119 protein-coding genes, 9 tRNA genes, 3 pseudogenes and 1 CRISPR repeat array (1 of these 132 only partly in view) are annotated in these 115,343 nt (G+C 41.5%); of the genes and pseudogenes, 21 read left to right on the forward strand and 110 right to left on the reverse strand.

The genetic code is table 11. The features are described 5' to 3' along the window. Positions 1–2,004: direct repeats of the CRISPR family, unit length 30 nt; unit sequence GTTTTTATCTTAACTATGAGGAATTGAAAC (it extends 498 nt beyond the left edge of the window). Between the two features lie 187 nt (positions 2,005–2,191). Continuing rightward, positions 2,192–2,410: pseudogene (locus tag B0I26_RS02725) on the forward strand (IS982 family transposase); the annotation flags it as partial. 144 nt (positions 2,411–2,554) lie between these two features. On the opposite strand, the gene B0I26_RS02730 reads toward B0I26_RS02725, so the two are convergent. From B0I26_RS02730 to B0I26_RS02785, 12 genes and pseudogenes are all read right to left on the reverse strand, one after another. Next, entirely contained in the window at positions 2,555–2,845 is a 291-nt protein-coding gene (locus tag B0I26_RS02730; RefSeq protein WP_111643947.1) for a helix-turn-helix domain-containing protein, read from the reverse strand. Positions 2,846–3,026: 181 nt separating this feature from the next. Then, positions 3,027–3,386 (reverse strand): type II toxin-antitoxin system RelE/ParE family toxin, encoded by a 360-nt coding sequence (locus B0I26_RS02735; RefSeq protein ID WP_111643948.1) that lies wholly within the window; start codon positions 3,384–3,386, stop codon positions 3,027–3,029. A gap of 143 nt (positions 3,387–3,529) precedes the next feature. Then, a pseudogene (locus B0I26_RS02740) lies at positions 3,530–3,698 on the reverse strand (site-specific integrase); the annotation flags it as partial. Positions 3,699–3,791: 93 nt separating this feature from the next. Beyond that, positions 3,792–3,865 (reverse strand) — tRNA-Arg (locus B0I26_RS02745). Positions 3,866–4,261: 396 nt separating this feature from the next. After that, positions 4,262–4,338, reverse strand: a tRNA-Ile gene (locus B0I26_RS02750). 11 nt (positions 4,339–4,349) lie between these two features. Continuing rightward, positions 4,350–4,423: transfer RNA gene (locus B0I26_RS02755), tRNA-Gly, on the reverse strand. Positions 4,424–4,750: 327 nt separating this feature from the next. Further along, a tRNA-Cys gene (locus B0I26_RS02760) sits at positions 4,751–4,824 on the reverse strand. 8 nt (positions 4,825–4,832) lie between these two features. Beyond that, a tRNA-Gly gene (locus tag B0I26_RS02765) sits at positions 4,833–4,904 on the reverse strand. A 6-nt stretch (positions 4,905–4,910) separates the two neighbouring features. After that, positions 4,911–4,985: transfer RNA gene (locus tag B0I26_RS02770), tRNA-Gln, on the reverse strand. An 89-nt stretch (positions 4,986–5,074) separates the two neighbouring features. Further along, positions 5,075–5,150, reverse strand: a tRNA-His gene (locus B0I26_RS02775). A gap of 9 nt (positions 5,151–5,159) precedes the next feature. Further along, a tRNA-Trp gene (locus B0I26_RS02780) sits at positions 5,160–5,233 on the reverse strand. A gap of 39 nt (positions 5,234–5,272) precedes the next feature. After that, positions 5,273–5,357: transfer RNA gene (locus B0I26_RS02785), tRNA-Tyr, on the reverse strand. Between the two features lie 267 nt (positions 5,358–5,624). Here B0I26_RS02785 and B0I26_RS02790 point away from each other — a divergent pair. Beyond that, positions 5,625–5,912: a hypothetical protein gene (locus B0I26_RS02790; RefSeq protein WP_111643949.1), complete on the forward strand. Its 288-nt coding sequence runs from the start codon at positions 5,625–5,627 to the stop codon at positions 5,910–5,912. 111 nt (positions 5,913–6,023) lie between these two features. Beyond that, on the forward strand, positions 6,024–6,467 hold the full coding sequence (locus tag B0I26_RS02795) for an Hsp20/alpha crystallin family protein (protein WP_111643950.1): 444 nt from the start codon (positions 6,024–6,026) through the stop codon (positions 6,465–6,467). Between the two features lie 117 nt (positions 6,468–6,584). Here the strand turns inward: B0I26_RS02795 and B0I26_RS02800 are convergent, their stop codons facing one another. The 9 genes from B0I26_RS02800 to B0I26_RS02840 all read right to left on the reverse strand — a co-directional run bounded on the left by B0I26_RS02800 (position 6,585) and on the right by B0I26_RS02840 (position 17,569). Continuing rightward, positions 6,585–7,586, reverse strand: a complete 1,002-nt coding sequence (locus tag B0I26_RS02800; RefSeq protein WP_111643951.1) for a LacI family DNA-binding transcriptional regulator — start codon at positions 7,584–7,586, stop codon at positions 6,585–6,587. Between the two features lie 69 nt (positions 7,587–7,655). Continuing rightward, entirely contained in the window at positions 7,656–9,605 is a 1,950-nt protein-coding gene (locus B0I26_RS02805; protein WP_111643952.1) for a beta-galactosidase, read from the reverse strand. Next, the gene (locus B0I26_RS02810) at positions 9,605–10,543 is read right to left on the reverse strand and encodes an aldose epimerase family protein (RefSeq protein WP_111643953.1); all 939 of its coding nucleotides are present in this window, start codon (positions 10,541–10,543) and stop codon (positions 9,605–9,607) included. The genes B0I26_RS02805 and B0I26_RS02810 overlap by 1 nt, the downstream gene beginning before the upstream one ends. Continuing rightward, the gene (gene galT / locus B0I26_RS02815) at positions 10,536–12,059 is read right to left on the reverse strand and encodes a UDP-glucose--hexose-1-phosphate uridylyltransferase (protein ID WP_111643954.1); all 1,524 of its coding nucleotides are present in this window, start codon (positions 12,057–12,059) and stop codon (positions 10,536–10,538) included. Before galT ends, B0I26_RS02810 begins: the two co-directional genes overlap by 8 nt. Position 12,060: 1 nt before the next feature. Next, positions 12,061–13,047, reverse strand: a complete 987-nt coding sequence (gene galE, locus B0I26_RS02820; protein ID WP_111643955.1) for a UDP-glucose 4-epimerase GalE — start codon at positions 13,045–13,047, stop codon at positions 12,061–12,063. Next, complete coding sequence (locus B0I26_RS02825; protein ID WP_409991403.1) at positions 13,044–14,225, reverse strand: galactokinase; 1,182 nt, start codon at positions 14,223–14,225, stop codon at positions 13,044–13,046. The genes galE and B0I26_RS02825 overlap by 4 nt, the downstream gene beginning before the upstream one ends. 160 nt (positions 14,226–14,385) lie before the next feature. Further along, positions 14,386–15,210, reverse strand: a complete 825-nt coding sequence (locus B0I26_RS02830; protein WP_245934702.1) for a carbohydrate ABC transporter permease — start codon at positions 15,208–15,210, stop codon at positions 14,386–14,388. Beyond that, complete coding sequence (locus tag B0I26_RS02835) at positions 15,207–16,118, reverse strand: carbohydrate ABC transporter permease (protein ID WP_409991404.1); 912 nt, start codon at positions 16,116–16,118, stop codon at positions 15,207–15,209. Before B0I26_RS02835 ends, B0I26_RS02830 begins: the two co-directional genes overlap by 4 nt. A gap of 155 nt (positions 16,119–16,273) precedes the next feature. After that, on the reverse strand, positions 16,274–17,569 hold the full coding sequence (locus B0I26_RS02840; protein ID WP_111643958.1) for an ABC transporter substrate-binding protein: 1,296 nt from the start codon (positions 17,567–17,569) through the stop codon (positions 16,274–16,276). A gap of 220 nt (positions 17,570–17,789) precedes the next feature. On the opposite strand from B0I26_RS02840, the gene B0I26_RS02845 reads away from it, so the two are divergent. Beyond that, positions 17,790–18,584 (forward strand): EcsC family protein, encoded by a 795-nt coding sequence (locus tag B0I26_RS02845; RefSeq protein WP_111643959.1) that lies wholly within the window; start codon positions 17,790–17,792, stop codon positions 18,582–18,584. Between the two features lie 130 nt (positions 18,585–18,714). On the opposite strand, the gene B0I26_RS02850 is transcribed toward B0I26_RS02845, so the two are convergent. The 3 genes from B0I26_RS02850 to B0I26_RS02860 all read right to left on the reverse strand — a co-directional run bounded on the left by B0I26_RS02850 (position 18,715) and on the right by B0I26_RS02860 (position 23,308). Continuing rightward, positions 18,715–20,901, reverse strand: a complete 2,187-nt coding sequence (locus tag B0I26_RS02850) for an alpha-galactosidase (protein ID WP_111643960.1) — start codon at positions 20,899–20,901, stop codon at positions 18,715–18,717. Between the two features lie 371 nt (positions 20,902–21,272). Beyond that, entirely contained in the window at positions 21,273–22,928 is a 1,656-nt protein-coding gene (locus B0I26_RS02855) for a glycerol-3-phosphate dehydrogenase/oxidase (RefSeq protein ID WP_111643961.1), read from the reverse strand. 188 nt (positions 22,929–23,116) lie between these two features. Further along, positions 23,117–23,308 (reverse strand): hypothetical protein, encoded by a 192-nt coding sequence (locus B0I26_RS02860; protein WP_111643962.1) that lies wholly within the window; start codon positions 23,306–23,308, stop codon positions 23,117–23,119. Between the two features lie 263 nt (positions 23,309–23,571). On the opposite strand from B0I26_RS02860, the gene B0I26_RS02865 reads away from it, so the two are divergent. Next, positions 23,572–24,045 carry an Hsp20/alpha crystallin family protein gene (locus B0I26_RS02865; RefSeq protein WP_111643963.1) on the forward strand — a complete coding sequence of 158 codons (474 nt, stop codon included), beginning with the start codon at positions 23,572–23,574 and terminating at the stop codon, positions 24,043–24,045. Between the two features lie 93 nt (positions 24,046–24,138). Here B0I26_RS02865 and B0I26_RS18165 read toward each other — a convergent pair whose 3' ends face one another. Then, positions 24,139–24,285 carry a hypothetical protein gene (locus tag B0I26_RS18165; protein ID WP_181502672.1) on the reverse strand — a complete coding sequence of 49 codons (147 nt, stop codon included), beginning with the start codon at positions 24,283–24,285 and terminating at the stop codon, positions 24,139–24,141. A 125-nt stretch (positions 24,286–24,410) separates the two neighbouring features. On the opposite strand from B0I26_RS18165, the gene B0I26_RS02870 reads away from it, so the two are divergent. After that, positions 24,411–24,590 (forward strand): hypothetical protein, encoded by a 180-nt coding sequence (locus tag B0I26_RS02870; RefSeq protein ID WP_111643964.1) that lies wholly within the window; start codon positions 24,411–24,413, stop codon positions 24,588–24,590. Continuing rightward, on the forward strand, positions 24,590–24,844 hold the full coding sequence (locus tag B0I26_RS02875) for a sigma-G-dependent sporulation-specific acid-soluble spore protein CsgA (protein ID WP_111643965.1): 255 nt from the start codon (positions 24,590–24,592) through the stop codon (positions 24,842–24,844). The genes B0I26_RS02870 and B0I26_RS02875 overlap by 1 nt, the downstream gene beginning before the upstream one ends. 141 nt (positions 24,845–24,985) lie before the next feature. Here B0I26_RS02875 and B0I26_RS02880 read toward each other — a convergent pair whose 3' ends face one another. Next, positions 24,986–25,333 (reverse strand): YppG family protein, encoded by a 348-nt coding sequence (locus tag B0I26_RS02880; protein ID WP_111643966.1) that lies wholly within the window; start codon positions 25,331–25,333, stop codon positions 24,986–24,988. Positions 25,334–25,503: 170 nt separating this feature from the next. Here B0I26_RS02880 and B0I26_RS02885 point away from each other — a divergent pair, with 170 nt between their 5' ends. Together B0I26_RS02885 and B0I26_RS18170 are read left to right on the forward strand one after the other, a co-directional pair. Then, entirely contained in the window at positions 25,504–25,704 is a 201-nt protein-coding gene (locus B0I26_RS02885) for a YppF family protein (protein WP_111643967.1), read from the forward strand. Between the two features lie 207 nt (positions 25,705–25,911). Then, on the forward strand, positions 25,912–26,067 hold the full coding sequence (locus tag B0I26_RS18170) for a hypothetical protein (RefSeq protein ID WP_181502673.1): 156 nt from the start codon (positions 25,912–25,914) through the stop codon (positions 26,065–26,067). A 49-nt stretch (positions 26,068–26,116) separates the two neighbouring features. Here B0I26_RS18170 and B0I26_RS02890 read toward each other — a convergent pair whose 3' ends face one another. From B0I26_RS02890 to B0I26_RS02930, 9 genes are all read right to left on the reverse strand, one after another. Next, entirely contained in the window at positions 26,117–27,298 is a 1,182-nt protein-coding gene (locus B0I26_RS02890; RefSeq protein ID WP_111643968.1) for a phenylacetate--CoA ligase family protein, read from the reverse strand. Beyond that, positions 27,299–28,087 carry an ABC transporter ATP-binding protein gene (locus tag B0I26_RS02895; RefSeq protein WP_111643969.1) on the reverse strand — a complete coding sequence of 263 codons (789 nt, stop codon included), beginning with the start codon at positions 28,085–28,087 and terminating at the stop codon, positions 27,299–27,301. It lies immediately after the preceding gene. Between the two features lie 146 nt (positions 28,088–28,233). Beyond that, a complete protein-coding gene (locus tag B0I26_RS02900) occupies positions 28,234–29,445 on the reverse strand; it encodes an ABC transporter substrate-binding protein (RefSeq protein ID WP_111643970.1) in 1,212 nt (403 codons plus the stop codon). A 113-nt stretch (positions 29,446–29,558) separates the two neighbouring features. After that, positions 29,559–30,620, reverse strand: coding sequence for a branched-chain amino acid ABC transporter permease (locus tag B0I26_RS02905; RefSeq protein ID WP_111643971.1), 1,062 nt, complete (start codon positions 30,618–30,620; stop codon positions 29,559–29,561). Positions 30,621–30,624: 4 nt separating this feature from the next. Next, a complete protein-coding gene (locus B0I26_RS02910; protein ID WP_111643972.1) occupies positions 30,625–31,509 on the reverse strand; it encodes a branched-chain amino acid ABC transporter permease in 885 nt (294 codons plus the stop codon). After that, complete coding sequence (locus B0I26_RS02915; RefSeq protein WP_111643973.1) at positions 31,509–33,419, reverse strand: AMP-binding protein; 1,911 nt, start codon at positions 33,417–33,419, stop codon at positions 31,509–31,511. Before B0I26_RS02915 ends, B0I26_RS02910 begins: the two co-directional genes overlap by 1 nt. A 17-nt stretch (positions 33,420–33,436) precedes the next feature. Beyond that, the gene (locus B0I26_RS02920) at positions 33,437–34,207 is read right to left on the reverse strand and encodes an ABC transporter ATP-binding protein (RefSeq protein WP_111643974.1); all 771 of its coding nucleotides are present in this window, start codon (positions 34,205–34,207) and stop codon (positions 33,437–33,439) included. A gap of 350 nt (positions 34,208–34,557) precedes the next feature. Beyond that, entirely contained in the window at positions 34,558–34,794 is a 237-nt protein-coding gene (locus B0I26_RS02925) for a hypothetical protein (protein ID WP_111643975.1), read from the reverse strand. A 59-nt stretch (positions 34,795–34,853) separates the two neighbouring features. Then, a complete protein-coding gene (locus B0I26_RS02930; RefSeq protein ID WP_220084965.1) occupies positions 34,854–35,108 on the reverse strand; it encodes a hypothetical protein in 255 nt (84 codons plus the stop codon). Between the two features lie 283 nt (positions 35,109–35,391). Between B0I26_RS02930 and recU the strand changes: the two genes are divergently transcribed. Next, positions 35,392–36,006, forward strand: coding sequence for a Holliday junction resolvase RecU (recU, locus tag B0I26_RS02935; protein WP_111643977.1), 615 nt, complete (start codon positions 35,392–35,394; stop codon positions 36,004–36,006). 52 nt (positions 36,007–36,058) lie between these two features. Further along, positions 36,059–38,752 carry a PBP1A family penicillin-binding protein gene (locus B0I26_RS02940; protein WP_111643978.1) on the forward strand — a complete coding sequence of 898 codons (2,694 nt, stop codon included), beginning with the start codon at positions 36,059–36,061 and terminating at the stop codon, positions 38,750–38,752. A gap of 136 nt (positions 38,753–38,888) precedes the next feature. Here the strand turns inward: B0I26_RS02940 and B0I26_RS02945 are convergent, their stop codons facing one another. The 4 genes from B0I26_RS02945 to asnS form a co-directional block, all read right to left on the reverse strand. Beyond that, positions 38,889–39,422 (reverse strand): YpoC family protein, encoded by a 534-nt coding sequence (locus B0I26_RS02945; RefSeq protein WP_245934703.1) that lies wholly within the window; start codon positions 39,420–39,422, stop codon positions 38,889–38,891. Continuing rightward, positions 39,397–40,068: an endonuclease III gene (gene nth / locus B0I26_RS02950; protein WP_111643980.1), complete on the reverse strand. Its 672-nt coding sequence runs from the start codon at positions 40,066–40,068 to the stop codon at positions 39,397–39,399. The genes B0I26_RS02945 and nth overlap by 26 nt, the downstream gene beginning before the upstream one ends. 50 nt (positions 40,069–40,118) lie before the next feature. Then, entirely contained in the window at positions 40,119–40,826 is a 708-nt protein-coding gene (locus B0I26_RS02955) for a DnaD domain-containing protein (RefSeq protein WP_111643981.1), read from the reverse strand. A gap of 230 nt (positions 40,827–41,056) precedes the next feature. Continuing rightward, positions 41,057–42,349, reverse strand: coding sequence for an asparagine--tRNA ligase (asnS, locus tag B0I26_RS02960; RefSeq protein ID WP_111643982.1), 1,293 nt, complete (start codon positions 42,347–42,349; stop codon positions 41,057–41,059). Between the two features lie 381 nt (positions 42,350–42,730). Here asnS and B0I26_RS02965 point away from each other — a divergent pair, with 381 nt between their 5' ends. Beyond that, entirely contained in the window at positions 42,731–43,210 is a 480-nt protein-coding gene (locus B0I26_RS02965; protein ID WP_111643983.1) for a hypothetical protein, read from the forward strand. A gap of 209 nt (positions 43,211–43,419) precedes the next feature. Here B0I26_RS02965 and B0I26_RS02970 read toward each other — a convergent pair whose 3' ends face one another. Both B0I26_RS02970 and B0I26_RS02975 read right to left on the reverse strand, forming a co-directional pair. After that, positions 43,420–44,001 carry a hypothetical protein gene (locus B0I26_RS02970; RefSeq protein WP_111643984.1) on the reverse strand — a complete coding sequence of 194 codons (582 nt, stop codon included), beginning with the start codon at positions 43,999–44,001 and terminating at the stop codon, positions 43,420–43,422. Between the two features lie 117 nt (positions 44,002–44,118). After that, the gene (locus B0I26_RS02975) at positions 44,119–44,763 is read right to left on the reverse strand and encodes a BMQ_0737 family morphogenetic spore coat protein (RefSeq protein WP_111643985.1); all 645 of its coding nucleotides are present in this window, start codon (positions 44,761–44,763) and stop codon (positions 44,119–44,121) included. Between the two features lie 196 nt (positions 44,764–44,959). Here B0I26_RS02975 and B0I26_RS02980 point away from each other — a divergent pair, with 196 nt between their 5' ends. Then, positions 44,960–46,816, forward strand: a complete 1,857-nt coding sequence (locus B0I26_RS02980; RefSeq protein ID WP_111643986.1) for a coiled-coil domain-containing protein — start codon at positions 44,960–44,962, stop codon at positions 46,814–46,816. 95 nt (positions 46,817–46,911) lie between these two features. Here the strand turns inward: B0I26_RS02980 and B0I26_RS02985 are convergent, their stop codons facing one another. The 14 genes from B0I26_RS02985 to B0I26_RS03050 form a co-directional block, all read right to left on the reverse strand. Further along, complete coding sequence (locus B0I26_RS02985) at positions 46,912–48,099, reverse strand: pyridoxal phosphate-dependent aminotransferase (RefSeq protein ID WP_111643987.1); 1,188 nt, start codon at positions 48,097–48,099, stop codon at positions 46,912–46,914. Between the two features lie 21 nt (positions 48,100–48,120). After that, the gene (locus B0I26_RS02990) at positions 48,121–48,597 is read right to left on the reverse strand and encodes a cell wall elongation regulator TseB-like domain-containing protein (protein WP_111643988.1); all 477 of its coding nucleotides are present in this window, start codon (positions 48,595–48,597) and stop codon (positions 48,121–48,123) included. A gap of 11 nt (positions 48,598–48,608) precedes the next feature. Beyond that, positions 48,609–48,779: a YpmA family protein gene (locus B0I26_RS02995; protein ID WP_111643989.1), complete on the reverse strand. Its 171-nt coding sequence runs from the start codon at positions 48,777–48,779 to the stop codon at positions 48,609–48,611. Positions 48,780–49,081: 302 nt separating this feature from the next. Continuing rightward, positions 49,082–51,865, reverse strand: a complete 2,784-nt coding sequence (gene dinG, locus B0I26_RS03000; protein WP_111643990.1) for an ATP-dependent DNA helicase DinG — start codon at positions 51,863–51,865, stop codon at positions 49,082–49,084. A gap of 231 nt (positions 51,866–52,096) precedes the next feature. Continuing rightward, positions 52,097–52,480 carry an aspartate 1-decarboxylase gene (gene panD / locus B0I26_RS03005; protein ID WP_111643991.1) on the reverse strand — a complete coding sequence of 128 codons (384 nt, stop codon included), beginning with the start codon at positions 52,478–52,480 and terminating at the stop codon, positions 52,097–52,099. 12 nt (positions 52,481–52,492) lie between these two features. Next, positions 52,493–53,341, reverse strand: a complete 849-nt coding sequence (gene panC / locus B0I26_RS03010) for a pantoate--beta-alanine ligase (RefSeq protein WP_111643992.1) — start codon at positions 53,339–53,341, stop codon at positions 52,493–52,495. After that, positions 53,338–54,177, reverse strand: a complete 840-nt coding sequence (panB, locus tag B0I26_RS03015) for a 3-methyl-2-oxobutanoate hydroxymethyltransferase (RefSeq protein WP_111643993.1) — start codon at positions 54,175–54,177, stop codon at positions 53,338–53,340. Before panB ends, panC begins: the two co-directional genes overlap by 4 nt. A 257-nt stretch (positions 54,178–54,434) precedes the next feature. Next, on the reverse strand, positions 54,435–55,424 hold the full coding sequence (locus B0I26_RS03020; protein ID WP_111643994.1) for a biotin--[acetyl-CoA-carboxylase] ligase: 990 nt from the start codon (positions 55,422–55,424) through the stop codon (positions 54,435–54,437). After that, positions 55,382–56,599, reverse strand: coding sequence for a CCA tRNA nucleotidyltransferase (locus B0I26_RS03025; RefSeq protein WP_111643995.1), 1,218 nt, complete (start codon positions 56,597–56,599; stop codon positions 55,382–55,384). Before B0I26_RS03025 ends, B0I26_RS03020 begins: the two co-directional genes overlap by 43 nt. Further along, positions 56,596–57,732: an N-acetyl-alpha-D-glucosaminyl L-malate synthase BshA gene (gene bshA, locus B0I26_RS03030; protein WP_111643996.1), complete on the reverse strand. Its 1,137-nt coding sequence runs from the start codon at positions 57,730–57,732 to the stop codon at positions 56,596–56,598. The genes B0I26_RS03025 and bshA overlap by 4 nt, the downstream gene beginning before the upstream one ends. Continuing rightward, positions 57,729–58,445 carry a bacillithiol biosynthesis deacetylase BshB1 gene (gene bshB1 / locus B0I26_RS03035; protein WP_111643997.1) on the reverse strand — a complete coding sequence of 239 codons (717 nt, stop codon included), beginning with the start codon at positions 58,443–58,445 and terminating at the stop codon, positions 57,729–57,731. Before bshB1 ends, bshA begins: the two co-directional genes overlap by 4 nt. Before the next feature lies 1 nt (position 58,446). Then, positions 58,447–58,857, reverse strand: coding sequence for a methylglyoxal synthase (mgsA, locus tag B0I26_RS03040; protein ID WP_111643998.1), 411 nt, complete (start codon positions 58,855–58,857; stop codon positions 58,447–58,449). Positions 58,858–58,871: 14 nt separating this feature from the next. Next, complete coding sequence (gene dapB, locus B0I26_RS03045; protein WP_111643999.1) at positions 58,872–59,672, reverse strand: 4-hydroxy-tetrahydrodipicolinate reductase; 801 nt, start codon at positions 59,670–59,672, stop codon at positions 58,872–58,874. Positions 59,673–59,679: 7 nt separating this feature from the next. Then, positions 59,680–60,018, reverse strand: coding sequence for a nucleotide pyrophosphohydrolase (locus B0I26_RS03050; RefSeq protein WP_111644000.1), 339 nt, complete (start codon positions 60,016–60,018; stop codon positions 59,680–59,682). A gap of 135 nt (positions 60,019–60,153) precedes the next feature. Between B0I26_RS03050 and B0I26_RS03055 the strand changes: the two genes are divergently transcribed. Then, the gene (locus tag B0I26_RS03055) at positions 60,154–61,026 is read left to right on the forward strand and encodes a YitT family protein (protein WP_111644001.1); all 873 of its coding nucleotides are present in this window, start codon (positions 60,154–60,156) and stop codon (positions 61,024–61,026) included. A 140-nt stretch (positions 61,027–61,166) separates the two neighbouring features. On the opposite strand, the gene ypjB is transcribed toward B0I26_RS03055, so the two are convergent. From ypjB to B0I26_RS03235, 36 genes are all read right to left on the reverse strand, one after another. Then, a complete protein-coding gene (ypjB, locus tag B0I26_RS03060; RefSeq protein ID WP_111644002.1) occupies positions 61,167–61,952 on the reverse strand; it encodes a sporulation protein YpjB in 786 nt (261 codons plus the stop codon). Positions 61,953–62,011: 59 nt separating this feature from the next. Then, positions 62,012–62,593: a lipoprotein heptaprenylglyceryl N-acetyltransferase LhaT gene (gene lhaT, locus B0I26_RS03065; protein ID WP_111644003.1), complete on the reverse strand. Its 582-nt coding sequence runs from the start codon at positions 62,591–62,593 to the stop codon at positions 62,012–62,014. Between the two features lie 76 nt (positions 62,594–62,669). Beyond that, a complete protein-coding gene (locus tag B0I26_RS03070) occupies positions 62,670–63,437 on the reverse strand; it encodes a menaquinol-cytochrome c reductase cytochrome b/c subunit (protein WP_111644004.1) in 768 nt (255 codons plus the stop codon). Between the two features lie 54 nt (positions 63,438–63,491). Next, complete coding sequence (qcrB, locus tag B0I26_RS03075; protein WP_111644005.1) at positions 63,492–64,166, reverse strand: menaquinol-cytochrome c reductase cytochrome b subunit; 675 nt, start codon at positions 64,164–64,166, stop codon at positions 63,492–63,494. Positions 64,167–64,169: 3 nt separating this feature from the next. Further along, on the reverse strand, positions 64,170–64,679 hold the full coding sequence (locus B0I26_RS03080; protein ID WP_111644006.1) for a QcrA and Rieske domain-containing protein: 510 nt from the start codon (positions 64,677–64,679) through the stop codon (positions 64,170–64,172). A gap of 147 nt (positions 64,680–64,826) precedes the next feature. Next, positions 64,827–65,282, reverse strand: a complete 456-nt coding sequence (locus B0I26_RS03085; RefSeq protein ID WP_111644007.1) for a YpiF family protein — start codon at positions 65,280–65,282, stop codon at positions 64,827–64,829. A gap of 164 nt (positions 65,283–65,446) precedes the next feature. After that, complete coding sequence (locus tag B0I26_RS03090) at positions 65,447–65,989, reverse strand: ReoY family proteolytic degradation factor (RefSeq protein ID WP_111644008.1); 543 nt, start codon at positions 65,987–65,989, stop codon at positions 65,447–65,449. Positions 65,990–66,080: 91 nt separating this feature from the next. Next, positions 66,081–67,340 (reverse strand): tetratricopeptide repeat protein, encoded by a 1,260-nt coding sequence (locus B0I26_RS03095; protein ID WP_111644009.1) that lies wholly within the window; start codon positions 67,338–67,340, stop codon positions 66,081–66,083. Positions 67,341–67,345: 5 nt separating this feature from the next. Continuing rightward, entirely contained in the window at positions 67,346–68,260 is a 915-nt protein-coding gene (locus B0I26_RS03100; RefSeq protein WP_111644010.1) for a hypothetical protein, read from the reverse strand. A 263-nt stretch (positions 68,261–68,523) separates the two neighbouring features. Next, on the reverse strand, positions 68,524–69,813 hold the full coding sequence (aroA, locus tag B0I26_RS03105; RefSeq protein ID WP_111644011.1) for a 3-phosphoshikimate 1-carboxyvinyltransferase: 1,290 nt from the start codon (positions 69,811–69,813) through the stop codon (positions 68,524–68,526). 24 nt (positions 69,814–69,837) lie between these two features. Continuing rightward, on the reverse strand, positions 69,838–70,941 hold the full coding sequence (locus B0I26_RS03110; RefSeq protein WP_111644012.1) for a prephenate dehydrogenase: 1,104 nt from the start codon (positions 70,939–70,941) through the stop codon (positions 69,838–69,840). A gap of 157 nt (positions 70,942–71,098) precedes the next feature. After that, positions 71,099–72,196 (reverse strand): histidinol-phosphate transaminase, encoded by a 1,098-nt coding sequence (hisC, locus tag B0I26_RS03115; protein WP_111644013.1) that lies wholly within the window; start codon positions 72,194–72,196, stop codon positions 71,099–71,101. 15 nt (positions 72,197–72,211) lie between these two features. Beyond that, positions 72,212–72,982: a tryptophan synthase subunit alpha gene (gene trpA, locus B0I26_RS03120; RefSeq protein ID WP_220084967.1), complete on the reverse strand. Its 771-nt coding sequence runs from the start codon at positions 72,980–72,982 to the stop codon at positions 72,212–72,214. Positions 72,983–72,989: 7 nt separating this feature from the next. Next, entirely contained in the window at positions 72,990–74,201 is a 1,212-nt protein-coding gene (gene trpB / locus B0I26_RS03125) for a tryptophan synthase subunit beta (RefSeq protein ID WP_111644015.1), read from the reverse strand. Next, positions 74,185–74,835, reverse strand: coding sequence for a phosphoribosylanthranilate isomerase (locus B0I26_RS03130; protein WP_111644016.1), 651 nt, complete (start codon positions 74,833–74,835; stop codon positions 74,185–74,187). The genes trpB and B0I26_RS03130 overlap by 17 nt, the downstream gene beginning before the upstream one ends. Next, positions 74,819–75,595, reverse strand: a complete 777-nt coding sequence (gene trpC, locus B0I26_RS03135; RefSeq protein WP_111644017.1) for an indole-3-glycerol phosphate synthase TrpC — start codon at positions 75,593–75,595, stop codon at positions 74,819–74,821. Before trpC ends, B0I26_RS03130 begins: the two co-directional genes overlap by 17 nt. Then, the gene (gene trpD, locus B0I26_RS03140) at positions 75,577–76,608 is read right to left on the reverse strand and encodes an anthranilate phosphoribosyltransferase (RefSeq protein WP_111644018.1); all 1,032 of its coding nucleotides are present in this window, start codon (positions 76,606–76,608) and stop codon (positions 75,577–75,579) included. Before trpD ends, trpC begins: the two co-directional genes overlap by 19 nt. Continuing rightward, on the reverse strand, positions 76,601–78,121 hold the full coding sequence (gene trpE, locus B0I26_RS03145; protein ID WP_409991405.1) for an anthranilate synthase component I: 1,521 nt from the start codon (positions 78,119–78,121) through the stop codon (positions 76,601–76,603). The genes trpD and trpE overlap by 8 nt, the downstream gene beginning before the upstream one ends. A 297-nt stretch (positions 78,122–78,418) precedes the next feature. Beyond that, complete coding sequence (aroH, locus tag B0I26_RS03150) at positions 78,419–78,799, reverse strand: chorismate mutase (protein ID WP_111644020.1); 381 nt, start codon at positions 78,797–78,799, stop codon at positions 78,419–78,421. 15 nt (positions 78,800–78,814) lie between these two features. Continuing rightward, the gene (gene aroB / locus B0I26_RS03155) at positions 78,815–79,906 is read right to left on the reverse strand and encodes a 3-dehydroquinate synthase (protein ID WP_111644021.1); all 1,092 of its coding nucleotides are present in this window, start codon (positions 79,904–79,906) and stop codon (positions 78,815–78,817) included. Between the two features lie 2 nt (positions 79,907–79,908). Continuing rightward, positions 79,909–81,084 (reverse strand): chorismate synthase, encoded by a 1,176-nt coding sequence (aroC, locus tag B0I26_RS03160; protein WP_111644317.1) that lies wholly within the window; start codon positions 81,082–81,084, stop codon positions 79,909–79,911. 116 nt (positions 81,085–81,200) lie between these two features. Beyond that, a complete protein-coding gene (locus B0I26_RS03165) occupies positions 81,201–81,974 on the reverse strand; it encodes a CheR family methyltransferase (protein ID WP_111644022.1) in 774 nt (257 codons plus the stop codon). Positions 81,975–82,113: 139 nt separating this feature from the next. Further along, entirely contained in the window at positions 82,114–82,560 is a 447-nt protein-coding gene (ndk, locus tag B0I26_RS03170) for a nucleoside-diphosphate kinase (protein ID WP_111644023.1), read from the reverse strand. A 105-nt stretch (positions 82,561–82,665) separates the two neighbouring features. Beyond that, on the reverse strand, positions 82,666–83,628 hold the full coding sequence (gene hepT, locus B0I26_RS03175) for a heptaprenyl diphosphate synthase component II (RefSeq protein WP_111644024.1): 963 nt from the start codon (positions 83,626–83,628) through the stop codon (positions 82,666–82,668). Positions 83,629–83,638: 10 nt separating this feature from the next. After that, positions 83,639–84,349 carry a demethylmenaquinone methyltransferase gene (locus B0I26_RS03180; RefSeq protein WP_111644025.1) on the reverse strand — a complete coding sequence of 237 codons (711 nt, stop codon included), beginning with the start codon at positions 84,347–84,349 and terminating at the stop codon, positions 83,639–83,641. Positions 84,350–84,353: 4 nt separating this feature from the next. After that, the gene (locus tag B0I26_RS03185) at positions 84,354–85,163 is read right to left on the reverse strand and encodes a heptaprenyl diphosphate synthase component 1 (protein ID WP_181502674.1); all 810 of its coding nucleotides are present in this window, start codon (positions 85,161–85,163) and stop codon (positions 84,354–84,356) included. 102 nt (positions 85,164–85,265) lie between these two features. After that, on the reverse strand, positions 85,266–85,490 hold the full coding sequence (gene mtrB, locus B0I26_RS03190; protein WP_111644027.1) for a trp RNA-binding attenuation protein MtrB: 225 nt from the start codon (positions 85,488–85,490) through the stop codon (positions 85,266–85,268). Positions 85,491–85,747: 257 nt separating this feature from the next. Next, the gene (locus B0I26_RS03195; RefSeq protein ID WP_152642883.1) at positions 85,748–86,020 is read right to left on the reverse strand and encodes an HU family DNA-binding protein; all 273 of its coding nucleotides are present in this window, start codon (positions 86,018–86,020) and stop codon (positions 85,748–85,750) included. Between the two features lie 501 nt (positions 86,021–86,521). Beyond that, positions 86,522–88,000, reverse strand: coding sequence for a stage IV sporulation protein A (spoIVA, locus tag B0I26_RS03200; protein WP_111644028.1), 1,479 nt, complete (start codon positions 87,998–88,000; stop codon positions 86,522–86,524). 154 nt (positions 88,001–88,154) lie between these two features. Further along, positions 88,155–88,877: a hypothetical protein gene (locus tag B0I26_RS03205; protein ID WP_111644029.1), complete on the reverse strand. Its 723-nt coding sequence runs from the start codon at positions 88,875–88,877 to the stop codon at positions 88,155–88,157. Between the two features lie 25 nt (positions 88,878–88,902). After that, complete coding sequence (locus B0I26_RS03210) at positions 88,903–89,106, reverse strand: DUF2768 domain-containing protein (protein ID WP_111644030.1); 204 nt, start codon at positions 89,104–89,106, stop codon at positions 88,903–88,905. 222 nt (positions 89,107–89,328) lie between these two features. Continuing rightward, a complete protein-coding gene (locus B0I26_RS03215; protein ID WP_111644031.1) occupies positions 89,329–90,369 on the reverse strand; it encodes an NAD(P)H-dependent glycerol-3-phosphate dehydrogenase in 1,041 nt (346 codons plus the stop codon). Positions 90,370–90,396: 27 nt separating this feature from the next. Then, a complete protein-coding gene (gene der, locus B0I26_RS03220) occupies positions 90,397–91,707 on the reverse strand; it encodes a ribosome biogenesis GTPase Der (protein ID WP_111644032.1) in 1,311 nt (436 codons plus the stop codon). A gap of 210 nt (positions 91,708–91,917) precedes the next feature. Next, entirely contained in the window at positions 91,918–92,103 is a 186-nt protein-coding gene (locus B0I26_RS03225) for a capping complex subunit for YIEGIA (RefSeq protein ID WP_111644033.1), read from the reverse strand. Continuing rightward, a complete protein-coding gene (locus tag B0I26_RS03230; protein ID WP_111644034.1) occupies positions 92,100–92,996 on the reverse strand; it encodes a YIEGIA family protein in 897 nt (298 codons plus the stop codon). Before B0I26_RS03230 ends, B0I26_RS03225 begins: the two co-directional genes overlap by 4 nt. After that, positions 92,993–93,595 (reverse strand): YphA family membrane protein, encoded by a 603-nt coding sequence (locus tag B0I26_RS03235; protein WP_111644035.1) that lies wholly within the window; start codon positions 93,593–93,595, stop codon positions 92,993–92,995. Before B0I26_RS03235 ends, B0I26_RS03230 begins: the two co-directional genes overlap by 4 nt. A 113-nt stretch (positions 93,596–93,708) precedes the next feature. Between B0I26_RS03235 and B0I26_RS03240 the strand changes: the two genes are divergently transcribed. Next, positions 93,709–93,843 carry a YpzI family protein gene (locus tag B0I26_RS03240; RefSeq protein WP_111644036.1) on the forward strand — a complete coding sequence of 45 codons (135 nt, stop codon included), beginning with the start codon at positions 93,709–93,711 and terminating at the stop codon, positions 93,841–93,843. 371 nt (positions 93,844–94,214) lie between these two features. Here the strand turns inward: B0I26_RS03240 and fni are convergent, their stop codons facing one another. The 9 genes from fni to prsW form a co-directional block, all read right to left on the reverse strand. After that, positions 94,215–95,261: a type 2 isopentenyl-diphosphate Delta-isomerase gene (gene fni, locus B0I26_RS03245; RefSeq protein WP_111644037.1), complete on the reverse strand. Its 1,047-nt coding sequence runs from the start codon at positions 95,259–95,261 to the stop codon at positions 94,215–94,217. A 12-nt stretch (positions 95,262–95,273) separates the two neighbouring features. Continuing rightward, complete coding sequence (gene rpsA, locus B0I26_RS03250; RefSeq protein ID WP_111644038.1) at positions 95,274–96,440, reverse strand: 30S ribosomal protein S1; 1,167 nt, start codon at positions 96,438–96,440, stop codon at positions 95,274–95,276. Between the two features lie 175 nt (positions 96,441–96,615). Beyond that, positions 96,616–97,200: a lysophospholipid acyltransferase family protein gene (locus B0I26_RS03255; RefSeq protein WP_111644039.1), complete on the reverse strand. Its 585-nt coding sequence runs from the start codon at positions 97,198–97,200 to the stop codon at positions 96,616–96,618. Beyond that, positions 97,200–97,871, reverse strand: a complete 672-nt coding sequence (gene cmk / locus B0I26_RS03260; protein WP_111644040.1) for a (d)CMP kinase — start codon at positions 97,869–97,871, stop codon at positions 97,200–97,202. The genes B0I26_RS03255 and cmk overlap by 1 nt, the downstream gene beginning before the upstream one ends. An 89-nt stretch (positions 97,872–97,960) precedes the next feature. Next, positions 97,961–98,137: a YpfB family protein gene (locus B0I26_RS18175; protein ID WP_181502675.1), complete on the reverse strand. Its 177-nt coding sequence runs from the start codon at positions 98,135–98,137 to the stop codon at positions 97,961–97,963. Positions 98,138–98,228: 91 nt separating this feature from the next. Continuing rightward, positions 98,229–98,897, reverse strand: a complete 669-nt coding sequence (locus tag B0I26_RS03265) for a flagellar brake protein (protein WP_111644041.1) — start codon at positions 98,895–98,897, stop codon at positions 98,229–98,231. 116 nt (positions 98,898–99,013) lie between these two features. Then, on the reverse strand, positions 99,014–100,360 hold the full coding sequence (ypeB, locus tag B0I26_RS03270) for a germination protein YpeB (protein WP_111644042.1): 1,347 nt from the start codon (positions 100,358–100,360) through the stop codon (positions 99,014–99,016). A gap of 16 nt (positions 100,361–100,376) precedes the next feature. Further along, positions 100,377–101,162, reverse strand: coding sequence for a spore cortex-lytic enzyme (sleB, locus tag B0I26_RS03275; protein WP_111644043.1), 786 nt, complete (start codon positions 101,160–101,162; stop codon positions 100,377–100,379). Positions 101,163–101,250: 88 nt separating this feature from the next. Beyond that, positions 101,251–101,925 (reverse strand): glutamic-type intramembrane protease PrsW, encoded by a 675-nt coding sequence (prsW, locus tag B0I26_RS03280; protein WP_111644044.1) that lies wholly within the window; start codon positions 101,923–101,925, stop codon positions 101,251–101,253. Positions 101,926–102,043: 118 nt separating this feature from the next. On the opposite strand from prsW, the gene B0I26_RS03285 reads away from it, so the two are divergent. Next, positions 102,044–103,015, forward strand: coding sequence for an asparaginase (locus B0I26_RS03285; protein ID WP_111644045.1), 972 nt, complete (start codon positions 102,044–102,046; stop codon positions 103,013–103,015). A gap of 162 nt (positions 103,016–103,177) precedes the next feature. Here B0I26_RS03285 and B0I26_RS03290 read toward each other — a convergent pair whose 3' ends face one another. From B0I26_RS03290 to B0I26_RS03310, 5 genes are all read right to left on the reverse strand, one after another. Continuing rightward, positions 103,178–104,155 carry a YpdA family putative bacillithiol disulfide reductase gene (locus B0I26_RS03290; RefSeq protein WP_111644046.1) on the reverse strand — a complete coding sequence of 326 codons (978 nt, stop codon included), beginning with the start codon at positions 104,153–104,155 and terminating at the stop codon, positions 103,178–103,180. Positions 104,156–104,388: 233 nt separating this feature from the next. Beyond that, positions 104,389–105,654 (reverse strand): Glu/Leu/Phe/Val family dehydrogenase, encoded by a 1,266-nt coding sequence (locus B0I26_RS03295; protein WP_111644047.1) that lies wholly within the window; start codon positions 105,652–105,654, stop codon positions 104,389–104,391. A gap of 352 nt (positions 105,655–106,006) precedes the next feature. Continuing rightward, positions 106,007–106,612, reverse strand: a complete 606-nt coding sequence (locus tag B0I26_RS03300) for a genetic competence negative regulator (RefSeq protein WP_111644048.1) — start codon at positions 106,610–106,612, stop codon at positions 106,007–106,009. Between the two features lie 590 nt (positions 106,613–107,202). Further along, complete coding sequence (locus tag B0I26_RS03305) at positions 107,203–107,961, reverse strand: metallophosphoesterase (protein ID WP_111644049.1); 759 nt, start codon at positions 107,959–107,961, stop codon at positions 107,203–107,205. A gap of 8 nt (positions 107,962–107,969) precedes the next feature. Next, positions 107,970–108,365 carry a hypothetical protein gene (locus B0I26_RS03310; protein WP_111644050.1) on the reverse strand — a complete coding sequence of 132 codons (396 nt, stop codon included), beginning with the start codon at positions 108,363–108,365 and terminating at the stop codon, positions 107,970–107,972. A gap of 153 nt (positions 108,366–108,518) precedes the next feature. On the opposite strand from B0I26_RS03310, the gene B0I26_RS03315 reads away from it, so the two are divergent. From B0I26_RS03315 to B0I26_RS03325, 3 genes are read left to right on the forward strand one after another with little or no spacing between them, the layout of a single operon-like run. Further along, positions 108,519–108,749 carry a spore coat associated protein CotJA gene (locus tag B0I26_RS03315; protein ID WP_111644051.1) on the forward strand — a complete coding sequence of 77 codons (231 nt, stop codon included), beginning with the start codon at positions 108,519–108,521 and terminating at the stop codon, positions 108,747–108,749. Next, the gene (locus B0I26_RS03320) at positions 108,746–109,006 is read left to right on the forward strand and encodes a spore coat protein CotJB (RefSeq protein WP_111644052.1); all 261 of its coding nucleotides are present in this window, start codon (positions 108,746–108,748) and stop codon (positions 109,004–109,006) included. The genes B0I26_RS03315 and B0I26_RS03320 overlap by 4 nt, the downstream gene beginning before the upstream one ends. A gap of 23 nt (positions 109,007–109,029) precedes the next feature. Further along, on the forward strand, positions 109,030–109,599 hold the full coding sequence (locus B0I26_RS03325; RefSeq protein ID WP_111644053.1) for a manganese catalase family protein: 570 nt from the start codon (positions 109,030–109,032) through the stop codon (positions 109,597–109,599). A gap of 46 nt (positions 109,600–109,645) precedes the next feature. On the opposite strand, the gene B0I26_RS03330 is transcribed toward B0I26_RS03325, so the two are convergent. The 5 genes and pseudogenes from B0I26_RS03330 to B0I26_RS03350 all read right to left on the reverse strand — a co-directional run bounded on the left by B0I26_RS03330 (position 109,646) and on the right by B0I26_RS03350 (position 114,007). Next, on the reverse strand, positions 109,646–110,092 hold the full coding sequence (locus tag B0I26_RS03330) for a YpbF family protein (RefSeq protein WP_111644054.1): 447 nt from the start codon (positions 110,090–110,092) through the stop codon (positions 109,646–109,648). A gap of 184 nt (positions 110,093–110,276) precedes the next feature. Beyond that, on the reverse strand, positions 110,277–110,876 hold the full coding sequence (locus tag B0I26_RS03335; protein WP_111644055.1) for a LysM peptidoglycan-binding domain-containing protein: 600 nt from the start codon (positions 110,874–110,876) through the stop codon (positions 110,277–110,279). A gap of 15 nt (positions 110,877–110,891) precedes the next feature. Next, positions 110,892–111,466, reverse strand: a pseudogene (locus B0I26_RS03340) (CPBP family intramembrane glutamic endopeptidase). 17 nt (positions 111,467–111,483) lie between these two features. Continuing rightward, a complete protein-coding gene (locus B0I26_RS03345; protein WP_111644056.1) occupies positions 111,484–112,962 on the reverse strand; it encodes a RecQ family ATP-dependent DNA helicase in 1,479 nt (492 codons plus the stop codon). Further along, positions 112,952–114,007, reverse strand: coding sequence for a YpbB family protein (locus B0I26_RS03350; protein ID WP_111644057.1), 1,056 nt, complete (start codon positions 114,005–114,007; stop codon positions 112,952–112,954). The genes B0I26_RS03345 and B0I26_RS03350 overlap by 11 nt, the downstream gene beginning before the upstream one ends. A gap of 257 nt (positions 114,008–114,264) precedes the next feature. On the opposite strand from B0I26_RS03350, the gene B0I26_RS03355 reads away from it, so the two are divergent. Both B0I26_RS03355 and B0I26_RS03360 read left to right on the forward strand, forming a co-directional pair. Then, complete coding sequence (locus B0I26_RS03355) at positions 114,265–114,513, forward strand: ferredoxin (RefSeq protein WP_111644058.1); 249 nt, start codon at positions 114,265–114,267, stop codon at positions 114,511–114,513. A 272-nt stretch (positions 114,514–114,785) separates the two neighbouring features. Next, positions 114,786–115,286 carry an inorganic diphosphatase gene (locus tag B0I26_RS03360; RefSeq protein ID WP_111644059.1) on the forward strand — a complete coding sequence of 167 codons (501 nt, stop codon included), beginning with the start codon at positions 114,786–114,788 and terminating at the stop codon, positions 115,284–115,286. The last annotated feature ends 57 nt before the right edge of the window (positions 115,287–115,343 follow it).

Genomic DNA, 115,343 nt, shown 5'->3' on the forward strand with positions numbered 1-115,343 from the left:
TGGACAAGCATTCTCAAGTCAAAAATTGCGTTTTTATCTTAACTATGAGGAATTGAAACAAAAGTTGCGATGGAGCTAATAGGTTCGCCTATTGGGTTTTTATCTTAACTATGAGGAATTGAAACTTATTTCGATTCCGAACGCTTCAGCGGTTCCGTTTGGGTTTTTATCTTAACTATGAGGAATTGAAACAGAATCTTCTTCCTTGGTAATCCTGCCTTGGTGAGGTTTTTATCTTAACTATGAGGAATTGAAACTCGGGCGCCGCGTCAGACGAATCTTGCCGAATGTCAAAGTTTTTATCTTAACTATGAGGAATTGAAACATATTTGATGTGTCGCCAATCAATCCTGTTGTGAGTACGTTTTTATCTTAACTATGAGGAATTGAAACATAATTTTCCTGCGACGGATGTTGTGACAGGGGATTCGTTTTTATCTTAACTATGAGGAATTGAAACTCTCAAATACCAGAAGAAATTAGCAAAAGAACAACGTTTTTATCTTAACTATGAGGAATTGAAACAAAAAATATGATTGTAAAGAGCCTTCAGACATTTTTAGGTTTTTATCTTAACTATGAGGAATTGAAACAACTCGCCTAGACGAGTTTTTATTTTCTTGTCTCTTCTGGTTTTTATCTTAACTATGAGGAATTGAAACTTTGAGCGGTATATCTACCGCTGAAGAATAAGCAGGAGCGTTTTTATCTTAACTATGAGGAATTGAAACATGTGTCGCCCTTTTGGATCGTGTAATAGACCGGTCCGTTTTTATCTTAACTATGAGGAATTGAAACAGCGAAAAAACTATCGGCAAATATCCAACAAAACGTTTTTATCTTAACTATGAGGAATTGAAACCGCTTGACTCAAGAAACAGTTCTTCGAAGCAAAACCGTTTTTATCTTAACTATGAGGAATTGAAACTGGAGTTTTGGCAGAACGAAAAAAATGTCAATACATTGTTTTTATCTTAACTATGAGGAATTGAAACTCTCGATTGCGGTCAATGCGGATCCGAAAGAGATACGGGTTTTTATCTTAACTATGAGGAATTGAAACCCGGATTCATGGACGGAGAGCCGATTCAAGTAGAGAAGGTTTTTATCTTAACTATGAGGAATTGAAACATGCTAAAAGATGACCGCTTTGTTAAAACAGGAAGGTTTTTATCTTAACTATGAGGAATTGAAACAATTGTGAGAACGCCACGAATTTCCACTTTTTCAACTGCGTTTTTATCTTAACTATGAGGAATTGAAACCGAAAACTCAATCCGGGTGTTGATGAACGGAAACTGTTTTTATCTTAACTATGAGGAATTGAAACTCGTGCAACCAAGTGGTTTGACTATGGATTCATTTGAAAGTTTTTATCTTAACTATGAGGAATTGAAACGCGAGAAATCCCCCCCAGTTCCGTTAAGATTCTGAGGTTTTTATCTTAACTATGAGGAATTGAAACCTCGCGACAAATCCAAAAATCCCATACACCGATGCTGGGTTTTTATCTTAACTATGAGGAATTGAAACTTTGAGGATTCGGCTTCACATACGGAGTTGTCGCCAGTTTTTATCTTAACTATGAGGAATTGAAACACACAAGAGGGATTAGCAAAAGCTCTAAATATAAAGGTTTTTATCTTAACTATGAGGAATTGAAACATTGAGCCAGCGTAATGACCGGGCAACTAAATTCTTGTTTTTATCTTAACTATGAGGAATTGAAACATGCAACGCTTTATTCTGATAATCTCAACTTAAAGTTTTTATCTTAACTATGAGGAATTGAAACCTTCCAACAGCAACCTTGGAATATTCAATCCTTTCAGTTTTTATCTTAACTATGAGGAATTGAAACCACTAGCAATGGCAGCCATATCGTCAACCGTAGCGTCGTTTTTATCTTAACTATGAGGAATTGAAATATTTCTTTTTGCAATTTTTCTATCTCTTCATTAATTATATTATAATGTTTTTATCTCAATCATAAGGAACTGAAACAACCAGCTTAAAGTTGCTGCATGAAGGGATACATAATAAGGATTCTGTTTGAAGACATCATTAGCGGAGAATTGCCGCCCCAATAACAAAAAGCCCCTCTCGTATGAGAAGGGCTTTATTTGTTTAATCGGTGGTGCTAGATAAAATCTGGAGCATATAAAAATAGCCCTTGCATGGGAGAAGACCCATGCAAGAGCACTTTCATTTTACAACAGATCAAACGAAAATTCAAAAACAATATGCGGCCATTCTATTTTTGTATCAACCCAATTGTCTTGTATCCAAACCCGCTTACAACGCAGAAATCGGCACTTGTTAAAACAAGAAGATGCGGTGATCATCGCCATCCATGTTCTTGGCAAAACTGCTTGGTTATATCTCTGAACGAACATGGCATCGTTTCGTGATCCGGGAACCTATTCGCACTAGATGGAATTTTATTGGCATATACCTTGGTAGTTCTTGGGCTAGTTGAGCGGTAAAGATCAACTAGCACCACGGGTACTTTTATCATTTACTTAATTTAATTACCGTACTAAAACACGAATCTTCATACCGTTATTGTAGATGAATGTTCGTTTTTTACATTCTTATCAACAATTGTTATTTCTAAATCTAAAGCTCGCGCAAGCTTAAGAAGAGTTGATAATTCTGGTACATCTTTTCCGTTTTCAATCCTAGATATTGTTTTTTGAGCCACTCCTGTCATTCTTGAAAGATCGCGTTGAGACAACTTTTTCCGATCACGTGCAGCCATTAATTTACCTACGATCTCCAACAGAAAGTACTCTTCTGGATCTTGTTGCATTAACTCTTTACGGAGATCGTCAAAAGATTTCATTTAAAAATTCCTCCTTTTCGGTAAATTTATAATCGATATAACACTTATCAGAGAGCATCAAAATATTCCATTTAAACCTTCCCCCTTTTTGGCAAATTTGCACTCAACATAGGAATCGTATTTAATTAGAATCTCTAGAGGTACCGCATTATTCTTACGACCGATAAATCGGTCGTGGACATCACTGTTTACGATTGAGATATTCTTCTTTTCGTTGTTCTGCACGCTTAATTTCAACACGTGGAGTTTTGTTTTGTTTTTTTGGAAATACGTTAGTAAAAACAATTGTGTCGCCTTCAAAATAGAAGAATAACACCCTATGGTCACTAATTCTAAGTTGCCAAATCCCATCCGTCCCAGTTAATTTCTTAATATCTTTATGTGAGACGACACCAGCATGAATAAGTTGCCCGTTTTCTTCTAAATAACTCATCATAATAATTGTTTTCCTGTAAGTTTCTTTATCATGCTTCTGTACTTCAAGAATCCAATCGTAAACAGGTTGACGCCCGCGACCATCGGCGTAGAATTCTAGTTTCATTTGTCGCGGCTCCTCTTCTACATATTATTTATTTCCTATTCAAAATGATAACATTCATGTTATCGGTTAAAACCATGATAACATGAATGTTATCACTGATCAAACAATAATGAAGATGTTGATGCTTTAATACTCCATTGTTTTTATAGAGAGAAATTCTCTAAAGCCTGATCCATCATATCATTACTAATACCGATATACCGCAAAGCAATCGAAGGTGCCGAATGTCCAAAAATCTGCTGCAACATCGCGACGTCCTTCGTCTGCTGGTAAATGGTATCCAAACGTTTTTCGCATCGTATGTGTCCCAATCGGTCCTTCTTTTTTATGGAATTCTTTACCCAAACATTTAGTATAGAACCGATAAAAAAACTCTCTTCCCCAGGCAGGAAAGAGAGTTTTAAACGTCCCAGGAGAGATTCGAACTCCCGACCGACGGCTTAGAAGGCCGCTGCTCTATCCAGCTGAGCTACTGGGACACAGTATTAAAATCATATTTGATTTTGCTGATACTTTCTCAGTTTCTACCTCCACCCCACTCTCAGTAAGCCAATTCAAGAAGCGGCTCGAGTGGTGTGCTGATGTTACTTCAATGATGCAAATTCGATCGTGCTCTATCCTGTCCCTTCCTCTTCCCGCTTATTCGAAGATGATGGATGCGTCGGGACAACTCGCAGCTCATTCATTGATGCGCTGCTCGTAGCTGAGCTACTGGGACATAAATATTAAAATTATATTCGGTTTTGCTACACTTTACTTTGTTTTTTCTGCCGTCCCGCACTCAGTAAGCTTATTCAAGATGCAGCTCGAGTGGTACGCTGTAGTTATTCCAAAGATGCTTACTCGAACGTGCTACTGGGACATGAAATATTTAATGGTGGGCCTAAGTGGACTTGAACCACCGACCTCACGCTTATCAGGCGTGCGCTCTAACCAGCTGAGCTATAGGCCCAAAGCCTTATATGGAGCGGGTGATGGGAATCGAACCCACGACATCAGCTTGGAAGGCTGAGGTTTTACCACTAAACTACACCCGCATTTTGTTACTCACTTTTCTATATTTATCTCCGCTACGCACCGTCATGCCTCTTCCTCTGCCAGCTGATTCGGAGATGATGGATGCGTCGAGGCAACTCGCCGCCTATTCATGGATGCATCGCTCGTGGCTGAGGTTTTACCACTAAACTACACCCGCATTTTGTTACTCACTCTTCTATATTTATCTCCGCTACGCACCGTCATGCCTCTTCCTCTGCCAGCTGATTCGGAGATGATGGATGCGTCGAGGCAACTCGCCGCTCATTCATGGAAGTGTCGCTCGCGGCTGAGGTTTACCGCTAAACTACTTCCGTATTTGATATTGATGGAGGCGGCACCCGGATTCGAACCGGGGGTAAAGGTTTTGCAGACCTCTGCCTTACCACTTGGCTATGCCGCCATGTCCTAAGCGGAAGACGGGACTCGAACCCGCGACCCCCACCTTGGCAAGGTGATGTTCTACCACTGAACTACTTCCGCACATGTTGGCTGGGGTAGCTGGATTCGAACCAGCGCATCACGGAGTCAAAGTCCGTTGCCTTACCACTTGGCTATACCCCATTGTAAGCACTCAGAAACAACTTCGCGAACCCACATCAGAGGACGATATTTACGAAAATAATTTGGTAACGGCACATCGCTGTTCTAAATGGGGCGACTAGTGGGAATCGAACCCACGCATGCCAGAGCCACAATCTGGTGCGTTAACCACTTCGCCATAGCCGCCATCATCTTTGGCAGGGGCAGTAGGAATCGAACCCACACCGGAGGTTTTGGAGACCTCTGTTCTACCATTAAACTATGCCCCTATCGCTTTTTTATGCTTATATTGTCAATATATTGCCAAATGGTGGAGGGGGACGGATTCGAACCGCCGAACCCAAAGGGAGCGGATTTACAGTCCGCCGCGTTTGGCCGCTTCGCTACCCCTCCAAATATTTTAAAAGCAAGCAAGAATTATTATATTCAAATATAGGATGTTGTCAATATATTTTACATACAAAAATTCAGCAAAAACGATTTGATCGAACGACAGCTTCCTCAATTTACCACGTTCTATTATGTTTGTCAATATATTTTTCGATTGTGACAGCCTACCAATAATATTATAGCGCGTTTTTTATTATTTACGTATAATTTTATCATAAACTTTCAACTTCATCGGCACATTACATCAATCATGAAAGGAGATGGCCTAAAGTGAAGCTGTCTTTTGTTGAATTATTGAACGCTTACCGCCAACTATGGTCCAATCGTTCTTTAGCAAACGCCCAAAACTTAAATGAGGAAAACAGCAAGCAACTATTGCTTGAAACGATTGAAAAAGAACTGCGCGATGAAATGACACATCCGCGCGTGCGGCAGTCGCCTGAAGTGAAATTTTACATCGCGCTGCAACGAATTATGCTCTCCTCGCTAAACGATCATGAAAAACTCGAGTTAATTAAGCTGCATCTTGAAGTCATGAATAAAATTAGTCATTATTGAGCTTTTTCTCACTGCACCGCAAAAGAGCCAAACACGGCTCTTTTTTTCGCATAAAACAGCGATATTCGCAAAAAATATGTAGCGAAATTATTCTTTTAGGGAGGAATTTTTGTGTCGTTCATTCCGTACGATCCATTCCGTCATTTCGATACGATAAGACGCGATTTTGATCGTTTCTTCTCAACGGACTTTCCTGCGTTATTTTCCCGCTTTAATGAACATATGAGCATGCCGCGCATCGATATGCACGAAACGGACCATGAGTACATTGTTTCTTGCGATTTGCCTGGTCTTGAGAAAAAAGAAGATGTAAACATTGATGTGAACAACAACGTGTTAACGATTAGCGGCACTATCGAGCGCAACAAAGATATAAAAGAAGAACAGCTCCATCGCCGCGAACGTTTTTTCGGGCGGTTCCAGCGTTCGATTACGCTGCCGGCCAACGCTTCTGCCGAGAATATAAAAGCATCGTATAAAAACGGCGTGCTTGAAATTCATATTCCAAAAACGGTTTCCCAACATAAAAAGCGCGTCGATATTGAGTTTCATTAATGAATAACAGAGCATAAAAAGAGGCTGTTTCATAAGGGTCTGAGCTTACACAACACAAACAGCCAACAGTATACAGTGTGTGTAAGTCCGACCCTTTGTTTTTAAGACAGCCTCTGTTTATTTACTGCTTTCTCGGACAATTAACTTAGTTGGAATCACGACCTTTTTGCAAATATCCCGGTTTGTTGAAAGCCGTTCTACAAGCAATTCCACGGCCGTTTCTCCCATAAATTCCGTATATACTTTTACAGTTGTTAGCGGCGGCTGTACAAACTTCGATGTCGCTATGTCATTAAATCCGACAATCGCCACTTCATCAGGCACTTTGATTCCCTCTTCGTGCAACGCTCTTAAAGCCCCGATTGCCATGGAGTCGCTTGCGACAAAAAAAGCGGATGGGAGTTTCTTTAACGTCAGCGCTTGCTTCATTAAGCGATAACCGTCTTCTGCGGTAAATTTTCCCGTAAATACATATTCTGAACGGTATAGCCCTTTTAAATATAAGTATTCATGAAAAGTTGTTTCCCTTTCATCCTTAATCAGCTGCTCTCCGTCCACATATTCGCGTCCGCCTATATAGCCAATTTCTTTATGGCCGCTGTGAATGAGATAATCCAAAACTTCAATCATGGCCTTCCGGAAATCAATCACAACCGAATCAAAGCGATGCTCATCCGGAGAAGAGTCAACAAAGACAATGTTTTCTGTACATGATGTAAACACTTGAATATCGTTTGTTCCGAATTTTCCAACAGCGATGATTCCATCAAGCCCTGTTAACCACTCTGATTGGTATGAACCATCTTGTTTAAACAGTTTTACGAGTTCAATTTGACGTTGAAAACATTCTTTTTCTACACCTAGACGAATCGCCATGTAGTACGGGTCACCCAGTTCCTGCAGCTCTGAATACCAATGGACAAGCCCGAATCGCAGCCGCTCTTTAGCTGCCTGCTGGCTGCGTTCACGCAATGTTTTGTAATTTAACTCTTGGGCAATCTCAAAAATACGTTTTCTCGTTTCATCAGAGACAGACAGCGTTGTGTCATAGTTGAGCACACGCGAAACCGTCGCAAGCGACACTCCCGCTTTTTCAGCTATCTCTTTTAAAGTCGCCATTTGCTAACATCCTTTCTGACCGCTCCCCAATCCCGTTTGCCATCTTTCATAAACGGCTGAATTTTTTATTCATTCCACTTTGATAATTTTACTTTCGTATGGCAAAAGCTCTATATCTGCAAATTTTTTTCTTTCTGACGTATGATTCAGTAAAAATAAATACTCTTTGTCACCACATGTTCGTTTATAAACTTCCAAGCCATCATCACTTTCAACGTACCAAATTTGTTTTAACTCGACAACTTCTTTGGCCATTTCGGAGATTAATTCTTCATCGACACCGCCGCCAATATAATAAACAGTGCCTTTGCCGTAATGGTTTTTCGTTACAGCAGCTAACGGGAAAAACGGATCTTCATATCGGTAAAGAACTTCAGCCGTAGTCGGAGTAATAAGATCCCGCCATACCGTACAATTGAATCGTTTTCCTGCATACTTTCCTTCGCCGATAATCGGAACGGATTGCGACACAGATAACGACTCAACTTCATGAATTTCAATTCCCGCTATCTCTTTCACATATCCTGGTAATACTTGTTTAAAATGAATGTTATTATTTTTGTCCTTTAGACCGGTACGGAAAGTGAAGATGAGCACACCGCCATTTTCAACAAATTCCGTAAAACGCCGGCCAAGCTCTTGATCGATAATTTGCAACGCCGGAACAAGCAGTACTTTATATTTTGCAAAATCTCTGTTAACCGGAATGACATCGATATGTGCATTTAATTTATAAAACGGTGTATATAACCGCAGCAGCTCATTCGTAAAATCAAATCCTTCACTTTGCTGCTGGAATCTCCAGGACCAAATATTATCGTAGTCATACAAAACAGCGATATCTGCCTTAATTTCTGATTGAAGCACATCTTCATATTGGACAATATCGGAAAAAACATTTTGAACTTCCTTATATTTCCGTCCCCGGCGATTGCTGTGATCAACAATTCCGTAACAAAACTGCTCTGCCCCTTTGTTCATCCCGCGCCAACGGAAATAAAGCATATTCGTACAACCGTGGGCAAATGCTTGATATGACCACATTTTCGCTTGATTAGGACGAGGCAAATACCCAATCACATTATGGCCTTGGGCGCCCATTAATTCTTCGACAATCCAGTAGTTTTTGCCGAGCAGTCCCCGGTTGAAATCATGGGTCATCGCGATCGCTGCCGGCGGGATTGGTTCAGCTAAACCGCCCCATACAGGATAGTTATCATAGGAAACAAAGTCGAGCCATCTCACATTTTCCTCATGGTCAAACCATTTATTAAAAAAGCCGCCGGATACGTTCGTTGTTACAAGCTGATGTTCACCTTTATATTGACGGACAATACGGATCATCTCATGAGCATAACTATTGACAGAATACGAACGAAAACGGGCCCAATCAAGCTGTAAAGACGGGTTATGTGTTGTGATCGTCTTTTTTGGAATTGGAATTTCCGTAAAATCGTTATATGTTTGTCCCCAGAAAATCGTGCCGTATGCTTCATTTAATTTGTCAATCGTCTTGTATTTGTCTTGCAAAAAACGCTGAAAGGCTTCGTGACATTGTTCACAGTAACACATGTCGCTTCCTTCATGACCAAATTCGTTATCAATTTGCCATGCGACAATGGCCTTCTCATCTCGATAATGCTCAACAAGTTTTTTTGTAATACGCGCGCTATACTCACGATATGTCTTTGAATTAAAACAATATTGCCGCCGTCCGCCAAAAACGCGGGTATTCCCATTTTCGTCCTTCGATAAAATATCCGGATGTTTTTTGGCAAGCCACGCCGGAAAAGTCGCAGTCGGCGTTCCAAACATAACGGACAAACCGTATTCTTTTAGTTTACTAATGACATGGTCGAAGAAAGAAAAGTCAAATTCCCCTTCTTTTGGTTCCATTAAATGCCACGCAAATTCACCGATTCGGACAATATTCGCTCCCAATTCTTTAATTCCTTGTATATCTTCTTCAAGCATTTCTTTTGGCCAATGTTCTGGATAATAGTCTACTCCTACATACATCAGTTATTCCCTCCTATTTCCATTTGAAACCACCATGTAAATGAACAATAAGGTTGAATCGAACCAACTTTGCGGATGGCATGGGCAACATATAAATTGTCATATACACCTGTACACGGCTCCAGCGCTAAGTTATAATCGCCGCGGTAGCCGCCTTGCGTTTTCCAAATGCCTAAATACGGAATTTTATCAACTGGATAATGATAAGTAAGCGAACGCTTTATGTCTTCCTGCACAATGCCGCATCTTCCTTCTTTTATAGGCTCGATAAAATAAAATTTTTCGCAATTGTTTGCACAAGCCGGTTCCATTTTTGATAAATCGAGCGGCTGACCTGTTTTTTGCGAGATAGTAATTGGATAGTTATGGATCGTTCCCCATTCTCCAAGATGCTCTGTGCTGTGTTCGACTGTCATCACTTTCGTTAAATAACGCGGAACAATTATTTTGGTAAATTCATTGCACCGCAATAAGGCGTGCGGTGTCCATATAAAATAAAATGGTTCATCACTATGATTCGTTGCTTCATAGGCAAAACATAAGCGGTTTTTCTCAAGCCGCACCTGCTTTTTCAACGTATAAGGAAAAACAGGACTTTTCACTGAAAAAATGACGGTTTCTCCTTCGATTTTATGAGACCATGGAAGTGCCCAAACTTCGCCGTGGTCAGGTATCGGTTTTCCGCTAACCGGGTCGACACATGCATCAATCGTTGGAAACACCTCATCAAATCCGCTTGAATCATAATGAGAAAACGATGCACCGTAAGGCGGAAGAGAAAGAACATCATCTTTTGCTTGAAATAGCCATTCCCAATTTGCTTGTTTATCGTAAAAAGAGGCAAGTTTGCTGCCGTACACCGGAAGAAAGGTAGCTTTCATATATTCGTTTTCTAAAATAATACTGTCGAGACCTTTAAATGTTCCTTCTTTAATCATGGCGACTCTCCTGCACTTTCTTTAAAAATCGCTGAAAAGCTACTTTTCCTTCTCTTGTTCTTTTGAATACTCCGGCATGTTCAAGCACTTTTTCAAATCGTTTCCCCGTTTCATGCCGGAGAATTTCGTGCACGTTGTCATAAGTAATCGAACGGTACTTATGGGAAAGTTCTTCGTACCAATCCCAATGTTTTAGCATTGATTCTTCCCACTCGTTGCGGTTCGTTCGCTGAATCAAATAATCCGCCAACTTGTTTAATTCAGCGGCTAATCTCCCCGGCAGTACCGCAAGCCCCATCACTTCAATGAGACCGATATTTTCTTTTTTAATATGGTGCAGCTCTTCGTGTGGATGAAAAATGCCGTACGGATACTGAGCGGAGGTACGGTTATTCCTTAGAACGATGTCCATTTCATACAAACCGCTGCGGCGTCTGGCAATTGGCGTAACGGTATTGTGCGGTATATCCCCACTGAAAGCATAAATATCGGCTGATGGGTCGCTATATTGTTTCCATGTTCGATAAATAAGATCGGCAGCATTCAATACTTCTTCTTTCGTTCCGCGCACACGAATGACTGACATCGGCCAACGAACAATGCCTACTGTCAGCGATGGATACAACGGAAGGTTGATTTTCTCTTCTATTTCTGCCTTTTCAATCGCGAACGTATATTTGCCGCCTTGATAATGGTCATGTGACAAAATGGAACCGCCGACAATCGGCAAATCGGCATTAGAGCCGATAAAGTAATGCGGAAATTGCTCGATAAACTCCAGCAAGCGCACAAATGTTTCTCTTCCCATTTTCATCGGAACGTGCTCGCGGCTGAAAACGATGCAATGCTCATTGTAATAAACATATGGAGAATATTGAAAACACCATTGCTCTCCGGCAAGAGTCAGCGGAATGACACGATGATTTGAACGGGCCGGATGGCGAAGCGTGCCTTCGTATCCTTCGTTTTCTGCACAAAGTAAGCAGGCTGGGTAGCTGGATGCCGGCAAATCTCTTAATCTCGCAATTTCTTTCGGATCCTTTTCCGGCTTTGCTAGATTGATCGTCATGTCAAATTCTCCATATGCTGTTTCGGCTTTCCATATTTTATTTTTCGCAAGACGATTGCTGCGGATATAGTTGGAAGCAATATTGAATGAATAGAACCAATCGGTTGCTTTCTCAGGATGCTCATGATATCTTTGATAAAATTCACGAATGATTTCGGACGGCCGCGCCATTAAACAATTCATAATATTGGCGTCTAAAATATCCCTTTCCGTCACCGTGTTTGTCTCCAACCGTCCATGTTCATATGCCCAGTCTAATATATTTTCGAGAATCGAATCACAAGATGCGCCAATCTCATCCGCTTTTATTTCTACACTTTTCCATTCTTCCAGCTTTAAAGTAGCTAAAATCCGGTTTCTTGCATAAATCGCATCTTCGGGATGAAGCAAGCCTTGCTTGATTCCATATTGAATAAGCTTTTCAATCTCTTCGTAAATATGGATCATATTAAGCACCCCGATATCCGTTTGGTTTTGCTTGATGCCACTGCCATGCCGATGCAACAATCTCATCAATATTGGTGTACTTCGGTTCCCATCCGAGTTCCCGCTTTGCTTTTTCCGAAGAAGCGACTAACCGCGCTGGATCGCCCGCACGTCTTGGCACGACCCGAGCCGGGATGTCATGACCTGTCACACGGCGGGCGGCTTCGATGACTTCTTTCACGCTAAAACCATTACCATTGCCAAGATTATAGATGCTGCTTTCTGCTCCACTTCGCAGCTTTTCTACCGCCAAAATATGCGCATCAACTAAATCAACAACGTGAATGTAGTCACGTATGCATGTTCCATCAGGCGTATCATAATCGTCTCCAAAAATATGAATCTCGTCTCTTTGGCCCAGCGCCACTTTTAAAACGAGAGGGATTAAGTGTGTTTCCGGGTTGTGATCTTCTCCGATTATCATTCCGTATGCTCCGGCTACATTGAAATATCGCAATGAAATATAACGAATTCCATGGGAACGGCTTACCCATTTCATCATTTTTTCCATCGCCAATTTCGTTTCACCGTACGTACTGGTCGGGACGGTCGGGTCTGTTTCAACGATCGGAATTTGCTTTGGCTCGCCGTATACAGCTGCTGTTGATGAAAAGACAATTTGCTTTACAGCGAATTCGTTCATCACCTCAAGAAGAACTTGTGTGCCATAAACGTTGTTATCGTAATATTTAAGCGGTTCCTGCATGCTTTCTCCTACTAGTGAATTCGCGGCAAAATGAACAACGGTTTCAATGTCATGTTTTCGGAACACGTTTCGTAAAAATTCACGATCGCGAATATCTCCTTTGTAAAAATGCGCTTGAGGATGAACCGCTTTAATGTGGCCTGTTTGCAGGTTGTCGACAACAACGACTTGTTCTCCCTTTTCAATTAAACGGTACACTGCATGGCTTCCAATATATCCGGCACCACCGCATACGAGAATCATACAACCGTCTCCTTTTCCTCTAAAATTTCTCCTGCCCCGTCGCCAATCTTCACAACATAAAAACTCGCTTCGTAGCCCACTTTATTCACATATTCTTTTCCTACTTCATCGATAAATGAGTCGATATATTCATTTCGGACAATATTCACCGTGCAGCCGCCGAAACCGGCGCCTGTCATTCGCGCTCCAATTGTCCCTTTATGCTTCCATGCCGCCTCCACAAGTGTATCTAACTCTATTCCTGTTACTTCATAGTCATCGCGCAAAGAAAGATGCGACTCTTTCATTAGTTCACCAAACTGCTGTAAATCGCCTCTTTCCAAAATCGACACCGCTTGTTTTGTGCGTTCATTTTCTGAGACAACATGGCGCACACGCTTCTGTTCCATAGGAGAAAGAAGCGTTTTATACTGTTCAAACTGCTCATTCGTTAAGTCACATAAAGAGTCAATGTCAACATGCTGTTTTAGCTTAAAAAGAGCTGCTTCACACGTTGCCCGGCGCTCATTGTAGGCTGAGTCAGCTAAGCCGCGTTTTTTGTTCGTATTCGCAATCACAATCGAGCAATCCATCATGTCAACAGGTAAATGACGATATTCAAGCGTTTGGCAGTTTAATAAAATCGCATGTCCTTTTTTTCCAAACCCTACTGCAAACTGGTCCATAATCCCGCAGTTCACACCGATATATTCATTTTCAACTTTTTGGCTCAATTTCACGAGCTCCATCATATCAAGCTTTGCATCGAACAGTTCATTCATCAATACAGCCGTTACCAACTCAATCGATGCGGATGATGATAGCCCGGCACCGTTTGGAATATTGCCGTAATACATAATTTCTAAGCCTCTGTTTATCGGCTGCATATGCTGCACGGCCGCTATAATCCCTTTTGGATAATTCGCCCAACCGTGTTGTTCATGAAATGATAAATCTTTATAATCAACCGTAATCATGCCCGCTTCAGGGAAATTTTTGGAATATAAACGAATAGACGAGTCAGCCGTTTGCCGGACAAGCGCATATGTCCCAATATGCAGCGCACACGGCAATACATGCCCGCCGTTATAATCTGTATGTTCGCCGATTAAATTGACACGCCCCGGCGCAAAAAAGATGCGAATCTCTTCCTCTTTTCCGCCGAATAACTGAAGAAAGTCTCTCTTTAAATGTTTCATTATTATAGTCCTCCTACCTTTACTGCCGCAAACTTCCGCAACGTAGCAGAAACATACCTACTTTTGTTTCCATATAAAAAGCTGAAACCTCTATCTGGACTTACATCTAAATGAATGATAAAAGGGAGCAGTCAATGGTTTGAAGCGGCTGTTATCGATATTATTTCACCGCACTTCCAAGCATACCGGATATGAAATGACGCTGCAGCGCAAGAAAGAAAACGATAATTGGAACAGTCGCCAATGTTACTCCTGCCATCACTTGACCGTAATCAATACGTGATAAACCAAACAAGCTGGATAAAGCAACAGGAAATGTATACATTTCTTCTGATGATACGGCAATTAGCGGCCATAAAAAGCTGTTCCATTGATACATAAATAAGAAAATTGCCGTTGCTGCAAGAGCAGGTTTCATTGATGGAAGAACAATCCGGAAAAAGATTCTCCATTCGCCTGCCCCATCAATACGAGCAGCCTCAATTAAAGCGTCAGGAAATGCCAACATATTTTGCCGCATTAAAAATATCGCAAATGGATACGCTAAATTCGGCAAAATTAAGGCTTTATACGTATTTAACCAGCCAAAAGCCGCCATCATTTTAAAGAGCGGAATTACCGTAGCGTGATAAGGAATCATCATCGATAAAAGAAATATCGTAAATATTACATTTCTGCCTTTAAAGTGGAATTTGGCAAATGCATAGGCAGCCATCGTACAAATGATTAAACTTAACACTGTATAAGTACCGGCCACAAATAATGAATTAAACATGACACGTCCGATACCGATGGACTCATTTAAATTCGTTATATTTTCGATAAGCTTTGTACCTGGTACTAATGTCGGTGTGGACGAAAACATCTTTCCGCTTTCATTCGTTGCTCCAATCATCGCCCAATAAAATGGGAATAATGAAATGATCACCCCAACCGTTAAAACGGCATACAACCCTATTTTTTGCAAAAGCTTTCTTTGGCTCATCTCTCATCACCCGAAATCTTAAATTGAATAAAACTTAAAATAGCAATCAAAACGACAATCACGTACGCAATTGTTGAAGCATAGCTAAAATCAAAGTATCTGAATCCTGTTTGATAAAGATACATTCCAATGGTTAATGTTGCGTCACTCGGTCCGCCTTTTGTTAACGTGTATGGCTCATCAAACAGCTGCAATGTACCAATCGTCGATAAAATCGCCGTAAATAAAATGACTGGTTTTAACTGAGGAATCGTAATCGAGAAAAATTGGCGGATTTTTGATGCACCATCAATACTTGCTGCTTCATATAATTCTTCTGAAATATTTTGCATTGCGGCTAAATAAATCACCATATTGTAGCCAACCCAGCGCCATGTCATCGCTATAATGAGCGCCACTTTCGCCCAAACAGGGTGCGATAGCCACGGAACCGCATCCAATCCAATCGACATCAAAAATTTATTAATAATTCCATCCCCCATCATCATGATGGAGAAAATAATCGAGTATGCGACAAGCGATGTTACCGCCGGCAAGAAAAATGATACACGGAAAAATCCTTTCAACTTGAGCAAAGCAGAATTCAAACATGTCGCTAAAACTAAGGCTAAAAACAACATGATCGGAACTTGTATAATTAAGATAAGAAAGGTGTTTTTCAATGCTTTTATAAAAATTTCGTCTTTAAAAAGCCGCATATAATTATCCAGCCCGGCAAATACAAATTGTCCTCCATCGTTTGTTTGAAAACTCAGTACAAACGAGTAAATAATTGGATAAAGCATGAATATGGCAAACAAAATCACCGCCGGAGCAATAAACAAATAAGGAACGATTTGTTTAGAATGGAACCGAAATTTTTGCGATTTTCCTAACTCTACTTTTGCACTTGGCCCATTTGTTTTCAAACTAGACACCTCGCTTTCAAACATCCACCGCCGCTTATGAAAAAACAGGGCTGACCCATAAGTGTCTGCCCCGCACACAACCGGGAATAGGCTGCGGGGGCTGACACTTTGCATTTGAGTCAGCCTCATTCTGTTTTCAATCTTCTCCTTTAAATTTAGTAACGATTTATCTCGCGCTTTGTGCGGGCTTTAATGCGTTCAGCAGCCTCTTTAAGAGCTTTTTTCACATCTTTTCCATTAAATACATCTGCTTGTGCTTTAATTGATTCGTCCAAAGCAATCGAATAATCGTTTGTATAATATGCCGTTGGAATATCCTTCATCTCATTGGCAAACAATTGCCAAATTTTTTCGCCGCTGAAAAACTCAACCCCGCTCGTGAACAACTCTGAATCATAAGCAGTTGATAAAGATGGGAATAACCCATATTTCTCCATAGCCATCAATTGAATTTCTTTTGTTGTTGAGAAGAACTCTAAGAATTTATACGCTTCTTCTGGATGCTTTGTAGATGCCGGAATCATCCAGCTGCTGCCCCCTAAGTTTGCTGCGCGATTCCCGCCTTTTTCAAATGCAGGTAATAGAAATACTCCCCATTTTCCCTTTGTATCTTTCGCTTGATCGATAATGGTTCCGTAATACCAAGCCCCAAACGGAATCGTTGCAACAGAGCCATCTACTGTTGCTGAAACAACTCCATTCCATCCATCTACATCTTTAATTAATTTGGCATCGTCAAATTTCTTTAACATTTCCATTGCTTGTACAGCTTTTGGATTCGTTAAATCGATTTTCCCATCCTTATCAAAATAGTAAACTCCTAATTGGTTTAACATCATCCGGAAAATCGGATCGTCTTTAAATTTATCCAGCGGCATTGCGTATGCGCCTGTAGCTTTCTTAATCTTCTTGCCTGCTTCTAAGAAATCATCCCACGTCTCAATTTCTTCTGCTTTTACTCCCGCTTTTTCAAAAAGATCTTTCCGATAGAACATCCCTGTTGGACCAGCATCAAACGGCATCGCGTAAAACTTTCCATCCACCATTGTTAAATCTTTCTTAAATTGCGGAAAATGATCTGCATGCTTATCAAAACCTTTTTCTGATAAGTTTAAAAAACCTTTCGGAAACGCTTCTACATAACCGTGGATACGATCATCTTCTACTAAGACAATGTCAGGCAGTCCTGTACCGCCAGCTGCTAAACCTGTTGATAATTTGTCATAAACATCCAGGCGCCCGATGTCTTCCACCTTAAGCTCAATGTTTGGATTTTCCTGTTGAAATTCTTTCGCTGCTTCCTTTAATGCGCCTACGTTTACATTCCAAGCCCATGCTGTAAGAGTCACTTTCTCCCCTTTGTCTGATGAAGCCGAATCATTCTTGCTGCAAGCTGCCAATAGCACCATAGATGCCACTAAAAGTAATAAAAAATTCCAATACCTTCTCAAAATCGTTCTCCTCCCCCTAATAAATCTTTAAACCATTAAGTAAGCGTTTACACTTACTGATAAAAATTTTAGTAAAAATATTAATGATAGTCAATAACTTTTTAGTAAATATATTCGTAAAATTTCTAAAAATATTCTAAATCGGAAACATTTTCTTTTATAAGACGTATTATTGTGGCAAACTAAATACATCACTTTTTCCAAAAGGGGGGTTACAAGATTGGAAACAAAAGCATTCTTAATAGAAGAGTTAAAAAAAATCGAGAAATGGGAACAGGAACAAAAAGATTTATGGTTTTGGGAAAAGCTTGGACGGTTGCCTTTTAAAGTATTAGATAAACTGACGCCGTCTTTCATTCATAAAAAAGTCGGTCAGCTTCTTGATGAGATTGGCAGCTATATTCAAACCGGCGGACAATACCTCGTTCAAGAACAAAAAATATTGAGTAAATTTTCCGGAAACGACACAACTCCGCCATTGGAAGAGATAAAGCATTTTCCGATTGAAACAATGGACCGCGTCTGTGACGAAATCGTGCAGTCCCGCGCCACATTCGCGCAATATCAAGGTGCGACAACCGGTGTCGGCGGCATTTTTACATTGGCGATCGACATCCCCGCACTGCTTGGGCTTGCTTTAAAAACATTGCAAGAAATCGCAATTGCTTACGGATACGATCCAAAAGAAAAAAGAGAACGAGTTTTTATTATTAAATGCTTACAGTTTTCCTCCGCTGACATTGTCGGCAAAAAAGCGATTTTTGAACAATTAACATCTTTTAACGATGAACATCAGCAAGTTTTTTCGCAGCTGCAGGGCTGGCGGGAAGTGATGATGACCTTCCGTGACCAATACGGCTGGAAAAAGCTTTTGCAAATGATTCCGATTGTGGGGATTATTTTTGGTGCTATATTAAATAAATCAATGATTGAAGGAATTTCTGAAGCAGGAAAGATGCTATACAGGAAGCGGCGAATTTTGGAAAAGCTTTCAGAAATGAAAAACAGTGTCTAAGAAACATTCTTGACACTGTTTTTCATTATTCAACAGCTTGGGTGGGAGATAACGGACGCTAGAAGTGCGATAAGTTCAACTAACATCAGCGGGGGATGAAGATACCCCCCACTGATGAAGTGGCGCTTTATTAGCACGCCTTCAGCCTCCACACGCAACTCACGTAATCCCCCTGCAATTGCGGAATGTTTAAACCTACATACATTAATTCATCGCCGCCATACACTTCCCCATTTTCTAGCAGTTGATAGTTCTTGTTTGGATCAAGCCCTTTTAACCGCAGAAAGGAGAGTGGTGCGTTAGGTTCCGCTAATACACGGAAATAAGCAACAAACGCTTCGGATTTGTCTTCGGAAACAAACATCCAAGCCGTTTCATTTCCTTCAAACGGACTTAAAATTCGGTAAAAATCACCATATTGGACTAAATGGCGAATTTCTTTGTAAAAAGCAACTTGTTCTTTAACCTTTTCTTTTTCTTGCTCCGTTAATTTTGTTAAGTCAAGTTCATAACCAAAGTTCCCCGACATCGCCACATTTCCGCGTATATCAAGCGATGTCACCCGATGAACTTGATGGTTAGGCACAGCGGAAACATGGGCTCCCATTGCACTAATCGGATAAACTAAGCTGGTGCCATATTGGATTTTTAAACGGGATACGGCATCCGTATTATCACTCGTCCATGTTTGCGGCATGTAATAAAGAATGCCCGGGTCAAAACGTCCGCCGCCTCCTGAACAGCTTTCAAATAAAACATGCGGGAACGCGGAGGTGATCTCTTCCATGACACGATATAATCCTAACATGTATCGATGAGCGGTTTCGCGTTGTCTTTCCGGCGGCAGGGCGGACGAACCGATTTCGGTCATATGACGGTTCATATCCCATTTGACATAAGAAATTGGTGCGCTCTTGAGAATATCTGAAACCGCTTTAATGACGTAATCACATACTTCTCTACGCGAATAATCCAAGATTAATTGATTACGGCCTTCTGAACGGGAACGGTTTGGTACATGAAGACACCAGTCTGGATGTCGGCGGTACAGTTCGCTGTCTACTGAAATCATTTCCGGTTCAAACCATAAGCCAAATTGCATTCCCATGCTGCGAACTTTCCGGGCTAAACTTTCCATCCCGTTTGGCAGTTTATTTTTGTCAACAAACCAATCCCCAAGCGAGCTTTTATCATTATCACGTTTGCCAAACCAGCCATCATCGAGTACAAACAACTCGATTCCCAGCTCTTTGCCTGCTTCGGCAATTTGTAAAATCTTTTCTTCATTAAAATGAAAATAGGTTGCTTCCCAGTTATTAATTAAAATCGGGCGTTCTTGATCGCGGTATTGACCGCGTGCCAGGCGCGTCCGATACAATTTATGATACGTATTTGACATATCATTTAATCCATTGGCGGAGTAAACCATCACCACTTCCGGAGTTTGAAAAGATTCCCCCGGTTCCAACAGCCACGTAAAATCAAACGGATTAATCCCCAGCGAAACACGCGCTGTTTTATACTGGTCTACTTCAACCTGTGCAAGGAAGTTGCCGCTGTATACTAAGCTGAAGCCGTATACTTCTCCATGGTATTCTCCCGCCCCTTTTTGCAGCAAGGCAATAAACGGGTTATGCTGATGGCTGCTTGCCCCGCGGCGGCTTTCAATCGATTGTGTGCCAACAACGAGCGGTCTTCTCTCAATATGGCGCTCCCTTGCCCACGCGCCAGAAAGATGCAGCAGTTCATAATCAGCATGAAAAAAATCTACGTTCATACTTAGTGCCCGTAATAGTTTAATCGTTTGCTCTCCTTCATTTTCAAAACGGACAGAACGCGTAATGACATTAAAGTTCTCATATACGGTGTAAAGTAGGACGGCTTTTAAACTTGATACAGCGTCGTGCAAAACGATTTCTAAAGACTCGGCTTCGTTCTCGTTTTCGATGTAGGTTGCCGGCAGCCCTTCCAGCTTCGGTTTGCCTTTAAAAATGCGGTGTGATTGGTAGCGCAAATCAGAAACCGTTGTTCCGTTTTCAAACTGCACTTGATAAGCAGGTGTACGGAAATCGGTATTACCGTATGCCGGATATTCTTGCGGAAGCGTATCTAATGAAAATGTGCGATCTGCCGGCTCAGGATTAGGTGAAAACGCACGATCGAGAAATTGCAGCTTTCTTGGCATATTCGCCTCGCGAATTTTTTTTCCCCAATAAAGATGAGCTAAGTAACCTGAACGAACAACTTGCATAATATAACTTGTGTCTTTCGCCTGCAGATGAAAGGTTTTTGTTGAATCATTATATATAATCCCCATTTTAATCCCCCTTACTTTAGCACCGTTCGTTGAATGAACCTTCAACAATTATGATTGTGCACACTTTGAACGTTGAAGCGCGAGGCTTCCCGCCAATGGATGATAAACAGATTTTCAACTACTTTATTTACTAAAATTTTAGTAAATATTTTTATGACGATACTACCATAAACCGATTCGATAATCAATACGTTGTTCCCGGCTATTGACTTTCATTTATTTATACAAAATAAGCGATAAGAGGCTGTCACATAAAGGTCTGACCTCACGTGCGTTTCACAATATATCGTTCTTTTATGCCGTATATTGTGTTGCGGGGTCTGACCCCGGACTGTGAATCAGCCTCTTTGCTAAATAATATGCTTACTTTTTTAACGTTGCGGCTCATCACACGGAACCACTGCGTCATGCAGCGCTTGTTCCAGCTCTTCTCTATACGCCCGCTTTTGTTCTTCTGTCCAGTTTAAAACATTTGCCATATAGTTGATGATCGGCATCTTCCATTTCCGCACCCAATCAATATTGAAAAACAGTGTCCCTGTCCGGCGAATGAAATAGTCGACAGGTTTGACAGTCATTTCTTCTTCGATTGCATATACAAGGGTAGCAAATATGTCGCGCGGGAGCCCGCTTTCTTCGTTGTATTTTTGACTAATGGCAAAAAGCCGGTCTACATTTGTCCCATACTGCTTTGCCAGCTGTCTTCCCTGTTCTTCTGTAAAACCGTACTGCTGTGCTTCCTCCGCTTTTTTCTCGACAAACTGTAAAAAAGCATGGGAAGAGCCGACATTCCCCCCAGAAATCGGCAATGTTTTCGTTTGGCACGGTTTATACGTTCCATCTCCTTCTTCGCTTAGTTGCTTTGCTACCAAGTCGACGACCATTTCCGCCATTTTTCGATATCCTGTTAATTTTCCTCCTGCGATGGTAATCAGTCCTGATGGAGACTGCCAAATTTCGTCTTTCCGGGAAATTTCAGAAGGCGCCTTCCCTTCTTCATGAATGAGCGGACGCAATCCCGCCCAGCTTGATTCGATGTCTTTTTCTGTAAGACGGACACTTGGGAACATTCCGTTAATCGCGTTTATTAAATATTCACGATCCTGTGATGTCATTTTTGGGCTGGCGATGTCTTCGTTATAAAACGTATCTGTTGTGCCGACATACGTTTTTCCATCGCGGGGAATGGCAAAAACCATGCGGCCATCTTGCGTATCAAAATAGATCGCCTGCTTTAACGGAAACCGTTTTTGATCAATGACGATATGAACTCCCTTTGTCAAGCGAAGCGTTTTGCCTGTTTTAGAACGGTCCTTTTCGCGCAATGTATCGACCCAAGGGCCAGCTGCATTAATCACTTTTCGCGCATATATGTTGTAAGAATGCCGGCTGATTTGATCGACACAGCGCACACCGATTACTTTCTTTTTTTCGTAAAGAAATTCTTCGACTTTAACATAATTGACTGCATGCGCTCCGAGTTCGGCCGCCTTTTTAATGACTTCCATCGTTAGCCGGGCATCGTCCGTTCGGTATTCAACATAATAGCCGCCGCCAAGAAGGCCTTCTTGTTTCAAAAGCGGTTCTTTTTTCAGCGTCTCTTCAGCGCTCAACATTTTCCGCCGCTCACTTTTTTTCACCCCCGCTAAATAGTCATATAATTTCAGTCCAATCGACGTCGTAAATTTGCCGAACGTCCCCGATTTATAAATCGGCAATAACATCCATTCCGGCGTCGTAACATGCGGGCCATTTTCGTAGACGATCGCTCTTTCCTTGCCAACCTCGGACACCATTTTGATTTCAAACTGCTTTAAATAACGCAGCCCGCCATGAACAAGCTTTGTGGATCGGCTCGACGTTCCGGCTGCAAAATCCTGCATTTCGACAAGGGCGGTTTTCAAGCCCCGGCTCGCTGCATCTAGCGCAATGCCGCAGCCGGTAATTCCCCCGCCGATAATAAGTACATCATATACATTTTCATTCATTTGCTCTAAAAGCATTTGGCGTTTTCTACTTGAAAACATGTGCAAAACTCCCCCTTTTTAGCTGATCATGAAAGAAAACAAAGCGAAGTGCGGGCAGTTCAACAAATAAAATAAAAAGAGACCATTACAAACATGACAAGTCTGCACTTATCATGCATGTATGGTCTCTCCAGCTCTCCTGACAACATATTAACTTAGCTTTATTATATCATAAACTTCCCATTTATCTAGTAAAAATTTTCACTAAATTCACCATAACAAAACAGTTTTTTCGTGCTGTCAAATGCACCTGCTGTTGATAAAGACATAGCAGCTCTTGGCTTACAAGCACTAATATTAATTCCGCGCTTCTTAAATTTTTCCACAATACAACGAACCCGATTTTTTTTCGCAACTTTCTCTCGTTGGAAATGAACCAAGATTTCTCTCACCTTTCATCCATAAATTTAAACGATATGTACAACGTCCTATCAGCATCTTACGTTTTAAACCGATATATCGTGAAAAAATGAACCTTACTCTTTAGGCAGCGTCTTTTTCCACTTCTACATTTAATAAGACGTATTTAAACGAAAAAAGTTTCATTTATTTTTGTAAAGTCACCTTTTTACAGTTGATGCATATATTAATGCATACATTAAATTGAAAAGTGGATGACCGATCACGAAAGGAGCTGCCCGCTGTGAGCGAACAATTTCAACCGCCCATCAAGAAGAAAAAAGATGATGATACATTTCAATATTTGTTTGATATAGTCGATCAATTTTTCGATGAGCGGCCATTGCAAAAAATGCTGGAAACGCTTGATGACTATTTCCAGCAGACGTTTAAGCAAACATATATCCCGATAGACGTTTATGAAACAACACAAGAATACGTGATTACCGCTCATCTTCCAAATGTAAATCGCAATCAAATTGAATTAGAGTTTATTGACGATCATTTCATTTTGACAGTAAAAAATAATGAAAAGATGGAATCAGTGAATGAACACACTCATGTTTATCAGAAAAAACAAACTTATCAAAACATCCGCCGTACAATTCCATTGCCTTACTCCGTTTCGGAAAAAGAAATAAAAGCGTCGTTTCAAGATGGAAAATTAGTGATTCGTTTCCCGCAGCGACGAAAATTGATTGATGTGGAAGAAAACTAAACGTCAGAACAAATAAGCGAGGCTGCCTCCGAGTAAATTGTCCGCCCCCACAATCACTATGGATATGCGGGGTCAGGCACTTATGGGGCAGCTTTAATTTTTATGAGACTTACTGCCGTATTCGGTATTTTTCTCTGGCGTCGGATCGTTTTGAATGTTGAATTCTTTGGCAAATTCATTGTTCAGCTTATTGTTCAGATATTTGTTTTTTCGTTCGCGATTATCATTGCGGTTTGTCATATATTCTTCACCTCTATATTAAAGTTTATCCATTCTTATTCATTTTACTCTCACAAATTCTTCCGTTTTATTCATACATACTTTTCACTTCGTTTCGTCACTCTAGTTCTAGGAGGTGTTGTGTAATGGACAGGCAGACAGATAAAAAGTTTCACCGAATCATTGCTGCACCGTCGCCGGAAGTGAAACTTGTCATCAAAACGAACCTAGACCCGCAAACAGTAACAGAAGAAAATCCATACGTTGACAAAAGAAATAAAGCAAGTGAAGAATTAAAAGCATTTTTTGAGGGGGAGAAGAAGTAGTGGAAAAGACACTGGCTTATTTGCGTGAAATTTTATCGAATTATACCGAACGTCATGATAAAACTCCCCTTATGATTTATCATAAGCTGATAAGAAACAATTATAGAAATGAAGAAGAGTTTGTCCGCGATTTATCACAAAAAGAAATCGCATGTTTAGACCGTATTCTCCCGGATGAAATAAAATATGCGATGGATGAACGGGATTTTGAGCGTGTATATCAATTGAATGAAGTTTATGAGCTGTTATTTTGAAGAGGCTGTCTCATAAGGGTCTGACCTCACGCGAATTTCACAATATATCGTTCATTTATCCAATATGATGTCCTATATATTGTGTTGTGGGGTCTGACCATGGAGCTTTTGGGACAGCCCCTTTCACGTCCCTTATTAATGTCAAATTTTAAACGTTTGTGACAGCCCTTTCACCATTGAGCCTACCTGATTGACAGCGTTCACCATTTGTCCCATTGTATTCATCATTTTATTAATATCAAACGTTCCATCTTTTGTTTTAAATTGCGACATGATGGACTGCCATCCAGGCGCTTGCGGCTTGATTGGGGAATGCGGCTTCGGATAAGGCGTTGAATACGGCGAAAAAGATGGTTGCTGCCACATAGGGTGGTATGCATGCCCTTGATAGTATGGAAATGCTTGCTGCATGTGCCAAGGGTGCGATACATAATACGGAAAAGCTGATGAAGATGCTGGAAACATGGATGATTGTGGATAACGATACATCGAAAATCCCTCCCTCGCAAGTTAGGCTGCTATTAGTGTATGTCATTTACCTCAGAAAGGTGAAATGAGAAACATGTCATGAATTGTCGGAAGTTTCAATTTTTCGAATTTACATAAATTGTTTTCTTTCATGATAATATGAATAAAAAGAAAGCAAGGGGGAGTTGTACGTGAATGTACTGGAATTAAAAATGAATTTTATTTCTCTCAAAAATTATGAGCCGGCTGATGTCAACGAACTGCTTGATTTCGCAAGACAAATTTACCTCCGCGGACAAATGACAATCACCCAATACCGCGATATCATTCGCGAATTAGAAGCAGCAGGGGCATATACTCCTCACTATGTAGATGAATACGTTGGTTTATGAGCAATAGAAATCCATCATATATAGTGCTCTCATGTAACGTTATAACTATGAGGCTGACCAAAAGCAAAGTGTCTGACTCCATAACACAATATATAGGACAGAATATGTGTAAAATGTGCATGAGGCCAGACACTTATGGTCAGCCTCTTTTTATGTATATTGGTGCTGCAGAAATGCCATAGTAAAAAGAAAAAGGGGGCTTTCATCATGGGTAGAGGCGTTCATTTTAACCATAAACGTAAAGGACATAAACAGGAAAAACCGAAGCACGGCAGCAATGTTCCACCAAAAAACACGGAAAGAGTGGAGTTTGCGATTGAACCTGATCGTCCTGTTTCTACGAAAGCAGAAAAAGATTTGTAACATTTGCACGGCTGTTCCATCTCCGTTGCTTGGAACAGCCGCTTTTATTTTATTGTGTTGTCGATTTATTCCACTCCCTTTTATCAATAAGGATCTTTTTTATGTCTTTTGGTAATGTTCCGTGAGCTACTCGTGTAATGATCGGTGTGACCCGAATGACTTCTTTCACCTTTGCAACAAGCTGCTCATCTAATGGCTCATCTGACTCAACAAAGATTTCCAGTATATCCTGCTCATCCTTTCTCGTAACAATGGCTTGAAATCTCTCATATCCATGATTGCTAAGCAGATTAGCCAGCTGCCTTTCATGGACAAACATCCCTTTTACTTTTACGCTTGTGCCTACTCTGCCTAAGACACCTGCAATTCGTTTGCCTTCATATCCTTTTATCCAGCGAGACAAATCTCCGGTACCGAAGCGAATAAGCGGATAGCTTTGATCAAACAAAGTAACGACAATTTCCCCTTCTGAATCAAAAACCTCTGTACCTGTAACAGGATCGCAAATTTGCATAATCACACCTGACGCTACTTTAAGTCCCGGACCTTTTTTGTCCTCAAACGCAAGACAACCGCAATCCGCTGTCCCATATCCTTCATAAACTTCCATTCCTTTGCTTTCGAAACTTTCCCGCATTTCATTTGTCAACATTTCCGCTGTAAAAAAAGCTTTTCTTAGGCGCAGCTCTTTCCCAACTGTCCATCCTTTTTCCTCCACAGCATCAATCAGAAGCGAGAGAAAGCTCGGGGTGCCTACATAGCCGGTAACTTGTATATCGCACATTATTTGAATTTGCAGTTCCCGATTCCCCGGTCCTGCCGGAATCACCGTTGCACCAATGTGACGCAGCGCTGAATCAAACATAAAACCAGCTGGAGATAAATGATAAGAAAAGGTGTTTTGCACAATGTCCTGCTCTGTAAAGCCGGCAGCACGCAACGCCTCAGCAAATCTCCAATAATCGCCTTCATATGTTTGCGGGTCATAAATCGGACCGGGAGACATGAAAATCCGCGCCATTTCCGCCGCAGATCTTGTAGCAAGCCCTCCAAACGGATAGGACAGCTTTTGCAGCCCGGGCAAATCTTCCTTTTTTAGCACTGGAATTTTTTCAAGATCTTTCATCGTACAAATATCCGCCGGTAAAAGATTTACCTCGTTAAGCCGTTCCCGGAATGGAGCGGAGTGTTTATATGCGTACTCTACTAGCCGCTGTAATTGCTTTTCCATTTACAACCACCGCTTTCTTCGCTTATATGATTTTACTTCGCGATAATTTTTTCTTCCTTTGTCGCTCATGCCAAGGTAAAACTCTTTGACATCTTCATTTTCCAGCAGTCTCTCTACAGGACCGTCCATTACGATTCGCCCGTTTTCCATAATATAGCCATAATCGGCAATGGACAGGGCAATTTTTGCGTTTTGTTCGACAACGAGAATCGTTGTTCCTTCTTCTTCGTTAATTCTCTTAATGATTGAAAAGATTTCTTTCACCATTAACGGAGCAAGCCCTAATGAAGGTTCATCTAATAATAATACTTTTGGCCTTGCCATCATCCCTCTGCCGATCGCCAGCATTTGCTGTTCGCCGCCCGATAAATATCCGGCCTGGCGGTTTTTAAGCATTTCCAGCTTTGGAAAGTAACGATATACTTTTTGAATATCTTCCTTTATATTGTGGCGGTCTTTGCGCGTATGAGCACCTACAAGCAAGTTTTCTTCGACAGTTAAATGCTCAAATACGCGGCGTCCTTCCATGCATTGAAAAATCCCTTTTTTCACAATCGTTTCCGCGTCACTTGCTTCAATCCGTTCCCCATTAAACTCAATATATCCGTCTGTAACCTCGCCATCCTCGCTTCTTAATAAGCCGGAAATCGCTTTTAAGGTGGTTGTTTTGCCCGCCCCATTACTTCCGAGCAATGTGACAATTTTCCCCTCCGGTATTACCATCGACATTCCTTTTAAAACGAGAATAACACGGTTATACATGACTTCAACGTTATTTAAAGTCAGCATAATTTCTTTCCCCCTTATCATGAAGAGGCTGCCTCATAAAGGCCTGACCTCACGTGCGTTTCACAATATATCGGCCATATGGCGATTTTATATATTGTGTTGTGAAGTCTAATCCTTTGCTTTTGAGTCAGCCTCTTTCTACTTCATCAGTAGCCGAAGTAATCAGTAAATACTTCAAACTTTCCGTTCTGTACTTTTGCCAAGCGGATTTGAGTTGTTCCCGCGTGATTGTCAGGAGTGAACGTTACCGGTGCGGCTAATCCGCCTAAATCTAAATGATTAATTTTTTCGAGACCTTGGCGAATTCCTTCACCTGTTGTCGGATCATCAGCGAGTTTAATACCTTCCACTAAAATTTTCGCCGTCACCCAGCCCTGGATAAATTTTTGGTTTTTGTCTTCTAACTTTTCACCTTTGCTTTCCAGATATTCTTTAATTTCTGCCATTCCCGGCAAATCTTCATACGGGAACGCATGAGTGACAACACTAATGAAGCCTTCCGCTGCATCTCCGGCAATCGGGAGCAATCCTTCGCCTGTTGACCAATTGAGACCAATAAACTGCGTTTTAATGCCCAGTTTTTTCGCATCTTTTAAAATCGTTGCCGTTGCCCCCCAAGTTTCTTGAATAATCGCATAATCAGGATCTTTCTTTTGCATATTTAAAAGCTGAGATGTCGCATCCAACGCTTTTAAATCAACAATTTGTTCATCGACAATTTCTACGCCGATTTCTTTAGCAAAGTCTTTTGCATCTTGAATTGGTGATTTACCATAAGCTGTGTCGTTATAAATTAACGCTACTTTTGGAGTCCCATCTTTATGATTATCCTTAATCCATCTCAACACAGCACGGGCTTGATCAGAATACGATGCGGCAGTTAAAAAGTTATATGGGCTTTCTTTTAAATTTTTTAAATTTTCTGAATAAGAAGCCGAGAAAAACGGCAGTTTATCGGCAGCCACCTGCTGGCGAAGCGCTTCTGTGTCACCAGTTCCCCATCCTAAAATCGCCGCAACCTTATCTTTCGATTTAAACTTTTGATATAACTTTTGCGCTTCAGGAATTTTATAAGCGTAATCTTGACCGACTAACTCGAGTTTATAACCATTTACTCCGCCTTTTGAGCTAATGTATTCAAAATAAGCTTTCTCACCTTCTGCATAAGGAGCGCCCACATCTCCCGTTGCTCCTGTAATATCAAACAGTCCGCCAATTTTGATTGTCCCTTTTTCGCCGCCTCCCGAGGAAGACGAATTGCTGCCTCCGTCGGAATTCGATTTCTCCCCTCCTGAGCATCCAAACAACATGCCTGCTGTCAACACCATCATCAGAAGTAAAGACCACACTTTTTTCATGTTCTTTTCCCCCTTTTAAATTTTATTTTATTAATAAAGCAACAAGCACAAATACTTCTATCATTGTTTATGCACTTGTCGCTTAATCACGAATATCATTTATGTTTTTTCATTTAATAAGAGAATGGCCACAATCGAAAGTAGTTTTTAATATTGCGCCAAATTTTATCAAGTCCCTCCGGCTCATATACAAGAAACAAAATGATCATAAGCCCAAAGACAACTTCTTTCATGCCGACCAGCACGTCTGAAAGCCCCGGAAACATCCCGTTCAATAACTCAACAAAGGCACGAAGCACAACCGGAAGTAACGTAATGAATACCGCACCGTAAATCGAACCGAACACACTGCCTAACCCGCCTACAAGAATCATTGCCAAATATTCGATAGAAACGGAAATGCTGTAAAGCTCGGGGCTGACAATCATCGTATAGTGTCCGAGCAGCGCTCCTGCCACTCCAACAAAAAAGGAGCTTACGGAAAACGCCATCACTTTGTATTTGAACAAATCAATTCCCATTACTTCAGCAGCAATATCCCGATCTCTTATGGCAATAAATGCGCGCCCGACACGGGAGCGAAATAGATTAAGAGAAAAAATGGTTGTTATTAATAAAATAACAAACATTAAATAGTAATAACTGTCTTCACTCGTAAACGCAAAATTTCCTATTTCCGGGCGCAATAATACTAACCCGGCTGTACCACCCGTTAATGAATCCCACCTCGAAATCACAAACAAAATGATGACTTGAGCAGCCAATGTCGCAATGGCTAAATACAGTCCTTTTAGTCTCAAGGATGGAATTCCAAATAAAGCGCCGACAATGGCAGTGATTACTCCGGCAAGAGGCACAGACAGCCAAAAACTAAGCCCAAGCTTTGTCGTTAAAATCGCTGACGTATATCCGCCAACACCTAAAAATGCACCGACACCGATTGATATTTGTCCTGTAAATCCTGTCAGTATATTAAGACCGATTGCACCTATTGCAGCAATTCCGCAAAGAGTTGCCAAGCTAACGACATAATCTGAAACAATGAGGGGAAAAATGGCAAAAAAGGCAACAATCAGAAATATCCTCGTGCGTACTCTCGGAATTTTCCAAATGGCCATGTCCTGCTTATAGCTGACATGGAACTCCCCGCATTCCATCACAAAAGGATTTCGCATCGTCTCACACCCTTTCGATTTCTTTTTTTCCAAACAAACCATAAGGCTTAATCATTAAGATAAGCACAAGGATGACAAACGGTATCACTTCTTTTAATCCGCCGCCAACCATTGGATCTAAATAGCCGCCCGTCATACTCTCGATAATTCCAATAATAATTCCGCCGATAATCGCTCCAGGAATGCTGTCTAATCCGCCAAGAATAGCAACAGGAAGCACTTTCAAACCGATGGTTGAAAGCGATGAGTTCACACCGTTAATGTTGCCAAGCAGCACGCCGCCGACAGCGGATACAATGGCAGCGATCGCCCACGCTACAGCAAAAATCGTCTTTACGCTAATCCCCATTGATAACGCAGCCTGCTGGTCATCTGCCGTTGCCCGCATGGCAATTCCGAGCTTGGAATATTTGAAAAATAACGTGAAGATGACAAGCATAACAACAACAATTACTAACGACCACGCATATACCGGAGCAATAACAACCTCACCTAACTGAATCGGTTTGTCCGAAAATACTTTTGGATAAACACGCGTTTCATGCCCCCAAATAATATGAACTAAACCAGCCAATATACTTGATAATCCAATTGTTGCCATAATCATTGAAATGACCGGCTTGCCAATAAACGGTCTTAAGACAATGCGTTCAACAACCAATCCTAATATGGCACTAAAGACAAGCGTTATGAGAACGGCCAATATAAACGGAATATGATAGCTGGCGACCAATGTTAAACAGACATATGTTCCAACTAACAGAAACTCTCCCTGCGCAAAGTTAATGGCGTCACTTGATTTATAGATTAAGACAAACCCGAGTGCAACTAAGGAATAGACACTTCCAACAACAATACCCGTTACGAGCATTTGCAAAAAAAACGACATTACGCAGCCCCCTCTCCTTCTCCCATTGAAACGACTTGAAGCGTCGTTTTAATCGTTTGTTCTTTTCCGTCACGGTATTTAATGGTGCCTTCCACGTTGATTTGTTCGGATGACGAGTACATCCCTTCAATTAATGACGCATATTTCATAGCAACAAATTGCCTGCGTACTTTCTTTGTTCTTGTCAGCTCTTCATCGTCGGCATCCAGTTCTTTGTACAAGAGCACAAATTTTTTCACGCGTGCCTTCTCCGGAAGAGTTTTGTTAATTTCGTTCACTTCCTCTTGAATCAGCGCAAGCACTTCCGGTTTTGCCGACAAATCCGAGTATGTTGTGTAAACGATTTGGTTTTTCTCCGCCCAGCGCCCGACGTTCGCCATATCGATGTTAATAATCGCCACAACGTAAGGACGATCACGTCCAATCGCTACCGCTTCTTTAATGTAAGGGCTGAATTTTAGTTTATTTTCGATAAACTGCGGCGAAAACATTTCCCCCGACTGCAAGCGGATGACATCTTTCAAGCGATCAATGACATATAAGTGGCCTTCTTCATCCAAAAACCCGGCATCCCCCGTATGTAGCCAGCCGTTTTCAATCGTTTTCTTCGTCGATTCCTCATTTTTGTAATATCCTTGACAGACGCTCGGACTTTTTATGAGAATTTCTCCTTCATCGGAAATTTTCACTTCCGTTCCCGGAATTGGTATGCCGACGCTGTCTAGTTTTATATCACCGTCCCGATGCACAAAGGCAATTCCAGCCACCTCCGTTTGTCCGTAAATACTTTTTATATTTACGCCGATACTGTGGAAAAAGCGGAACACATCCGGACCTAACGGGGCACCGCCAGTATAGGCGCGTTTTATTCTCAATAATCCAAAATGGTCACGAATGGCACTAAAAATGAGGTAGTCTGCCAATTTAAATAACAGTTTCGTCCCGAATGAAGGTTCCTTCTTTTGAAAGTGAGCTTCTGCTACCTTTTCGCCAATCGGCTTACACCATTCATATAATTTTCTTTTTAACCAGCTGGCATCTTGAATGCGAACTTGAAATTTTGAAAGCATATCTTCGTAAATGCGCGGTGGTGAAAACATGACATGCGGACCGATTTCTCGTAAATTTTCAAGTACAGTAGAAGGTTCTTCCGGAAAGTTTACTATGATGCTGTTGTGAAAAGCCATGGAAAGAGTCATCATCTGCTCCCCAATCCATGCAAGCGGCAAAAATGAAAGATATTCATCGTTTTCATCGAGAGGATCAATTTCTGAGAGATGTTTTGCCATTTCGAATAAGTTGCGATAGGAAAGCATCGTTCCTTTAGGGTTACCTGTCGTTCCTGATGTGTAAGACAGTATCGCTGTATCATCGTAACTGCCTTTTTTCACTTCGTTTTCAAAATAATTAGGGGCTTCTTTTGCAAACCTTTCACCTATCTCCTGAACTTCTTTAAAATACATTAACTTCTCATGGCGATAATTTCTCATTCCCCGATCATCGTAATAAATCATTTTTTTCACTTTCGGAATTTCGTGTTCGATTTCAAGCATCTTATCTACTTGTTCCTGATCTTCTACGACAACAAATACCGCATCACAATTATCAATAATATAACTCATTTCATGGGGAAGAGATTCTTGATAAATGCCGACAGACACCCCTCCTAAACTTTGCGCTGCCAGTTCGCTGAATACCCACTCCGGCCGGTTATCGCCAATAATCGCTAACTTGTCTCCTCTTTGAAAGCCTAGTTTCGCAAGCCCCAACGCAAACGCTTTAACTTGTTCATAATAATCTTTGTACGTATATTCGTTCCAAATTCCGTAATCTTTCTCACGCAAAGCAACTTTATCCCCTGCTTTTAATGCTTTTTCAAGTAATGCTTGAGGAAATGTCATGTTTCCCATGTAACCCCCCCTTTTTGCTATCCAACATGTTCTTCTCCTAAATACGCCTCAATCACCCGCGGATTATTTTGAATTTCTTTCGGCGTTCCATATGCAATTAATTTACCAAAATCCAAAACGGCAATATGATTGGATAAATCCATAATAACCCCCATATCATGCTCAATTAAAATAATCGTTGTCTTCTTTTCTTCATGAATGTCAATGATATAACGCGCCATATCTTCTTTTTCTTCATTATTCATTCCGGCCATAGGCTCGTCTAAAAGCAAAATCTCTGGTTCAAGCGCGAGTGCCCGGCCGACTTCGACACGTTTTTGCAGCCCATATGACAACGTTCCAACCGGAGTGTTACGTACGTGCTCTAGCTCTAAAAAATCAATGACTTCCTCTACTTTTTTGCGATGCTCCACTTCTTCTTTTTGGGCTTTTCCCCAATACAATCCGCCGGCTAAGACACCTGTTTTCATCCTTACGTGTCGTCCAAGCATCAAATTGTCTAACACTGACAAATGCGGAAACAGTTCAATATTTTGAAAAGCCCTTGCAATCCCCAGAGCAGCACGCTTATGTGGTTTTAAATTTGTTATATCCTCTCCCTTAAACAAAACAGACCCACTAGTCGGTCTGTACAACCCACTAATACAGTTTAACATGCTCGTTTTTCCAGCCCCGTTTGGACCAATTAACGAAAAAATCTCTCCTTCTTTCACTTCAAAACTGACATGATCAAGAGCAACCACCCCGCCAAAACGGAGGGTTACGCTTTTAATATCCAATATCCCCATATATAATCCCCCTAGCTTATCCTAAAAATTTATGACAGTAATACTGCATCTTGTTAAAATTAAAAAGCATAATTACTCGTAATACGTTCGCTATTGTTCGTATCTGACAATATAACAGAATAAATGGTGGTCTGCTCAATGATGTAAAGGGGATGCTATAATTTTAGGGAGAGTAAGATAACTCTTGTTTCCTTTCCTGAAATGTTGGAACAATGCAGCTCGACATACTTGGAGGGATTGTGTTCAGGCTCTTCTAACATCGACGTTTTCATAGTCAAGAAACGATTTGTAAGCGCTTTCTAAAATATCCCCTCCTCTCTTTCTTTCATAACAATTTTGTTACAAATTTATTATATATTTATCAGAAAAGTTTGTAAATTATGATTTTTTATTTTTTTTACAAAATTCGAGTTTTTGTTTCCGAAAATTTCACGAAACATAAAAGGCTGACCGTAAAGCAGTGTATCAGACCCCACCACATAAAAGGTTGGAATGTGCGTGAGGTCAGACACTTGCAGGTAAACTCCTATCATACGATTATTATACTCAAGTAATTTCTCTGTTAGTTTCTTCAGTTGTTCACGCATGATATCACCTCATCTTGACTGACCGAGTGAATAAGAGCAAGGTGAATAGATTGAAGCCATTAACTGAATGCTGACATAGGAATTGTTTTTTGAAAAGCATCTGCTTGTTTCGTTGTTCCGTTGTATAAATGATTTTCCACCTTTTCGAGCCGTTTTGTCAATTCATGAATACGTTCCTCTTTTTGCTCGCAATATTCTGCAATGACAGAGTAAATGATATCATCCATTTTACAATCAATCTCCTGCATTAATTGAAAAATCTCATTTAACTGCTTTTCCACTTCTTCCTTTTTCACCCAGTTCCTTTCCATCATTTCTCCTCCCCCCGAGTCCCTCATTCGCTATTTAAAATTCGCTATTTCCTTTTCCCTCCCTGCCGAGACGACAAAACTAGAAGGTATTCGGCAAAGAAAACGGCACGCTCTTTCATATCGAGCTGTTTCGACAATAACACTTCATTTTAATATTTTTGACAAAAAAGCTTGTCTTATGGTAACCGTTATTACTGTGACTGTATTTTTTATTAACTGCAAACGATTTACATTCCATTTTTGCTGTGCTGTGATATAATTATAGGCATTCAAAAGGAGATGAGCCGTGATGTTTAAATATCCCGGGGGAAGAGCTTATCAGGCAGACAAACAAGCAAAGCCTGCTTCTTTGCTTGAAACAAATTACGCAAATCGTGGAATGACACTAGAAAAAGACTTGAATGCCACGAATGAATTTTATCGGGAGCATGGCATTGCTGTTATCCATAAGAAGCCAACTCCTATCCAAATCGTCCATGTTGACTATCCAAAACGAAGCGCCGCGGTCATTAAAGAGGCTTATTTTAAACAGGCATCCACTACCGACTATAACGGAATATACAGAGGAAGATATATTGATTTCGAAGCAAAAGAAACGCGGAATAAAACAGCATTTCCGCTGCAAAACTTTCATGAACACCAAATTCATCATATGAAACAAATTCTCGAACACGGCGGTATTTGTTTTGTGATTTTACGGTTTACGTCATTAAATGAAACATATCTTCTCGATGCGAAGCATTTGCTCACGTTCTGGCACCGCCAACAAACCGGCGGCCGAAAATCGATTGCCAAGCACGAAGTCGAGCAATACGGCCATTATATTTCTCTTGGCTATCAACCACCGATTGATTATATTAAAATAGTAGAAAAAGTCTACTTTAACGATGCGTCCGTTTAGGACCATTGGTGCAAAATCAATCTTTCAAATATTGGAAAGGCAGGATTTGCTTATGACAGGGGAATATCGTTCTCGTGTAGAACGTAAACATGCAAAAAAGCAATCGAAACAAAAAAAATCCGGAAAACAAAAGAAAAGTTCTTTATTGAAAAAACTCGTATTGTCGCTGCTTTTATTAGGAGTTATCGGCATGGTTAGCGGCATTGCTACATTTGCCTACTTTGTCATAGATGCTCCGCCGCTTGATGAAGCGAAAATTAAAGACCCGTTATCATCAACCATTTATGATATGAACGGCCATAAAATTGCAGAGTTAGGTGCAGAAGGACAAAAACGAACGTACATTTCTTATAAAGAAATACCGAAAGTGTTAGAAGAAGCGGTATTAGCAACAGAAGACGTGCGCTTTTACGAACACCACGGTCTCGATTTCATCCGCCTTGGTGCGGCTGTCATCGCCAACGTGAAAGAAGGATTTGGGGCAGAAGGTGCCAGCACGATTACCCAACAAGTTGTTAAGCTTTCGTTTTTATCTCCAGAAAAAACGTTAAAGCGGAAAGCTCAAGAAGCATGGCTTGCATTTCGCCTTGAACAAAAATATTCGAAACAAGAAATTTTGGAAATGTATCTAAATAAAGTTTATTATTCCAACCGCATCTACGGAGTGAAAAAAGCAGCAGAGTTTTATTTCGATAAAACCGATTTGAATGACTTGACCCTTGCGGAAGCAGCATTGCTCGCCGGTTTGCCGCAAAGTCCAAACAACTATAATCCGTATAAATACCCGGAAGCTGCGGAAAAACGACGCAATGTTGTATTATCCTTAATGGAAAAACACGGGTTTATCACAAAAGAAGAAGCAGAGAAAGCAAAGAAAATACCTGTCAAATCAATGCTTGCAAAAAATAAACAAGATACGGCTATTCCATACGATGCATTTATCGATCAAGTCATTAAAGAAGTAACGGACGAAGCAGACGTCAACGTTTTTGAAGACGGCTTAAAAATTTACACAACATTAGATCCTGAGGCTCAAAAATATGTCGAAGACTTATTAAACTCTGACAAATATTTCACGGACAAAAAAGATTTACAGGCAGGTATTGCCCTTCTTGATACAAAAACCGGGGAAATTCGCGCACTCGGCGGAGGACGCGATAAAGAAGGAGTCGCGTTCGGATTTAATTTCGCAACAGAGCGAGTCGGCCAGCCTGGTTCGACCATTAAGCCAATTCTTGACTATGGTCCAGCCATTGAGTATTTAAAGTGGTCGACATACCATCAGCTTGTTGATGAACCGTACTCTTATTCCGATGGAACACCTATTAAAAACTGGGACGGTTCCTATCAGGGACAAATGTCAATGAGAGTCGCCCTAGCTAAGTCACGTAATATTCCGGCATTAAAGGCGTTACAGAAAGTCGGCTTAGAACGCGCGAAAAAATTTGCTAACAAGCTTGGCATGGGCTTCGATGAAATATATGAGTCATATGCGGTTGGGGGTTTAAGCGATGGGGTTTCTCCATTGCAAATGGCAGGTGCTTATAGCGCATTCGGAAACAATGGCGTCTACATTAAGCCGCATGCCGTTAAAAAAATTGTCTTTCCGGACAATACGGAAATCGATTTGACCCCAGAGCCAAAAGCAGCGATGAAAGATTACACAGCCTACATGATTACTGATATGTTAAAATCGGTCGTCAAGCCTGGCGGAACAGGTACATTGGCGAATGTTCCCGGTTTACACATCGCTGGTAAAACAGGAACAACAAACTATGATAAAGAAACAAGACGAAAATTCGGTTTACCGGAAGGAGCTGTACCAGACAGCTGGTTCATCGGCTATACGCCGAATTATACAGCTGCGGTATGGACCGGATTCAGCAAGCGCAGCGATACAGCATACTTATCGACAAGAGAACAAAAAATTCCGCGCTTACTATTTAAAGCCGTCATCAGCCATGTTGACGACGGTAAAGGCGGAGACTTTAAAATGCCGAAAAGCGTTGTGAAACTGCCAATAAAAAAAGGATCAAATCCGCCAATGATTGCCGGAAAATATACGCCTGAAACGGAAATTGTCTATGAATGTTTTGTCAAAGGTGCAGAACCTACTGAAATAGCGGAAGATAAACCAGAGCCATTAAGCCCTGTCACTAATCTGCAAGCAGTTTATGATGCTGCTACTAATTCTATTTCTTTATCATGGGGCTATAATAACGAAGAATTAGAAGACATCACCTTTGAAGTTCGTATTACAAATGACAAGGGAGAATCACAAGTTCTTACTGCTTCCGATTTGTCATTAACGCTGACCGGACCAACTCCAGGTGCTGTTTATACGTTCGAAGTAACTGCCGTTCGTGAGAAAGAACAAAGTCGCAGTGAGCCTGTTGCAACAACTGTTACTGTCCCAGGAGAAAGCACGGATGACCAAGATGATTCAGAAGAGCAGCCATCACCTGGTGACAATCCAGACAATAATGGACAGCCTAATGGAAATGACGATGACGACGGCGATGAAGACAATGAGGATAACGGCAATCATAATGAACCGGGAGATAATGTTGACCAAGTAACACCGCCGCAAACAAACCCAACGACTCCGCCTCCTGGGAATAATAACGGAAACGGCACAGGAAACGGCAATAATCATTCAGGAACGGGAACAGGCGCAAACAACGTAAATCTTCCTAATAGTCCTAATAGACCAAGAGTTTCCGAAAGCTCGGACAACACGCAGTAAATCGTTAAAAATAGGCTGACCCAATCAAAGTGTCAGACCCCACAACACAATAATAAATGGACGATATATTGTGAAATACATGTGAGGTCAGACACTTACGGGTCAGCTTCCTCTCTCCACTAAAAAAGGGGCTATCTCATGATTGATGAGATAGCCCCTTTTTTTTAATGGCCAAGTTTTTGTAATAAAGTTTTGTCAGCTCAGCAAATAATTCTCCCAATTGGATAAAAGAGTGGTATAAATCACATTTTGCAAAGATAAACTGCAGGCGCTCAACACAATTCACCGGCTTCATTTGTAACGTATTTACTTCCCTTTCCCAGCTGACAATGCTCTTGACACGCGTTTCGTTTAACCAATATAAACATGCAAGAAAGTATGATAGCGCCCGAATCATTGGTTCTCTTGCGGCTTTTCGATCGCGATTTTGAAAAAGAAGGTCAAGCTTTTCTTTTTCTTCGTTCCATAGCTGCCATACAGCCGGTATCGACTGCTCGATATCGTTCCATGGCTCGTTTTCCAGATTTTCTTTACAGGCAATTATATCGTAATAAAAATAAAACTTTTTCATCATCAGTGGAAATGGCGCGAACTCGGTTGTTTCAATCGTTTCTCCCTCCCGATAAAATAATGGATGAAGAAACTCACTCGGTACGCGCAAGACGATCACCTCTTGATTTCATTCGCTTCTTTCCTTCCCTGCATAATTCAAGCAGTGGACATATATGACATTGCGGTGATTGTGCTTTGCAATGATAGCGGCCAAAAAAAATCATACGGTGATGCGTAATGGACCATTCTTCTTTCGGAATTTTCCGCATGAGCGTTTCTTCCACTTCCAATACAGAATCTTTCCAGCGGCAAAACCCGAGCCGTTTGCTGACCCGTTCTACGTGGGTGTCAACCGCAATGGCCGGCACGCCAAAAGCAACGGAAACAACCACATTGGCTGTTTTTCGGCCAACTCCAGGCAGCTTCATTAACTCATCGCGATCCTTAGGCACCTTTCCGTTATATTTCTCGAGTAACAACTGACAAAGCTTTTGAATATTTTTCGCCTTGTTTCGGTATAATCCAATGGAACGAATATCCTCCTGAAGTTCCTCTAAAGAAACGGCTAAATAATCTTTTGGCTCTTTATATTTTTGAAATAACTGTTTTGTTACTTTATTTACTAGTGCATCCGTACATTGTGCCGATAATACAACGGCAATGAGAAGTTCAAACGGATTGCTGTGTACAAGCTCGCAATGCGCATTCGGAAACATTTCTGCCATTTTGTCGAGACAATAACGAATTTGTTTTTTCGTCAACAAAGAAAATCACCTCCGTCAAACAAGAGAAAAACGAGAGACCTTGCCCTCGTTCAAGATTGTTCTAGCCAGTTATAAAAAGGAATTGTTTGCTTATGTTCGCTTTGCGGCTGTGATGCCTTAGAAGATTGCTGATATTTGCGAAATTTCTTTCCATAGCTTTGTGCTTGTTCAATGGTTTGGATACCGTTCTTTTTCCATTCAAACAAAATACGGTCAATGTAACGAAAATTCAATTTCCCTGATAATACAGCTTCACGAAGGGCGGCTTTAATAATCGCGGGATCATGCCCATCTTGATCCACCCACATCGCTAATGTTTCACACTCGAACGGGGAAAGCGGCCGGCCAAACTCCTGTTCAAACATCGTATATAAGCTTTTTTCCTCTTCTTCATAACGTTCTTTTTCTCCATAAAATGCTTCCGATAAAAGATGATGAACGAGCTTTTCCCATAGAGGTTTCAGCGAATACTTTTCAATGCGGATGGAGTGCTCATCAACATGTTCTTCAATGGCAAGCAGCCCCTTTTGGATAAGCCGTCTTACTCCATCCATACATTCAGCAGGACTAAGCGTCATTTTTTCAGCAATTTGCGCCGGAGTCGGAAACAATACTCCGCTTTCAATGTACGAATGAATATGCAGCAATAGCATGAACTCCGTTTCTGTCAGCCCGATATTTTTGTAATGGTGCAACAGCAGCTTTGGAATGGCAATGCTTCCTTCAGCCAACCATTCCGCCATTTTTTCTTTGTTCATTGGAACACACCTCAACTATAAGTATAGCATGAACATTTCACACGCGGATATTACTTGCTATTCTATTTTTTCGAAAAAAATCATCGCTGAACAGACAAGAAAGAGGCTGTCTCATCAAAGGCTGACCCCCCTCGAACTATGACAATATTTAAGGGCGTTTACTCCATTGCCCATATATATTGTTGAGGGGCCTGACCATCTATATTTGAGACAGCCTCATGTTTATGCAATTACGGATACAGACGGTTTAATAAACGCGGGAATGGAATTGTTTCCCGAACGTGTTCCACCCCTGTAATCCAAGCAACCGTGCGCTCAAGCCCTAAGCCGAATCCAGAATGAGGAACTGAGCCATACTGGCGCAGCTCTAAATACCACTTGTATGCTTCCATCGGCAGGTTATGCTCTTGAAGGCGCTGCTTTAACAATTCATAGTCATGGATGCGCTCTGAGCCGCCGATAATTTCTCCGTATCCTTCCGGTGCAATTAAATCGGCGCATAGCACAACTTCTGGACGGTTCGGATCCGGCTGCATATAGAACGGTTTTAATGTTGTTGGATAATGCGTAATAAATACTGGTTTATCAAAGCTTTCCGCAATAGCCGTTTCATGCGGGGCACCAAAATCGTCTCCCCACTCAATATCATGAAATCCTTTTTCATGAAGCAGTTTAATCGCTTCATCATACGTAATGCGCGGGAATGGTGCTTTCACTTGTTCCAATTTCGATGTGTCGCGACCTAACGTTTTTAACTCAAGCGGACAGTTTTTCAAGACAGATTGAACAATATATGAGACATATTCTTCTTGAACCTTTAAGTTGTCCTCAAATTCATAAAAAGCCATTTCCGGTTCAATCATCCAAAACTCAATTAAATGACGGCGCGTTTTCGATTTTTCCGCACGGAACGTCGGGCCGAACGAGAACACTTTACCAAGCGCCATCGCTGCTGCTTCCATATAAAGCTGGCCACTTTGAGAAAGATAGGCATCTTCATCAAAATATTTTGTATGGAATAATTCCGTTGTTCCTTCCGGCGCACTGCCTGTTAAAATCGGCGGATCTATTTTTACAAAACCGTTATTGTTAAAAAATTCGTATGTAGCGCGAATCACTTCATTGCGAATTTTCATAATCGCATGCTGACGCTTCGAGCGAAGCCATAAATGACGGTTGTCCATTAAAAATTCAACACCATGTTCTTTTGGTGTAATCGGATAGTCAACCGCTTCATGAATGATTTGTAAATTTGTAACCGATAATTCATAGCCAAACGGAGAACGTTCGTCAACGCGGACCGTCCCTGTTACATACAATGATGTCTCTTGAGTGATCGACTTGGCCATTTTAAATACTTCTTCACTCACTTGTGATTTCTCAACAACCCCTTGAATAAACCCTGTGCCGTCACGCAATTGTAAAAACGCAATTTTACCGCTTGAACGTTTGTTTGCAAGCCATGCACCAATCGTTACTTCTTGTCCTACATATTTACTTACTTCAGCAATTGTTGTTTTCACGTACAAGTCCCTCCAAAAATCTTCGCAAAACTATGCTGTGTAACATAGTTCATATTATACCTTTCGACAAAAAATGAAGCAATAGGAAAAGCGGAAGCGCCCTGCTTAGCCGCGATGGGCAAATGTTCTTCCGGGACAAGAAGTCGCTTTTGACTTCGCTCCGGAAGGTTATTTGACCCGAGCGGCTGGTCGCCGGAGCTAGACATCAAGAAAAGCGGAGGCGACTTAGTTAAACCAACAAGGAATAGATAACCTAAAAATTTATATAAAATCAAAAAAATGTGTGATTCAATAGTTATTTGACCGAAACATTTTTCCTATATATATCATTTACTATAAATAGATGCGAAAGCATAAAACATTTGAAAGGAAGGTAATATTATGGCTTGCTTATGTAATGGAGGATTATTTCCTCGTTTGTTTTGGACACAATCTACAACCGATTTAGACGTTCCTATCGTAGCAGAAACTATTACCCCAACTGAAGTGCTTCGCCTTGAGCCAATCACTACGCTTAGCGGAGATGAAGTAAAATTAGATTCCATGGTTGAACTATCACTCGCAGTAGCAGTACTCGGTATTGGTGCTGGAGTAACAGGTATTACTTATCGTCTAGAACGATCTACAAATGGAGGAGCATTTACACCACTTGCATCACTTGATATTGAACCCTTAATCCCTATCTTAGGTGTTACCTCCACCACATCTTTATTCCCAAACCTTACTTGGGTAGACGTACCAGGTGTTGGAACACACATTTACCGTATCGTTATTGAAACAGATGGAGGACTTATAGCTTTTGTAACTACTATTACCGCAGAAACTCGCGCATTAAACGCTCTTGTCGTTCGAGAAGCATAAATAAACAATGGCTGACTCAAATAGGGCAAAAGTAGATATTGAGTCAGCCTCCTTAATTAATTTATCATTTTCCATTCACTAACGTTGTATTCATTCTACGACTCAGTTTTCCCATTCCTAGCAAATCCATTCCACTTCTCTCCTCCTCTATACTTTCCTCTCATCTCATTTTTCTATGAACATTTCTATTTTTGATGAAATCATTTCCGTTACACATGAATGACAATATTGTTTAAAGCCCGAACCCCATTTGGAAGTTGTTTGCAATAAAAAAACCCTTCCACCTTATATGTCGTTTGTTCTTCTTCGATATCAAACTTTAGCTGGAAATTGGAAAAAGATAATTTCTGTCCAGCCTCGATTTGTGAAATGTGGACAGGCTTTAACCAGAATTCTCCTTTTTCCTCTACGATCTTATTCGCATCTTCATTAATATATTGCCATGGTTCCATCACTAATGGATTCAAACGGCGATCATATTGGACATCCTCTCCAAGCTTAGCGGACAATATGGCACGTTCTTTTGGCATCACTTTCAGACATATGAAAGGATTTTCAAGAGGAACTGAACCGGTATTGTGAATAACAAAGTTAGCGATGACCGTTCCCTTCTGTTCCGTAGTTTTCGGTAATAATAAAGAATACGTAAAATAGGAAAGAGCACTGACATGCTGACGATCATTTCCCTGCTCTTTTGCTTTTTTTATTTCATTCAATCTTTCTTTGACTTCCTGTATATCCCGTTCTAACATACGAATTTTCTTTTCCACTTCAAAAATCGAATCGCTCATCTTTCTCCTCCTTGTAAAAATAAATACTACTTGTTCTTTATATGTATGAAAAAAAGAGGAGAAAATCTCCTCTTTTTCAAAATGGAGAGAAGTTGGGAACTCCCCTCTTTTACAATATTATCCCATAATTGGAAAGACAGCTGGACATTGCGGTGGAAATACATCCACTGGACATTCATCCTCGCAGATAATTTCTGGACGAGGTTGGCAAAACCTAGCAGCCACTTCTAAAATGACATCAAATGTTACGACAATACTTTGGCAAATTCTTAATCCAATCGTTGCGGTAATTGTGCTTGCAGCCGCATTCACTGTAAAGGCACCGACTCGACACGTATTAAATGCATTTTGTGTTGGATTACAACATACAGTTGTTCCCTCAGGGGCACAAAGAATAACTTCTTCACTTATTGAAATCAATACTGGATCACTGAAGACAGTCGTTTGTGTGCCTGTTCCAGTTGTGCCAGTTACCTCTAAAACGACTTGAATCGTTTTACTTAATGTCACTACTTGCAGTGAAACGCTCTGATCTCCTACCACACATTCGATATCACGCCGTGGCGCGTCTTCAACACATTCTAAGAGTGTTACAGCGCAACTCACTTGAAGATTTGTTAAATCCGTCAGAGAACCTGGAGAGAAAGTAAAAGTTGGAGTATCTGTGAGCGATATGACATTTGTTGTCCAGTCGTATACTTTACAAACTTGAATACACTCAGGATCAAATTGTTGAGCAAACTGCTCTAAGTTAATCGGCATCGAATAACCTTCCTTTCATTATGTTTTTTCAGGCTACTCTATACTATGTAATTTGCTAACATGAGTGATAGTACTAGCGCCTATTTTTTTATCATATGTAAATCATTTACAATGTCAATCTTCATAAGGCTCTCGCATACAATATTGTAAAGAATGGGCATTTTCTACATGAAAATGCTAAAAAGGTGGTGAGACAGTGAACGAAGAGCAGAAAACGATCCAATTGGAGCAAAAAATCATCCATCTCAAATCAGAACTGGAAAAATACAAAATCATGCTCGCTTCGTTTCCATCCGATCAACAATCGAACCATCTCAAAGAACAAATGGAACAGTTAAAAAAGGAAAATGCCCATCTTCAAGAAAAAGGCCATCATTATGAAGAAACGATCTCTGCTCAAAAACAAGAGATTGACAGCTTATCAACACAATTACAGGAAGCAAAAGAAGAAAATCGTTTATTGTATGAGGAGATGAAAGCATTAAAAAAAGAAAATTTCATCTTACAAAAAAAAGTGGAAGCAAATGAAGAAAAAATCAAATCCTTATTAAAGGATGCAGCTGCTTCGAAACAAAAGCAAGCTGAACTGGAAAAAGAAAAAGAGAGCATAGAGGAAAACATGCAGTTATTGGAGCGGGAACTCTCTTCCTTACGTGTTCTTATGAAAGAGAAGCATCTTTCGTTTCAATCACAATTAGAATCATTCACATCTTGGAAAGAAAGGATTGCGACCATGGAAAAAGACTATGATTTTTTGAAAAAAAACAGCGACAAGGCGTTAAGCGATTTTCAAGAATTAAAAGAAGTTTTATTTATCCAAAAACAGGAAACAGAAAATTTGAAAGAAGAAATCCGCCTATTAATGAAAAAATTTCATGCCATCGAAGAAAATTTATTAGAAATAGACAGGGAGAAACAAAAGGATTTAGCCGTTTTACAAAAGCATATTTTACATCAGCATGTTGAAATGGAAGCTACTCTTGAAAAGACAGCTCAATTCGCGCAAGAAATAGAAAAAATATCGAAACAGCTTTCAGATTTAACCAAAAGAATTGATCAGAAAAAAGAAGATTCGCCAAACCTAGAAATGAGCGAAATGAAAGAAATGTTGTCACAGTTAGTCCATCTGTTAACACCTCAACCAAACAATTCCTATGTAGAAGAGAAACAAAAAGAGACAACTCTTTCACCAAAACAGCCTAGTATAAAGAAAAACACAGGAAACACACCATCACATACAAACAGCTTTCTTAAATTGAATGAATTCATTGACGAAACACATCAATCGATTGTCGTATCGCCAATTAAAAAGAAAGGACAAAACCCAATCCATCCGCAAATGCCTTATGTATATCCTCAGAAAACAAATCGGATTAAAAATGTACGAATTGAAACAAAACTTCCTCAACAATTGCGACATAAACAGTCAGAAGAGGACGATGACAAATCACCCAATGCGCTAATACAGACATTCTTTAACACATCCTCTCAAGATAACTATTTGTCAGACGAAAACACCCTCAACCATATCTTGTTAAATGATTTGCCTGAATTAAAAGCGCAACTGAGTATGACAACAGGGGAAGATTCGGAAAGTTTAGAGACAGCGGCAGCGGAGCTATTAGAAACAGATCATACTCGCTCCACGAAGGCTGAAGAAGAAAACGATTGTGAGATAGTTCCTACACTTGAAAGTCTCGTTACTGTTCAAGCAGAGAAAAATAAAGAATCTAATATCCATGAAAACCTTGAAGCGATGAAATGCGAAGCCCACGAAACAGCAGTTGAGCCTTTACTTGAAAGTGACGAAACAAACAGTGCTTCACCAATCATATCCGATAAAGTGCAAAAAACAGTGATAATCGAAGCAAATTTTTCTGATGATGAAATTGCAGCCCATTCATTCACAGAACAAGACTTTCATAACGAACCGCTAAAGCAACAGGATTCCCCAACAAATGAGACTGTCCCTCATGAAAAAGACGTTGAAGACAAAAAGTGGAAGTTTTTCTCACTGCTAAAAAAAGCAAAAGTATTTAATAATGAGAGTTGAGACTTTCATTCTTTATATAAACATATAAACACACTACAAGGCATACAAAACGGGACTGATCCTTTGCATGGGAGTCAGCCCCGTTCTTTTTATCTTTAACGATTCATTTTTTGTTCTATAAATTGTTTGATGCGTTCAATCGCTTTTTCTAACAGTTCAAGTGAAGTTGCGTAAGACAAACGGACATTATCAGGCGCACCGAATCCCGAACCAGGGACAAGCGCGACTTTCGCTTCTTCCAAAAGCGCTGCGACAAGTTCATCAACCGTATGATAGCCTGCCATTGTTGCTGCTTCGCGGGCATTTGGGAACAAGTAAAACGCCCCTTGTGGTTTGACGCATGAGAAACCCGGGATTTGAATCAATTTTTCATAAATGATATTAAGGCGCTCTTCAAACGCTTTGCGCATTTCTTCTACAGGCTCCTGCGGTCCGCTGTAAGCGGCCATCGCGGCGTACTGGGCGATCGATGTCGGATTGGATGTGCTGTGGCTTGCAAGATCTGTCATCGCCCGGATAATTTCCTTGTTGCCTGCTGCATAACCGATTCGCCACCCCGTCATTGAATGGGATTTGGAAACACCGTTAATAATGATCGTCTGCTTTTTCAGTTCAGGTGAAAGTTGCGCGATCGAAACGTGTTTATGTCCACCATACACTAACTTTTCATAAATTTCATCCGACACGATTAAAATATCATGCTTTAAGCAAACTTCACCTAAAGCAGCTAATTCTTCTTGCGTATAAATCATGCCTGTCGGATTGCTTGGCGAGTTGATAATAACCGCTTTCGTGCGCTCTGTGATCACAGATTCCAGCTGTTCCGGGGTGATTTTAAATTGATTTTCTTCTAATCCTTCTACATAAACTGGGACACCGCCAGCAAGTTTCACTTGTTCAGGATAACTTACCCAATAAGGTGTTGGAATAATCACTTCATCGCCTTCATCAAGAATGACCTGAAATAACGTATACAAAGCATGTTTGGCGCCAACGCAAACGATAATTTCCGAAGGTTCATAACTTAAATTTTGGTCTTCCTTAAACTTTTTAATAATCTCCGCTTTTAAGCCAGCCAAGCCCCCGGATGGTGTATATTTCGTATGCCCTTCATTCATCGCTTTGACAGCAGCGTCAATAATGTGCTGCGGTGTATTGAAATCAGGTTCACCCGCTCCTAAACCGATAACGTCATATCCTGCTGCTTTTAATTCCTTTGCCTTGGCCGTAATCGCCAGCGTTGTTGATGGTGTGAGTGATGAAACGCGTTTTGCTAACTTCATAATTCCTTTCCCCCTGAAATGTTATTGTTGAAAGCTATATCTTTTTAAAAAAGTACCGTCTTCAAAGCTTAAATAATAAAATGAATAACGATTATCATCGTCGATATATGTCAGCTCCCAAAGAGGTACTCCTTTTTCCATCCCGAGTTTTGCGGAAATAATTTCTTTCGGATTTCGTTCCGCTTTTAACTTCGCAATCGCCTCTTGTTTCGATACACCGCTTTTTACTTTTTTGACGATTACGTTGTCCATTTTTTCAGGCACCCAAGCAGCAACTTTTTCTTTTTCACTGTTCGTTCCAACGATGACAACATATGCTTGGTCACCATAATAGGTGTAAATTTCTTCAATATCGGCAAAATGCACTTCACCCGCGGCACGCTTCATGGCTTTTGATTCTGCAAGCTGCTTTGGTTCAAGTGCTTCCTCATATATATTTACTGCCTGCCAAATGATCATACCTACAAAAACAAAAAGAATGATCCACCACTTTTTCATAACATCACATCTTATGTACGGTAAATGGTAAATATTGCTTTTTCTTTATCTTTTTCATCCAATGCCAAACCAAACATTAAATCATCTTTTTTTAATGTACGGTTTAAACAGTCGACAATTTTATATAAATCGGGTGAGTGCTGAATCTTAACCGTTGCCAATACTTCGATTTTGCTTTCCATAACGCTCTCCTTTCACATCACACAAATTTTGTTAGTTATACAGAAATGACACAATGTCCACACTATAAATGGGGCCGTCTCATAAGTGACTTGACCTTACGCATCATACACTTATGAAAGATGATGTGCGATATATGGTGGTTGAGGGATCTGTCAGCCCCATCTTTCCATTATATTATAACAGGTCCGTTGCTTATTTCAAAAATGTAATTAATAAAAATTCCCCCCGCCTACACCTTTAAAGGAAGGCTGTCTCAAAAAAGGGCAAGTAAGTTCCTCATGAGACAGCCTTTTTTACCGTTTTAAGAAAGCCACTGTTCAAGCTTCGTCAAAAGCGAATGTAAAGGTCCTTCGTACACTTGAAGCGGAGGCAGTGATGATAAAAAGTATTTTCCATAGGAAGCGGTCGTCAGACGCCGGTCGAAGACAAAAACAACCCCTTTATCTTGACTTGAACGAATGAGACGGCCAAATCCCTGCTTAAAACGAATAATCGCTTGGGGCAACGATAAGTCATAAAATGGATTGCCGCCTTGTGCACGAATTTGCTCGCATTTGGCTTCAATTACCGGATCGTCCGGGGGAGCAAATGGCAGGCGGACAATGACGACGCATGAAAGCTCCTCTCCCGGGAGATCCACTCCTTCCCAAAAGTTGCTCGTGCCAAACAAAATCGCTTGATCAAATTGGCGAAAGCTTTTCGTAAGCTTCGCGGCACTGCCGCTGCTTACGCCTTGGGCAATGAGCACAAAACGTTCGTCGATATTCATTTCTTTCATCATCGAAGCCGTTAATTTTAATAATTCGTATGAGGTAAACAATACAAGCATTTTTCCGTTTGTGCGCTCAGCAATTTCCATGAGCTGTATCGCGACGGAATGAGCGTACTCTTCTAAAGAAACATCAGAAATGGACGGTAAATCGCTCGGAATCATTAACTTTACCTGTTCTTTATAGTTAAACGGAGACGGGATTGTTATGCACTTCGGATAAAAATCATTTAACCCAAGCCGTGAAATCATATAAGAATACGTTCCGTTCGTCGTCAACGTCGCAGACGTTAATACAACGCTTCTTTTCTTGGCAAACAACCGCTCAGCAAAAAACTCTTCTAACTGAATCGGCTGCGAGTAAATCGTGATCGCATTCGCTGCCCCTTTGACATCCACTTCCATCCAACGAACAATAAGATCATCATCGCTTAGCAATAAATGTTGCAATGTTTCTATCATCTTAGAAAAAGCAGCCGCATCCGAAAAATAATCAAACACAAATTCATACGATAAACGCCGGATTTCCTGTTCTTTCTGCCGCAGCATCATCTGCAGGTTATTTACTTTTGTTATAAATTCATTTGTGTGATCGATTAAGCGCCATAACAGCTCGTTAATCGCCTTCCATTGATTCCCTTTCTCTGTCAGCGGTTGAAAGCGATAGCGGATACGGACGGCGTTCTTTTCGTTTTTTCGCTGCAGCACATAACGGCGAATCATGCGGAACCACTCATCGAATTCAAATTGCAATTCAGCAATGATTTGATCGAATTCAAAGAAAGTTTTTTCCACGTCCATTTCTAATTTCATGCAAACCGTTTTTAACTTCGCCAGCCACCCATCTTCTTCTGACATGCCGATTCGCCGCAATAATTGGCGAATCGTCACATAGCTGACCTGCTGTCCGAAATAATTGGCTGCGACGTCCTCCAAATGATGCGCTTCATCGACTAACAAGTACTCATAGGCCGGAAGCAAAGGCGTTTCCCCTGTTAAGTCCTGCAGCAAAAAAGCATGGTTTGTAATAATGAGCTGCGCATCAAGCGCCCGTTTTTTCGCCCGCTGGAAAAAGTCAATGTCTTTCACCGGCTCATCATCATTGTCCATTTGCAACGTTGACCAAATTAATTTTCCACCCGATGGCAAATTTAACTCATCGACATCGCCTGTTTCCGTTTCTGTCAGCCAAACAAGCAGCTGGCATTTCGTTAACACCGTATCATAATTTTTGTCTTGTTCATGTAGAAAACGGACAAATTTCCGAAGCGAAAGATAGTTGCGTTTTCCTTTCAACACGGCTACTTTGAACGGAAAAGAAGTAATGTTTCGCAGCACGGGAATATCACGTTCAATAAGCTGCTCCTGCAGCTGCAATGTATGCGTACTGACGACGACAGGCTTCTTATGCTCATAAGCGAAAAAAAGGCTTGGAATTAAGTAGGCCAGCGATTTGCCGATCCCTGTTCCCGCTTCGATTAAAGCATGCTGCGACGTTTCGAATGCTTCGTTCACGTCATTCATCATTTCCCATTGCCCTATCCGGTGTTCGTACCCGGCAATCGGCAGTGATTGAAACCGTTCAGAAAACTGTTCAAAAGACGAAGCGCCGCTATGATTCGATGTTTCCTTTGGTAAAGCCGATGTTTCCTTTTTTAAAGCAATTCCCTGGTAAAAATGAAATTGCCGCTCATTATTTAACGACAAAAGCTTTTCGCCAATCACTTCATCTAACAAATGATGCAAATCGCTCTTTAAATGCGGCGACAGCCGCTCTATTTGCTGCAATGTGACAATCGGCAGCGATTTGAGTCTCTCAAGCAGTGCTAAAAACAATTTCGCTGTTACTTCCGCATCGCTGTCTGCTTGATGCGGATTTTCATGCGGCAGCTTTAATGTTTGTGCTAATTCGCTTAATTTATAGCTTTCGATTGTCGGAATTAAAATGCGGGACAACTCCACCGTATCAATTTTCGGTCCGCCGAAAAGCGGAAATCCTGCCATTTGCAGTTCTTCTTGTAAAAAACTTAAGTCAAACGACACATTATGCGCCACAAAATACGACTTTTCCAATAGCTTTGCCACTTTGGGAGCCAGCTCTTGAAAGCGCGGCGCTCCTTGAATCATCGCTTCATCAATTCCCGTTAGCTGCTGGATAAACAGCGGAATAGCGCGCTCAGGATAAACAAAACTGGAAAAGCGGTCGACAATTTGTTCATTTTCAATGACAACCATTCCAATTTGAATGATACGATCCCCATTTTGCGGAGAGTTTCCCGTTGTTTCTAAATCAATCACTACAAAGCGTCGATTCATTGTTCCACCTCGATGTTCATTGACAGGAAAACGGTCACTTTCGAAACCATTTCCAATCTTGACATTTTAGCTTTAACAAAGAAAAAGACTGACTCAAAGAAAGGGCTGACCCAAGTGTCTGACCGCACGCATCACTCACAATATATAGTGTTTTTATTCATCGTTCTATATATTATGGTTGCGGGGGTCTGACACTTGCTTTCGGGTCAGCCTTTTGTAAGTCAGCCTCTATTATAGCACTGTCGCTGCCGGTTCTTGCACAATTAACTGTTTAATTTTATTATTTTCATCCATAATCGCCACTTTTGGACGATGCTCGGCAATTTTTTCTTCCGGTACAAGCGCGTAAGAAATAACGATAATAATATCATCCTTCTGCACAAGACGAGCGGCAGCGCCATTTAAGCAGAATACACCGCTTCCTCTTTCCCCAGGTATAATATATGTTTCAAAACGCGCTCCGTTATTGTTGTTGACAATTTGCACTTTTTCATTCGCTACCATGCCGACAGCATCTAAAATATCTTCATCAATTGTAATGCTGCCAACATAATTTAAATTTGCCTCGGTAACGCGGGCGCGGTGAATTTTCGCATTCATGAGCGTACGAAACATGAAAAATCCCCCCTACTCGACATCAAGTGTAATATTATCAATGAGACGGGCATTTGTAAACCGAACAGCAACAGCAATAATCACTTTTCCAGAAAGTTCTTCGATCGGTTTGAGTTCAGGATAAGAATAAATTTCCACATAGTCAATATCAGCATGAGTATGTGTTTTTATATAATCGATCACAAGATTTTGAATCGCATTCGGGCTTCTTTCCCCTTCTTCAATAGCCGCCTTTGCCCTTTGTAATGCCCCATATAGAGCCGGTGCTTCTTTCCGCTCCGCTTCGGATAAATAGACATTGCGCGAACTTTTCGCTAAACCGTCTTCTTCACGAACGGTTGGAACAGGGATCAGTTCAATCGGAAAATTAAAATCGCGAATGAGCCCATCCACAACGGCTACTTGCTGCGCATCTTTCATCCCGAAATACGCACGATGCGGCATAACGATATTAAATAGTTTCATCAACACCGTCACAACCCCGTCAAAATGCCCCGGCCTTGACTTTCCGCACAATACATCGACACGTTCAGTAACAACCGTCTTGATGCTCAAAGGATGCGGATACATTTCAGCTACATCTGGATAAAAGAGAACATGGACTCCGGCTTCTTTAGCGATTGCTTCGTCACGCTTCATATCGCGGGGATAGCGGTCAAAGTCTTCGTTTGGACCGAACTGTAGCGGATTGACAAAAATGCTTAACACAACGATATCGTTTTGTTTGCGCGCTTCGTTTAAAAGCGCCACATGTCCTTCATGCAAATAGCCCATTGTCGGCACAAAGCCGATTGTTTTTCCTTGCAGACGGAATTGATTCATCTTTTGCTGCATATCGTGAATGTTTGTTACGACAATCATTGTCTTTTTCCTCCATACAATGCTGTTAACTCTTCTTCTTTCATTGTAAACATATGGTCCGCTTCAGGAAATTGCCGCAATTTCACTTCTGTCACATAACTTGATAACGCTTGTACAATCGTCTCTTGAATATTTGCGTATTTTTTTACAAATTTCGGAACCCGCTCTACACCATAGCCAAGAACATCGTGGAAGACGAGAACTTGACCATCTGTCTCATCTCCTGCCCCAATGCCGATTGTTGGAATCGAAAGTTCTTTTGTTACTGCCGCTGCCAGCTGTTTCGGTACACATTCTAACACAAGCGCGATCGCTCCGGCTTGTTCGCACCGTTTCGCATCTTCGATTAATTTCCGGGCGCTTTCTGCATCTTTTCCTTGCACTTTATAGCCGCCTAACACCCCGACTGACTGCGGCGTCAAACCTAAATGGGCAACAACCGGCACGCCTGCGTCCGTCAGCGCGGCAATGACGTCTAATACTTGGCCGGCTCCTTCTACTTTGACAGCGTTCGCTCCTGCCTCCTGCATAATGCGCTGAGCGTTTCGCAATGCCTCTTCCCGCGAAATATGGTACGACATAAACGGCATATCGGTAATGACAAACGTATCTGGTGCTCCGCGGCGAACGGCTTTCGTATGGTGAATCATATCGTCGACGGTAACGGGAATCGTTGAGTCATATCCGAGCACGACCATTCCTAACGAATCACCAACGAGAATCATATCGACCGACGCAGCTTCTGCCAGCTTTGCTGACGGATAGTCATAAGCAGTCAGCATCACAATCGGTTCGTTATTCGCTTTCATCTTTAAAAAATCGGTTTTTGTTTTCATCATGATACCTCCTCTTTTAGCAGAGGAAATGAATCACCGAACGACATGACGAATAAAAAATCCTTCTTTCCTGCTGTTGAGAAAGAAGGACGCACTCACACATATCGGTTGACTTCATCCCTCTGTCCCAGTCCGTTATTTTGGATCAAGGCAGATACGAAATACATTTTTCATGACAAAGAAGGTGCGGTTCCGATAAGATACCGCCCGTAACCAGCTTTTATTTTAACAAAATTCTAACAACTTTTCTATATTTTTTATAGTTCAATATCGGCAGAATGAATATAATGAATCGTTCCATCAGCTGCTTCAAGCATTAACACGCCTTCATCGGTAATCCCAAGCGCTTTTCCTTTTACATTGCCGTGAAGCGTACGGGCAACAACCTCTCTCCCAATGCTAATCGCATACCCTTCCCAGAGAAGCTTAATAGGCAAAAAACCATGCTGTAAATATTGGTGATACAAAGTTTCGAATTTGAACAAGATTTCTTGAATTAATTCGGCCCGCTTGATTGGACTTCCTTTTTCGATTGCTAGTGAAGTGGCGACCGATTGGATTTCTTCAGGAAACTCTGACAGTTGATGATTCACATTCACGCCCATTCCGACAATAACAGACCGAACTTGATCTAGCTCTGCTTGAAGTTCCGTTAAGATGCCGACACACTTTTTTCCATTCATTAAAATATCATTCGGCCATTTTATATCAGGAACAAGTCCTGTCACCTCTTGAATCGCTTGTGAAATCGCAACAGCGGTTAGCAAAGTTAGTTGAGGTGCCTTTTGCGGCGGAATGGGCGGACGTAATATTAAACTCATCCATATCCCCGTTCCTTTCGGAGAAAACCATGTTCGATTTAACCGTCCGCGCCCTGCCTTTTGCAGTTCTGCAACAACGAGCGTCCCTTCCGGAGCTCCTTCGTAGGCGAGCTTATGAGCAATTTTTTGCGTCGAATCGACTTCTTCTTCAAAATAAATATGACGCCCTAATACTTCCGTCTTTAAGCCAAACTGAATTTCGTTGGCTGTAATTTTATCAGGAGTTTTTATAATGCGGTAGCCGCGGCGGCGTACCGCTTCTAACTCAAATCCTTCTTTTCGCAAATCTTCAATATGTTTCCATACCGCTGTCCGTGAACAGCCCAATATTTCACTGATTTTTTGGCCGGAAATAAAATCGCCTTTTGCCTGTGAAAACAACTCTAATAGTTTTCTTCGAGTTTCCGATTGCACTGCGCCAGCCACCCCCTTATTTGCTCAGCATTATTTTCGATCTCCCCAGAAATAACGGCGCTTTCCACAAACATCAGCATTTCCGCCACCCAAGGTCCGCCTTGTTTATTAAACCATTTCATTAAATCGTTTCCGTTAATCGCTAACTCCTTTCGCTCTTTAATAGGGAGCGAAGCAAACAGCTGCCTTAGCTTTGCCATGTTGCTGTCAGCTTTTTCCCCGCTTAACAAAGAACGAATTTTTTCCGCAGATAAAGCATATGTTAAACCGTAGCGGTACAGCTTCTCTTTTGTCCAATCGTTGTTTTGTTTCATTTCTGCCAAGATGTTTAAAATCGCCTGTACATCTTTTATAAGTTGATTTGGCAGCTTCCAAAGGCGCAAAAATGGAATTAACGTTTGCTTCACGTCGAGCAAATATGCAAACAACCCCCAATATTCGGCCCGTTCCGTTAAGAGCGTCCAATTATATGAAGCAAGCTGTTCAAGCTGCTCTCGTTTTTCGGAAAGCCCCGGCATGTACTTATATAAATTCGTTTCCACTAACAACGCAAGCGCTTCTTGGCTATAGGCACCTTGCAATAATTTTTCAAACTCAACGGTAATCCGTTCCACAGAAATATGGGAAAGAAGCGGAGCAAGTTCTTGAATCGCTTCTTTTGTTTCCTCGCTTAAATAAAATCCGAGCTGGCTGACAAATCGAAGCGCCCGCATCATGCGCAGCGCATCTTCAGAAAACCGCGCCTTCGCGTCGCCGACCGTTTGAATCATTTTCCTTTTTATTGCTTCCTGCCCGGCAAACGGATCAATCATTTGTCCGTGTTCATTCATAGCGATTGCGTTCATTGTAAAATCGCGCCGTTTTAAATCTTCATGAAGTGAACGGACAAATGTCACAGATTCAGGGCGGCGATAATCTTCATACTTTCCTTCTGTGCGAAACGTTGTGACTTCATACGGAGTTCCTTCATGGAGAACCATGACAGTGCCGTGCTCCACTCCGACGCCGATCGTTTTTGGAAAAATGCGCATCACTTCTTCAGGAAGCGCAGAAGTAGCAATATCGACATCGCCAATCGGGCGGCGCAGTAAAAAATCGCGTACCGCCCCGCCAACAAAATAAGCCTCATGACCATGTGCTTTCAATTGTTTGATGATATATAACGCTTTGGCAAAAGGTTGTTTCATGGCTTCACACCTTCAATAATGCGATGATAAATCAACTCATACTGCGACACAATTCGTTCGGAATGAAATTTTTCATATACTTTTTTCAGCGCCTCGCCAGCCATATAGGCATGAAGCTGAGAGTCTTTCAAAATGCACAGCGTTTTTTCCGCTGCTTCTTCAACAGCTCCCAGCTCGCAAAGATACCCTGTTTTTCCATCCTCAATCACTTCAGGGATTCCCCCTATTTTCGTTCCGACACATGGAACACCGCATGCCATCGCTTCTAATAAAACGAGGCCGAAACTTTCTTTTTCCGATAAAAGAAGTTTTACGTCACTTATGGAATACAACTCTTCAAGGTTTTCCTGCTTTCCTAAAAACAGCACTTTATCTTTTAATCCCAGCTCTTTCACGAGACGGCAAACAACGATCATTTCCGGCCCGTCACCGACAAGAAGGAGCTTCGCTTGTATTTCCTTTTGAATAAGGTGAAACGCCTTGACAATATCCGGCACGCGCTTGACATGGCGAAAATTTGAAACGTGAATCACGACTTTTTCTTCAGGGCGAATGCCGTATTGTTCTTTCAAATATTGAACATCTTTTTTGTGATAAACACGCTCATCAACAAAATTATAAACCGTCTCAATTTCTTTGTTGACCTCAAGAAGCTCATACGTTTGCTGTACAAGCGCATTGGACACAGCCGTCACCACATCCGACTGTTCAATTCCAAACTTTATGATTTCGCTCAATGAAGGGTCATAGCCGAGCACAGTAATATCTGTTCCGTGCAATGTCGTCACAATTTTGAGATGTTCTCCGACCATTTGTTTGGCAAGCACAGCACAAACCGCATGAGGCACCGCATAATGAACGTGCAATAAATCCAGTTTTTCCCGCTTCGCCACCTCGGCGATTTTACTTGAGAGCGCCAAATCGTACGGCGGGTATTGAAAGACAGAATATTGATTGACGCTCACTTCATGATAGTAAATATTGCTGTACACTTTGTTTAATCGAAACGGCATGCTTGATGAAATAAAGTGAATTTCATGTCCCCGTTCAGCAAGGAGCTTTCCTAATTCCGTGGCGACGACACCGGAGCCGCCAACCGTTGGATAACAAACAATGCCAATTTTTAGTTTCATTTCATCTCTCCTAATAAATCGTCTGAAATTAAAATCGGTTTTTTAGAAATAAATCCTTCGGCAAACGAAACGCCTGCTTCTTTGCCGAATAACCGCTCACGACTTTCCACTGTTTCGATATAACCGTTTGTCAGCGGTGTGTCCACTGAATCGGCCGTCTTTTCGAATTGGCTTTTATAGGCACGCAAGCTAGCTAATTTCAGTTCGATCACATCACTTATATCAACAAGAAAACTTGGCTGCTGAAAACCGTTAATCATGTAAAAATACAATGATTTGACGCGATGGGCCGGCAAGCCTCTTTCATCCTCATAGCGGCGAATCGCAGCAGAAAACACCGCTTCTTCAACAAGCGCCGCACAATTTCCGTGATCCGGATGACGGTCCACCCAGTAAGGGGCAAACACGAGGCTCGGACGATACTCGCGAATAACGGAAACAATTTTATTGATGAATGCCTCATTTTTTAGCAAGCCGCGATCCGGAAGCCGCAGATTAATTCTCTCTGTCACTCCTAATATATCAGCTGCTTCTTTGGCTTCCTGCTGCCGCCGTTCGACGGTTCCATTTGATGAAAGTTCCGCCAATGTTAAATCACAAATTCCGATTTTATAGCCTTTGCGCGCATATTTTGCGATCGTGCCGCCCATCCCGATTTCGACATCATCAGGATGAGCACCAAAGGCCAATATATGTAATGAACGATCGTTCATGTCATTCACCTTGTTTTTCATTGATAATTTTTCGCCACGCGAAATCGCCGCGCTCTAAGCCTTTGATTAATATTTCCGCTGTGCCCATGTTCGTCGCAAGCGGAATGGAATATACATCACATAGACGAATCAATGCGCTCACATCTGGTTCATGCGGCTGTGCGGTGAGCGGATCGCGGAAAAAGATGACCATATCCATCTTGTTTTGTGCAATCATTGCGCCAATTTCTTGATCGCCTCCGAGCGGTCCGGACTGAAAGCGATGGATTGGCAAGCCTGTCGCTTCATGAATGCGCAAGCCTGTCGTTCCCGTTGCATATAATTCATGCTTTTCCAAAATAGCTTTATAAGCAATCACGAACTGAATCATATCCGCCTTCTTTTTGTCATGGGCAATGAGCGCGATTTTCATCTTCTCCTCTCCTATCATTCAATAATATTTTCCAATCCATAGACAAGTGTATTCAATTTCATCACTGTCTCCACGGAAAGTTTAACCCCTGACATAAACGATGCCCGATGAAATGAATCATGGCGAATCGTTAATGCTTGTCCATTTCCGCCAAAAATGACTTCTTGATGGGCAATCAGTCCCGGCAGGCGTACACTATGAATCGGAATCCCATCATACGTTGCGCCTCTTGCACCTTCTAATGTTTCTTTTTCTTCCGGATGCCCCTGCTTTTTGGAAGGTCTGACCATAGAAATAAGTTCCGCTGTTTTCACAGCTGTACCTGACGGCGCGTCTAATTTTTGATCATGGTGGAGCTCAATAATTTCAACATCGTTGAAATATTTCGCTGCCATTTGTGCAAATTTCATCATTAAAATGGCGCCGACAGCAAAGTTTGGCGCGATGATCGCACCAATTCCTTTATCTTCTGCCAGCTCTGTTAACCGCGCTAAATCTTCTTTTGTAAATCCTGTTGTGCCGACGACGGGACGAACACCGTAATGCAAGGCCAATTCTGTATGTTTTTTTCCGACTTCCGGAGTCGTTAAGTCAATTAATACATCCGGCTTTACTTCTTGAAAACAGCGCTCGATGTCCGTATAAATCGGAACATCAATTCCGGAAAAGCCGTCTACAGCAGAAAGGCTTTGTCCATCGTTCATGCGGTCAATTACCGCCGCTAACTGAAAATGTTCCGTGTTATGTACTAATGATACCGCCTCCCGTCCCATTCTTCCGCGCGGGCCGGCCACAACAATTTTGATTGTTTTCATAAACCGTCTACTCCTTTCCCTCTTCTTTTCTTGTCCAGCGATTTTTATCTCTTGTGTTGAATTTTTCCATCACTAAATCATGAGCTTGTTGAAGGTCAATATGAAGAGAGTTGGCAAAACAAATCAGCACAAACAGCAAATCTCCCATTTCTTCTTCAATCGTTTTTTCTTTTTCCGATTTCTTTTTCGTCTTTTCACCATAATAATGGTTAATTTCCCGTGCCAGCTCCCCTAATTCTTCCGTCATCCTTGCGAGCATCGCAAGCGGACTGAAATAACCCTCTTTAAATTGGCTGATGTATGCATCGACTTCTTCCTGCATTTGTCTCATTGTTTTTTCTGACATTTATGTCACCTCTCATTCTTTCATGTTAGCCAAAACGAGCGACTTTGACAAATGTTTTCTACGTTCGTTGCCTGCAACGATAACTTCCTCTATAATTAAGGGCGCCGACTATTCTTCATGTACAAGGAGGTCTTTATGATTTTCGGATTAAAAATAAAAAACATTTTCTTTATTTTGCTTGGTGCTGCTATTTTTGCCTTCGGACTCGTTCATTTTAATATGCAAAACAATTTGGCTGAAGGCGGCTTTACCGGGATTACTCTTCTTCTTTATTTCTTGTTTCAATGGGATCCTTCCTATACGAATTTAGCGTTGAATATTCCACTGTTTCTGATCGGCTGGAAATTGCTAGGCCGTAACGCCTTTTTATATACCGTTATTGGTACGGTCAGCTTATCTGTTTTTCTTTGGATTTTCCAGCGCTATGCGATTCATATGCCTTTAAAACACGATTTAACATTGGCCGCGCTATTTGCCGGTGTATTTATCGGAATCGGTCTCGGGATTATTTTCCGCTACGGTGGAACGACTGGCGGCGTTGATATTATTGCAAGGCTCGTGTATAAATATAAAGGCATCAGCATGGGCAAGACGATGTTTGTGTTTGATGCGGTCGTCATTACGTTATCCCTGATTTTATACCTTTCCTACCGCGAAGCGATGTATACGCTCGTTGCTGTATTTGTTGCCGCCCGTGTCATCGATTTTATGCAGGATGGCGGTTATGCGGCAAAAGGGGCGACAATCATTTCCGAAAAAAGTAATGAGATCGCCGAAAAAATTATGAATGAAATGGACCGTGGCGTAACGATATTGAAAGGACAAGGTTCTTACACAAAGCGTGAACGTGATGTCCTTTATTGCGTCGTTGCGAAAAATGAACTTTCCCGCTTAAAAAGTGTCATTATATCCGTTGATCCACATGCTTTCGTTGCCGTAAGCGACGTGCATGATGTATTGGGAGAAGGTTTTACTTTAGATGAAAATAAACGTCCGCTTGAACATTGAATCTCTCCCGCCTATCGCCGCTTAGGTAGAAAAATATAATAAACAAAGGCTGTCTCAAAACACAAAGTGTCAGACCTCATAACGATGCCGCTTCATAACCATAGCCGGCATAAGGGCAGATGCTTATCGGACAGCCTCTTTTATTCTTTCTCATGTAATTTGTTCTTTTCCTTTTCCCCGCGATATTTCCGCCAGCCAACATAGCTTAATGTTAAAATGATGATGCTTCCTGTTGAAATGATGACCCACCATAATGACGGATCGGCTTCATCTTTTTTCACACCGTCAAATAGTGCCTGCAAGTCTTGTTCCATCTGAAGAAGCTGTTTTAATTGGCTGTCAGGGCTGAGCCGGGAAAATGCCGGTGCTTCTAACAGCTCTATATTTGCAGCAACACGTTTAAACCGTTCCGGTGCAACATCAATTTTCACGCTCGGTTCAATCATCTCATATTGATTTAAAAACAGCTGAAACGATGATTGAAACGCTTGCATATTTCTGTTTTCAACTGCTTTTTTCATTCGATAAAATGCCGCCATAATCGAGTGTTCCATTTCCGACCAAAGCGGTTGATGATCAGAACGAATCGCATCAATAACAAGACGAAAGCGGGTCACATCTTCCACCCGTTCTTCTGCTGGTAAAGTTGCAGCTGTTACGGTTTTTAATGCGCTTTCATGAGTAATTGTAACCACATAAAGTTCATCCATCGACTTTAATCGTTCACGGGCATTGAGCTTAAAAAACTCCTCAGAAAAATGAGTTAACACTTGTTTTGCTTCTTCAAATCTTTTGTTTTTTGCCAGTCGCAGCGCCTCATCGGAAATTTGATCTAGCTTTTTCCAATCATCTGTTGTTTGCGAAGATACAACATATGGAAATAACATCATAAAAATCATAATGAATATGAAGGTTTTTCTCTTCATTCTTGTCCCTCCTCCGCTACCTACTAACAATGTATGAAGAGGTGGACAAGAGTAGACCTCTATTTTACGCGCTTTAAACGAAAGCAAAGAAAATAGGTGATACTAATCGAAACAATGCTCAGCCAAAAGGTAAAATAACCAATTTGCGGTATATACTCATCGAGCATGCTGTATCGCGGCAGCATGCGGAAAACATAGTCAATGACATCGTTATGCAATGTCCAAACGGCCGCAAATGCTAAGTGCCGCAGTTTGATTCGATAAAACGGCGCATACAATATTCCTTCAAGCGCCATTGCCGCGTGTGATAAAATGAGCATCCAGGCAACCCAATCGAGCGTTCCTGTCACTTTCCAAACAAGCAAATTCATCACAACCGCCCAAATGCCGTATTTAAACAGAGTCACCATTGCCAGCGCTTCGAAAAGCGGCCAATTTCTCCCCAATAAAAACGCAATGAGCACAAAAACAAAAAATAAACTTGCCGTCGGGCTGTCCGGTACAAATAACAGAAACCTCAGCGGAGTTTCTGATAGTTGACTTCCGTACCATATGTATCCGTAAATCGTTCCCAATATGTTCATCATCAGCAAAAGCCATAAAACAGAACGGTGCATGAGCAGCGAAAAGATAAATCTCATATTTCACCAACTTTCCCAATAGTATGCAGGAAGTAAACAAAAAAGCTGACTATAAGCTAGCCAGCTTTTTGTAGCATTATTCCGCTTTCAAACCTGCAATAAACTCTGCAAGCTTCTTTAACTCTTCATCTGTACCTTTAAAAATACCTCCTGGCATGCTGCCTTGTCCGTCTTTGGCGATCTTCGCTACTTCCTCAGCGCTTAAGCCTGTACCGACAAGCGATGGCGCTGCAGGACCGCCTTGAAGATTTTCACCATGACATGTCGTACATGTATTCGCTTGGGCGATTTTGTAGCCGTCCGCATTTTTATCGATTTCCACTTCCGCGCGAATCTTGCCTTGTTCAGCTGCTGCTTCCCAGTCGTGAGTCACGACAGATTCCCAAGTTAAGAAGACGATTGCAGCTAACGTTAAAAGCATCATTCCAACCGCAACAGGACGCTTCGTTGGACGGCGCTCCGGTCCGCGATCTAAGAATGGCGCCAACAATAACGCACCAAACGCAAGACCTGGCATGATAATCGCACCAACGACTGTGTAAGGACCTGATGCATATGAGTATTTTAACAATTGATACAAGAATAAGAAATACCAGTCCGGAAGCGGAATATACGACGTATCCGTTGGGTCAGCGATACGCTCTAATGGTGATGGATGGGCAACAGTCAAGCATAAGAAGCCGATTAAAAATACGGCACCTACCATCCACTCTTTTAATAAGAAGTTCGGCCAAAACGCTTCCGTCTTCCCAGGATATTCCGAATAATCCTTTGGAATATTCGGCTTTCGCTCAGCAGGAACACGGGAGTCGCCGACAAATTTCATCCCTTTTCCGCGATGCATTTCATGTCCCCCTCCTTTTTCTCATAGGCTAACGCACACCGTACAGCGTAATTTTTACAGTGGACCGGAAATACCTTGTTTACGAATCATTAAGAAGTGAGCTGCCATTAATCCAAGCAACGCAGCCGGCAAGAAAAATACGTGAATCGCAAAGAAACGCGTTAATGTTTGCGCACCAACGATTTCCGGATGACCAGCTAATAATGTTTTAATCGTTGGACCAATCACCGGTGTCGCTTCAGCAATTTGCAAACCTACCTTTGTCGCAAATAGCGCTTTCATATCCCATGGCAATAGATAGCCAGTGAAACCAAGCCCCATCATTACCATGAAAATTAACACGCCGACAATCCAGTTTAGCTCACGCGGTTTTTTGTATGCGCCCTGGAAGAAGACACGCAATGTATGTAAAAACATCATTACAATAACAAGGCTTGCTCCCCAATGGTGCATACCGCGTACAATTTGTCCGAATGCCACTTCGTTTTGTAAGTAATAAACGGACTCCCATGCGTTTTTAATATCCGGAACATAGTACATCGTTAAAAACATACCGGATAAAATTTGGATGACCGTAACGAAGAACGTTAATCCGCCAAAACAGTAAACGAATGCCGAAAAATGATGTGCAGGGTTAACATGTTCCGGAACTTCATGGTCAGCGATATCCCGCCACAAAGGCGTAATATCTAGACGCTCGTCAACCCAATCATAAATCTTATTTAACACGTATTACGCCTCCCCTCGTGGTTTCGCTTTACCTAAGTATAACGTACCGTCTTTCACTTTTAGCTCATAACGGTCTAATGGATATATAGGCGGCGTTCCTGGAACGTTTGTGCCATCTTTTTCATATAAACCATAGTGGCAAGGACAGAAGAAACGGTTTGGATTCCCTTTATCACCGTTCCAGTTGACTGTACATCCTAAGTGTTTGCACACCGGAGAAAGTGCAACAATTTCTCCTTTGTCATCTTTGTACACCCACGCGGATTTTGGCTCTTCAGATTCATACCACGCATCTTTTACCTTTACTTTAAAGTCGAAGCGTTGCGGCTCTGTCGTAATATCTTTCACTTGGGCAACAGCAACCATCTCAGTTCCCGCTTCTTCCTTTAAGATTGGATCCAATGCGAAACGAACCATCGGCATCAACATCCCCGCAGCCATAAATCCGCCAACGCCAGTTAAGGTGTAGTTTAAAAACTGCCGTCTCGAAACCCGATGCTTATTCTCGCTCATTGTTTTCCCCCCTCTATATAAAGTTAAGTCCATCCGGACAATAGCATAACACATATAAAACTAGGACATTCTAATGATATCTCAAGAAATCGACAAGGTCAATATTCTCGTTGCTGTAACCGCTATCACGTTATGACAATTTTTTGCTTATGACCACTTCGAAATTAATAAATTCATCAGTTGCGAAGTTTGATCCATCACGATTTGCTGCTTATATTTTTCGTCCATATGCTCAAGCGGAATCGACGGCAGCCAAAGAAGCGTGCCCGGCAAACTAGCTTCTCCTGCTTTCCACTCCGTATCGGACGTCACATAAAAAATATGCTTCATTCCGTTCGCTGTTAACTGGCTTGTCCAATCGGCAATCCGCTTGATTTTTTCTTCCATGCTTTCTGATGTGAAATATGTAAACGGCGGCAATAAAAACACTCTTCCTTTAAATTGTCTTTCAAGCTCGCCTACGATGATTTGCACAAACTCTCCCATCGAAGCAATGGACTTTACGTTTTTTTCCAATGTCAGCGGAATAAGCGGAATCACAGCTGTATCTATATATTCTTTTTCTTGCAAATAGACTTCAACATCTTTCGCCGTCCATTTCATGTCTGTTCTCTCCTCTGATTTAGTGAATTTCATCTTAACCATTTTAACACAAAAAAGAAGAGGTTGACCCAAAAGTGTCTGACCTCACGCGTAATTCACCATATATCGTGTTTTCATTATGTCCTGCATATGATGGTTGTTGGGGCTGACACTTTGCTTTACGGTCATCCCCATAAGCGCTTCAATTGATCCGTCAAACGCTTAAATTCCTGCTCATCACCGCGGTCAAGCGCTTCATCAATTAATTTCATCAGTTTTTCTTTTTGAAAATTTTGTATCGATTTCTCTAAAAATTGCTCCGCCAAAATTTGATCTTTTTCATTGACTTGTAAATGTTTCGGGATATACGGATTTTCCTCCAGCACAGCTACATATTGCGGAGAATGGAAGGAAGCTCGAAAGTTCAGCTGAATGTAAATATCCTCATCCCGATTTAAGCGGATATCATGGAATGACTTTTCCGCATCTGTCGTCATGACGTTTTCCTTATAAAAACGAAACGGTACATCATCAACACAATGTGTTGACATAATCATTCCGCGCGGACAGTATTGCGCTTTTTCCACAAAATGCACTTTTTGCATCAGCTGATCATGGCTCATTAAATAGTTTAAGATCCAAACACATTCACGCCTTTTCAGCTGATAATTGCTCAAAAACCAACGGATAAACTCTTTTTTTTCATTTACGGATACATGGGTCGTCAATTCCGCTTCCCTCCTCTATATTTTCAATAAGAAAGAGGTATATGCTTTGACTATTCGATTTCTGCTTTTCCAATGCCTGCAACCGCTTTTCTCATTCTTCTTCCAGTTGGAGAACCATTTCTGCCGCTTCCGTATGGGTCGGATCGATTTGCAAAATTTGTTCAAACAATTGCTTCGCTGTTTTGCGATTTCCTTCCTCGATGAGAAAATACGCATATTCCTCAAGAAAATCGACTTCGTTCTTAAAGAAAGTATATGCTTCTTGGTAATGTTTTAATGCATCGGAATACATTTCTAGCTGATGTTTTGCCCGCGCTAAATCCCATTCAAACTGCGGGTCATACTCACCCTGCTTCATCGCTTCTTCGATGCAAGCGACGACATCTTCGTAGCGTTCCTGATGCAAGAGTAGCTTCGTCAATGTCAAGAGCGCCTCCAAGTATCCCGAATCAACATGAACCGCTGCGCGTAAATGTTCTTCTGCTTCATCCGGCTTTCCAAGTTTCAGAGCAATTTTGCCGGCATACAACAACAATTCTTTATTCCATTCATCTACTTTCAAGCCTTCTTTTGCTGTGTCATAGCTTTTTTGCAAATCACCCTCATGCTCATATGCTTTTGCCAAATATAAATACAATGGCACATATTCTGCATCTAACTCTTTAAGATCTTTCAGCTTTTCAATCGCCGTTTGGTAATAGCCGGCTTGAAACGCGGTAAATCCGTAGCCAAACAGCGTATGAATTTCCAGCTTTTCTTTCAACGCTTCTTCATAATACGGAAGCGCTTCTTCAAACCGGCCGGATAAACTTAATGCTTCCGCGAGACGCTGCGAAATAGAGGTGCCGGCAAGCGCCGTTTCTTTTTCTAATACCTTTTTATAAAATTCAACGCTCTTTTGGTATTCTCCTTTTGTTAAATAAAATTCTCCGAGAGCAAATTGAATAATTGGCTCATCCGGCAGTTGTTCGTAGGCAAGAAGCAGTTTACGCTCGCTTACCTCATCCAGTCCCTGCATTTGATAAAGGTCAGCGGCAAGCAGGCAGGCACGGGGATAGATCGGATCGTTTTCATCAATTTCTGCTAAAATATCAATCGCTTTGTCTTCTTCGTCAAGCTCCGTATAAATCTCTGCTAAAAACAATAAAATATCTCCTTCATCAGGATAGCGGCAAGACAGCTCTTCAAGAATATCGCGCGCTTCAGGAAGGAGCCCCCATGAAAAAAGATGTTCCGCTAACATATATTTTTCTTCATCGCTGCATTCCGCTTTTACTTTTGGTATTAATTTAAGAGCTTTCTCAATTTCTCCGTTTTCGACAAGACGAACGAGTTTCTCAATCGGCATCATTCTCGCTAACCCTTTCTTTCATCAAAATGTGCGGCAAACATTCCCGGGGCACGAACAACGCATTCTTTGCCAAAACCGGGATAAAAATAGATTTGCTCTCCTGCTTTTAACAATCTCCCTTTATGAACCGTAATCGTTGGAACATGATTATCATAATCGACAATCGGCTTTTCGGCAACTAAATGGCTTGTTGGCATGTGTTCATACAAGTTATAATCTACTTCGCCGCCGATGCGGATATCTCCTTTTTGCGGGTAAATGCCGATTTTTTTTAACACCTCTAATGAAAGCGGCGTACGTTCTTTTAGCGAAAATGGAATAAACGGAATTTTATGTTCCTTTAAAACTTGCCTCCATTGTTTTTGCTGCAACGATAAAGCTCGCTGGCTTTTCCAATGCGGAGAAAAGGCAAGAAAATAGGGAGATAGCGCCTCGTAAATCCAATACCAAGGCACGTTTGCCAAATTTTCCTCCCCATCCAATTCAATAAAGATGACCGGAATTTTGCAGCGTTTGCACTCCCGTACAAATGACGGCGTTAAGGTGCGAAGCGGAATTTTTACACCAATAAAATAATCAATCGGGCTGTTGAGCAGCTGCTGCCGCAATTGCTGCAGCGCTTTTGGCAACTGCTTTTCATAACGGACATCACAGACAGCCAGCAATGTTGTACAGCCTCGGGAAATAAAATGCTGCTGCACATATTGTTTAAATTGTTCAAACGTTCTTTGCTTCTGAAACGAAAAGTCAAGCATCACGTATCCCGCTGTTAACACAAATTCGTCCACAGGCATGCGAATGAAATGATAGCGGGAGATTTTCCTGCTCATATAGTCAATGCGGTTGTCGTCAATCACTAACGAACAACATTCCACCTTATTATTTTTTAATACATTTGCCTGCTCGATAATATACGGCACGTTTACATCCCCCCATCATATTTGTCCTTAAGACAAGCTATGATGAAAAAGGGAAAACTATGAATTTGTGAAAATATAAAATACCTCATCATTTAAAGATGAGGTATGTTTATTGCCGGCGAACCATGAAAAATTACACCGTCTTATTTTATAGCTCTTTTTTTAAAAATTTGTTGCGCAGCTTTTCGACTGTCATAGGCAAGCTATATACGCTTGTTATGTCACGCTATAGCGTGAAAAGCAGCAATGTTTACGAAAATAGTCTATTTTATTAACAGCTGCAAATGCTCAAAAAAGCTTGGATAAGAAACGGCAATCGCTTCGGATCGGTTAAGTGTGAGCTCGCCTTCCGTTATGCATGCGGCAACGGCCAACATCATGCCGATTCGATGGTCGCCGTAGCTGTCAACAACCATATGATTTGCCTTTAGTTTCGTTTTTCCGCGAATCCTCATTCCGTCTTCAGTCGCTTCAATATCAGCACCTAATTGGCTTAACTCGGAAACGACCGTAGCAATGCGGTCCGTTTCCTTCACTCTCAGTTCGCTGGCATCTTTAATAACCGTTGTCCCTTCCGCCTGCGTCGCGAGCAAGGCAATGATTGGAATTTCGTCAATTAAGCGCGGAATGAGCTCGCCGCCGATTTCGATCCCCTTAAGTTCAGATGTACGAACGGTAATATCCCCCATCGGTTCGCTTTCTTCGTTTCGAACATTTTCGATGGCAATGTCCGCTCCCATCTGCTTAAGCACATCGATAATCCCTGTCCGCGTTGGATTTAACCCTACATTTTTTAATGTAATTTCACTATTTGGCACAATCGCACCAGCAACTAAGAAAAATGCGGCAGATGAAATATCGCCGGGTACGTCAATGTCGGCACCTGTCAACTGCTGTTTCCCTGTTACAGATACAGTCAGCCCATCCACAACGACTTCTCCGCCGAACGCCTTTAACATTCTTTCTGTATGATCGCGTGATTTATGCGGCTCGATGACCGTCGTCGTACCGTCTGCCATAAGTCCGGCCAGCAAGATCGCTGATTTTACCTGGGCACTTGCTACCGGAGATGTATAACGAATCGCTTGTAAATTTCCGCCGCGGATCGACAGCGGTGTGTAATTGCCGTGCTCCCGTCCGTCAATTTTCGCGCCCATTTCTCTTAACGGGTTCGTCACTCTTGCCATCGGCCGCTTCGCAATCGATTCATCGCCAATTAAGCAGGCATGAAACGAGCATCCCGCTAAAATGCCAAGTAAAAGTCTCGTTGTCGTGCCGGAATTGCCGACGTTTAAAATTTCCGTTGGTTCCTGTAAACCGCTGATCCCTTTTCCTTCAACAACGACTTCACTGCCGTTTTGTGTAATCGAAACTCCTAATTTGCGAAAACAGTCAATCGTACTTAAGCAGTCTTCTCCGGCTAAAAAATTAGAAATGGTCGTCGTGCCATTGGCAATCGCCCCGAACATGACAGCGCGATGGGAAATCGATTTATCACCGGGAACCTCAATTGTCCCCCGCAGCGATGAAACATTTGTCCGCAATGGTTTCATAGCTTTCTCTCTCCTTATTAGACATTAGACTTCATATGTTTTATACGTTGTATATGTTTCAATACATTGTTTCGCCTTGGCACGGTCTTCTTCCGTTTGAAAACTTAAACGAAGAACCCCATAAATTTCCTCTCTCGTTTCAATAATGCGGATATTTGTAATGCTAATACGCTCTTTTGCCAAATAGCCTGTAATTTCCGAAATAACTCCCGGATAATCAGGAACATCAACATACAAATCGTAAAAGGAAGGAATCGCGCCTTTCGCGCGGATTGGCAGACCATCGCGAAATTGCTTTGCTTCAGCAAAATAATTATAAATTTGTTCACTATCTCCTTTTTCAACAAAAGAACGAACAATGCTCATTTCCTGCAGCCAAACATCAAAAAGCTGCAGCAATTCTTCCCGATTATGTAATAAAATATCGCGCCACATTCCCGGATTGCTTGAAGCGATTCGCGTAATGTCGCGGAATCCCCCGGCAGCAAGCCGGCTGACAAGCTCATTTTCCCGTTCGTACCGCTGTGCCTGATGAACGAGGCTAGCAGCAATAATATGCGGAAAATGGCTGATCACTCCGGTAATTCGATCATGTTCTTTCGGCGAAAGCACAACAAACCGCGCTTTCGTTCCTTTCAGCCACTCTTTTAATTTGTCCACTTGGACTTCTTGAACATCTTCTGTCGGCGTTAAAATATAAAAGGCGTTTTCAAATAAATGAACTTTTGCCGCCACAACACCGCTTTTATGCGAACCTGCCATCGGGTGCCCGCCAATAAAGGCAATCCCCCGTTTTAACAGCTTGCCCGCATGTTCAACAATTCGTTGCTTCGTACTGCCGACATCGGTAATAATGACATTTTCTTTAAAATGAAAACCGCTTATTTCCACTAAAATTTTTTCTGTCTGCATCACCGGGGTTGCTAAAACAATCAAATCCGCTTCGGTGATTGCTTCTTCAAAAGAAGAGGCGATTTCATCAATAATTTTTAAAGAGCGCGCTAATTCTGCCTCCTCTTCCTTCACATCATAACCGATTACCCGTGCTTCCGGGTGCTCTTTTTTTATGGCTAAAGCAATGGAACCGCCAATCAGCCCAAGACCGATAATCACTACGTTGCCTTTCAAACTATTCACCTTCTTCTTTAAAGCACTGATCGAGGATGACCCATAATATCTGACCTTACGCACATTCCACCATATATAGCTTATTGTTCTGTCCTATATATAGTGTTGCGCGGAGTCTGACACTTTTCGTTTTGATCAGCCTCGACCGCTTGTGCACTTACACAAGCTGTTTTTCCTTCAACATCGCTGTTAATGCTGCCAATATTTCCTTGTTCTGTACTTCTGTACCGATCGTAATTCTTACCGAAGTTGGAAAACCAAGAGCGTTCCCTGAGCGGACGATAATACCTCTTTCTAACAAATATTGGAACACTTCATTTCCTTCAATGCCAAAGTCGATTAAAATAAAGTTTCCTTCAGAATAGTAGTATTTAAGCTGATGTTCATCGCAAAAACGATAAAATTGTTCCAACCCCCGTTTGTTTTTCTCCACGCAATCTTTAATGAACTCCTGATCATCCAACGCCGCTAAGGCTGCCGCTTGGGCGAGCACTGACGTGTTAAACGGTTCGCGCGCCGGTTCCATTTGTCGAATTAACGTTTCGCCGGCAATGCCGTAGCCGACACGGAGGGCTGCCAAGCCGTACGCCTTCGAAAACGTACGCAAAATCATTAAATTGTCATATTCGTTTAAAAGCGGAACCGTTTGTGGATAATCTTCCGCCTGCACATATTCGTAATAAGCTTCATCGACAACGACAAGAACATGTTTCGGAACTTTTTCTAAAAACGATAAAAGCTCATGTTCCCGCACATATGTACCTGTCGGATTGTTCGGGTTGCAAATCCAAACGACGCGCGTATTCTCATCGATCGCTTGAAGCATGCTTTCTAAATCGTGATTGCCATGGACAAGCGGAATTTCGCGAACTTCCGCATTTTCAATCACTGCATTATGCCGATATTGCGGGAAGGTCGGCGTAGCCATCACCGTATTCGTTCCCGCTTCCAAAAAGGCGCGGCAAATGATTTGCACAACCTCATCGGAACCATTGCCGAAAATAATCTGCGTTTCATTGACTCCCAAATGTTTAGCCAATTTTTCGCGCAGAGCCCGGGAATAGCCGTCAGGATATATCGCTAAATCATTTAATGATTGCAAAATCGCCTCTTTTGCTTTTGGCGAAGAACCATATGGGTTTTCGTTCGATGCCAGTTTGATAACTTTTTCGAAACCGTATTCTTTCTTTACTTCTTCGATTGGTTTTCCCGGTTTGTATGGAGTTAATTGCAAAAGTTGACTTTTCACTTTCACGTTGTTCACCTCATCTCATTCACGTTTTAAAGGCTCAACTAACGATTGAGCATACTGTTGAAATTGTATTAAGGCATCTTTTCTTGTCTTCTCCTGCAGCAAACAATCGGCTAACTGTTCAATCTTTTGCACAAGAGCGCTGCCGATGACAATACCGTCACAATGTTCTTTCAATGCTTGAACCTGTTCGCTCCTTGAAATGCCAAAGCCGACAACAACTGGGACACTGCTATGGGTTTTCACTTCTTCCAAAAACTCGTAAAGCTCATTAGGCAGTTTGTCACGTATTCCTGTAACCCCCAATGAAGAGACACAGTACAAAAACCCCTGCGCCTGGGAGGCAATTTTTTCAATTCTTTTTTTCGAAGTCGGTGCAACTAATGAAATAAACGAAAGACCCGATTGTGCGCTCAGCTGACGTATATGCCCGCTTTCTTCGAATGGCAAATCCGGAATAAGAACACCATCTACATTGTTTTTTTGCGCTAAAGCGAAAAAGTATTCTTCTCCTAATTGTAACACAGGATTATAATACGTAAAGATAATAATTGGAATTTGCACTCCTCTTTTTCGCATGAGCGGGACGAGTTCGATCGCTTTTTTCAGCGTCATGTCATGCTTTAAAGCGCGCTGGGCGGCTCTTTGAATAATCGGTCCATCCGCCAGCGGATCAGAATACGGAACACCAAGTTCAAGAATAGAAGCACCGGCGTTTTGCAGCGCTAACGCTAACTCTACCGTCACGCTCGGATGCGGATCGCCGGCGACAATAAACGGAATAAACATTGTTTTATTAGCAGTTGGTAACTTCAACACGTTCCCCTCCTTGCAAGTAGTTCATCACTGTCTGGACATCTTTATCACCGCGTCCTGAAAGGCAGACAAGCACCGCCGCTTCTTTTGGCTGTTCCTTAGCGATTTGAAACGCTTTTGCCAACGCATGAGCCGATTCAATCGCCGGGATGATTCCTTCTGCTTGTGCCGTTAACTGCAAAGCCGCCAATGCCTCATCATCAGTAATGCTCTCATACTGCACTCGCCCCGTGCTTGCCAAATAAGCATGTTCAGGACCAACACCAGGATAATCAAGCCCGGCGGAAATCGAGTAAGGTTCGACAATTTGTCCATGCTCATCCTGTAAAAGGTAAGTTAAAGAACCGTGAATCACTCCTTTTGTTCCTTTGGTGATCGTGGCCGCGTGATAAGAAGTATCAATTCCTTTTCCAGCTGCTTCAACACCGACAAGGACAACATCGTCTTCTAAAAATGGATAAAACATGCCAATCGCGTTGCTGCCGCCGCCGACGCAGGCAACGACTACGTCAGGGAGTTTTCCTTCCCGCTCGAGAAATTGCCGCTTTGCTTCCTCGCCAATAATTTTTTGAAACTCCCTCACCATCAACGGATATGGATGCGGACCAACAACGGAACCAATCATATAATAATGGTCGTCACAATGCTGTACCCAGTAGCGAATCGCTTCGTTTGTCGCATCCTTTAATGTTTTATTGCCGCTTGCAACGGAAACAACTTCTGCACCAAGCAATTTCATGCGGAACACATTCAGCTCCTGCCTTTTTACATCTTCTTCTCCCATAAAAACGATGCATTCCATACCGAATCTTGCCGCTACAGTCGCTGCTGCCACCCCGTGCTGTCCCGCTCCTGTTTCGGCAATAATTTTTTTCTTGCCCATTCGTTTTGCCAACAGTGCCTGCCCAATCGCATTGTTGATTTTATGTGCACCCGTATGATTTAAGTCCTCGCGTTTAAAATAAATTTTTGCTCCGTTGAATGTTTCTGTTAAATTTTTCGCAAACGTTAACGCGGTCGGTCTTCCTGAATATTCACGCAAAACTTGCAAATATTCGTTCATAAAACGTTCATCTGCCAACGCTTTTGTTAATTCTCTTTCAATTTCTTCAAGCGGAAGCATCAATGTTTCCGGAACGAACTTGCCGCCAAAATCTCCAAATCGACCTCTCTCATCAGGAACAGCTCTCATATTTTCCCACCTTCTCCTCGATCCATTGTATTTTTCGTTTATTTTTCTTTTCGCGCTCTTCAATGCCGCTGCTTATATCAATGCCATGCGGCCGGTAACGCAATAATTCCTCAATATTGTCCGGATGGACGCCGCCGGCAATAAAACAACGGACTCCCTGTCTTTCTGCTTCGAAAAGATAAGACGGAACAAACTCCCAATTAAATGAGATTCCAGTACCACCCCATTCTCCTTTCACTTTGCTGTCGATAATATATCCGTCTGCTATGCCGGCAAAATGCTTCATTTGCTCCAGTGCCTCTTCGCTATGATGAATCGCTTTCCAGACGGGCAAACGGGCCGCTTTTTTTATTTGGATGATTTGCTCCGGTGTCTCTGTACCGTGACATTGAATAATCGAGAGCGGTACTTCTTTCGCAACATGCATAATTTCGGCAACGGAAGCATTGACAAAAACCCCGACGAGTTTTTTCCCGTTTAACGGCACCGTTTTCAGCCATTCTTTCACTTCGCCCGGCTGCACTTGACGCTTGCTTTGTGCAAAAATAAGCCCAAGATAATGCGCGCGGCTGCCGGCGCTTGTTTGCAAATCTTCAAGTGAACGATGGCCGCAATATTTAAGAAGTACCGACAATGCCGTTCACCTCGCCGAATAGTTCACGAACCGCCAACATGACATTTTCTTTTTTCATAAGCGACTCCCCGACTAAAACGGCATCCGCCCCGTATTCCCTTACTGTTTGTATATCTTTATAACTGCTAATACCGCTTTCACTGACAAACAAACTTTCTTTTGGAAGCAGCTGGGCCATTTCTTTTGTTGTATGGAGCGATGTTTCAAACGTTTTTAAATTTCTGTTGTTAACGCCGATGATTTTAGGAGTAAACACGGATAAAATTTGTTCTAATGTATCTCGTTCATGAACTTCAACGAGACACTCTAGTCCTTTTTCATAGGCTTCTTCATAAAGTTCGTAAAGCTTTTTCGCCTCCAGTGCCTCGCCGATTAAAAGGATGGCATCTGCCCCGATTCGCACGCTTTCTTCGATTTGCTTTCGCTCGATAATAAAATCTTTGCGTAAAATCGGAACTTGAACCGCTTGCTTAATCTGTATTAAGTAATCGCGATGTCCTTGGAAATACCGCTGGTCGGTGAGAACGGAAATCGCCGCAGCTCCCGCTTGTTCATATGCCTTAGCAATGGTCACAGGCTCAAAATTTGGGCGAATCACTCCTTTAGATGGAGAGGCTTTTTTCACTTCAGCAATGAGAGCCGGTTTCCGCTTAGAATGTGTTAACGCACTGATAAACGATATCCTTTTGACATCGTTTTGCGGCGGCAAGATAAGCGTCTCGATTTCTTTTCTTTTTGTTTCTAAAATTTGTTCAAGCATGTTTTCTCCCTCTCTTTTATTTGTAAACGTTGAAAATGGAATAACGCTTTTCCGCTAGCAATCGCTTCTTTTGCCATTTCGGTTCCCGAGCGTATCGAGTTGACTTTCCCTGCTACATACAGCGCGATTCCCGCATTGATGCTGACGATGTTGATGGCACTCTCGTTCGCCCTTCCGTGTAAAACTTCCTTTAATAATTGGGCGCTTTCCTTAACGGTTTGCACTTGAATATCGCGCAGCTCCCCTCTAGGCAGCCCGACGTCTTCTGGAGTTAGCACAAAACGGTAAATGTTGCCGTCTTTTAATTCAACGATATCGGTAGGAGCAGCAATACTGCATTCATCTAAGCCATCCCGGCCGGTAACGAGAACGACATGTTCAGAACCAAGCTTTTTTAGCGTATGGGCCATTTTTTCCGCATAGCTAGTTGAATAAACACCGATAACTTGCCGTTTGCACTTAGCAGGATTCGCCATCGGTCCAAGCAAGTTAAAAACGGTGCGGAAACCAATTTCTTTTCGCGGTACGGCAGCATGTTTCATCGCCGAATGATACAGCGGGGCAAATAAAAAAGCGAGTCCTTTTTCCTGAAGAGCCTTTTTCGCTTCCTCCGGAGTCGTCTGAATATCCATTTGCAGCTCTTCCAAAACGTCCGCGCTGCCGCTTTTCGATGATACGGCTCTGTTCCCGTGTTTGGCTACTTTGACTCCAAGCGATGAAGCAACGATGGCTGCGGCTGTAGAAATATTAAAGGTAGAAGCCTGGTCTCCGCCTGTACCGCACGTATCGATCACATCTTCGTCATATTCGACCGTCACCATGTGGCTTTGCATTCCTTTTACCAGTCCTGTTAATTCATCAACTGTCTCGCCTCGCAAACGCAAGATCGATAAAAAACTGGCAATTTGACTGGCTGTTGCTTTCCCTGACATAATCGCCACCATCGCTTCATATGCTTCGCTTTCCGTTAACGTATTCCCTTCAATGCATTTCGCTAACAATTCTTTAAACATAAGCCTCCCCCTTTTGTTGAAACAATTGCTCCGCTAGAATAATCGCTTTGATGACCGCACTGGCTTTATTATGCGTTTCTTTCCATTCTAATTCCGGCACTGAATCAGCGACAATGCCGGCCCCCGCCTGGATATAAGCATAGCCGTCTTTCACAATGGCCGTGCGAATGGCAATGCATGAATCGATGTTTCCATCAAACCCGATATACGCTATCGCTCCCGCATATAAATTCCGCGCTGTCGGCTCAAGTTCGTTAATGATTTGCATCGCTCTTACCTTTGGTGCACCGCTGACGGTTCCCGCCGGAAAAGCAGCGAGCAACGCCTCAATAGGATGAGTGTCTTCCCGTAATTCTCCTGTCACTTTGGAAATAAGGTGCATAACGTGTGAGAATTTCCCAATCTTCATTAAAACCGGCGTCTTTACTGTGCCGTATTTTGCTACTCTTCCAATATCATTTCGCGCTAAATCAACTAACATATAATGCTCCGCCTTCTCTTTCGGATCGTTCATCAGTTCATCAGCAAAATAGCGATCTTCTTCTTCGGTCGTCCCCCTTCTTCGCGTTCCGGCGATCGGATGAATTTCAATATGACGGTTTTGCACTTGAATTAATTTTTCTGGAGAGCTCCCTACAATTTCAAAACCGTCCATCCGGATATAAAACATATATGGTGACGGATTAACCTGCCGCAGCATGCGATATAATTGAAAGCCATTGATGCGGATAGGAATGGTAAAGCGCTGCGACAACACCGCCTGGAAAATATCACCGCTGGCAATATAGTTTTTCACCTTTTCCACAGCGCGAATAAACTCTTCTTTCGTATACGTCGAGGCGATTTCAGCAAACGTTACCTTTACCTCTTGTTCCTCATAAAAAATCGGTAAAATTTGTTGCGTAAAGCCTTGAGCAACCTTTTTCATCAGCTCGTTTACTTTTTTCACCGCTTCATCGTACTTTTGGATAATGGTTTGTTTTGTGTCATGCGGAGACAATCTCACATAGTGAAAAATAATGAGCTCTCTTTTCATATGGTCAAACGCAATGAGCGACTCACAAAACAGAAAATGCGCTTTTTTAAGCATTAAATCATCATGCGGGTGACGCGGTATTTTTTCGATTGAGGAAATGATATCATAACTTAAAAACCCGACTGCCCCGCCGCTAAACGGAACTTCCGATTCAATCGGTTTGATATTTAATTCCTGTTTGACAAATAAAAACGCTTCTTGCAACGTTGTCGTTTTTAAGAGCGTTTCACCTTGGCTGCCAACGACAGAAAATAACGTACCGTCTATGTTCTCGATTGTCATAAAGGGAGACAGGCCGATAAACGAATAGCGCGACCATGGGGATTGTTCATCTTTGCTTTCTAGCAAAAAGACCGCTTCCTCCTGCAAATTTTCGAACATTTGCAGCGGGTTGAGTACATCGGCAAAAAACCGGCGAATGATTGGAATCGTTTGAAAGCGTGAAGCATCTTCTAAAAACGCGGAAATCGTCATCATTCTCTCCTCCATTTTTCGTGGACGGAGAATGAGGGTTTAGAGGGTTGAAAGGGGAAATCAAATAAGAGGCTGTCTCAAAAACAAAGGAGCAGACCCCGCAACCACAATATACCGCATAGCATGTTCATGTTAGGGAAATGTCTCCTATATTGTGTATTGTGAGCGAGGTCAGCTCCCTGCAGGACAAAGCCTCAAAAATATGCAAAACGTCCTCTGCTCACCTCAACTAAACTCACTCATTCTCGTCTATTCTCAACTCATCTTACTTAACTAATGATTCATTTAAGTTTAATAATATTATAGTTTCTCTTTTCCTGTCAATGACAAATCTGGCCGAAGCTGTACCGACTCGCGCAAATAAATGTGGCGTATTTCCTCCTGCCGCTTCGTTGTGTTCACTGTCATCATGACGCGAATACAACGCGGCAATGAATGAGGAACAGGAATTTCCCTCATGCACATAACAGGTACGTATGTCCAGCCTTCAATATTGCGCAGCGCTTTGGCCGGGAACGCTGCCGTTAAATCATCCGTCGCCGAAATCAGTACAAAAGCAACATCGCTTGCTTTTACATCATTTGCTTTAATCATTTCCCGCAATAGTTCTTCCGTTGCTTGTGTAATCTCTAATTCCTCGTTACGCTCAACCGTTGTTGCCCCCCTTATTCCCCTGAGCATCTTTATCCCCCCTTCTTATTTCATTGATTGTAATTGCGAAAATTGTTGAATGAAGGCAAGTAATTGTTGATTTTCAAATGGTTTTATTTGTACATGACCAATATCCTTTAGCAGTACCATATGAACATTCCCTGCCTTGGCTTTTTTGTCGCTCTTCATTTTTTCAAGAAGACGCGCTGCTTCCAAATGGTTCGGAATTGAAATCGGAAAGCCGTAGCGTTCAAACCACGAAACAAATTCGCGATAACCCAATGTATCATATTCCTTCTCACTCAACCAAATCGCGAATAGCATACCTAATGCGACAGCGTCTCCGTGCGTAATCGAACCGTATCCGAGCTCGCTTTCAAGCGCGTGGCCGAGCGTATGGCCGAAATTTAAATGGGCGCGAATGCCTGTTTCCTTCTCATCTTCACGAACAATGTCCGCTTTAATTTGAATCCCTTTTTTAATGCAATATTGCAATTTTTCTCCTTGCAAGTCATTGAGGTTGCGTATATGCTCCTTCAGCCAGTGATAAAAGTCCGCATCTTTAATGAGCGCATGTTTGATCACTTCGGCAAAGCCGGAACGCATCTCTTTTTCCGGAAGCGATTTTAGCAAAGAAATGTCATAAATAACGGCTTCAGGTTGATGAAACGCACCAATCATATTTTTGCCGAGCGGATGATTAATCGCCACCTTGCCGCCGACAGCACTGTCATGGGCAAGAAGTGTTGTCGGCACTTGGATGTATCGGATACCGCGCATAAAAGTGGCGGCGACAAACCCCGCCAAGTCTCCGACAACGCCGCCTCCGAATGCGATAATCACAGAATCGCGGTCAAGTCCGTATGTAAGCGCAGCGCTTTGGCATGCGTAATACTGTTCGAATGATTTGGCTTTTTCTCCACTCGGGACAGTATGGGTATAGATTTTATATTCATCGCTTAAAATGGAAACAAGCTTTGATAAATAAAGCTTTTCTACAATTTCATCAGTAACGATCAAAATATTCGATATACTCCTCGGCAAAGCTTTGAGCTGCTGCGGCAAAAGCTGAAGGGCTCCGTCCCCTAAAACTAAGGAATAGCGCTTTGATTTCGTTTCAATTGCAATTTGTTCCATTTTTAAAACTCCCTTGCATAACGGCGCATTTTTTCAACATTTTCCGCAATGAGGTCCATGCGGTCTTGACCGAATTGCTCGACAATCGCTGCCGCTACTTCCCATGCCACGACAGCTTCGGCAACGACGCTTGCAGCAGGAACGGCACAGCTGTCCGAACGTTCAATGCTCGCGGCAAACGGCTCTTTCGTCTCAATATCAACGCTTTGCAACGGCTTATACAGCGTCGGAATCGGCTTCATTACCCCGCGGACAACAATCGGCATTCCCGTTGTCATGCCGCCTTCAAATCCGCCGGAACGGTTCGTGCGTCTTTTAAATCCTTCTTCTTTGCTCCAAGTAATCTCATCATGTACTTGGCTGCCAGGAAGTCTTGCCGCTTCAAAACCGATGCCGAATTCGACACCTTTAAATGCATTAATACTCACCATCGCTGCGGCAATTTTCGCATCTAATTTTCGATCGTAATGCACATAGCTGCCGACGCCGACAGGAACACCTTCGATAATCACTTCAACAATTCCGCCGAGCGAATCGCCGTTTTTCTTCGCTTCATCGATGGCTTCCATCATTTTCGTTTCTGCCTCTTTGTCAAAGCAGCGAACCGGGGATTGCTCCGTTACTTGCTGCAGTTCTTCAAGTGAAGAAAATGTTAAGTTTTTCGCCTTCACTCCCCCGATTTCAAGAACATGACCAGCCACCTTAATTCCGAGCTGCGCTAAAATTTGTTTTGCAACGGCTCCAGCGGCAACGCGCACCGTCGTCTCCCGCGCCGAGGAGCGTTCCAACACATTACGCATATCGCGATGTCCGTATTTAATCGCCCCGTTTAAATCGGCATGCCCCGGACGCGGACGGCTCACTCTCCGCTTCACTTCTTCCTCTGCACCTTCTTCTTCAAGCGGTTCAATTCCCATAATGTTCGTCCAATGTTTCCAGTCGCGGTTTTCAACGACAAGCGTAATCGGCGAACCTAACGTTTTTCCATGGCGCACACCGCTTAAAATTTTGACCTTATCTTTTTCAATTTGCATTCTTCGGCCTCGTCCATATCCTTTCTGCCTGCGGGCAAGTTCGGTATTGATATGCTCAGCGACAAGCGGCAACCCGGCAGGCACCCCTTCCAAAATGGCCGTTAGCTGCGGACCATGTGACTCTCCTGCTGTCAAATATCTCATCTCATTCTCTCCCTTCAACTCTTTAAAGCGATTATGTAACAATATAACATAAAATTGCTGTTTTGGAACCCCTATGATAAAAAAAGAATTCATCTTTTCGATGAACTCTTTTGCCATTACTGAATTTTCCGGTAAAAGAACGTATCTTCTGTTTCAAATCCGTATAAGCGCGGATTAAAAATTTGTTCGGTACTGCCTACAAAAAAGATGCCGCCCGGTTTTAAGGCTTTATTAAATTTATGATAAAGGACATGTTTCGCTTCTTCAGTAAAATAAATTAACACATTTCGGCACACAATTAAATCATAATTTACATCAAATGGATCTGAAAGCAAGTTATGCTTTTTAAATATAACCGCCCTTTTTATAGCTTCGCTAATTTTATAGTGCAGCCCCTCTTTTGTGAAAAATTTCTTCTTAATCTCTTCCGGAACTTCCTGCAAAGAGCGTTCTGAATAAACGCCGATTTTTGCACGGGAAATAGCGTTTTCATCGATATCTGTCGCCAAAATAGAAACTTGGGAAAGCGGCATCAACTTCGATAAAATGATCGCCAACGTATACGGCTCTTCTCCGGTGGAACACGCTGCGCTCCATACTTTCAACCGCTTATTCTGCTCCAAAAGCTTCGGCAATATCTTTTTCTCAAGCACTTCCCAGCGTTTGGCGTTACGATAAAATTCTGAAACATTAATCGTCATGCGATCAAGAAATTCATGGAATAATTTTTCGTCGGCTTCCATCGCTGTAAAAAATTCATGAAAGTTTTTAAATCCTCTCTTTTCATATAATGAAGTAAGGCGCCGTTTCATTTGCGCCTCTTTATACTGCGCCAAATCAATGCCCGTTTTCTTTTTAACGTTCGCAATAAACTGTTGATAATCGTTCATACAGCGTGCTTCTCCTCTTCACCCTAGTCTATATCTTTAACTATTAGTATAGCGTAAAATCGAATGGAAAAAATAGATAATTTTATAAAAATATAAAGGCGACTGACCCGTAACTTGAGCCAATCGCCTCACCTTATGATTAATAAATCCATTCATTTATTAATTTGGAATAATTAACAAGCTCTTCTTCTTTGAAGAATAAATTGATTTCACGTTCTGCGCTGGCCGGCGAATCAGAGCCATGAATAACGTTTTTGCCAACCGTTAAACCAAAATCGCCGCGAATCGTTCCAGGCGCTGCTTCTTGCGGATTTGTTTTCCCCATCATTTGCCGGGCTGTCGCGATGACATTTTCGCCTTCCCAAACCATTGCAAATACCGGTCCGGATGTGATGAAATCAACTAGTTCACCGAAGAATGGACGCTCTTTATGCTCTGCATAGTGCTGCTCTGCTAATTCTTTAGACACTTGCATTAATTTAGCGCCGACAAGTTGAAACCCTTTTTTCTCAAAGCGAGCTACGATCTCACCGATTAAATTGCGTTGAACCCCGTCAGGTTTGACCATTAAAAATGTTCTTTCCATAACGTATTCTCCACCCTTACTTTGTTATGTATCAGGAATACAGGATTCCCATAGAAATAGTATCATTGTTTAGACAAGTTAGCAACATGTTCCAATGAAAACGGTTTAAAATTTTCGTTTTCCAATATATTTCGCGATATTATAAAACGTGTTGCGCGCCTTATTTTTCGGCAGCTGCTCTAAAACAGCAAACGCTTTTTGCAAATAGCGATCGCTGACAGCGTATGACTTTTCAATCGCCCCGGTTTGTTTAATAAGAGAAATGATTTCTTTCATCTCATCCGGTGGTGTTTCAGGAGTAATTTGCGTAATCTTTGCTTTTACTTTTTCATCTTCCATCGCAAAAAAGACAGGCAAAGTAATATTTCCTTGCAGCAAATCGCTGCCTGCCGGTTTGCCAAGCTGCTCTTCGGTGCCGATAAAATCAAGGATATCATCGGTAATTTGAAACGACATTCCGACATAATAGCCAAACAAGTAAAGGCGCTCATGAATCTCTTTAGGCGCCTCGGCAGCAAGCGCGCCAAGCTGACAGCTGACCGCAATTAATAATGCCGTTTTCCGCTTAATTCTCCGCAAATAGCAGCGTAAATTTTGATCAAAGCGGTACTTGTCGCTAATTTGCTCAATTTCCCCGCGGCATACTTCGACAAGCGTATGGGCTAAAATCTGGTGAATCAGCGGCTGATTGAACTTTGTCATTAATTCAAGCGAACGGGCAAAAATATAATCGCCTGTATACATAGCAAAGCGATTGCTCCATTTCGCCTTAATCGTTTTCTTCCCGCGCCGCAGCTCGGCGTCATCAATGACATCATCATGCACAAGCGAAGACATGTGAATGAGCTCTAATGCGACAGCGATATGTTTCATTCGTTCAATGTTATAGTTTCCAAACTTTCCAGCTAACAGCACAAACACCGGACGAATCCGCTTGCCGCCTGCCTGCAGCAAATGAAGAGAAGCCTCGCTAAGAAGCGGATAATTGGACTGAATCGCTGTTTCCAGCTCTTTTTCAACGATGTTTAAATCTGTATTCAAAAACGAATACATCGCTTTTAATTTCATATTTGTCACCTTAATCTCGCGGTTTGTATCCTAAATGCATCGCCGCCACACCAAATGTGTATGGCTTTACCTCTACGTTGACGAACCCGGCAGCGCGGAACATTTGCGCAAGCTCGTCCATTCCCGGAAAGTCGCGTGCCGACTCCTGCAGCCATGAATATTCTTCATAGCTTTTGGCGAATATTTTTCCAAACAGCGGCATAATGAAGCGAAAATAAAAATAATATAGCTGCCTAAAGCCAATCAATGTCGGCTGTGATGTTTCCAAACAAACCACTTTTCCTCCCGGCTTCACAACGCGGTGCATTTCTTTTAATACGGTCATATAGTCAGGCACATTTCTTAAACCAAATCCAATCGTAACATAATCAAACATGTTGTCAGGAAACGGCAGCTGCATCGCATTTCCATGAACGAGCGTTACATTTTGCAAAGCGCGCTCCTTTACTTTTTGTTCGCCCACTTTCAACATATTTTGACTGAAATCAAGCCCGTATACTTCACCGGTTGGACCGACCGCTTCTGCCAAAGCAATCGTCCAATCAGCTGTTCCGCAGCAAACATCGAGCGCCTTTGTTCCTTTCTGCACATTCATTCGCTTCATCGTATCTTTTCGCCATGCTAAATGCCGCTTGAAACTAATAACAGAATTCATTTTATCGTAATGGTTATAAATTTTTTCAAACACATGATGAACTCGTTCTTCTTTTGATTGCTGCATACATCTACCCTTCTTCCACCGTCTTTTTCGCCATCATTGAGTAATCGCCAATTAACTCTGACAGTCTCGCCTTAAGCAGCTCGTTCACTTCCAATTTCAGTTTAAGAATTTCTTCTTTGCAATAGTCAATGTAACGATTGCAAATATGAAGCAAATAATTTTTTTGTTCCTTTGTTATTTCTTTATTTTTCGAAAATAAAATCGCGGCCATTTGTTCAAAAATAAGCGAATGTTCCGTTTTTAAGTACGCGTCTTTTTCTTTATTCAACCGCTTCAACAAAAGATAATAATAAGTCAGTTTAGACGATGTATGCGAACCGTAATATTCACCCATTTTACATATTAAGGAAGATTCAATGACGGCAGTACTATGAAACAGAGCTTCAATTCGTTCAATATCTTTTTGATAAAGACGAATTTTATGCTCATTAATTTCTTTAATGGCTTCAGCAAATAAGCCAATAAGCTGAATATGGCTGGCTTTTGCTAAATAATTGTAATATAAACTGCTATATAAATCCCCGGCTAATACGGTTAACTGCCTTTCCTTTAGCGGATCATTCATTTTATCCGGCAAAGAGTTCGTCACTTCATCATGGGTATCAAGGGCGATTTGCACAAGCATCATCGGAACGATATGATGTTGAATTTCCTCTTCCGAAAGGTTGGCATTTTCCAATACTGTAAGCGACAATAAAATCCGATCTTCATCAATTTGTCTTGTTGCTATGTGCTGGATTAAATACGGATGATGAAGGAATTGTTGAATTTTTTCCTTTAACGTCAACACTGTTTTTACAATCGTTTTCAACATGATCACCCTTGCTTCCCCAAAAATAACGTTATCAAAACATGACAAATCCAATTATAGCATAACTTTCTCACAATTGGCGCGCTTTTATCGCAAATTCGCCCGTTACTTTTTAGCCTCGGAAGTAATCTCCCCATGGCTCGTTTGGATTACCGCTTTTCCGCGTACTTTAATCGCAGACGTATGCTCCGTAAATTGAGCGATTAATACTTCACCTTTATCTAGTTTTTCCGAATGATGAAAGCGCGTATCAGCTCCCCTTGTTAAGCCAATAACATTTACACCATCTTCTAACGCTTTAATGACAATATAATCGTTCTGTTGATACATTCCGGCATTACCCTCCTCTCAATGCAATAAGATATCTTCTTTAACTATCGCGCAACAAGGCAAGCACTGTCAATTTTTTATCATTCCATTCACAATGAAACTTCGCACGGGCAATCTTCTTCAGCTTCAAGTATGTTAAATGTAATCAGATTCTAGCATACTTATCTCTCCAAAAGCAAAAAAGAAGGGTAAGCACGATGGCTAACCCTTCTTTGAAAGCTCTTTCTCTGGCTGAAATGAACCAAATCTATGTAACATTACTTAACAGCGTCTTTAAGAGCTTTCCCTGGTTTAAATGCAGGAACTTTGCTTGCAGGAATTTCCATTTCTTCACCTGTTTGCGGGTTGCGTCCTTTACGTGCTGCGCGCTCGCGTACTTCAAAGTTCCCGAAACCGATTAATTGAACTTTATCGCCATTTTTAAGAGCTTCCGTAATAGATTCGAAAACAGCATCAACTGCTTTTGTTGCATCTTTTTTAGAAAGACCGCTAGCTTCTGCAACTGAATTGATTAGTTCTGTCTTGTTCATGCCATTCACCTCCTCCCAAAGATGTTAACATTTCATAAAAATCACTTACTTTCATTTCTTCACACTTTTACGCTTTTCTATACATGTGACACGCCTAATATTAAACGATTCACGTGCATAATTCAACATATTTTCAGCAAAACAATGCAATTTAGGCATATTTCACCAACGAAACTAAGAATTTCTGATAAAAGATTATCATATGTCCTATTTCTTATCAAGATAAAATCCATGTTTTTAAGCATGTCACGCCAGTTTCGACAAAAAGCATCCTCAGCAAACTTGGCATTCACAAAGTGCTTTCGTATAAAAACGTTAAGCGCTTGATCTCCACTAGGCTCCATAAGCAGGAGAAACCAATGGGTGTATCAAAAACAAAAAAGAGGTTGACCACAAAGTGTCAGACCCCTTCAAACATCTTATAGGACATAGCAGCGGGAAAAACATGCGATATATTATGAGCTATACATGAGGTCAGACACTGATAGATCAGCCCCCAAATTACAATATAATCGCAATAAGTCCTCCAGAACCTTCATTAATGATTCGTTCTAATGTTTCTTTCAGCTTATAGCGAGCGTTTTCCGGCATTAACGCTAGTTTCGCTTGAATGCCTTCTCTGACAATCGAACTTAACGAACGGCCGAAAATATCTGAATTCCAAATCGATAATGGATCATCTTCAAAGTCTTGCATTAAATAGCGGACTAATTCTTCACTTTGTTTTTCTGTACCAATAATCGGTGCAAATTCAGACTCAACATCGACTTTAATCATATGAATCGAAGGAGCCACCGCTTTTAAGCGCACTCCAAAGCGGGATCCTTGACGAATGATTTCCGGTTCATCCAAGCTCATGTCAGAAAGTGCAGGGGCGGCGATGCCGTAGCCCGTTTGCTTCACCATCTTCAACGCGTCAGCAATTTGGTCATACTCCGCTTTTGCATGGGCAAATTCCTGCATGAGCTGCAATAAGTGATCTCTGCCGCGAATTTCCACCCCGACAACTTCTTTTAAAATTTGATCGTATAAATCATCAGGTGCGTACAAGTCAATTTCAGCAATTCCCTGCCCCATTTCAATTCCTGCCAAGCTGGCTTGCTCAATAAATTCATACTGTCCAAACTGTTGAACAACACGATCGACATCGCGCAAACGTTTAATATCTTTCACCGTATCTTTTACCGCTTCTTGATAGCTTTCACGAAGCCAATGATCTTCACGAAGCACCATGACCCAGCTTGGCAAGTTGACATTCACTTCAAGTACAGGGAATTCATATAATGCTTCACGAAGCACGTTATAAACGTCTGCTTCGCGCATGCTTTCAACACTCATAGCCAGCACGGGAATATCATATTTCTCGCTTAATTGCTGGCGAAGCGCTTCCGTTTCCGGATGATGAGGTCGAACGGTGTTAATAATCATAATAAACGGTTTACCGACCTCTTTTAGCTCATTAATCACGCGCTCTTCCGCTTCAATATAGTCTTGGCGAGGAATCTCGCCAATCGTTCCATCTGTTGTAACGACGACACCAATCGTCGAATGTTCTTGAATGACTTTTCGTGTGCCGATTTCCGCTGCTTCTTGGAACGGAATCGGTTCTTCATACCAAGGTGTATGAATCATTCTTGGTCCGTTTTCATCTTCATAGCCCTTTGCGCCAGGAACAGCGTATCCGACGCAATCCACTAGACGAATATTCACCTCTAACCCTTCATCAACCTTTACTTTGACCGCTTGATTTGGAACAAATTTCGGCTCCGTTGTCATAATGGTTTTTCCAGCTGCACTCTGCGGCAGCTCATCTTGCGCGCGCGCTTTATCTGCTTCATTCCCGATATTTGGAATGACAACGAGCTCCATAAATTTTTTAATAAACGTTGATTTGCCTGTACGTACCGCACCGACTACCCCTAGGTAAATATCTCCGCCCGTCCGTTCAGCAATATCTTTAAAAATATCGAACTTTTCCAAATGACTCCCCTCCAGTCTTCGAGTCGTTGGACAAACTGACCCTTTTGCTAGTATTCTAGGACACTATATGAATATGATGTTGTCCTATTGATTTATGACTAAAAAATAAAAAATCCCTTCTCTAGAATGTATTCTCTAAAGAAGGGCTCATGACTTATTTTATTAAAAAAATCGGTTCATTTTTTTTCGGATCAATCGTATATGGCACAGAGTAAGCTGGAACGAATAACGAATTTTTTACTAATAGATCGCGGATATCCTCTCCCGGTCGATACGAATGTTTCACTTTTTTCAATACGTCATACAAATCCATTCGATAATCGACATATATTTCGCCGTTATAGTCAATAAGAAACGGAAGATTGTTTCCGGAAAAAGGGCTTATTGCATAAGGAGGCTCTTTATATCCAAGCTTTTTATAATCCAATGTAAAAATCCCTTCTGCAACCATGTCTTTAAACGGCGGATATCCGTTTGCATCACGGTACATTTTAATGCGCAGCTTTAGTTCGCGTATTTTTTCAGCAATGCGCAAATCGAGCAGCTTCACTGTCGGTTTTTTCTCGACATCGACAAGAACATATTGAAAAACGCCGCCGCTTTCAAAAGCATTTCCCGGCGGTTCCTGCATATACCTCGGTATTAATTTATTAAAGTCAATGGGATACTTTTGATAGATCGGTGTTTTCATATCGCGATTATGAATAGGCAATAAGCCGCCGGTTGCTTCGCGATACTGATCGACAGCCGACTGTACGGACGCTACTTGATCTTGATACGGAATTTGATTTTGTTGTAACCGCTCTTCAGGATATAAACATCCTGAAAGCAACAGCATCATCGAAACAACGACGAAAAGCTTTGAAAATGCTTTCATAACACCTCATCCTTTTAGATTTGGACTACTCTTGCACCGGACCGCTGAACACGACAAAAATAATAATGAATCCCGCTAAAATCATTAACACATATGCGATAAGGGCAAAAATAAACTTCAATAATTTGTTTTTCGTCTTATATCGGCTGAAGTAAATGGAAAATACGGAAATAAACATGAAAGCAATCGATGCTAAAGCAATCCACATTTTTACTAACGCTGGCGACATTGTATTTCCCCCTTTTTTCGACAACCATTATATCATAAACGCGAAACGAATCTAATAGATTACTCTGCTCATGCACAAAAAAAGCTGAAGTAAAGCGGGGCTCTTTACTTCAGTATATGTTGATGCCACCCTTTGTCCGGGACTCAGGTCTATATTTGTTCGTAGTATTGTATGCAAGGCTAAACTTTATTGCATCGTCTATCGCCTATTTTCACAAATCATTTAGTATTGCCGCTCCACTAATATATTCGATAAATCTTCCATTTCATGTGTTTTCACACGCGACATTAATGAGTCAACCGCTGCTTTTGGATCTTTGCCATTAAAAAGCACATCATATAAAACGGTTGTAATCGGCATTTCAACGTTCATCTTTTTCGCAAGCTGATAGGCCGCTTTTGTTGTGCGTACTCCTTCGACAACCATTCCCATATTTTCCAGCACTTCATCAAGACTTTTTCCCTTTCCCAGTAAATTTCCGGCCCGCCAGTTTCGAGAATGAACGCTTGTACACGTAACGATTAAATCGCCGATGCCTGTTAGTCCAGCGAATGTCAGCGGATTGGCTCCAAGCGCGCTCCCTAAGCGGGCAATCTCTGCTAATCCCCGCGTCATAAGCGCCGCTTTCGCATTATCTCCATATCCTAATCCATCTGTAATTCCAGCCGCCAGCGCAATAATATTTTTTAATGCTCCGCCAATTTCAACGCCAATTAAATCTGGATTTGTATAAACGCGAAAATAGTGATGATTCATAAATAAATCTTGAATGCGTTCCGCTGCTTCCATATTTTTTGAAGAGACAGTAACAGTAGTAGGCTGGCGCCTGCTCACTTCCTCGGCATGGCTTGGTCCTGATAAAACGACTACGTCTTTTAGAAAGGGGCCTGCCATTTCTTCTTCAATAATTTCAGAAATACGCTTATGCGTATCAGGCTCAATCCCTTTGCTGACAGTGACAATCGTAATCGGCTTTTTTAAGCATGCCCGCACTTTTCTTAATACTTCGCGGATGGCTTTTGTCGGAACAGCGAGCACAACTGTTTCAATATTCGTTAACGCTTCGCAAAGATCAGCATAGCCGACGATCGCTTCAGGTAATTGAATGCCGGGTAAATATTTTTCATTTGTATGTTTTTCATTAATCTCATCAATTTGATCTTGGCGATGTCCCCATAACCGAACCGTATGACCGTTATCAGCAAGCACCATCGCTAAAGCGGTTCCCCAGCTTCCGGCACCTAAAACAGCAATTTGCTCCATGTTCCATCACCTCCCGTTCTTATATTTTTATTTGCGCGGTCGTGCAATGAGTTTAATTGGTGTTCCTTCAAAACCAAATGCGTCGCGAATGCGATTTTCTAAGAAGCGTTCATAAGAGAAATGCATCAACTCTGGATCGTTGACAAACACAACAAATGTAGGCGGCTTTACAGCTACTTGTGTTGCGTAATAAATTTTTAAACGTTGGCCATTATGTGTCGGGGTTGGATTCATCGCTACTGCATCCATAATTACTTCATTTAACACATTCGTTTGAACGCGCATCGCATGATTTTCACTGACCATTTGAATCATTGGCAATAGTTTATGAAGGCGTTGTTTTGTTTTCGCAGAAACAAATACGATCGGCGCATAATCAAGAAATTGGAAGTGATCGCGAATTTTCCGTTCAAACTCAATCAATGTTTTATCATCTTTTTCAATCGCATCCCATTTGTTAACAACGATAATCACCGCACGCCCCGCTTCATGAGCATAGCCGGCGATTTTTTTATCTTGCTCGACAATTCCTTCTTCGGCATTTAATACAACAAGCACAACATCCGAACGTTCAATTGCTTTTAAAGCGCGCAGCACACTATATTTTTCGGTGCTTTCATACACTTTTCCTCTTTTTCTCATCCCTGCTGTATCAATAATGACATATTCTTGGCCTTCACGGGTAAAATTTGTATCAACAGCATCCCGCGTCGTTCCTGCGATATCGCTGACAATGACGCGCTCTTCACCTAAAATCGCATTGACCAATGATGATTTGCCGACATTTGGACGGCCAATTAAACAAAATTTAATGACATCTTCTTCGTAGTCTTCCTGTTCGTGTTTTGGAAAATGGGCAACAACCGCATCTAATAAATCACCGAGGCCAAGACCGTGCGTACCGGAAATCGGATACGGTTCGCCAAAACCGAGCGTGTAGAAATCGTAAATGTTTTCCCGCATCTCCGGGTTATCAATTTTGTTCACCGCTAACACAACCGGTTTATTGGAACGGCGCAAAATTTTCGCAACTTCTTCATCCGCTGCTGTCACACCATCGCGGCCATTTGTCATAAAAATAATCACATCTGCTTCATCAATAGCAATTTCCGCCTGCTCGCGAATTTGCGCTAAAAACGGCTCATCACCAATATCAATTCCACCTGTATCAATTATGTTAAACTTTCGATTGAGCCACTCGCCGCTGCTATAAATGCGGTCGCGTGTAACTCCTGGCACATCCTCAACAATGGAAATACGTTCGCCAGCAATTCGGTTAAAAATCGTTGACTTTCCAACATTTGGTCGTCCAACAATCGCTACAACTGGATTCGGCATTCTATCACCCTTCCTCTCAACATCGTATGTATCCACATGCACAAATTCATTACTTTACATCTCAATGTAAAAGGTAAACAAAAAAGAAGCCCTTCCTATACACTGAAGGGTCTAGCTGTTTTATTGTACCAAAAACTCCCCATTTCAACAACAGGGGGTCTGACCCCCATCACATTAATGCGGTGAAGCAATAGCGGGGCAGACCCCACTTTAATGTTTAACGACGATGAGGAGTTCGTCGGATAAGGCGTGGGCAATGCCGTCAAGAATGGCTTCTAGGTTTGTCGCGATGGTTTCCATTTCTTCTCTTGTACCACATGTAAAAATCGGGGCTCCGCCGGCAATTTTGTTCGGGTTTGTTGTAATGACGGCTAAAATGAGCTTTTCATGCGTCATCGCAATTTTCTTCCCTTCTTGTTCGCTTCTGATTCTGTCGGCATGCGAATTGCATTTTCTAATGTTGGCACATTGCCGATAATCGCCTTTGCTTTTTCAATATCTTTTTCTTGCGGCAAAATAAAAATCCCGACCCGTCCGTCATCTAAATCGCGTTTTGCAAGCGGCACCAAAGCAGGAGTTCCTGAATCGCGATATACCCCAAGCGCTGTTGAAACGTCGTGCAAAATCGCTTGCCTCTGTCCTAAATTCGCAATCGTTGAACGTGCGTTAAAATTTTTCGGTTTCAAAATAAATCCCATCCCGTAGCGCAAAATTTCCTTTTGTCTTGCCGGCAGTCCAATATTCATAATATAGATGTTATCTACATATAATCCCGCTCCCTTAAAATGGGGTTCTACATATTCAATATCCACTATATCTTTTAAACGGCTTCCAGACATAAATTTTCGCGCCACTAACAAACCGATGATGCTCGCAATCACCCCGGCCCAAATATTCCAAACAAGATAAGCAAGCGTCGAAATAAACGATGTAAAAATCACTAAATAGTTTCTTCCTTCAAATACAATCGCAATTCCTTCAATATACGTTTTCCCGCGCGGCACTAGTTCATATTGGTCCAATTCGTTCAATGTGTTGCGTTCCATATTGCGTACATCACGGAACTGGGAAGCAGCTAATGCTAAAAACGTGATGGCCGCAAACTCCTTTTCCATAATGGCAGGAACAGCAATCGTTCCTAATCCCGCCGCAATGAATCCTAACGCGATATGAATAATTTTCCCGTGAAGATATGTAGGATATTGCCGATAATCCGTTTTCAACAAATATAGCCTTGTTACGACTCCGACAAACACACCAAACAAGATTGGAAATGTATACTCATTCATGACTGCTTCGTCTCCTTCATTCCCTTTTGTGCCAATAAATCGACATAAGCGCTTGCATTTTCCAAAACAAACCAACCGAACATCAATGACCAAGAAAGGAGAAGCATATCAAAAAACGCTAAAGAACCAATAACATGTGGAAAAGAAAAACGCTTTAATATGACCGCATATAAAAAATCCCCTTGACAAGAGCCGATAATGAAACATAACAAGCGGGAATAAAAACCGCCATAAAGCAGGATCACAATGATGGTTAAAATAACAGCGAGCATCCATGTCCGGTCCAGAAACACCCAAATCGGGTCAAACAATGCAAATAATTGGAAAGATACATACGCAAGCGTCACAATCATTGAACCGATCAGCATATAAATAAACTGCCATCTGCTTCTCATTGCTGCAAAATAAAACGCCATAAAAAGAATAAAAAGATAAGATAATGTCAACTGAAATGGACCGATTGATATCTCATAAATCGATAACGCAATCAACATAAGCAAAGTCACCGCAAATAAAATACGCACTTTATCCTTTTTCATAAGAAACGTATAAATCACCCAGAGCATCCATGAAAACCAATAAAAATAAATCCCATCCATCTTCTCACCTCCTACTATTCCCATTATTTCATGTTTTTATAAAACTTAATCGATGCATAAGAAAAACAAAAATTGACATAGTAAAAATGAAAAGCAGGAAAGGAGCACACGTCATGGGAAAAGATCGCCAAGAAAAAAAATTAAAGCAATCGCGTCGCGTTGAATCCGACCGCGATCAATCGATTGAATACAAGGGTGCGTCAAGACTTGAAGATCCACAAGCAGCAAGAGAACGAAACAAGCAATAAGAAAAGCGGACTCAATGATTATAAATCGAGTCAGCTTTCAAAGTATGGAAAAAATCAAATAGCCAACGCACTGCATGAACTTTTTCTCAAATTGTTGAATTTGGTGTTCAACTTTCAAAAAGCGATAATCCTTTATCTGACAATAAAGTTATATAAACAAAACATATAAGAAAGCGAATGGTTTCTCAGTTTCTAAGAAAAACCGAATTCAAAAAGTGATGAGAAGCATAGACGATCATGGACTTTTCCCGTTATGGACGACCATCAACTGTTCAATTTTCCGTTTTATGCTTAGATGGGGGAGACTTCGCAGAAGAAAATTAAAAACCCCTTCGTCCCATGATTTTAGTCATCGGGATGAAGGGGGGAATTTATCGACAACTATATACTTTCGTGTCAAACCCTCTTTCCGTTAACCAATGATGCGTTTCTCCGCGAATGACAAGCGGAACACACTGTAATTGTTCAATCGTTTTCGCACCAAGAGCGCTCATAATCATGGCCAAATCAGAATGCAAATTCCCAATTTCCTCGATTAATGACTCGATTCCTTCTTCAAGCAACAATTTTAAAAAATAGCCGGCAAAACCGACAGCTGACGCTCCTAACGCCAACGCCTTAGCAATATCAAGCGCATTTTGCAGCCCCCCGCTTCCAATGACAGAAAGCGGAACGGTCTGGGATACTTCAACAATCGAAGCGGTTGTCGTTAGTCCCCAATCATTAAAATAAGTAAGCATTCGGAGGCGGCGCTCGTTTTCAATCCGCGCAAAATTAGTGCCGCCAAAGCCGCCAACATCAACAATTTTCACTCCAATATTCGCCAGTTTCAAAGCGGTTTCTTTACTCATGCCGAATCCTACTTCTTTTACAATAACAGGTACTTCAACCTGTTGAACAATTTGTTCAATTCGTTTTAACGCATTCGTAAAATCGCGGTCTCCTTCCGGCATCACAAGCTCTTGAATGACATTTAAATGAATTTGCAAACCGTTTGCTTCAATCATATCGATTGCCTGCTTCGCCTCTTCTACCGTCGCTTCACTGCCAAGATTAGCGAAGATGACGCCATTTGGATTCACCTTTCGAACAATTTCAAATGACGGGCGTTCACGTGAATCTTTAATTGCTGCCATTTGCGAGCCAACTGCCATCGCGATGCCGCATTCTTTGGCAACAATCGCTAATGCTTCATTAATTTTCAAAGTCGCTTTCCCGCCACCGCCGGTCATCGCATTGATAAAAATAGGCGAACTTAACGAAAGTTCGCCTAACGTCGTCCGTAAATCAATTTGTGAGGTGGATAAATTGGGCAGACTTTGATGTACAAACGTTATATCCTCAAAACCATGCGCCCTCGCTTGACCTGTTGATAGCGCATGTTCGATATGGTCCATTTTTCGTTTTGCTCTGCTCACCTTCCATCACCATTATTTCTGTTTTAATTTCTTTAGCTGCTCGCCAAGCACTTCACCAATTTGGAATCCAGCCGGTTCCTTGAAAGTTTGCGTATATTCGCTGTAGTCTTCCTCATCGGCGACATTTTCTGTTAACTCTTTCATACTTAAAGACATGCGCCGTTCCGCTTCATTTATATCCAGCACTTTCACCTTTACAACATCGCCTTCTTTTAACACTTCATGCGGCTTAGCGATGCGTTTATTCGAAATTTGTGAAATATGGACAAGCCCCTCCACTCCAGGAAAAATCTCAACAAATGCACCGAATGAGGCAAGACGTTTTACTGTTCCTTCAACTACGTCACCTGCAGCAATCTTTTGCGAAATGCCGTCCCACGGCCCGGGCAATGTCTCTTTAATTGACAAAGAAATTCGCTCATTATCGCGATCAACGGAAAGCACTTTTATTTTTACGGTTTGACCTTCCTGTACCACTTCAGAAGGATGGGCCACACGAGTATGTGAAAGCTGAGAAATATGTACTAATCCATCAACACCGCCAATATCAACGAATACGCCAAAATCAGCAATTCGCTGAACCGTTCCTTCTAATACTTGGCCTGCTTCGATTTTGTTAAAAGCTTGCTTTTTTTCCTCCTCCTGCTCTTGTTCAAGAACAGCTCGATGCGACAAAATGACACGGTTTTTCTCGCGATCTAGTTCCGCGATTTTCACCTTTAACGTGCGACCCTTGTAGTCTGAGAAATCTTCAACAAAGTGCGTTTCTACTAATGAAGCCGGAATGAAGCCTCTTACGCCGACATCAGCGACAAGACCGCTTTTGACGACGTCTTTTATAACGACCTCAAACACTTCGCCGCTTTCAAATTTCGCCTGTAAATCCTCCCATGCTTTTTCCGCATCGACTGCTTTTTTCGATAAAATTAAAAGTCCATCATCTTCATCTGCAGACTCCTCCACCTTTTTTACTTTAGCGGTTACTTCATCGCCGACGGCAACAACATCGCCCGCTTTCTCAACATGGAGGCTGGACAGTTCACTAATGGGAATGATTCCGCTTTGCTTGCTCCCTTCAATGTCTATCAACACTTGTTTGTCTTCAACTTTTGCGACACGTCCCTTCACAATGTCGCCTACTTGATACACTTTTACATCCAAATTCATATCATCTACCATCTTGAAACCTCCTTAAATACACGGCTTAAGTTCACATGGCGAAGCCGTTCACGGGAATGTTTGACAAAAACCTCTATCCCCTTCCTTAAAATGGAAATAGAGAACAAGCTTCTTAAAAATATTATACCATATTTTCTGAAAATTAATGTAACAAAACGTTGCGATGCTGCAACGCTTAATGTTGTTCTAAAAGAGCTTGAATATGACTCATTATATATTCCGTAGCTTCTTCCGGCGAAGCCTTTTTCTCGCGGAGCTCCTGCATATCAATCGGCTTTCCGTATACAACTTTCAACGTTCGAAACGGTTTATATGGACCGACGATCGCACACGGAACAACGAGTGCATTTGTCCGCAAAGCAAAAAAACCGACGCCTGCCAATCCCTTTCTAAGCTTTCCATCTTTGCTTCGCGTCCCTTCTGGAAAAATACCGAGCACCTTGCCATCTTTAAGTATATCAAGCCCTGTGCGCAATGCTTGACGATCGCTCATTCCCCGTTTGACAGGAAAGGCATTCAAGTTTCCAATAATATGTTTTAAAATCGGCACGCGAAACAGCTCTTCTTTTGCCATAAAATGAATCGGACGTGGAGCAGTAATCCCTACCACAGGTGGATCGAGATTGCTAATATGGTTGGAACAAAGAAGTACCCCTCCTTCTTTCGGAAAATGCTCCAACCCTACGACCTCAATACGATAAACAGATTTTAAAATGCCGGAAACAACACCTTTAGCAAATGAGTAAAAGCTCAACGCCATCAAATCCTTTCGCTAACAATCTCCATAATTTTGTTCACAACATCATCGATAGATAAAGAAGTTGTGTCAATTTCAATAGCATCCTCTGCTTTTTTTAATGGCGCAATTTCTCGTTCAGAATCAAGCTTGTCTCTGTAAGCAATTTCTTCTTTTAATTTCTCTAAATCCGATTCAAATCCTCTTGCTAAATTTTCCGCATGCCGCCGTTTCGCTCGTTCTTCCACTGATGCCTTTAAGAAAATTTTTACCTCCGCATTTGGAAGTACATGTGTCCCAATATCTCGTCCATCCATGACAACGCCGCCGTTTTTGGCAAATGCGCGCTGCCGGGCCACCATCTCCTCGCGCACTAATTGATGTTTTGCAACAATCGATACGGAATTGGTCACATCCGCCTGCCGGATAACATCGGTAACGTCCTCACCGTTCATGAACACAAGCTGTCCATGCTCGGATGGCTTCAATTCAATATATGTATCTTTTAATATATTCAGTAATTGATGCTCATCATTTAAATCGATTCCTTCTTGTAAGGCGCGATACGTCAAGGTACGATACATCGCTCCTGTATCAATATAAAGATATGAAAGCTTTTCCGCTAACTTCTTTGCTACAGTGCTCTTTCCAGCAGCTGCTGGTCCATCAATCGCAATTGAAATACGTGTACTCATACTGCCTCCCAAACTTATAAAAATAAATTTATTATCAAGAAAAAAAGCAGGAAACTCCTGCATTCGATGTTATTTTAACATATGGACCGTTATTGGTCGAATGTTTCAATGGTTTTCGTGGCATGATTCTTACTTACCCCCTCATAATCATATATTTTTCCTAAATAAGGGGAAAATGGCGTATATAGAACCATAAATTGGGCGATAAGCAAAAAAATAAATTGAATGACAACTAGCTTCAGTAAAATTCGTTCGATTCGTTTCATACCTGTCCGCCCTTCTTTTGCTTCGGCTGTAAAAAAACCATTTTTCTGCTAACAACACTTTATTTGATATTATTCCATTTTGTTCCCGGCTTTATTCTTCATCTATGCCCTTCTGCCGCTTCTCCAGCTGCTTTTCAAAGCTATAACGAATTAATAGCAGCCGCTCTTGCTGCGTCATATCAAGAAATTGCAGCGATACTTTCTCCACAGGTGAATGCTCTTGTTTAAAAATACGGACGATTTTAGATGGGATATTTAAATGATGAATATCTCCTGAGCGCATATGAAGAACCAGCCACGTCTCTACCTTCATTCCCGGTTCCAATCCTTTTATTTTGTAAGGAAGAACAACAGCCGCTCCACCTGCACTTATGTCACTCGTTATCGTTGTAAACGGAGAAAATTCCCCATTAAACGGATGAATGGCTATATCCTCATTCGCCTCTACACGAACATATTGCCGTCGCTGTATACGAATAAGCTCCCGCTCTCCCGGATAAGAAAGCACGACGAGCGGAATCGGTTGTTTTATTTTCCCTGTTACTTCCGTATCAAATAAATAAAGGGAATGGTCTTTTCCGACAAAACTTGCTTTAAACTGCATACCGTTTAATAAGAAGACGATTTTTCCTGTTTCCATATTCACCGGATAGTCGATATGTATACGGTTAGGAAAAATGTCAGCTACTTTACACTTATATTTGTGCTCTGTTTGTCCATCGGTCGGTTCTAAAATTAACGTACTTCCTATTTTTAACATACGTCTTATACCCCCAATTGCTGCTTTACGTTCATTTTTTATGACTTAAACCAACCTAATTTTATATTAAAACACGGAATAAAAAAAGGAAAAGCACGACTGCTTTTCCTTTTTCTCTAAATATTTCCATATACAGGCTCCGTATCTTGAAGTTTTTCGACTTTTTCTTCCATGCCATTTTGCGCATTGATGAAAATCCGGTACGTGTCATCGCCAAGTGTCCCTAAAAACTCATAACAAAGAACTTCTTCGTTTACATCATTGACGATGATCGCCTGCCGTTCTTCCATTACTTTCAGATTCGGGTTGATTTTTGCTCTCGCCTCAGAGACTGTTAATGCCGGCTTGGGAACAGCGTCGATGATATTAGATGACAAATAGTCGCGCGCTGAAAAACCAACAATCGTACCGTCATCAAGGGCGACTTTCATCTTAATCGCCTCAGGGTAAATACGGACGCCATTTTTATTTGTCACAAACGTAAGAATTCCGACATTGTCATATTGTGTGCTTTCATACAGCTCTAAATTCGTAAACTTATGTCTTTTTAAAAATTCCAATCCCTTTATGGTCGCCTCATTTAAACCCATTTTTTGTGTTCGAATTGGCCGGTTGTCAATCACCCAAATCGGATAGCCGCCGTTTTTCGTCATATCCATATACGTCTCGGTCTTCGTCTTTGGATCGTAAATAGTTAGACTATAAAAACGGTTGAGCGCTCCTTTTCCGCTTTCGACAATCGATATTTTTTCCGTTCCTTTCAAACCCAAAAAGGTTTTCGCAACAGCCTTTGCTTCTTTTTTAGAAATCGGCTTTCCTTTAGCGCGGGACAATTCGCGATTTTCGTTTTCTAAGTTGGTAAATGTCGGACCGAAATCTGTTTCCGAAAATGATTCAACATTTTTTTCCACCGTCTTAAATCCATCAATAATCGTATTATCCATCGTTTTTTGATTGGCAGCAAGCGCCAGTTCTACATCCATCCAGCGCAAATTATTTTTCAATACTAAGTATTGAACATTGCGCAGTTCGTTTTGAATATCCGCAGCATTTTTATATAACTTTTGCAGCGTGTTATATTCTTCCTTTGTCAGCGGTTCTTTGTCTAAATCACGTATCGCTGTCCGATAGCTGAATTCCCCCATTTTTGCTAAAAACTCCTCGGTCTTATTGAACGGAAGCAAGGAAAGCGGCAGCTGTCCGACAGAAGAATGAGCTTCAGCAGCAATCCTCCACACTTCCGCGAGAGCCGGCGACAGCGAAGTGCGCGAGTTCATCGCCAATGTCGTACCGATTTTGTCGTGAAGCAAATCAACCTGGTACGTTAAATCATGAAAGGCGCGCTGGTAGTTGTTTTCTGCATGCAGCAATACCGCATTTTTCTCTTGATGTTCACGGTAGCCCCAATAGGCGGTTCCGATGATTCCAAGTGATAAAATTCCGATTAAAAATGCTCTGACCAATTTCAACACCTCCAATCTATTTACAGAAAATATGCTTGCCGATTCGTTTAATTTGTGGACGACTCCAAATCCATCCGCTTGTCGCTGTATCCGGATTAAAATAATAAATCGCCCCTCCTGAAGGGTCCCAGCCGTTAATCGCATCAAGCACGGCTTTTCGCGCTGTTTCATTCGGGGTTAACCATATTTGTCCGTCGGCTACCGCTGTAAATGCCCCCGGTTGAAAAATCACTCCTGCAACCGTTTTAGGAAACGCGGGATTTTTCACGCGATTTAAAATAACGGCCGCAACAGCCACTTGACCGATATATGGTTCACCGCGCGCTTCTCCATAGACAGCGTTGGCCATAAGCTGAATATCATTTCTGGAAAAACCCTTTGGCACATTGACCGCTGCTGCTTTTTTCGTTGTATTTTCCGCTTTGTTTTTCGTTTGCTTGCTTAACGGCTTTCCACCATAATGAGTAAATTGGTTGCCTTTGCGAATTTGTTCCTTCACAAACCGCTCATTATATTTAGAAACTTTAACTAACTTTACTTTCGTGCTTTCACCGACCAAACCATCAACAGGCAGGCCAAATTCATACTGAAAGTTTCGCACTGCCCAATATGTACTCCATCCGAACACTCCATCAATTTTGCCGTTATAAAAGCCGATATATTGCAATCTTGCCTGCAGTTCAATCACATCATCGCCAACGGCTCCTTTTTGAATCACTTGATTCGAAAAGGCTTCAGCCTCTCCGGCACGAATATAGCATATGAGCAAAAACATTATACAAATTATCGCTTTGCGCAACATCAGTACCTCCTCTATACGTTGCAATCATTTCATAAAGTAGTTTTTGCACATATTTCCTTTTTATGCAAAAATAAAAGCCAAGCTCTCATTAAGCCTGGCTTTTCATCGTCCCTTCGATATGGCGCAATGCTAATCCTTTTGCCTGCTTTATTTTGCGCAATGCCATCCACCATAAAAAAATCATGAATGGAAGCATGTAGTACATCCATTTTTCCTGCGTTAATAATATAAAGTCATAAATGCCATGAAGCAAAAACGGAATGAAAAAGGAAAGGAATACATATTTTTTCTTTTGCCCTTTAAACTTTGCCTTACCGAGATAAAAACCCATGATGACCGCAAACAACGCATGGCTGGAAACAGGCAGAAGCGCTCTTGTAAAAGCAAATTCAACGCCGTGCGCAAGCAAGTAGAGAATATTTTCAAGTGTGGCAAAGCCGAGAGATACGCTCGCACTATAAACAATCCCATCATAGGGCTCATCAAATTCTTTATGGTCAAAAATCGAATAATAAACAATAAACCATTTAAAAAATTCTTCCAGCAGACCTGAAGCGAGAAAGGCGTGCAAAAAATTCGTTGTCACGATTCCTTCAACTTCAAGCACATATTGGATAAACATGATTGGAAAAACGAGAATCACTCCGAACATAAACGTACGAAAAACAAGCGTTAAAGGCTCTGTCTCATATTCATCCTTTAAATAAAAATAGCTGAGCAGCGCAAGCCCAGGGGCAATTCCAGCAGAAATAACCGTCAACATAAAACTTCCTCGTTTCCATCCGTTTTATTTTAATGGTAACATGATATTATTGTCTTGAAAACGGAATTCAGCTGTTTTTCTTATCTATACAGCGAGAAAATATGGAGGGAAGAAGCGAATGAAAAAAATTTTAATCATTCATACTGGCGGAACCATCTCAATGAAAGAAGATGAAAAAACAGGAGCGGTCAAGCCGGGTGAAAAAAATCCGCTTCATGACACAACTCCTTCTTTAAAGACACTGGCCGATATTCATGTCGAAGAATTATTCCATTTGCCATCTCCACATATGACACCAAAAGAAATGCTGATTCTTCGCAATACCATTGAGGAAAAAATTAAAAAAGAACATTTTCAAGGAGTGGTGATCACTCATGGAACGGATACACTTGAAGAAACCGCCTATTTTTTAGATTTAACGATCCAAGAAGATGTACCAATTGTTGTCACAGGTGCGATGCGTTCAAGCAATGAAATTGGCGCGGATGGTCTATATAATCTCATTTCCTCGGTGAAAGTTGCTTCAAGCGATGAAGCACGAGGAAAAGGCGTTCTTGTTGTATTAAATGACGAAATCCATACGGCAAAGAACGTAACAAAGACGCATACAAGCAACATTGCTACATTCCAAAGCCCGCAATATGGTCCGATTGGCATTGTTACAAAACGCGGCGTATTTTTTCATCATTCGCCAACAAAAAGAGTGACTTACCCGATTCGCCAGCTTTCGAAAAATGTTGTGCTTCTAAAAGCATATGCCGGTATGGATGATATGCTTTTTGATGCCATTCAAACGCTGCCGCTCGATGGTCTCGTCATTGAAGCGCTCGGTCAAGGCAATCTCCCGCCCAAAGCAACAAAAGGCGTTAAATCGCTGTTGGAAAAAAAGATTCCAATCGTTCTCGTTTCCCGCTGTTTTAACGGAATTGTCCAAGATATATACGGCTATGAAGGCGGCGGAAAGCAATTAAAAGAAATGGGCGTTATCTTTTCAAACGGTTTAAACGGGCAAAAAGCGAGAATTAAACTGCTCGTTGCCCTTGAAATGACAAATGACGATGAAAAATTACAGGAAATGTTTATGGATTAATCGAGTAACATTCTCCGCAAACAAAATGAGACTGACCCGAAAGCAAAGTGTCAGACCGCGCAACACTATAACGGGTCAAACACTTACGGGCCAGTCTCTAAAATGAGTGAACGATCCGCCGCTTAACTTCGTTTGAAGCAGAAAACTTCTTACGCAATGATGTTAACGATTTTTCTTCTCACGCTCAACGATGCAAGCAGCAATTTGTTCACCATGGAATCTGCCGTTTTCAATAAAAATTTCATTCGCATCATTCCCAGCAGCAATCACTCCGGCAATAAAAATCCCTTCCACATTTGTCTCCATCGTGTCAGGATTATAAAGCGGACGGCCCGTCTCTTCATCAATACCGACGCCCATTTTTTTCAAAAACTCATGGTCAGGATGATAACCGGTCATCGCAAAAACAAAATCGTTTTTAATCGTTTTCACTTCGTCCCCGACTGTATAAATGACGGCATCCTCCGTAATTTCTTTTACATGGGCGTTAAACTCCATTTTAATAACTCCTCGACGTACAAGCGAATCAAATTCCGGCAAAATCCAAGGTTTAATGCTTGGAGAATACTCATTTCCCCGATATAGTACGGTCACGCGGGCTCCTGCCTTTACAAGTTCCAATGCTGCATCAACACTTGAGTTTTTCCCGCCAATCACGACACAGTCCGTATTATAATACGGATGCCCTTCTTTAAAATAATGAGTCACTTTTGGCAAATCTTCTCCCGGGACGTTCATATAATTCGGATTGTCGTAATATCCCGTGGCAATAATGACATAATCTGTTTCATATTTGTCTTTTGTTGTTGTTACGATAAATGTCCCATCCGCTTGTTTCTCGACCGCTTCTACTTTTTCAAACGTATTGACGCGAATTTGCTTGCGTGTCACCACTTCCCGATAATAAGCGAGCGCCTGGTTCCGCTTCGGTTTCCGATTTTCCGTAATAAACGGAACACCGCCAATTTCTAAGCGATCGCTTGTGCTAAAAAATGTCTGATGTGTTGGATAATGATAAATTGCATTAACGATATTTCCTTTTTCTATGACTAACGGCTTGCAACCAACATCTTGCAAGGCTATTGCCGCCGCAAGGCCGCATGGTCCGCCGCCGACGATGATGATTTTCTCTTTTTTCATGCGTTTTTCACTCCCTTAAACAAAATAATCAAACCAGGGGTCAGACCCCACAACACAATAAATAAGCCATAATGTTAGATAAATGAGCTATATATTGTTAGTGAAGTCAGACTCTTATGAAACATACTCAGTCACTGGAAACAAAAATCTCCTACCATAAAAATGATAGGAGATTTTTAAGGAACTTTCAATTTATGAATCTCTCCCAGAGAGAGACTTCTTTTAGAAAACGGTTAAATCCAGCCGCGGAAACGGCATGCTTCCGCCATTTTTCTCACACCGACCATATAAGCGGCAAGCCTCATATCAACGCGGCGCGTTTGCGCTGTTTCATAAACATTGTTAAACGCTTTCACCATTACTTTCTCAAGCTTCTCTTCTACTTCTTCTTCTGACCAATAATAACCTTGATTATTTTGCACCCATTCAAAATAAGAAACGGTTACACCGCCGGCGCTTGCCAATACGTCCGGAACGATGAGAATACCGCGCTGCGTTAAAATTTCTGTTGCTTCTAATGTTGTCGGACCGTTCGCGGCTTCAACGACAATGCTTGCTTTAATGTTGTGAGCGTTCTCTTCTGTAATTTGGTTTTCGATCGCTGCTGGAACTAAAATATCGCATTCAAGCTCAAGCAGCTCTTTGTTTGTGATTGTATTTTTAAATAGTTTCGTCACTGTTCCAAAACTGTCGCGACGGTCAAGCAAATAGTCGATATCTAAACCGTTCGGATCGTATAACGCACCGTAAGCATCAGAAATACCGATGACTTTTGCCCCCGCATCATGCATAAATTTCGCTAAGAAGCTTCCTGCGTTACCGAAACCTTGCACAACGACACGTGCCCCTTTTAAATCAATACCGCGTTTTTTCGCTGCCTCACGAATACAAATCGTTACCCCTTTTGCCGTTGCCGTTTCACGACCGTGTGAACCGCCCAACACAAGCGGTTTGCCTGTAATAAATCCCGGAGAGTTAAATTCATCGATGCGGCTATATTCATCCATCATCCAGGCCATAATTTGCGAATTCGTGAACACATCTGGAGCCGGAATATCTTTTGTCGGCCCAACGATTTGGCTAATCGCACGTACATAGCCGCGGCTTAAACGCTCAAGCTCGCGGAACGACATTGTTCGTGGATCACAGACGATACCGCCTTTACCACCGCCATACGGCAAGTCGACAATCCCGCACTTTAAGCTCATCCAAATCGATAAAGCTTTCACTTCTCTTTCTGTTACATTCGGGTGGAAACGAATGCCCCCTTTTGTTGGACCAACCGCGTCATTATGTTGGGCACGGTAGCCGGTAAAAATTTTCACTGTACCGTCATCCATACGCACAGGAATTTTCACTGTCAGCATGCGAATCGGCTCTTTTAACAGCTCATATACTTCTTCTGGATAGCCAAGCTTTTCCAGAGCTCTATGTATGACAATTTGCGTCGCCTTTAGTACATCATGTTTTTCTTCGTTGGTATGCTTGTCGGCTACCATAAGTAAACCTCCCATAAAATCACTTTGTAAGTTATTGTCCACCTTTCATGTCATAGTATACACTGTCAACTTATTTATGCAAAGGAAAAAAATCGATTTTTTGACCTTTTTATATTTTTTTGTAACCGTTTACATCACTTTTATACCAATGGTTCAAAAAAATGCATACTATTTCTTCCATCATGCTGAAAAGCAGCTTTTTATTTTTTAAGCATAATTTTTAGCCGCTGTAACATTTGCTCCGTAAAATCGATAAAAAGCAGAAGCTGACTCCAAAATCAATGGCCAAAATATAAATATATAGAGTGAGCACAACGAACTCACTCTTATATATTTTTGAAGCCTTCAGCCATTATGAGTCAGCTTGTTTCCTTTTGATAAAATATTGATAAATTTGTTGAACGGTATTCGAGTCGATTAATTTTTTGCCATATTCTTGAACGCGATGAATCGTAATCGTTGATGGGCTCCCGAATTCGGCTAATATTGCGACAAAATCGTTCATATCGATATGAGAAGGGTCGGCAAAGTGTAAATAAAAGCGCCCATTATATGAATATAACGTTCCGCCTAGAAAATCGAGCGCATACAAACGCTGGCATAATTGGATAATATGTTCGAACTCCTGGAATTCATAAAATATATCTTCACTCTCATCGAGAGTTACTTGCATTTCGATATAATCGTCGCTAAACTCTTCCTCCAAGTCATGGTCTTGGTTTTCACTCGTAACAATGACAACCATTCCCTGTGCCGGTAAAGAGTACACTTCCACCGCGATTGATCCATTAATTTCAAATCCGAGTTCTTCATTTGCTTCCTCAATCATATCGCGAAATAATTGATGTACTTTAAACGAATCTTTCCAAAGATCTTCCTTCGTTAGTCCGCGGTCGATTAAATCATCAAATGTTAGGAAAATCTTAATTTTGTTATGAGTTAATCGTTCAAGTCTCATAAAACATCCCTCCTTACCTACACAGCCATCTTCTTATATTCATTGTATGAAAAAAAATGTAAATGGTTCTTTCATTGTTTACTAATGAGTTTACATCGTTTCTATACATTTAGACAAGCAATATATTCAATAAAATGACAATTTTCCTCTCATTGTCCTACTGTTGCTTTTAAGCCATTCTTCTGTTCATTTTTTGTCTATTCAACAATATAAATTTCTTTTTTTGCAAAATGTTCAAACGGTTGGCCACCCACGCCAATGATGAAGCCGGGATATTGGTCAATCAGGGCAAACGTTTTTCAATGTTTGGTTTTAATGTGTATAATGGACTTCACTTCAGCAGCGACAACATCTATATCCCTTTCAGCAATGCTTGTCCCTAAATAAATCGCCGCAATCTTTATTTAACGAAGAGATAAACAGCCTAAACTCATGCTATCATTAAGCTCTGATAAAGAAACTGTTTTCGGCAAAAACGATTAATAGGAATCATAAAAAAATCATATCAATTATTGAGCGAATAGTCGAATTTATCCTTTTTGTCAATTATAGCTGATTTGTACAACATACGTAAATTTTGTATATGTTTTTTACATCGACTTTAACGTAATGAGATGTGTTTCGGCCGGTGCACCAAGGCGAAACGGGAGAGCCGTTGTCCCATATCCATTGCTTACAACTACTGTTGTTCCATTTGTTTTTCGCACGCCGCCCTTTTCATAAATTCCAAATGAAAAGATCCGGATTTGACCGCCATGTGTATGTCCGCTTAAAACAAGAGAAATGCGCTGATTTTCTTGAATTTTGTCAACAATCGCCGGATTATGGGAAACAAGAATGCGAAACCCTTCATCACCTGCGTCTAAGAGAGCTAAATCAAGCCGAGCGCGATTTTTACTCATATCATCAACACCAAGCAAGGCGATTTTTTCCCCTTCTTCTGATTCAAAAATAACAGCTGTGTTGTCTAAAGTCTTCACTCCTTCTTCCGTTAAGAAGCTGTCTAATTGACGGAAATCAGCTTCATAATCATTATTGCCCCAGACAAAATAAATGGGACCGATTTCTTTTAAACGCCGAATATTTTTCGCGACTCTCGCAAACGGCACGCCTTTTTCGGTCAAATCTCCACCGATAATCACGATATCTGCTTTCCCTTTTACTTCATTAATAATTTTTTTTGATATGTTGCGCCGGTGAATATCCGAGATAAAAAAGATTGACATCTCCCCAAAACTTTTAGGAAATTCATGAAATATCAAATTTGTATAAGTAACTCTGTTACGATGCGCTTCAAACCACATGTAAACAAAAAGGAATATAATAATAACAGCTAGTGAAATAAACATAAATCCCCCTACAGATTGTTTTTATATCTACTCTTCCGCTGTAAATCTATCGACATCATACCATAAAAGATAGAAAAAATTAAAAACAAACCCGTTAATATTACATTCATTTGAAATAAAAAATAAAAATTGGCAACAACTCCACAACTAACAATGAGTTCGCCAAGCCGCACTTCGCGTCCGGAATAGTAAAATATCGTTTCTTCAACAGCGGTGCGAATGAGAACGGCATTAGACAAAAAACCGATCAAAAAAGAAATCATCGCTAAGAACGACTTCAGCGGATTAAAAATAAATTCCGTGATAAAATTCGTAAAATGAAACGGGGTCACATCCGGCATCCAGCTAATCATAAAATATCCACCAATAAAGCCAACGAAAAGACAAAATAACTTAAATCTCATAAAATCCCTCCTCTTTGTTCCACTTGTATGCCAAGAGGGAGAATTTCATGAAAGCAAATGCTGTTATCAGCAAGCAATCAAGGCGCTTTTGTTGTCATGAATAAAAAACAACATCATAAATATAAAGTGATGCATTGTAAAAGGAGGTTCGCCATGTTTACAACCCGAAAGCAGTACCATCCGTATGTAAGCCCTTTTGATCCTTGCCAGCCAATACGTACGAAAACATACGTCACTCCACCGAATCTTTATATTGCATTTCAGCCGCCGAATTTGCCGCAATTCCCGCTCCATGAGGCATTAAAAAAGGGAACGCTTTGGAAGGTATTTTACGACCCTTATTACAGCCCTTATGAAATGGCACATAAAGGTGATGGCCAATGAAACAAATGCCAAAAGAATATTATGAGCTTCTTGAACAACTGCAAGCCGTTGATTTTGCCCTCATCGATTTAACGTTGTATTTGGACACCCATCCGCACGACTATCAAGCGATTCAACAGTTTAATCAGCTGGCGCAGAAACGAAAACAGCTAAAAAAACAATACGAAACATCATACGGGCCACTTCAGCAGTACGGCAACAGTTATTCGAATTACCCGTGGAATTGGGACGACACACCATGGCCATGGCAAGTATAAAGGTGTGACCGGGAGGGGAAACCATGTGGATTTACGAAAAAAAATTGCAATACCCGGTAAGAGTGAGTACATGCAATCCGAAGCTAGCCAAATATCTCATTGAGCAATATGGCGGTGCCGATGGCGAGCTCGCCGCTGCCCTTCGTTACCTGAACCAGCGCTACTCCATCCCAGATAAAGTCATTGGTTTGTTAACCGATATTGGAACAGAAGAATTCGCCCATCTCGAAATGATCGCGACGATGGTGTATAAATTAACGAAAGATGCAACGCCGGAGCAGCTGAAAGAAGCTGGGCTTGACGCCCATTATGTAACCCACGACAATGCTCTTTTCTATCATAATGCAGCCGGCGTTCCATGGACAGCCGCATATATTCAAGCAAAAGGCGATCCGATTGCTGACCTTTACGAAGACATCGCTGCTGAAGAAAAAGCGAGGGCAACGTATCAATGGATTATTAATATGAGTGATGACCCTGATTTAAATGACGGGCTTCGTTTCTTGCGTGAGCGTGAAATCATTCATGCCCAGCGGTTCCGTGAAGCGGTGGAAATTTTAAAAGAAGAGCGCGACCGAAAAAAGTTTTTCTAGTTTACTAGCTGGCTCATCAGTACAGAGGTCCTGCCTTTGAGTCGGCTTACTTATTTTCATAGTATAAATTAATGTCATACTGTTTTTTCATCCATTCAAACAGCTTATAACGCTCTTTCCACTCTTGTTCCTCTTTCCATAAATCATTGCTTTTTTGAATAATTTCGCAGCGCAGCGCATGAAATTCTTCTTCAGCCTTGTCACACTTTTTTCGATAAAAAAGAATGCTCCAGTACATCGAAAACAAAATAAGCAATATGTATAAATGTTCAGAGCGGTTTAAAAAACTGTCAATGATGGAGCTAATAATGAAGTAATTCGGATAAACAATAAAAAGAGCCACATAAATAAAAAAACTGCTAAATCCAATAAACGTAATGATCTGCAACGTTTTTACGATTATACTCAACCGCGCAAACTTTTGCTTTTTCTCAATGACAGCTAACATCATTTGCTTTGTCACTTCATCGATGCTTTCATGAAACCATTCCATTCTTTCTCCCCCAATGTTGTCGGTTACTATGAAGAATATATGTACAAGGTTAAAAATTTAGAACGAGTTTGTACCATTAAAAGAAAAAAGGTTGTCCCAAGCAAAGGCTCAGACATCACGCCACCATCATACATCATGTTTTATTGTGAATGATGCGTCACGTCAAACCTTTATCGGGCAACCTTTACTTTGACATTTCAAACACCGGAATTTTTAACACTTGCCCTTTATGAAGTTGTGAGCTGTCTAATTCATTCCATTCTTTAATGATTTGCATTCCTTCATCGCTTTTATAATATTTCATCGCAATGCTGAATAATGTTTCGTTTTCTTGAACGACATGAGTAATGACCTTCTCATCGCTTTCTGTTTGCTCTGTTTCCGATACAGCTTGGCGCTCATCAGCCGGCGGTTTTACTTCCTCGCTGCTTGTTGATTGTATCGGTTGAGAATTTTGCTTTATTTTCGTTTTTTGCTCATCATTTTCATCAGCAATATCGACTGTTTCGTAGCTATTATTTTCATTCAGCATAATCACACTTGTCGATTTTTTATCATATAAATAATAAATGCTTAAAATCGATATGGGCAGAAGAATAAAAAAGAGCGCCAACAGACGAATGACTGGATATTTAATTTTCCATTTTGTTTTTCTGTTCGTCTTTTTATGCACTTCACTGCGCGGCGGTAATGAGAAAGCATCCGGTTCATTTGCCTCTTGTTTCAAGTCATGTATTTGCTGCCGCAATCCTTCTGCCTGATCATGCGAAGATGGCTTGTTCATCAATGTTCCTTCACCTCAATATTGCTCTTTGCGCTTGGCTTGAAGATAGTCGAAACGAATTTTCACTGCTAAAACGAAATCGATAAAGAAGTGTGAAAAAATTGTCACCCACAAACTATGCGTAAGCTCGTATACATAGCCGAGAAAAAAGCTAAGCAAAACAACGACAATAAACAAAAACATTTTTATACCGCAAAAATGATGCTTGCAAACACAAGACCAAAATTCGTTTGTATGACCCCGCGAAACAATATTTCTTCACTAAAAGCGATCAGAAGACATAGAAAAAATATGTGCGGAATCGAACGGGTTTGAAAAATTTTTTCATTCACTCCGCCATCGTCATACCAATCTTCCGGCAAATAATGCATCAATAAAAACTCAACGATAAGAACGATGAGCCCACTCCCTGCTCCATACACAATGACATCATGAAATGAAAATTGCCAGAGCTGCCTGAAAGATTCCCAATCAAAAAAGAATAAACCAATGATGAAAGATAAAGCCAATAATAAAAGCTGTGTCATATATAAATGGGTGAGCACCTCTTTATCGCTCATTGCTTGAATGAGCTCTGCTTGACGTTTCATTCTCTAATGTCCTCATTTCAAAAGAAAATTCTTTTTAATTCGTCGTGCCAATCGAACGCCGCCGTCTTTCGCTGCAAACGGCTGTTTGAAAAGTAACGGTTTATATCGAATCCGCATATATCGCAGCACGCTTCAGGTTTTTCTGTCAACTCTTCCGCAAAATAGGACAAAATTTGTTCTCTCCGGCAATGAGCATGAAAAATCCACCGCAGCATCGCTCTCAATTTTTGTTGTTTTAATTGTTTGCGGCTTTCGATTTTCTTCATGAACTGACAGCATAAATCTGTTGTATCAGCGCATCCTGCTGCTGAATAATGTTCCAATAAATAGTCCATTAACCGCCATTGCACTTCGGTCAGCCCAATACGGTCGAGCGCATATGCTTCCAACTCGCTTTTCGATAGATTCATAGATAGCCGATTACATAATTGTTCGACCTGTTCTCTTGTCGGCAATTCCATCTCCATAAGAGATTGTACCATGTCCTCATCGCCATTGGTATACAATAATATCGCTACACTATCCTTTCCATCGCGGCCGGCTCTGCCGATTTCTTGTACGTACGATTCCATCTGAGCGGGAAGATGAAAATGAATGACAAAACGGATATTGGCTTTATTTACTCCCATTCCAAAAGCGTTTGTGCAGCAGACAATATTTAATTGATCGTGCAAAAACTGCTGTTGAATGAGCATTCGCTGTTCAGCATCCATGCCTCCGTGGTAATATGCCGTTTTGTTCAAACCGTTTTCTCTAAGCAGATTGGCCGCTTTTTCTGTCCACTGCCGGCTTGAAAAATAAATGATGCCCGGGCCTTGCAAAGACTTCGCATAAAAAAGCAGCTTCTCGATTTTTTCTTGTAAAAACTCCGTCGTTTCCACCTTGATCGCAATGTTTGGACGGTCAATGGAATACAAATGTTTTTTTACATTGCGCATTTTAAGAGAAGCGGCGATATCCTCAATGACTTCCGCCGTTGCTGTCGCTGTCAGCGCCAAACATGGCGGATTGCCGAGGCGCTGGCGAATTTGCCCAAGCTTTAAAAAATCCGGACGGAAATCATGTCCCCACTGCGAAATACAATGTGCCTCATCGACGACAAACAAGGATACGTTCACCTTCAATAAAGCGTTGAGCAGTTTGGGCGACTGTAATATTTCCGGGGAAGCATAAATAAAGCGGTAAACGTTTAAATGCGCAAGCGCCTCTTTTTTTTCATGAGCAGACAAAAAACTATTAAGGGCGATCACTCGTTTTTCACCGCGATTGCGCATTTGCTGTACTTGATCTTCCATTAACGAAACGAGCGGAGAAATAATCAGCACACTGCCGGAAAGCAAGTATCCCGGGAGCTGATAGCAAAGCGATTTTCCGCCGCCTGTCGGCAGCATCGCAATAACATCGTTTCCATTTAAAACATCTTCAATAATGTTACGCTGTCCTGTTCGAAAGGAAGAATGACCAAACTTTTCTTTTAATATCGTTTCAAGTTTCACGTTTCCCACCGACTTTCGCAAGCACGAGGCGAATTTCAAAATAGCTCACTGCTGTTCCTAGTGCTTCTTTCATTTTCTTCAGCTGATTGGTTTGCAATCGAGCGGCTGTTTGTTTAATTTTTTCGATCGTTTGCTGCTCAACAAACGGCTCAAGCGAAAAATCACTTATATTGGCGGCAATTTCGACAAGATGGTCTTCAATGGTGCTTCGTTTTAACTTGCGAATTCGCGCAATTTGCTCGATGCTTTTTCCTTTTTGCAGCCATTCATACGTTTTTCTTGTCGACATCGTTAAAGGGATAGGCACATAAAGGTCACTTAGCAGCTCATATAAAACAGGGAAGCGATTTCTATCCTTTTCTACCCGGGCTATCATATAATGCAACATATGCTGAAAAACAAGCTGAACATAGATGGGATCCCTGTTGAAAAAGACCGCAATTTGCTCATTTGTCCAGCCAATTCGTTCATAGCTTGTCAAACGCAAGACAAACATTTCGGCTTCTTCATCAGAAAAAGCAGACAGAATCGCAATTAATTCACGATAAAGCCTTTTTCCTAAGTCGTGTATTTGTTTTTTCGAAAGAAGATAACGCTTAACCCATGCAAGTGTTTCCTCATGGCGGTGAATTGGTTCAAACTTCCGCCTATGAAGCAGGTTGGATAATGTTTGGATGACAAGGGAAAGACGATACCAAAATGGCGCTGTTTGTTGATAGTATTTAAGCCCGTTTAAATAAGAAGGAAACGGCAGACGTGTCAACCAGTCATCAAGGCATTTATTTCCCAGATCTGTCAGCTGATAGTGCTTCTCATTGATGCACTCTATGAAACGTTTCTCCTGCAATTGCTGAAACGTTTTATTTACGTCCTTTTTCTTCACATCTTTTAATACACCAAACAAAAATTCTAATTGAAACCATTTACTGTCCTGCAATGTCTGCGATGACTTTTTCCCCTTAAGCAAGTGATAAATAGCCGATAAGGATCGTTCACCGCGAAATTGGCGCAAACAATATAAAACAATACAATGTAAATAGTTCAATCTCGCTTTTTCCCCCTAAAAAACTTGTCGAATCACTGATTCTATTGTAGCAAAATCTGTCGGGCGTTTTCATGTATAAGTATACATAAAAATGGGCAACCCTTAGCATGATAAGCATTCTCAATGGACTTTTCTATTGAAAAGTTATTGGAACAGTTTTATTATTATACTATGAGGAATACGTTTCCAACTTACATATCCTCGTTAGCAGGATCTATTAACTAATACCGTAAAATCGAACTCAGGAGGTTTTTTGTATGCCAAAGTATACGATTGTTGACAAAGAAACCTGTATCGCGTGTGGAGCTTGCGGTGCTGCTGCTCCAGATATTTATGACTATGATGATGAAGGCATTGCTTACGTAACGCTTGACGACAACCAAGGTATCGTAGAAGTCCCAGAAATCTTAATCGACGATATGATGGATGCATTTGAAGGCTGTCCAACAGACTCTATTAAAGTTGCTGACGAGCCATTCGATGGAGATCCTAATAAATTCGAATAAGAAGAAAAAAGGGCTGACTCATAAGTGTGTAACCTCACGTTCCTTTCACAATGTATATTATTGTGTTGTGGGGTTGACACTTTGCTTTCGGGTCAGCCTCTTTATCATTATACAGCTATCTGCCGTTTCCCTGCATCGAACAGTGCCACAAGTTTTTACCCGCCTCTTGTTGGATAAAATCTTGAATGAAAGAGTTTCTTGTCAATTGTTGCTACTCGTTCTCTCATATTCTATAATAAAAGCATACATACCTATTAAGGAGGAAATTGTCGATGGCTTTTGAAAACAAAATAGTAGAAGCATTTATTGAAATTCCTACTGGCAGTCAAAACAAGTATGAGTTTGACAAAGAGCGCGGCATTTTTAAATTAGACCGTGTCCTGTTCTCGCCAATGTTTTATCCGGCTGAGTACGGCTACTTACAAAATACGCTTGCGCTAGATGGCGATCCGCTTGACATTTTAGTTATTGTGACAAATCCTACATTCCCTGGCTGCGTTATCGATACGCGCGTCATCGGCTACTTAAATATGATCGACGGCGGCGAAGAAGATGCAAAATTAATCGGTGTTCCAGTGGAAGACCCACGCTTCGATGAAATTCGCAGCATCGAAGACTTACCACAACATAAATTAAAAGAAATCGCGCACTTCTTCGAGCGCTATAAAGACCTTGAAGGCAAGAAAACAGAAATCGGCACATGGGAAGGTCCAGAAGCGGCTGCTAAATTAATTGATGAGTGTATCGCCCGCTATAACGCACAAAAGAAATAATAAGCTGATAAAAAGGGGTTGACCTATAAAAGTGTCTGACCTCATGTCCATTTCACA

It is taken from the genome of Paranoxybacillus vitaminiphilus, assembly GCF_003259935.1.
Classification (GTDB): domain Bacteria; phylum Bacillota; class Bacilli; order Bacillales; family Anoxybacillaceae; genus Paranoxybacillus; species Paranoxybacillus vitaminiphilus.

What these genes read in the sequence shown, in the direction of transcription:
- mgsA (WP_111643998.1), bottom strand. Translation starts at nt 58,857, where the DNA reads ATGAAAATCGCGCTCATTGCCCATGACAAAAAGAAGGCGGATATGATT.
- trpA (WP_220084967.1), bottom strand. Translation starts at nt 72,982, where the DNA reads ATGTTTATTCCGTTTATTGTCGCCGGCGATCCGCATCCGAGCGTGACG.
- B0I26_RS03210 (WP_111644030.1), bottom strand. Translation starts at nt 89,106, where the DNA reads ATGTCGCCAGCGTTAGTAAAAATGTGGATTGCTTTAGCATCGATTGCT.
- aroB (WP_111644021.1), bottom strand. Translation starts at nt 79,906, where the DNA reads ATGGAACAAATTGCAATTGAAACGAAATCAAAGCGCTATTCCTTAGTT.
- B0I26_RS03180 (WP_111644025.1), bottom strand. Translation starts at nt 84,349, where the DNA reads ATGCAGCAATCAAAAGAAGAACGAGTTCATCATGTGTTTGAAAAAATT.
- panB (WP_111643993.1), bottom strand. Translation starts at nt 54,177, where the DNA reads ATGAAAACAAAAACCGATTTTTTAAAGATGAAAGCGAATAACGAACCG.
- B0I26_RS18170 (WP_181502673.1), top strand. Translation starts at nt 25,912, where the DNA reads ATGGGTAGAGGCGTTCATTTTAACCATAAACGTAAAGGACATAAACAG.
- B0I26_RS18165 (WP_181502672.1), bottom strand. Translation starts at nt 24,285, where the DNA reads ATGACAAACCGCAATGATAATCGCGAACGAAAAAACAAATATCTGAAC.
- B0I26_RS03195 (WP_152642883.1), bottom strand. Translation starts at nt 86,020, where the DNA reads ATGAACAAGACAGAACTAATCAATTCAGTTGCAGAAGCTAGCGGTCTT.
- B0I26_RS02800 (WP_111643951.1), bottom strand. Translation starts at nt 7,586, where the DNA reads ATGGCGACTTTAAAAGAGATAGCTGAAAAAGCGGGAGTGTCGCTTGCG.
- B0I26_RS03360 (WP_111644059.1), top strand. Translation starts at nt 114,786, where the DNA reads ATGGCTTTTGAAAACAAAATAGTAGAAGCATTTATTGAAATTCCTACT.
- trpE (WP_409991405.1), bottom strand. Translation starts at nt 78,121, where the DNA reads ATGATGACGATTTCCGCGTTTTTAGAAGATGCTTCACGCTTTCAAACG.
- sleB (WP_111644043.1), bottom strand. Translation starts at nt 101,162, where the DNA reads ATGTTGCGCAAAGCGATAATTTGTATAATGTTTTTGCTCATATGCTAT.
- B0I26_RS03355 (WP_111644058.1), top strand. Translation starts at nt 114,265, where the DNA reads ATGCCAAAGTATACGATTGTTGACAAAGAAACCTGTATCGCGTGTGGA.
- B0I26_RS02985 (WP_111643987.1), bottom strand. Translation starts at nt 48,099, where the DNA reads ATGAAGTTAGCAAAACGCGTTTCATCACTCACACCATCAACAACGCTG.
- B0I26_RS03265 (WP_111644041.1), bottom strand. Translation starts at nt 98,897, where the DNA reads ATGTTAAAAATAGGAAGTACGTTAATTTTAGAACCGACCGATGGACAA.
- aroH (WP_111644020.1), bottom strand. Translation starts at nt 78,799, where the DNA reads ATGCTCAGGGGAATAAGGGGGGCAACAACGGTTGAGCGTAACGAGGAA.
- der (WP_111644032.1), bottom strand. Translation starts at nt 91,707, where the DNA reads ATGCCGAATCCAGTTGTAGCGATTGTTGGACGACCAAATGTTGGAAAG.
- B0I26_RS02870 (WP_111643964.1), top strand. Translation starts at nt 24,411, where the DNA reads ATGGACAGGCAGACAGATAAAAAGTTTCACCGAATCATTGCTGCACCG.
- B0I26_RS02735 (WP_111643948.1), bottom strand. Translation starts at nt 3,386, where the DNA reads ATGAAACTAGAATTCTACGCCGATGGTCGCGGGCGTCAACCTGTTTAC.
- B0I26_RS02915 (WP_111643973.1), bottom strand. Translation starts at nt 33,419, where the DNA reads ATGGGAAACATGACATTTCCTCAAGCATTACTTGAAAAAGCATTAAAA.
- mtrB (WP_111644027.1), bottom strand. Translation starts at nt 85,490, where the DNA reads ATGTATCAACAGAACGATTATATTGTCATTAAAGCGTTAGAAGATGGT.
- B0I26_RS02830 (WP_245934702.1), bottom strand. Translation starts at nt 15,210, where the DNA reads ATGAGCCAAAGAAAGCTTTTGCAAAAAATAGGGTTGTATGCCGTTTTA.
- B0I26_RS02990 (WP_111643988.1), bottom strand. Translation starts at nt 48,597, where the DNA reads ATGAAAAAGTGGTGGATCATTCTTTTTGTTTTTGTAGGTATGATCATT.
- B0I26_RS03255 (WP_111644039.1), bottom strand. Translation starts at nt 97,200, where the DNA reads ATGGCGTTGAGCTTTTACTCATTTGCTAAAGGTGTTGTTTCCGGCATT.
- ypjB (WP_111644002.1), bottom strand. Translation starts at nt 61,952, where the DNA reads ATGAAGAGAAAAACCTTCATATTCATTATGATTTTTATGATGTTATTT.
- aroC (WP_111644317.1), bottom strand. Translation starts at nt 81,084, where the DNA reads ATGAGATATTTGACAGCAGGAGAGTCACATGGTCCGCAGCTAACGGCC.
- rpsA (WP_111644038.1), bottom strand. Translation starts at nt 96,440, where the DNA reads ATGGTAGATGATATGAATTTGGATGTAAAAGTGTATCAAGTAGGCGAC.
- B0I26_RS03285 (WP_111644045.1), top strand. Translation starts at nt 102,044, where the DNA reads ATGAAAAAAATTTTAATCATTCATACTGGCGGAACCATCTCAATGAAA.
- B0I26_RS03335 (WP_111644055.1), bottom strand. Translation starts at nt 110,876, where the DNA reads ATGAACAAGCCATCTTCGCATGATCAGGCAGAAGGATTGCGGCAGCAA.
- ndk (WP_111644023.1), bottom strand. Translation starts at nt 82,560, where the DNA reads ATGGAAAGAACATTTTTAATGGTCAAACCTGACGGGGTTCAACGCAAT.
- B0I26_RS03300 (WP_111644048.1), bottom strand. Translation starts at nt 106,612, where the DNA reads ATGAGACTTGAACGATTAACTCATAACAAAATTAAGATTTTCCTAACA.
- B0I26_RS03080 (WP_111644006.1), bottom strand. Translation starts at nt 64,679, where the DNA reads ATGAGCGAGAATAAGCATCGGGTTTCGAGACGGCAGTTTTTAAACTAC.
- trpC (WP_111644017.1), bottom strand. Translation starts at nt 75,595, where the DNA reads ATGCTTGAACAAATTTTAGAAACAAAAAGAAAAGAAATCGAGACGCTT.
- B0I26_RS02970 (WP_111643984.1), bottom strand. Translation starts at nt 44,001, where the DNA reads ATGAGCGATTCGATTTTTGAAGTGGAAAAGAAAATTCGTATGTTAGAA.
- B0I26_RS02920 (WP_111643974.1), bottom strand. Translation starts at nt 34,207, where the DNA reads ATGGGGATATTGGATATTAAAAGCGTAACCCTCCGTTTTGGCGGGGTG.
- B0I26_RS02855 (WP_111643961.1), bottom strand. Translation starts at nt 22,928, where the DNA reads ATGTTTTCAAGTAGAAAACGCCAAATGCTTTTAGAGCAAATGAATGAA.
- panC (WP_111643992.1), bottom strand. Translation starts at nt 53,341, where the DNA reads ATGATTGTCGTAACAAACATTCACGATATGCAGCAAAAGATGAATCAA.
- B0I26_RS03315 (WP_111644051.1), top strand. Translation starts at nt 108,519, where the DNA reads ATGTTTACAACCCGAAAGCAGTACCATCCGTATGTAAGCCCTTTTGAT.
- B0I26_RS02910 (WP_111643972.1), bottom strand. Translation starts at nt 31,509, where the DNA reads ATGTCGTTTTTTTTGCAAATGCTCGTAACGGGTATTGTTGTTGGAAGT.
- trpD (WP_111644018.1), bottom strand. Translation starts at nt 76,608, where the DNA reads ATGTTTAAAGAATTGTTAGCGAAATGCATTGAAGGGAATACGTTAACG.
- cmk (WP_111644040.1), bottom strand. Translation starts at nt 97,871, where the DNA reads ATGAGTACACGTATTTCAATTGCGATTGATGGACCAGCAGCTGCTGGA.
- B0I26_RS02930 (WP_220084965.1), bottom strand. Translation starts at nt 35,108, where the DNA reads ATGATGGAAAGGAACTGGGTGAAAAAGGAAGAAGTGGAAAAGCAGTTA.
- B0I26_RS03025 (WP_111643995.1), bottom strand. Translation starts at nt 56,599, where the DNA reads ATGAAACAACCTTTTGCCAAAGCGTTATATATCATCAAACAATTGAAA.
- B0I26_RS02880 (WP_111643966.1), bottom strand. Translation starts at nt 25,333, where the DNA reads ATGTATCGTTATCCACAATCATCCATGTTTCCAGCATCTTCATCAGCT.
- B0I26_RS03225 (WP_111644033.1), bottom strand. Translation starts at nt 92,103, where the DNA reads ATGACGCATGAAAAGCTCATTTTAGCCGTCATTACAACAAACCCGAAC.
- dapB (WP_111643999.1), bottom strand. Translation starts at nt 59,672, where the DNA reads ATGAAAACAATCAAAATTGTTGTGGCCGGCCCGCGCGGAAGAATGGGA.
- B0I26_RS03215 (WP_111644031.1), bottom strand. Translation starts at nt 90,369, where the DNA reads ATGGAGCAAATTGCTGTTTTAGGTGCCGGAAGCTGGGGAACCGCTTTA.
- B0I26_RS03050 (WP_111644000.1), bottom strand. Translation starts at nt 60,018, where the DNA reads ATGTCAGAAAAAACAATGAGACAAATGCAGGAAGAAGTCGATGCATAC.
- B0I26_RS02730 (WP_111643947.1), bottom strand. Translation starts at nt 2,845, where the DNA reads ATGAAATCTTTTGACGATCTCCGTAAAGAGTTAATGCAACAAGATCCA.
- dinG (WP_111643990.1), bottom strand. Translation starts at nt 51,865, where the DNA reads ATGAATCGACGCTTTGTAGTGATTGATTTAGAAACAACGGGAAACTCT.
- B0I26_RS03055 (WP_111644001.1), top strand. Translation starts at nt 60,154, where the DNA reads ATGATTTTCGGATTAAAAATAAAAAACATTTTCTTTATTTTGCTTGGT.
- B0I26_RS02890 (WP_111643968.1), bottom strand. Translation starts at nt 27,298, where the DNA reads ATGGAAAAGCAATTACAGCGGCTAGTAGAGTACGCATATAAACACTCC.
- B0I26_RS02810 (WP_111643953.1), bottom strand. Translation starts at nt 10,543, where the DNA reads ATGATTAAAGAAGGAACATTTAAAGGTCTCGACAGTATTATTTTAGAA.
- panD (WP_111643991.1), bottom strand. Translation starts at nt 52,480, where the DNA reads ATGTTTCGTACGCTCATGAATGCGAAAATTCACCGCGCCCGCGTTACC.
- bshB1 (WP_111643997.1), bottom strand. Translation starts at nt 58,445, where the DNA reads ATGAACGATCGTTCATTACATATATTGGCCTTTGGTGCTCATCCTGAT.
- B0I26_RS03070 (WP_111644004.1), bottom strand. Translation starts at nt 63,437, where the DNA reads ATGCATCGCGGAAAAGGGATGAAATTTGTCGGCGACTCCCGTGTTCCT.
- B0I26_RS03305 (WP_111644049.1), bottom strand. Translation starts at nt 107,961, where the DNA reads ATGTTTATTTCACTAGCTGTTATTATTATATTCCTTTTTGTTTACATG.
- B0I26_RS03290 (WP_111644046.1), bottom strand. Translation starts at nt 104,155, where the DNA reads ATGAAAAAAGAGAAAATCATCATCGTCGGCGGCGGACCATGCGGCCTT.
- B0I26_RS02850 (WP_111643960.1), bottom strand. Translation starts at nt 20,901, where the DNA reads ATGGGGATTATATATAATGATTCAACAAAAACCTTTCATCTGCAGGCG.
- B0I26_RS18175 (WP_181502675.1), bottom strand. Translation starts at nt 98,137, where the DNA reads ATGAAACGAATCGAACGAATTTTACTGAAGCTAGTTGTCATTCAATTT.
- B0I26_RS03330 (WP_111644054.1), bottom strand. Translation starts at nt 110,092, where the DNA reads ATGGAATGGTTTCATGAAAGCATCGATGAAGTGACAAAGCAAATGATG.
- hepT (WP_111644024.1), bottom strand. Translation starts at nt 83,628, where the DNA reads ATGAAATTAAAAGCGATGTATTCGTTTTTGAATACAGATTTAAACATC.
- galE (WP_111643955.1), bottom strand. Translation starts at nt 13,047, where the DNA reads ATGATTCTCGTATGCGGTGGTGCCGGATATATTGGAAGCCATGCAGTG.
- B0I26_RS03295 (WP_111644047.1), bottom strand. Translation starts at nt 105,654, where the DNA reads ATGGTAGCCGACAAGCATACCAACGAAGAAAAACATGATGTACTAAAG.
- B0I26_RS03230 (WP_111644034.1), bottom strand. Translation starts at nt 92,996, where the DNA reads ATGAATGAGTATACATTTCCAATCTTGTTTGGTGTGTTTGTCGGAGTC.
- B0I26_RS02895 (WP_111643969.1), bottom strand. Translation starts at nt 28,087, where the DNA reads ATGCTGACTTTAAATAACGTTGAAGTCATGTATAACCGTGTTATTCTC.
- B0I26_RS02925 (WP_111643975.1), bottom strand. Translation starts at nt 34,794, where the DNA reads ATGCGTGAACAACTGAAGAAACTAACAGAGAAATTACTTGAGTATAAT.
- B0I26_RS03085 (WP_111644007.1), bottom strand. Translation starts at nt 65,282, where the DNA reads ATGAAATGGACGGCGAAAGATGTTGAAGTCTATTTGCAAGAAAAAGAA.
- B0I26_RS03185 (WP_181502674.1), bottom strand. Translation starts at nt 85,163, where the DNA reads ATGTTGAAAACGATTGTAAAAACAGTGTTGACGTTAAAGGAAAAAATT.
- B0I26_RS03235 (WP_111644035.1), bottom strand. Translation starts at nt 93,595, where the DNA reads ATGGATGGGATTTATTTTTATTGGTTTTCATGGATGCTCTGGGTGATT.
- trpB (WP_111644015.1), bottom strand. Translation starts at nt 74,201, where the DNA reads ATGAGAGCTGTTCCTGATGAGAGAGGTCGATTTGGAGATTTTGGCGGC.
- lhaT (WP_111644003.1), bottom strand. Translation starts at nt 62,593, where the DNA reads ATGAGATTTATCTTTTCGCTGCTCATGCACCGTTCTGTTTTATGGCTT.
- aroA (WP_111644011.1), bottom strand. Translation starts at nt 69,813, where the DNA reads ATGAAACCATTGCGGACAAATGTTTCATCGCTGCGGGGGACAATTGAG.
- B0I26_RS03205 (WP_111644029.1), bottom strand. Translation starts at nt 88,877, where the DNA reads ATGAAAGCATTTTCAAAGCTTTTCGTCGTTGTTTCGATGATGCTGTTG.
- B0I26_RS03310 (WP_111644050.1), bottom strand. Translation starts at nt 108,365, where the DNA reads ATGAGATTTAAGTTATTTTGTCTTTTCGTTGGCTTTATTGGTGGATAT.
- B0I26_RS03240 (WP_111644036.1), top strand. Translation starts at nt 93,709, where the DNA reads ATGGGAAAAGATCGCCAAGAAAAAAAATTAAAGCAATCGCGTCGCGTT.
- B0I26_RS03325 (WP_111644053.1), top strand. Translation starts at nt 109,030, where the DNA reads ATGTGGATTTACGAAAAAAAATTGCAATACCCGGTAAGAGTGAGTACA.
- B0I26_RS02955 (WP_111643981.1), bottom strand. Translation starts at nt 40,826, where the DNA reads ATGAACAAAGAAAAAATGGCGGAATGGTTGGCTGAAGGAAGCATTGCC.
- B0I26_RS02805 (WP_111643952.1), bottom strand. Translation starts at nt 9,605, where the DNA reads ATGTATGTAGGAGTAGACTATTATCCAGAACATTGGCCAAAAGAAATG.
- B0I26_RS02905 (WP_111643971.1), bottom strand. Translation starts at nt 30,620, where the DNA reads ATGCGAAATCCTTTTGTGATGGAATGCGGGGAGTTCCATGTCAGCTAT.
- B0I26_RS02900 (WP_111643970.1), bottom strand. Translation starts at nt 29,445, where the DNA reads ATGAAAAAAGTGTGGTCTTTACTTCTGATGATGGTGTTGACAGCAGGC.
- B0I26_RS03320 (WP_111644052.1), top strand. Translation starts at nt 108,746, where the DNA reads ATGAAACAAATGCCAAAAGAATATTATGAGCTTCTTGAACAACTGCAA.
- B0I26_RS02975 (WP_111643985.1), bottom strand. Translation starts at nt 44,763, where the DNA reads ATGCCGATTAACTTAGAGCAGTTTGCTCAACAATTTGATCCTGAGTGT.
- B0I26_RS03095 (WP_111644009.1), bottom strand. Translation starts at nt 67,340, where the DNA reads ATGATGCCGATTGAGAAACTCGTTCGTCTTGTCGAAAACGGAGAAATT.
- galT (WP_111643954.1), bottom strand. Translation starts at nt 12,059, where the DNA reads ATGATCCATATTTACGAAGAGATTGAAAAGCTTATTCAATATGGAATC.
- B0I26_RS02825 (WP_409991403.1), bottom strand. Translation starts at nt 14,225, where the DNA reads ATGAAACATTTAAAGAGAGACTTTCTTCAGTTATTCGGCGGAAAAGAG.
- B0I26_RS02995 (WP_111643989.1), bottom strand. Translation starts at nt 48,779, where the DNA reads ATGGAAAGCAAAATCGAAGTATTGGCAACGGTTAAGATTCAGCACTCA.
- prsW (WP_111644044.1), bottom strand. Translation starts at nt 101,925, where the DNA reads ATGTTGACGGTTATTTCTGCTGGAATTGCCCCTGGGCTTGCGCTGCTC.
- B0I26_RS02940 (WP_111643978.1), top strand. Translation starts at nt 36,059, where the DNA reads ATGACAGGGGAATATCGTTCTCGTGTAGAACGTAAACATGCAAAAAAG.
- B0I26_RS03165 (WP_111644022.1), bottom strand. Translation starts at nt 81,974, where the DNA reads ATGAACGATTATCAACAGTTTATTGCGAACGTTAAAAAGAAAACGGGC.
- B0I26_RS02965 (WP_111643983.1), top strand. Translation starts at nt 42,731, where the DNA reads ATGGCTTGCTTATGTAATGGAGGATTATTTCCTCGTTTGTTTTGGACA.
- bshA (WP_111643996.1), bottom strand. Translation starts at nt 57,732, where the DNA reads ATGAAACTAAAAATTGGCATTGTTTGTTATCCAACGGTTGGCGGCTCC.